The organism is Paenibacillus dendrobii, from assembly GCF_009807035.1.
GTDB lineage: Bacteria > Bacillota > Bacilli > Paenibacillales > Paenibacillaceae > Paenibacillus_AQ > Paenibacillus_AQ dendrobii.
This window is the reverse complement of the sequence record NZ_WUBI01000001.1, coordinates 2,824,632-2,939,974: the sequence shown is the minus strand read 5'-3', so window position 1 is coordinate 2,939,974 and position 115,343 is coordinate 2,824,632. Positions and strand designations below refer to the sequence as shown.

The 115,343-nt window shown below is 50.5% G+C and carries 98 protein-coding genes, 6 tRNA genes, 1 pseudogene and 1 other annotated feature (1 of these 106 only partly in view); of the genes and pseudogenes, 82 read left to right on the top strand and 23 right to left on the bottom strand.

Annotation, left to right across the window (positions count from 1 at the left end; genetic code table 11):
* From ssuE to GRF59_RS12840, 13 genes are all read left to right on the top strand, one after another.
* A protein-coding gene (gene ssuE, locus GRF59_RS12900) for an NADPH-dependent FMN reductase (protein WP_160497922.1) crosses the window boundary here: on the top strand, positions 1-505 show its 3' portion. Its footprint begins 68 nt before the window's first position; 505 of the gene's 573 nt are visible here — the last part of the coding sequence; the start codon falls outside the window, past its left edge; it ends in the stop codon at positions 503-505.
* 264 nt (positions 506-769) lie between these two features.
* Complete coding sequence (locus GRF59_RS12895; protein ID WP_160497921.1) at positions 770-2,095, top strand: LLM class flavin-dependent oxidoreductase; 1,326 nt, start codon at positions 770-772, stop codon at positions 2,093-2,095.
* Positions 2,096-2,161: 66 nt separating this feature from the next.
* Entirely contained in the window at positions 2,162-3,808 is a 1,647-nt protein-coding gene (locus GRF59_RS12890; RefSeq protein ID WP_202128556.1) for an ABC transporter substrate-binding protein, read from the top strand.
* A 19-nt stretch (positions 3,809-3,827) separates the two neighbouring features.
* Entirely contained in the window at positions 3,828-4,754 is a 927-nt protein-coding gene (locus GRF59_RS12885) for an ABC transporter permease (RefSeq protein ID WP_160497920.1), read from the top strand.
* 12 nt (positions 4,755-4,766) lie between these two features.
* Positions 4,767-5,663 (top strand): ABC transporter permease, encoded by an 897-nt coding sequence (locus GRF59_RS12880; protein ID WP_160497919.1) that lies wholly within the window; start codon positions 4,767-4,769, stop codon positions 5,661-5,663.
* A 29-nt stretch (positions 5,664-5,692) separates the two neighbouring features.
* Complete coding sequence (locus GRF59_RS12875; RefSeq protein WP_160498268.1) at positions 5,693-7,711, top strand: dipeptide ABC transporter ATP-binding protein; 2,019 nt, start codon at positions 5,693-5,695, stop codon at positions 7,709-7,711.
* Positions 7,708-9,294, top strand: coding sequence for a DHA2 family efflux MFS transporter permease subunit (locus GRF59_RS12870; protein ID WP_237391737.1), 1,587 nt, complete (start codon positions 7,708-7,710; stop codon positions 9,292-9,294). Before GRF59_RS12875 ends, GRF59_RS12870 begins: the two co-directional genes overlap by 4 nt.
* Complete coding sequence (locus GRF59_RS12865; RefSeq protein WP_160497918.1) at positions 9,291-10,367, top strand: LLM class flavin-dependent oxidoreductase; 1,077 nt, start codon at positions 9,291-9,293, stop codon at positions 10,365-10,367. The genes GRF59_RS12870 and GRF59_RS12865 overlap by 4 nt, the downstream gene beginning before the upstream one ends.
* Positions 10,368-10,601: 234 nt before the next feature.
* The gene (gene tsaE / locus GRF59_RS12860; protein ID WP_160497917.1) at positions 10,602-11,096 is read left to right on the top strand and encodes a tRNA (adenosine(37)-N6)-threonylcarbamoyltransferase complex ATPase subunit type 1 TsaE; all 495 of its coding nucleotides are present in this window, start codon (positions 10,602-10,604) and stop codon (positions 11,094-11,096) included.
* Positions 11,093-11,863 carry a tRNA (adenosine(37)-N6)-threonylcarbamoyltransferase complex dimerization subunit type 1 TsaB gene (gene tsaB / locus GRF59_RS12855; protein ID WP_160497916.1) on the top strand — a complete coding sequence of 257 codons (771 nt, stop codon included), beginning with the start codon at positions 11,093-11,095 and terminating at the stop codon, positions 11,861-11,863. The genes tsaE and tsaB overlap by 4 nt, the downstream gene beginning before the upstream one ends.
* A gap of 20 nt (positions 11,864-11,883) precedes the next feature.
* A complete protein-coding gene (gene rimI / locus GRF59_RS12850; protein WP_160497915.1) occupies positions 11,884-12,402 on the top strand; it encodes a ribosomal protein S18-alanine N-acetyltransferase in 519 nt (172 codons plus the stop codon).
* Positions 12,402-13,448 (top strand): tRNA (adenosine(37)-N6)-threonylcarbamoyltransferase complex transferase subunit TsaD, encoded by a 1,047-nt coding sequence (tsaD, locus tag GRF59_RS12845; protein ID WP_160497914.1) that lies wholly within the window; start codon positions 12,402-12,404, stop codon positions 13,446-13,448. The genes rimI and tsaD overlap by 1 nt, the downstream gene beginning before the upstream one ends.
* 412 nt (positions 13,449-13,860) lie before the next feature.
* Positions 13,861-14,146: a binding site (T-box leader), on the top strand.
* A gap of 283 nt (positions 14,147-14,429) precedes the next feature.
* Entirely contained in the window at positions 14,430-15,980 is a 1,551-nt protein-coding gene (locus tag GRF59_RS12840; protein WP_160497913.1) for a 2-isopropylmalate synthase, read from the top strand.
* A gap of 451 nt (positions 15,981-16,431) precedes the next feature.
* Here the strand turns inward: GRF59_RS12840 and GRF59_RS12835 are convergent, their stop codons facing one another.
* Entirely contained in the window at positions 16,432-18,381 is a 1,950-nt protein-coding gene (locus tag GRF59_RS12835; RefSeq protein WP_160497912.1) for an ABC-F family ATP-binding cassette domain-containing protein, read from the bottom strand.
* A gap of 367 nt (positions 18,382-18,748) precedes the next feature.
* On the opposite strand from GRF59_RS12835, the gene GRF59_RS12830 reads away from it, so the two are divergent.
* From GRF59_RS12830 to GRF59_RS12790, 9 genes are all read left to right on the top strand, one after another.
* Positions 18,749-19,387, top strand: a complete 639-nt coding sequence (locus tag GRF59_RS12830; RefSeq protein WP_160497911.1) for a 5-formyltetrahydrofolate cyclo-ligase — start codon at positions 18,749-18,751, stop codon at positions 19,385-19,387.
* On the top strand, positions 19,378-19,851 hold the full coding sequence (gene moaC, locus GRF59_RS12825) for a cyclic pyranopterin monophosphate synthase MoaC (protein WP_160497910.1): 474 nt from the start codon (positions 19,378-19,380) through the stop codon (positions 19,849-19,851). Before GRF59_RS12830 ends, moaC begins: the two co-directional genes overlap by 10 nt.
* Positions 19,852-19,892: 41 nt before the next feature.
* On the top strand, positions 19,893-20,378 hold the full coding sequence (locus GRF59_RS12820) for a MogA/MoaB family molybdenum cofactor biosynthesis protein (RefSeq protein ID WP_136603735.1): 486 nt from the start codon (positions 19,893-19,895) through the stop codon (positions 20,376-20,378).
* 212 nt (positions 20,379-20,590) lie between these two features.
* Complete coding sequence (locus GRF59_RS12815) at positions 20,591-20,860, top strand: twin-arginine translocase TatA/TatE family subunit (protein WP_160498266.1); 270 nt, start codon at positions 20,591-20,593, stop codon at positions 20,858-20,860.
* Between the two features lie 139 nt (positions 20,861-20,999).
* The gene (tatC, locus tag GRF59_RS12810; RefSeq protein ID WP_160497909.1) at positions 21,000-21,773 is read left to right on the top strand and encodes a twin-arginine translocase subunit TatC; all 774 of its coding nucleotides are present in this window, start codon (positions 21,000-21,002) and stop codon (positions 21,771-21,773) included.
* A gap of 473 nt (positions 21,774-22,246) precedes the next feature.
* Positions 22,247-22,528, top strand: coding sequence for a co-chaperone GroES (gene groES / locus GRF59_RS12805; protein ID WP_160497908.1), 282 nt, complete (start codon positions 22,247-22,249; stop codon positions 22,526-22,528).
* Between the two features lie 53 nt (positions 22,529-22,581).
* Positions 22,582-24,210 (top strand): chaperonin GroEL, encoded by a 1,629-nt coding sequence (groL, locus tag GRF59_RS12800; protein WP_160497907.1) that lies wholly within the window; start codon positions 22,582-22,584, stop codon positions 24,208-24,210.
* Positions 24,211-24,613: 403 nt separating this feature from the next.
* Positions 24,614-29,437, top strand: a complete 4,824-nt coding sequence (locus GRF59_RS12795; protein ID WP_160497906.1) for a beta-N-acetylglucosaminidase domain-containing protein — start codon at positions 24,614-24,616, stop codon at positions 29,435-29,437.
* 38 nt (positions 29,438-29,475) lie between these two features.
* Complete coding sequence (locus GRF59_RS12790) at positions 29,476-29,979, top strand: hypothetical protein (RefSeq protein ID WP_237391736.1); 504 nt, start codon at positions 29,476-29,478, stop codon at positions 29,977-29,979.
* 61 nt (positions 29,980-30,040) lie between these two features.
* On the opposite strand, the gene GRF59_RS12785 is transcribed toward GRF59_RS12790, so the two are convergent.
* A complete protein-coding gene (locus GRF59_RS12785) occupies positions 30,041-30,694 on the bottom strand; it encodes a MarR family winged helix-turn-helix transcriptional regulator (RefSeq protein ID WP_160497904.1) in 654 nt (217 codons plus the stop codon).
* Positions 30,695-30,815: 121 nt separating this feature from the next.
* Here GRF59_RS12785 and GRF59_RS12780 point away from each other — a divergent pair, with 121 nt between their 5' ends.
* From GRF59_RS12780 to GRF59_RS12760, 5 genes are all read left to right on the top strand, one after another.
* A complete protein-coding gene (locus GRF59_RS12780) occupies positions 30,816-32,663 on the top strand; it encodes an ABC transporter ATP-binding protein (protein ID WP_237391735.1) in 1,848 nt (615 codons plus the stop codon).
* 130 nt (positions 32,664-32,793) lie between these two features.
* Positions 32,794-33,852 (top strand): Delta(5) desaturase DesA, encoded by a 1,059-nt coding sequence (gene desA, locus GRF59_RS12775; RefSeq protein WP_160497903.1) that lies wholly within the window; start codon positions 32,794-32,796, stop codon positions 33,850-33,852.
* A gap of 65 nt (positions 33,853-33,917) precedes the next feature.
* Positions 33,918-35,060: a sensor histidine kinase gene (locus tag GRF59_RS12770; RefSeq protein ID WP_160497902.1), complete on the top strand. Its 1,143-nt coding sequence runs from the start codon at positions 33,918-33,920 to the stop codon at positions 35,058-35,060.
* A complete protein-coding gene (locus GRF59_RS12765) occupies positions 35,057-35,656 on the top strand; it encodes a response regulator (protein WP_160497901.1) in 600 nt (199 codons plus the stop codon). The genes GRF59_RS12770 and GRF59_RS12765 overlap by 4 nt, the downstream gene beginning before the upstream one ends.
* 177 nt (positions 35,657-35,833) lie before the next feature.
* Positions 35,834-36,817, top strand: a complete 984-nt coding sequence (locus tag GRF59_RS12760; protein ID WP_160497900.1) for a GNAT family N-acetyltransferase — start codon at positions 35,834-35,836, stop codon at positions 36,815-36,817.
* A 422-nt stretch (positions 36,818-37,239) separates the two neighbouring features.
* Here GRF59_RS12760 and GRF59_RS12755 read toward each other — a convergent pair whose 3' ends face one another.
* Positions 37,240-37,473 (bottom strand): hypothetical protein, encoded by a 234-nt coding sequence (locus GRF59_RS12755; RefSeq protein WP_160497899.1) that lies wholly within the window; start codon positions 37,471-37,473, stop codon positions 37,240-37,242.
* A 140-nt stretch (positions 37,474-37,613) separates the two neighbouring features.
* On the opposite strand from GRF59_RS12755, the gene GRF59_RS12750 reads away from it, so the two are divergent.
* The 14 genes from GRF59_RS12750 to GRF59_RS12685 all read left to right on the top strand — a co-directional run bounded on the left by GRF59_RS12750 (position 37,614) and on the right by GRF59_RS12685 (position 57,033).
* The gene (locus GRF59_RS12750) at positions 37,614-37,814 is read left to right on the top strand and encodes a YwbE family protein (protein ID WP_423802938.1); all 201 of its coding nucleotides are present in this window, start codon (positions 37,614-37,616) and stop codon (positions 37,812-37,814) included.
* A 251-nt stretch (positions 37,815-38,065) separates the two neighbouring features.
* A complete protein-coding gene (locus GRF59_RS12745) occupies positions 38,066-38,257 on the top strand; it encodes a hypothetical protein (protein ID WP_160497898.1) in 192 nt (63 codons plus the stop codon).
* A gap of 25 nt (positions 38,258-38,282) precedes the next feature.
* The gene (locus tag GRF59_RS12740) at positions 38,283-38,573 is read left to right on the top strand and encodes a hypothetical protein (RefSeq protein WP_237391734.1); all 291 of its coding nucleotides are present in this window, start codon (positions 38,283-38,285) and stop codon (positions 38,571-38,573) included.
* Positions 38,574-38,791: 218 nt separating this feature from the next.
* Positions 38,792-43,627, top strand: coding sequence for a family 10 glycosylhydrolase (locus GRF59_RS12735; RefSeq protein WP_160497896.1), 4,836 nt, complete (start codon positions 38,792-38,794; stop codon positions 43,625-43,627).
* Positions 43,628-43,916: 289 nt separating this feature from the next.
* Positions 43,917-44,861 carry a ring-cleaving dioxygenase gene (locus GRF59_RS12730; protein ID WP_160498263.1) on the top strand — a complete coding sequence of 315 codons (945 nt, stop codon included), beginning with the start codon at positions 43,917-43,919 and terminating at the stop codon, positions 44,859-44,861.
* A complete protein-coding gene (locus GRF59_RS12725) occupies positions 44,861-45,472 on the top strand; it encodes a flavin reductase family protein (RefSeq protein ID WP_160498262.1) in 612 nt (203 codons plus the stop codon). The genes GRF59_RS12730 and GRF59_RS12725 overlap by 1 nt, the downstream gene beginning before the upstream one ends.
* A 102-nt stretch (positions 45,473-45,574) precedes the next feature.
* Complete coding sequence (locus GRF59_RS12720; RefSeq protein WP_160497895.1) at positions 45,575-46,696, top strand: glycosyltransferase family 61 protein; 1,122 nt, start codon at positions 45,575-45,577, stop codon at positions 46,694-46,696.
* A 146-nt stretch (positions 46,697-46,842) separates the two neighbouring features.
* A complete protein-coding gene (locus tag GRF59_RS12715; protein ID WP_160497894.1) occupies positions 46,843-47,271 on the top strand; it encodes a VOC family protein in 429 nt (142 codons plus the stop codon).
* A 272-nt stretch (positions 47,272-47,543) separates the two neighbouring features.
* Complete coding sequence (locus GRF59_RS12710; protein WP_160497893.1) at positions 47,544-49,298, top strand: sensor histidine kinase; 1,755 nt, start codon at positions 47,544-47,546, stop codon at positions 49,296-49,298.
* A gap of 61 nt (positions 49,299-49,359) precedes the next feature.
* Positions 49,360-50,700 carry a response regulator transcription factor gene (locus tag GRF59_RS12705; protein WP_480242693.1) on the top strand — a complete coding sequence of 447 codons (1,341 nt, stop codon included), beginning with the start codon at positions 49,360-49,362 and terminating at the stop codon, positions 50,698-50,700.
* A 302-nt stretch (positions 50,701-51,002) separates the two neighbouring features.
* A complete protein-coding gene (locus tag GRF59_RS12700; protein ID WP_160497891.1) occupies positions 51,003-52,622 on the top strand; it encodes an extracellular solute-binding protein in 1,620 nt (539 codons plus the stop codon).
* Between the two features lie 194 nt (positions 52,623-52,816).
* Entirely contained in the window at positions 52,817-53,707 is an 891-nt protein-coding gene (locus tag GRF59_RS12695) for an ABC transporter permease (protein ID WP_423802955.1), read from the top strand.
* Positions 53,708-53,722: 15 nt separating this feature from the next.
* The gene (locus GRF59_RS12690; protein ID WP_160497889.1) at positions 53,723-54,607 is read left to right on the top strand and encodes a carbohydrate ABC transporter permease; all 885 of its coding nucleotides are present in this window, start codon (positions 53,723-53,725) and stop codon (positions 54,605-54,607) included.
* A 44-nt stretch (positions 54,608-54,651) separates the two neighbouring features.
* Positions 54,652-57,033, top strand: a complete 2,382-nt coding sequence (locus GRF59_RS12685; RefSeq protein ID WP_160497888.1) for a glycoside hydrolase family 88 protein — start codon at positions 54,652-54,654, stop codon at positions 57,031-57,033.
* A gap of 107 nt (positions 57,034-57,140) precedes the next feature.
* On the opposite strand, the gene GRF59_RS12680 is transcribed toward GRF59_RS12685, so the two are convergent.
* Both GRF59_RS12680 and GRF59_RS12675 read right to left on the bottom strand, forming a co-directional pair.
* Positions 57,141-57,581 (bottom strand): hypothetical protein, encoded by a 441-nt coding sequence (locus tag GRF59_RS12680; RefSeq protein WP_160497887.1) that lies wholly within the window; start codon positions 57,579-57,581, stop codon positions 57,141-57,143.
* Between the two features lie 22 nt (positions 57,582-57,603).
* Positions 57,604-59,838, bottom strand: coding sequence for an MMPL family transporter (locus GRF59_RS12675; RefSeq protein ID WP_160497886.1), 2,235 nt, complete (start codon positions 59,836-59,838; stop codon positions 57,604-57,606).
* Between the two features lie 201 nt (positions 59,839-60,039).
* On the opposite strand from GRF59_RS12675, the gene GRF59_RS12670 reads away from it, so the two are divergent.
* The 6 genes from GRF59_RS12670 to GRF59_RS12645 all read left to right on the top strand — a co-directional run bounded on the left by GRF59_RS12670 (position 60,040) and on the right by GRF59_RS12645 (position 67,178).
* A complete protein-coding gene (locus GRF59_RS12670; protein ID WP_160497885.1) occupies positions 60,040-60,519 on the top strand; it encodes a DUF3888 domain-containing protein in 480 nt (159 codons plus the stop codon).
* Positions 60,520-60,582: 63 nt separating this feature from the next.
* Positions 60,583-61,110 carry a hypothetical protein gene (locus GRF59_RS12665; RefSeq protein ID WP_160497884.1) on the top strand — a complete coding sequence of 176 codons (528 nt, stop codon included), beginning with the start codon at positions 60,583-60,585 and terminating at the stop codon, positions 61,108-61,110.
* Between the two features lie 274 nt (positions 61,111-61,384).
* The gene (locus GRF59_RS12660; RefSeq protein WP_237391733.1) at positions 61,385-64,048 is read left to right on the top strand and encodes a discoidin domain-containing protein; all 2,664 of its coding nucleotides are present in this window, start codon (positions 61,385-61,387) and stop codon (positions 64,046-64,048) included.
* Between the two features lie 163 nt (positions 64,049-64,211).
* Positions 64,212-65,069, top strand: coding sequence for an aminoglycoside 6-adenylyltransferase (ant(6), locus tag GRF59_RS12655; RefSeq protein WP_160497882.1), 858 nt, complete (start codon positions 64,212-64,214; stop codon positions 65,067-65,069).
* Between the two features lie 378 nt (positions 65,070-65,447).
* The gene (locus GRF59_RS12650; protein WP_202128554.1) at positions 65,448-66,359 is read left to right on the top strand and encodes a prenyltransferase; all 912 of its coding nucleotides are present in this window, start codon (positions 65,448-65,450) and stop codon (positions 66,357-66,359) included.
* Between the two features lie 54 nt (positions 66,360-66,413).
* Positions 66,414-67,178 carry a DUF6081 family protein gene (locus tag GRF59_RS12645; RefSeq protein ID WP_160497880.1) on the top strand — a complete coding sequence of 255 codons (765 nt, stop codon included), beginning with the start codon at positions 66,414-66,416 and terminating at the stop codon, positions 67,176-67,178.
* 276 nt (positions 67,179-67,454) lie between these two features.
* Here the strand turns inward: GRF59_RS12645 and GRF59_RS12640 are convergent, their stop codons facing one another.
* The 3 genes and pseudogenes from GRF59_RS12640 to GRF59_RS12630 form a co-directional block, all read right to left on the bottom strand.
* Positions 67,455-68,366: a glycine betaine ABC transporter substrate-binding protein gene (locus GRF59_RS12640; RefSeq protein ID WP_160497879.1), complete on the bottom strand. Its 912-nt coding sequence runs from the start codon at positions 68,364-68,366 to the stop codon at positions 67,455-67,457.
* 8 nt (positions 68,367-68,374) lie between these two features.
* A pseudogene (locus tag GRF59_RS12635) lies at positions 68,375-69,204 on the bottom strand (ABC transporter permease); the annotation flags it as partial.
* Positions 69,182-70,399 carry a quaternary amine ABC transporter ATP-binding protein gene (locus tag GRF59_RS12630; RefSeq protein ID WP_160497877.1) on the bottom strand — a complete coding sequence of 406 codons (1,218 nt, stop codon included), beginning with the start codon at positions 70,397-70,399 and terminating at the stop codon, positions 69,182-69,184. The pseudogene GRF59_RS12635 and the gene GRF59_RS12630, both read right to left, overlap by 23 nt.
* A 358-nt stretch (positions 70,400-70,757) precedes the next feature.
* Here GRF59_RS12630 and GRF59_RS12625 point away from each other — a divergent pair, with 358 nt between their 5' ends.
* From GRF59_RS12625 to GRF59_RS12600, 6 genes are all read left to right on the top strand, one after another.
* On the top strand, positions 70,758-71,324 hold the full coding sequence (locus GRF59_RS12625; protein WP_160498261.1) for a GbsR/MarR family transcriptional regulator: 567 nt from the start codon (positions 70,758-70,760) through the stop codon (positions 71,322-71,324).
* 139 nt (positions 71,325-71,463) lie between these two features.
* Positions 71,464-72,330, top strand: a complete 867-nt coding sequence (locus GRF59_RS12620) for a DUF4362 domain-containing protein (RefSeq protein ID WP_160497876.1) — start codon at positions 71,464-71,466, stop codon at positions 72,328-72,330.
* Positions 72,331-72,461: 131 nt separating this feature from the next.
* Positions 72,462-73,145, top strand: coding sequence for a response regulator transcription factor (locus tag GRF59_RS12615; RefSeq protein ID WP_237391819.1), 684 nt, complete (start codon positions 72,462-72,464; stop codon positions 73,143-73,145).
* A gap of 4 nt (positions 73,146-73,149) precedes the next feature.
* Positions 73,150-74,079, top strand: coding sequence for a sensor histidine kinase (locus GRF59_RS12610; protein WP_202128676.1), 930 nt, complete (start codon positions 73,150-73,152; stop codon positions 74,077-74,079).
* A gap of 158 nt (positions 74,080-74,237) precedes the next feature.
* Entirely contained in the window at positions 74,238-75,161 is a 924-nt protein-coding gene (locus GRF59_RS12605; RefSeq protein WP_160497873.1) for an ABC transporter ATP-binding protein, read from the top strand.
* Entirely contained in the window at positions 75,154-75,843 is a 690-nt protein-coding gene (locus GRF59_RS12600) for an ABC transporter permease (RefSeq protein ID WP_160497872.1), read from the top strand. Before GRF59_RS12605 ends, GRF59_RS12600 begins: the two co-directional genes overlap by 8 nt.
* Positions 75,844-75,995: 152 nt before the next feature.
* On the opposite strand, the gene GRF59_RS12595 is transcribed toward GRF59_RS12600, so the two are convergent.
* Together GRF59_RS12595 and GRF59_RS12590 are read right to left on the bottom strand one after the other, a co-directional pair.
* Entirely contained in the window at positions 75,996-76,508 is a 513-nt protein-coding gene (locus GRF59_RS12595; protein ID WP_160497871.1) for a DUF4188 domain-containing protein, read from the bottom strand.
* 22 nt (positions 76,509-76,530) lie between these two features.
* Positions 76,531-77,163 (bottom strand): TetR/AcrR family transcriptional regulator, encoded by a 633-nt coding sequence (locus GRF59_RS12590; RefSeq protein WP_160497870.1) that lies wholly within the window; start codon positions 77,161-77,163, stop codon positions 76,531-76,533.
* A 225-nt stretch (positions 77,164-77,388) separates the two neighbouring features.
* On the opposite strand from GRF59_RS12590, the gene GRF59_RS12585 reads away from it, so the two are divergent.
* The 4 genes from GRF59_RS12585 (at position 77,389) to GRF59_RS12570 (ending at position 81,642) form a co-directional block, all read left to right on the top strand.
* Complete coding sequence (locus tag GRF59_RS12585) at positions 77,389-78,846, top strand: sulfatase family protein (RefSeq protein ID WP_160497869.1); 1,458 nt, start codon at positions 77,389-77,391, stop codon at positions 78,844-78,846.
* A gap of 30 nt (positions 78,847-78,876) precedes the next feature.
* The gene (locus GRF59_RS12580; protein ID WP_160497868.1) at positions 78,877-79,644 is read left to right on the top strand and encodes an ABC transporter permease; all 768 of its coding nucleotides are present in this window, start codon (positions 78,877-78,879) and stop codon (positions 79,642-79,644) included.
* Positions 79,620-80,441 carry an ABC transporter ATP-binding protein gene (locus tag GRF59_RS12575; RefSeq protein ID WP_160497867.1) on the top strand — a complete coding sequence of 274 codons (822 nt, stop codon included), beginning with the start codon at positions 79,620-79,622 and terminating at the stop codon, positions 80,439-80,441. The genes GRF59_RS12580 and GRF59_RS12575 overlap by 25 nt, the downstream gene beginning before the upstream one ends.
* A 109-nt stretch (positions 80,442-80,550) precedes the next feature.
* Positions 80,551-81,642: an aliphatic sulfonate ABC transporter substrate-binding protein gene (locus GRF59_RS12570; protein WP_160497866.1), complete on the top strand. Its 1,092-nt coding sequence runs from the start codon at positions 80,551-80,553 to the stop codon at positions 81,640-81,642.
* Here GRF59_RS12570 and GRF59_RS12565 read toward each other — a convergent pair.
* Genes GRF59_RS12565 through GRF59_RS12555 form a run of 3 tightly spaced genes read right to left on the bottom strand, consistent with a single transcriptional unit; the run spans position 81,639 to position 84,723 of the window.
* Entirely contained in the window at positions 81,639-82,340 is a 702-nt protein-coding gene (locus GRF59_RS12565) for a response regulator transcription factor (protein WP_160497865.1), read from the bottom strand. The genes GRF59_RS12570 and GRF59_RS12565 overlap by 4 nt on opposite strands.
* A 13-nt stretch (positions 82,341-82,353) precedes the next feature.
* Entirely contained in the window at positions 82,354-83,850 is a 1,497-nt protein-coding gene (locus tag GRF59_RS12560; protein ID WP_160497864.1) for a sensor histidine kinase, read from the bottom strand.
* Between the two features lie 24 nt (positions 83,851-83,874).
* On the bottom strand, positions 83,875-84,723 hold the full coding sequence (locus tag GRF59_RS12555; RefSeq protein WP_160497863.1) for an AraC family transcriptional regulator: 849 nt from the start codon (positions 84,721-84,723) through the stop codon (positions 83,875-83,877).
* A 151-nt stretch (positions 84,724-84,874) separates the two neighbouring features.
* On the opposite strand from GRF59_RS12555, the gene GRF59_RS12550 reads away from it, so the two are divergent.
* The 11 genes from GRF59_RS12550 (at position 84,875) to GRF59_RS12500 (ending at position 98,769) form a co-directional block, all read left to right on the top strand.
* Positions 84,875-86,386: a sulfatase family protein gene (locus GRF59_RS12550; RefSeq protein ID WP_160497862.1), complete on the top strand. Its 1,512-nt coding sequence runs from the start codon at positions 84,875-84,877 to the stop codon at positions 86,384-86,386.
* Between the two features lie 236 nt (positions 86,387-86,622).
* Positions 86,623-87,210: a YkoP family protein gene (locus tag GRF59_RS12545; RefSeq protein WP_202128675.1), complete on the top strand. Its 588-nt coding sequence runs from the start codon at positions 86,623-86,625 to the stop codon at positions 87,208-87,210.
* Entirely contained in the window at positions 87,207-87,956 is a 750-nt protein-coding gene (locus tag GRF59_RS12540; RefSeq protein WP_160497860.1) for a polysaccharide deacetylase family protein, read from the top strand. Before GRF59_RS12545 ends, GRF59_RS12540 begins: the two co-directional genes overlap by 4 nt.
* Positions 87,957-88,188: 232 nt before the next feature.
* Positions 88,189-88,686 carry a winged helix-turn-helix domain-containing protein gene (locus GRF59_RS12535; RefSeq protein ID WP_160497859.1) on the top strand — a complete coding sequence of 166 codons (498 nt, stop codon included), beginning with the start codon at positions 88,189-88,191 and terminating at the stop codon, positions 88,684-88,686.
* 60 nt (positions 88,687-88,746) lie between these two features.
* On the top strand, positions 88,747-90,069 hold the full coding sequence (locus GRF59_RS12530; protein ID WP_160497858.1) for an MFS transporter: 1,323 nt from the start codon (positions 88,747-88,749) through the stop codon (positions 90,067-90,069).
* Between the two features lie 180 nt (positions 90,070-90,249).
* A complete protein-coding gene (locus tag GRF59_RS12525) occupies positions 90,250-91,353 on the top strand; it encodes a DUF4367 domain-containing protein (RefSeq protein WP_160497857.1) in 1,104 nt (367 codons plus the stop codon).
* 293 nt (positions 91,354-91,646) lie between these two features.
* Positions 91,647-92,831 (top strand): alanine racemase, encoded by a 1,185-nt coding sequence (gene alr, locus GRF59_RS12520; RefSeq protein WP_160497856.1) that lies wholly within the window; start codon positions 91,647-91,649, stop codon positions 92,829-92,831.
* Between the two features lie 284 nt (positions 92,832-93,115).
* On the top strand, positions 93,116-93,397 hold the full coding sequence (locus GRF59_RS12515; protein ID WP_160498260.1) for a ribbon-helix-helix protein, CopG family: 282 nt from the start codon (positions 93,116-93,118) through the stop codon (positions 93,395-93,397).
* Positions 93,398-93,400: 3 nt separating this feature from the next.
* Complete coding sequence (locus tag GRF59_RS12510; RefSeq protein ID WP_127606057.1) at positions 93,401-93,751, top strand: type II toxin-antitoxin system PemK/MazF family toxin; 351 nt, start codon at positions 93,401-93,403, stop codon at positions 93,749-93,751.
* Between the two features lie 212 nt (positions 93,752-93,963).
* Positions 93,964-96,159 (top strand): alpha-galactosidase, encoded by a 2,196-nt coding sequence (locus GRF59_RS12505; RefSeq protein WP_160497855.1) that lies wholly within the window; start codon positions 93,964-93,966, stop codon positions 96,157-96,159.
* Between the two features lie 423 nt (positions 96,160-96,582).
* Positions 96,583-98,769 carry a Tex family protein gene (locus tag GRF59_RS12500; protein WP_423802954.1) on the top strand — a complete coding sequence of 729 codons (2,187 nt, stop codon included), beginning with the start codon at positions 96,583-96,585 and terminating at the stop codon, positions 98,767-98,769.
* Between the two features lie 94 nt (positions 98,770-98,863).
* On the opposite strand, the gene GRF59_RS12495 is transcribed toward GRF59_RS12500, so the two are convergent.
* Positions 98,864-99,463 carry a CGNR zinc finger domain-containing protein gene (locus GRF59_RS12495; RefSeq protein WP_341480049.1) on the bottom strand — a complete coding sequence of 200 codons (600 nt, stop codon included), beginning with the start codon at positions 99,461-99,463 and terminating at the stop codon, positions 98,864-98,866.
* A gap of 185 nt (positions 99,464-99,648) precedes the next feature.
* Here GRF59_RS12495 and GRF59_RS12490 point away from each other — a divergent pair, with 185 nt between their 5' ends.
* Positions 99,649-100,116, top strand: a complete 468-nt coding sequence (locus tag GRF59_RS12490; protein ID WP_160497853.1) for a DinB family protein — start codon at positions 99,649-99,651, stop codon at positions 100,114-100,116.
* 83 nt (positions 100,117-100,199) lie between these two features.
* Here the strand turns inward: GRF59_RS12490 and cmpA are convergent, their stop codons facing one another.
* Both cmpA and GRF59_RS12480 read right to left on the bottom strand, forming a co-directional pair.
* Positions 100,200-100,328 carry a cortex morphogenetic protein CmpA gene (gene cmpA / locus GRF59_RS12485; protein ID WP_160497852.1) on the bottom strand — a complete coding sequence of 43 codons (129 nt, stop codon included), beginning with the start codon at positions 100,326-100,328 and terminating at the stop codon, positions 100,200-100,202.
* Between the two features lie 109 nt (positions 100,329-100,437).
* Positions 100,438-100,788: a hydrolase/acyltransferase gene (locus tag GRF59_RS12480; RefSeq protein WP_160497851.1), complete on the bottom strand. Its 351-nt coding sequence runs from the start codon at positions 100,786-100,788 to the stop codon at positions 100,438-100,440.
* A 168-nt stretch (positions 100,789-100,956) separates the two neighbouring features.
* Between GRF59_RS12480 and GRF59_RS12475 the strand changes: the two genes are divergently transcribed.
* From GRF59_RS12475 to GRF59_RS12465, 3 genes are all read left to right on the top strand, one after another.
* Positions 100,957-101,436: a SprT family protein gene (locus tag GRF59_RS12475; RefSeq protein ID WP_160497850.1), complete on the top strand. Its 480-nt coding sequence runs from the start codon at positions 100,957-100,959 to the stop codon at positions 101,434-101,436.
* Positions 101,437-101,467: 31 nt separating this feature from the next.
* A tRNA-Asn gene (locus GRF59_RS12470) sits at positions 101,468-101,543 on the top strand.
* Between the two features lie 7 nt (positions 101,544-101,550).
* Positions 101,551-101,639: transfer RNA gene (locus GRF59_RS12465), tRNA-Ser, on the top strand.
* A 390-nt stretch (positions 101,640-102,029) separates the two neighbouring features.
* Here the strand turns inward: GRF59_RS12465 and tlp are convergent.
* Positions 102,030-102,239 (bottom strand): small acid-soluble spore protein Tlp, encoded by a 210-nt coding sequence (gene tlp / locus GRF59_RS12460; RefSeq protein ID WP_160497849.1) that lies wholly within the window; start codon positions 102,237-102,239, stop codon positions 102,030-102,032.
* A 213-nt stretch (positions 102,240-102,452) separates the two neighbouring features.
* Here tlp and GRF59_RS12455 point away from each other — a divergent pair.
* The 8 genes from GRF59_RS12455 to GRF59_RS12420 all read left to right on the top strand — a co-directional run bounded on the left by GRF59_RS12455 (position 102,453) and on the right by GRF59_RS12420 (position 109,465).
* Positions 102,453-102,524 (top strand) — tRNA-Glu (locus GRF59_RS12455).
* 138 nt (positions 102,525-102,662) lie between these two features.
* Positions 102,663-102,738 (top strand) — tRNA-Lys (locus GRF59_RS12450).
* A 30-nt stretch (positions 102,739-102,768) separates the two neighbouring features.
* A tRNA-Leu gene (locus tag GRF59_RS12445) sits at positions 102,769-102,851 on the top strand.
* Positions 102,852-103,085: 234 nt separating this feature from the next.
* Positions 103,086-104,717, top strand: a complete 1,632-nt coding sequence (locus tag GRF59_RS12440) for an AraC family transcriptional regulator (protein ID WP_160497848.1) — start codon at positions 103,086-103,088, stop codon at positions 104,715-104,717.
* Between the two features lie 107 nt (positions 104,718-104,824).
* On the top strand, positions 104,825-105,829 hold the full coding sequence (locus GRF59_RS12435) for an ABC transporter substrate-binding protein (RefSeq protein ID WP_160497847.1): 1,005 nt from the start codon (positions 104,825-104,827) through the stop codon (positions 105,827-105,829).
* Positions 105,830-105,872: 43 nt separating this feature from the next.
* Positions 105,873-106,880, top strand: coding sequence for a FecCD family ABC transporter permease (locus GRF59_RS12430; protein WP_160497846.1), 1,008 nt, complete (start codon positions 105,873-105,875; stop codon positions 106,878-106,880).
* Positions 106,873-107,892, top strand: a complete 1,020-nt coding sequence (locus tag GRF59_RS12425) for a FecCD family ABC transporter permease (RefSeq protein ID WP_160497845.1) — start codon at positions 106,873-106,875, stop codon at positions 107,890-107,892. Before GRF59_RS12430 ends, GRF59_RS12425 begins: the two co-directional genes overlap by 8 nt.
* A gap of 55 nt (positions 107,893-107,947) precedes the next feature.
* The gene (locus GRF59_RS12420; RefSeq protein ID WP_237391732.1) at positions 107,948-109,465 is read left to right on the top strand and encodes an alpha/beta hydrolase; all 1,518 of its coding nucleotides are present in this window, start codon (positions 107,948-107,950) and stop codon (positions 109,463-109,465) included.
* A gap of 160 nt (positions 109,466-109,625) precedes the next feature.
* Here GRF59_RS12420 and GRF59_RS12415 read toward each other — a convergent pair whose 3' ends face one another.
* The 5 genes from GRF59_RS12415 to GRF59_RS12395 all read right to left on the bottom strand — a co-directional run bounded on the left by GRF59_RS12415 (position 109,626) and on the right by GRF59_RS12395 (position 113,874).
* The gene (locus GRF59_RS12415) at positions 109,626-110,648 is read right to left on the bottom strand and encodes a DUF2804 domain-containing protein (RefSeq protein ID WP_160497844.1); all 1,023 of its coding nucleotides are present in this window, start codon (positions 110,646-110,648) and stop codon (positions 109,626-109,628) included.
* Positions 110,645-111,160, bottom strand: coding sequence for an MFS transporter (locus tag GRF59_RS12410; protein WP_160497843.1), 516 nt, complete (start codon positions 111,158-111,160; stop codon positions 110,645-110,647). Before GRF59_RS12410 ends, GRF59_RS12415 begins: the two co-directional genes overlap by 4 nt.
* Before the next feature lie 281 nt (positions 111,161-111,441).
* Positions 111,442-112,653, bottom strand: a complete 1,212-nt coding sequence (locus GRF59_RS12405) for an MFS transporter (protein WP_160497842.1) — start codon at positions 112,651-112,653, stop codon at positions 111,442-111,444.
* Between the two features lie 11 nt (positions 112,654-112,664).
* Positions 112,665-113,060 carry a MarR family winged helix-turn-helix transcriptional regulator gene (locus GRF59_RS12400; protein WP_160497841.1) on the bottom strand — a complete coding sequence of 132 codons (396 nt, stop codon included), beginning with the start codon at positions 113,058-113,060 and terminating at the stop codon, positions 112,665-112,667.
* A gap of 175 nt (positions 113,061-113,235) precedes the next feature.
* Positions 113,236-113,874 (bottom strand): hypothetical protein, encoded by a 639-nt coding sequence (locus GRF59_RS12395; RefSeq protein ID WP_160497840.1) that lies wholly within the window; start codon positions 113,872-113,874, stop codon positions 113,236-113,238.
* Between the two features lie 256 nt (positions 113,875-114,130).
* Here GRF59_RS12395 and GRF59_RS12390 point away from each other — a divergent pair, with 256 nt between their 5' ends.
* Positions 114,131-114,484 carry a helix-turn-helix domain-containing protein gene (locus GRF59_RS12390; RefSeq protein ID WP_160497839.1) on the top strand — a complete coding sequence of 118 codons (354 nt, stop codon included), beginning with the start codon at positions 114,131-114,133 and terminating at the stop codon, positions 114,482-114,484.
* A 156-nt stretch (positions 114,485-114,640) separates the two neighbouring features.
* Positions 114,641-114,723: transfer RNA gene (locus GRF59_RS12385), tRNA-Leu, on the top strand.
* A 107-nt stretch (positions 114,724-114,830) separates the two neighbouring features.
* On the opposite strand, the gene GRF59_RS12380 is transcribed toward GRF59_RS12385, so the two are convergent.
* Complete coding sequence (locus GRF59_RS12380; RefSeq protein WP_160497838.1) at positions 114,831-115,325, bottom strand: glutathione peroxidase; 495 nt, start codon at positions 115,323-115,325, stop codon at positions 114,831-114,833.
* Positions 115,326-115,343: the final 18 nt, after the last annotated feature.

Sequence of the window (115,343 nt, the reverse complement as noted above, 5' to 3'; positions counted from 1 at the left end):
CGCGACGGATCATCTGGCGCTGTCCGGCTTTGACATCGACTTGATCTCGGCTGCGGATCTTCCCGCAGAGGATCTCCTCCGCGCGGATTTCAATAGTACGGCCATCCGGAAGGCGCTTGCCTCCGTGGAGCAGGCAGACGCCGTCATCATTGCCAGTCCCGTATTTAAGGCATCTTATTCCGGCGCGCTGAAGACCATTCTAGACCTTGTGCCGCAAAAAGGCTTTCAGGGCAAAGTGGTGCTGCCGCTTTTTATCGGCGGCACGATTGCGCATTTGCTTGCCGTGGATTATGCGTTGAAGCCGGTTGTGGCCGCACTCGGAGGAACGAATATACTGGGCGGCGTATTCGCTGTCGACGGATGGATCAGTCGCACGGAGCATGGCGGTTTTGAGCTGACTGAACCGTTGAAGGAGCGCCTGGATGCTTCCCTCAGCGAATTGATCCTTGAACTTGAACATTATGCTGCCGTTTCGGCTCGGAACAAGCAGGAACAGGCCGTCTAGGAAATGTTCATGCAAAGGGCCCAATCCAAAACCGCGATCGGTCAGATCGTGGTTTTTGGTGCTGGAATGGCAGGGGAAAAGGGAGTCCGATAGAGTTTGGCAAATCGGGGATAGAAGTTCTCTATATGCTCTTGTGGAAGGTAAAACGATGATGATAGAGTAAGCACAACATTAATTCCGACTATACACATTGTAAATATTATATTGAGATGTGTATAGTCGGAAGGTTACATATCCAAATTTCAAGCAAAGGTGGAGTGAGCAATGGGCAGAAAAAGACAGTTGAGACTGGGGGCGTCCATCCATGGGGTTGGAAGCAGCCACACAGCATGGAGGCACCCGAAGATTCTTTCGGATGCAAGCGTAAATCTTGATTTTTATACCGGGCAGGCGCAGAAGGCTGAGGAAGGAAAATTCGATTTTGTATTCGTTGCTGACGGGCTGTACATCAATGACAAATCGATCCCGCATTTTCTGAGCCGGTTTGAACCCATTACGATTCTATCGGCATTGGCTGCAGTTACTTCCCGCATTGGACTCGTCGGTACGCTGTCGACCTCGTACAGCGAGCCATTCACCGTAGCCAGACAATTCGCGTCCATCGATCACATCAGCGGCGGACGCGCGGGATGGAATGTCGTGACTTCCCCGCTTGAAGGGACGGCGCTGAATTTCGGCGGCAAACGGCATCCGGAGCATTCAGAGCGGTACCACATCGCAGAGGAATATTTGGAGGTGGCAAAGGGGCTGTGGGATTCCTGGGAGGATGACGCATTTGTCCGCGACAAGAAAAGCGGAACGTTTTTCGATCCCGGCAAGCTGCACCGCCTGAATCACGAGGGCGAGCATTTCTCCGTGCAGGGGCCGCTTAATATCGCAAGGTCACGCCAGGGCCAGCCGGTGATTTTTCAGGCGGGATCATCGGACAGCGGGCGCAACCTTGCAGCGAAAACGGCAGATGCCGTCTTTACGGGACCGGATTCCATCGAGGAAGCCAAAGCTTTTTATAAGGACGTCAAGCAGCGTGCGGCTGCGGCCGGAAGATCGGCTGACGAAATTTTGATTCTCCCGGGAATCGGACCGATCGTTGGCGCGACTGCGGAGGATGCGGAGCGGAAATACCACGAAATCGCGGATTTGGTCACGCCTGAAAAAGCGCTGGAATACCTCGGCAGATACTTTGAGCATCATGATTTTTCGCAATATCCGCTGGATGATCCTTTTCCCGACCTCGGGGATTTCGGCTCCAACAGTTTCCGCAGCACGACCGACCGGATTAAAAAACAGGCCAAGGAGCAGCATCTGACGCTGCGCCAGGTGGCTCTGCAGGAAGCGACGCCAAGAACGAGTTTTATCGGCACGCCGGAGCAAGTGGCCGATGTCGTGCAGCGATGGTTTGAAGAGGAAGCAGCTGACGGATTTATCGTCGGAGCCAGCGTGCCGGGAGGGCTGGAGGACTTTGTGGACTTGGTCGTACCCATTCTCCGTGAGCGCGGATTATTCCGGGAGGAATACGAAGCCGACACGCTGCGCGGAAATTTGGGGATCCCGATTCCAGCCAACCGTTATTCGAAGCAAAAGGCGCTGTAGACCGGCAAGGATGCTTGGGGAAGATGAGCCTCCCCTTTGAATGGAGAATGGAGGGAATATCCGAATATGAAAGTCCGCAAACGTAAAGAAACTATGCTTGCCGTCGCGCTGGTGATGACACTTCTGTTGACTGCCTGTGCGGGAGGCAAACCTGCTGCCGAAGGGCAGAATGCCGCTGCGCAGGGCAGCGGAGAGCAGGCCGCCGTCCAAGGCGGTGAGCTCACCTTCGCGCTCGCCACATCACCCGATACGCTGGATCCCCATCGCAGCGGATTGGCCGTAGCGGTTCGGGTGATCCGAACGATACATGACAGCCTGGTGGTGCAGCTTCCGGACCATTCAATCAAGCCATGGCTCGCCACCGAATGGAGTGTTTCGGATGACGGACTGAGTTATACGTTCAAGCTGCGCAAGGACGTCACATTCCATGACGGAACGCCGTTTAACGCCGAGGCGGTCAAATTCAATTTTGACCGGATCCTCGACCCGGCCACCAAGGCAGCCAATGCAGCCGCGCTGCTTCAGCCCTATAAATCGTCGGAAGTGATCGATGAATATACGGTGAAGCTGAATTTGTCCACGCCTTCAAGAGCTTTTCTCGGGAATTTGAGTCAGGCTCTTCTGGGCATCGTGTCGCCGACCGCAGCCAAGAAATACGGGGATCAACTGGGACAGCATCCTGTCGGTACCGGCCCGTTCAAATTCGTGAAATGGGATGAAAATGCCGAGATCAAGGTTGAACGCAACCCGGACTATCATTGGGCGCCGGAGCTGGTGACAAACCAAGGGGCTCCGCACCTGAACGGCATTGACTTCAAGATCGTGCCAGAGGAAGCCACACGGATCGGAAGCGTGCAGAGCAAGCAGGTGCTCGCAGCCGAAACCGTGCCTCCGCAACATATATTGACGCTGAAGAACGATGCCCATTTTCAGTTGCTCGAGGCAAACACTGTGGGTCTGCCGTATACGCTCTTTTTCAATCAGGACCGGGAACCGTGGAACGATGTGAAGGCAAGGCAGGCGGTCCAGCTCGCCGTCGACGTCGATTCGATCGTAAAGACATTGTATCTGGGCACGTACCAACGGGCCTGGTCGCCGCTGACTCCGGGCACGTTCGGCTATGATCCTTCGCTTGAGAATGCCGTCAAGCCGGATATCGCCAAAGCCAATCAGCTGTTGGATGAGCTGGGCTGGGTGAAGGGAGCCGATGGGGTCAGGGTCAAAGAGGGGAAAAAACTGACGTTGCATTATGTCGACGGCACCCCGAACCGCGAGAAACGCAATGATATTGCAGTGATCGTGCAGCAGCAATTGAAGCAGATCGGCGTCGCCGTGGAGATTGAGATTACGAAAGATGTCCGTACCGTGGTATATACGAACGGGAGCTATGATCTGTATGGGAACAGCCAAGTCAACTCCGATCCGAACGCGCTTTACTCGTTCTATCATACCTCCGATCCGAATGGACGGCCGAGTCTGCCGCGACTGTCCAACAAGGACGTGGATGAGTGGCTTGAGCAAGCGTTGGTAGAGAAGGATGATGCCAAGCGTGAGGAACTGTATAAAAAGGTTCAGCATTACATCATCGATAACGCCGTTATCATTCCGGTTTACGTCTTTCCGTACACCGTGGCCGCGGTCAAGTCGGTTACCGGTCTTTCTTTCGACACGCTTGGGTATCCGCTGTTCAATGATGTGTCCATACAACCATAGAAGGGAGGGTAACGGCTGAATGGCTTGGATCGTTGCAAAAAGGCTTGGTTCCTCTCTGCTTGTCATTTTCGGCTCGCTCGTATTGGTGTTTACCATTCTGTACGTGCTTCCCGGAGATCCCACGGATACGATGATCGATCCATCCGTCGCGACGCCGGAAGTCATCGCGAACCTCCGTCAGCAGTTGGGGATTGACCAGCCGTTCCATATCCAATTTCTTCGTTACTTGATGAATATGATTCAAGGGGACTTTGGCAAATCACTGATTAATTCCGATCCGGTTCTGCCCAAGATTCTGGAGCATTTTCCCGCAACATTGGCCCTGACTGCCGCAAGCTCATTCGTATCCGTTGTCGTTGGTGTGGTGCTGGGTGTTCTATCCGCGGTTCACCGGAACCGGGCGATCGATTTGATCGCCCGGCTGATCGGGCTGTTCGGCATTTCCATGCCGACCTTCTGGTCCGGCATTCTGCTGATTCTGATCTTCTCGATTACGCTCGGCTGGTTTCCGGCCATGGGCTCGGATGGTTGGAACACGCTGGTGCTGCCGGCTCTGGCGCTGGGCACCGTGGGTGCGGGCTTTATCGTCAGAATGGTCCGCAACAGCATGCTGGAGGTCATCAGCGAACAGTTTATCGTCACGTTGCGTTCCAAAGGGTTGGGGGAGAAGGCGATTATGTACCGGCATGCGCTTCGCAATGCGATGATTCCCGCCGTGACCATGATCGGGATGCTGATCGGGGAGATGCTCGCCGGGACGGTCGTCATCGAGACCGTATTTTCGAGACAGGGCATCGGGCGTATCATTGCAGACGGTATCATGGCCAAGGATTTGCCGGTCGTCCAGGGCGTCATTTTATTTTCCGCAGTCATTTATGTCGTTGTGAATCTGCTCGTGGATCTATCGTATAGCTTCATTGATCCGCGGGTCAGACGTTCAGCATAAGGAGGGAAAACGATGCGAGAGGCGGTATCCGCCGAAGCCGTGTGGGTAGAGCCTAGGCAGGAGGTTCAACCTGTCCGCAAAGCCCGCCGTTTCACGGCAAACGATCTTTTTTTATGCGGGGCGGGGATCATCATTTTTTTCATTGTCGCTTGTGCGGCCGTGCCGTCATGGATTGCGCCTTATGCTCCGACGGAAATGCTGCCGGGCAGCATCCTGCTGAAGCCTAGCATGGAGCACTTATTCGGAACCGATTATTTCGGAAGGGATATATTCAGCGTTATGGTGCATGGCAGCCGGGATTCTCTTTTGATCGGCTTTGCTTCCGTATTGGTCGGGGGTCTTCTTGGCGGCACGATCGGGGCCGTCTCCGGCTATGCCGGCGGATGGGTGGATACGGTGATCATGCGGCTCAATGATATATGGATGACGATTCCCGGCATTTTGCTGGCACTTGCCATCGCAGGGGCACTCGGGCCCAGCCTGTTTAACATCGTTCTGGCGGTGGCCGTCTCGGCCGTTCCGGGTTATGCCCGCGTGATGAGAGCGCAGGTCATGAGCATCAAGAACAGGACCTTCGTCAGGGCATCCATGTCCATCGGCGCTTCGCCGCTGCGCGTGTTCTGGAGGCATGTCCTGCCGAACAGCCTGTCACCGCTGCTCGTCATGGCGACGATCGGAATCGGGACCTCGATTCTGACTGGCTCCGGCCTTAGCTTTCTCGGTCTCGGCGTTCTCCGGGAAATCCCGGATTGGGGCACGCTGCTATCCCAAGGCAGGGGATACTTAACCGTTGCCTGGTGGATCTGTACCTTTCCCGGTCTCGCCATCACGGCTTTTGTCCTGTCGGTGAACATCATCGGCGACCGGCTCAGGGATCATTTCGATCCGAAAAAACTTACGCAGCGATAGGAGGGAGCACTTTGGGCACACTGCTCGACATGGAGCATCTGTCCGTCGATTTTCACACCCGGCGGGGGATGCTGAATGCCGTCCGGGACATGACGCTTCGGATCGGGACGGGAGAAACGGTATGCCTTGTCGGTGAATCCGGGAGCGGGAAAACCGTAACCTCCAAGGCCATCATGCGTTTGATCGACCATGAGAACGGAAGGATAACGGAAGGGAGCCTGTATCTTCAAGGCACCGATTTAAGCCGGTTGACGGAGGGCGAACTGCGACGATTCCGGGGCAAAAAAATGGCCATGGTGTTTCAGGAACCGATGACGGCCTTTGATCCCGTCTTCATGATCGGACAGCAAATCCAGGAGACCATTCTGCAGCATGAACGCGTTTCGAAGCGCGAGGCGAAAGCACGCGCGGTCAAGCTGCTGCAGCGCGTGGGCATCCCTGAACCTGTGCTTCGCATGAAGCAGTACCCGGGCGAACTGTCCGGCGGCATGCTGCAAAGGGCCATGATTGCGATGGCGCTGTCCTGCGGACCGGAGCTGCTGATCGCGGATGAACCGACGACGGCGCTGGATGTCACGATTCAAGCCCAGATCTTGCAGCTGCTTAAGGACCTGCAAGCCGAATACGGAATGTCGATTCTGCTGATTACCCATGATCTGGGGATCGCTGCGGAAATGGCTGACCGGATCGTGGTGATGTATGCAGGTGAAATCGTGGAGGAAGCATCTGCGGATGAGCTGTTCAATCTGCCGCGCCACCCTTATACCCGGGGATTGCTGCGTTCCATAGCTACGATGGATACGGTACGCGGCACGAAGCTGTACTCTATAGAAGGCTCGATCCCGAATCTATCGGCACTGCCGGAAGGATGCAGATTCCATCCGCGTTGTCCTTTTGCCTCGGAACGCTGCTCGCGCGAAGCTCCTCCGCTGGAGGGAAGTGGCGGAAGCAGGGCTGCCTGCTGGTATTCGGATGAATTAATACGCAGGGACGGTTGGCTGGCGAAGCCTGATGCCTCGGTGCAGATTCTCTCAGCGCAAGGGATACAGCGAGGAGCCGACGGTTTGATTCGGGCTGAATGCGAGGACCCGTTATTTGAGGTTACCGGCCTGCGGAAATATTACCCGGTCCGGGGCGGCGGCTTGGGCCAACGAAGAAAGCTGATTCATGCCGTGGATGATGTAAGCTTCACGATCCGCAAACGGGAAACCTTTGGTTTGGTCGGCGAATCCGGCAGCGGCAAGTCGACGCTTGGACGGGTGCTGCTGCAGATGGAACGGGCGACACAGGGCCGGATCTTGTTCGAGGGCCAGGACCTCACGGAGCTTGGAGGACACGAGCTGCGCCGTGCGCGCCGACATATGCAGACGATTTTTCAGGATCCTTACGGTTCGCTTGATCCGCGCTGGAACATCGGGGACAGCATCGCGGAGCCGCTACGGGTCCATGACGGCTTGCCCGCTTCCCGGTTAAAGGAGCGGGTCCATGAGCTGATGGGATTAGTGGGTCTTGATCCTGCTTGGGCGCAGCGCTACCCGCATGAATTCTCGGGAGGGCAGCGGCAGCGCATCGGCATTGCGAGAGCCATCGCGCTGAATCCCCGTTTCATTCTGGCGGATGAAGCGGTGTCTGCTCTGGATGTATCCGTGCAGGCCCAAATCATCAATCTTCTGCAGGATCTACAGCAGCAATTGGGTTTGACGACGTTGTTCATCGCCCACGGTCTGCAAATCGTCAGGCATATATCGGATCGGATCGGCGTGATGTACCTGGGCAAGCTGGTGGAGATCGCTCCAAGTGAGGAGCTGTTCCTGCGGCCGGCCCACCCGTACACGCGCGCGTTGATCGATTCGATTCCGCAAGCAGGCGAAGGAAAAGGCCAGCCCCTTGCCGGGATCGAGGGCGAAATCCCGTCGCCGGCTAATCCGCCGTCCGGCTGCCGGTTTCATACGCGCTGCCCAATGGCCACGGCAAAATGCCGCGAAGAGGAACCGCAGCTGCGCCAGATCGCTGCAGATCATTTCGCGGCCTGCCATGATCCGCTATGAGCCGCTCGCTGGAAGGCCGGAAGGATCAAGCGATGCAAGAAGAAGCCTACAAGGCGCATACCGGATCAAGCCTTTCCGGGAACGGCAAGAAGGACGTACGTTTTTGGCCCATCCTGGCAACGCTTTTTCTCGGTTCATTCGTCGGCATGTATCATGTCGTTTCCCTTAATGTATCGATGCCCGGCTTCATAGGCATTTTTCACACCGAGTTGAGCACGGTGCAGTGGATCATCACGGGGTTCTCGCTAGCCTGCGGCATTATCGCGCCCATAAGCGGCTATGTCAGCGACCGGTTCGGAGGCAAGAGGATATTTCTGTTCCTGCTGCTGGGCATTACCGTAAGCTCGCTGTTATGCGCGCTTTCCTGGAACATCTACGCTTTGATCGGATTTCGCATCCTGCAGGGCTTGTTTTGCGGATTGACCCAGCCGATTTCGCTGGCGATGATTTACCAGGTGCTGCCACGGGCCAAACAGCCATTTGCGGTAAGTGTATGGTCCTTCTCGACGGTGCTTGGTACGGCCATCGGACCTTCGCTCAGCGGATGGCTGCAGCAGCATGATTGGCATCTCATTTTCCTGGTTACGGTTCCCGTCGGAATCGCAGCCTGGGTCGCGGCTTTGCTGCTTCTGCCGACCGATCTCATAAGGGAACGCAGACGCTTGGACATGGCGGGATTTGCGCTTGCGGCATCAGGAAGCATGGCTCTTCTCCTGCTTTTCGGGAATATGCATCAGTGGGGGCCGAATTCTCCCCTGACTTGGATAAGTGCAGCTGCCGGAGGTTTATGTGCATTGTTCTTTATCATTCATGAGCTGAGAACGGAGACGCCGCTGCTGAATTTAAGGCTGTTCCGCAACCCGGTCTTCGCCGTCAGCTTGGGGGTGTCCCTTATTTTATCGTTTGCGCTGTACTCCGGCGTTTACTTCATTCCTCTTTTCCTCGAGGAAGTTCAAGGACTGAGCTCCTTTCAAGTCGGATTGTTATTCCTGCCGGCGGCGGCATGCCTCACCTTAGCCACCTTCCTGTCGGGCAAACTATATCCCTCTTGGGGACCTGCGACGCTCATAGCCGCGGGGAGCCTCATTCTTCTGGTGACGACCTTTCATTTCAGCGGATTGCGGGCGGATACCACGCTGCTGTCGGTCCTGATCTGGATGTCCATCCGGAACGTAGGAACGGGGCTGGCGCTCACGCCGGCAACCAGCGCGGCTATGGCTGCGGTCGCCGATCACGAGTCCGGCCATGCCTCGGCGCTGATCAACTGGCTGCGGCAGGTGTTCAGCTCCGTCTCGATCGGCTTGTTTACTTCCTTTTTTTATGCGCGGATGCACGTGCATGAGACGGGGCTTACCGGTGCGGAAGCATCCGGACGGGAAAGCGGATTGCTGCACCTGACAGCCTATACGAAAAGCATCGATGATGCCTTTCTGTTCGCAAGTGCAGGGGTGGCCTTAGCCATTCCGCTTGCGCTGCTTCTGCGAAGCAAACGGATGCGACATCGAACCGAGGACCGTTCAAGCCATCCAGCCGTGCATGAAGCCATACCATCAGATTCGCTCAAAGGAGGGTCCGTATCATGAAGGTCGCGTTGTTTAGTTTAATGATGAATCTTCCCAATGCCGTCACAGGAGAGTCGTGGACGGCGCAGCAAAAATTCCGGAACGTCATCCGTCAGGCCGTACTTGCCGAGAAGCTCGGCTTTGATGCTTACGGCGTAGGCGAGCGGCATGGCGCTCCGTTCCTGTCTTCCTCGCCGCCCGTCGTATTGACGGCCATCGCCGCCCAAACATCGCGAATTCGCCTGCTGACTACAGTGACGGTGCTGAGCGTTCTCGATCCAGTGCGGGTCGCCGAGGATTATGCCACGCTGGACCACCTGTCGGGCGGCCGCCTGGAAATGATCATCGGAAAGGGGAATGATCCGCGGCATTATCCTCTTTTCGGCATCACGGAAGAGGAGCAGTGGGAATCCATGGCCGAACGTTACCGACTCCTGAAAAGGCTATGGACGGAGGAGAACGTAACCTGGGAAGGCAAATACCGTCCAAATTTGGAGCAGGTGACGACGTATCCGAGGCCTTACCAGCAGTCCATACCGATATGGCACGGCAGCGCGTCCAGCACGCTCTCGACAGAGCTGGCGGCACAGTTCGGGGAGCCTATTTTCTCCTCGAACTCCTTCCATCCGCAGAGCAAGTACAAAGCCCTGATCGATCATTACCGCGAGCGGCTGGCCCATTATGGGCATGATCCGGCACGTGCCGTTGTTGGAGCGGGCTCGGGCAGCCTTTATCTCGGAACCACGACCGAGGAGGCGATCCGCCGTTATAAACCCTATTACAGCGCGTTTAGCGCAACCGAATCCTCGAAGCATAACCAGTCGCCGTTCGTCAGTCTGGAGGACATGATCGAGAACGGCCCGGCATTGATCGGCAGCCCGGAGCAGGTGATCGGTAAGATTTTGAATTACCATGAGGCCTTCGGCCATCAGGTGCTGAGCATCAGCGTCGACGGATTGACGGAATCGGAGCAAGAGGAGCAGCTGCAGCGTTTTGCCGAGGAAGTGCTGCCTGTGCTCAGACGCGAGATTCCAAGCACCGTGTGGGAGAGTAGGCCGGTTCTGTCCGTAGAAGGGGAAGCAGCCGTTTCCTGACCGTTTAATAATGCAAAGGCCCGCAGCTATTGCGGGTCTTTTGGCGTAGAATAAACAATATATGAGGACGAGATATCCGTTTGGAAGATGCAATGACGGAGCACTTTTGCGCAGCTAAGAATCAAGAGGGAAAATCAGAAGATGCCTTGGCTCGTCCTTGCGGGCAAGGAGGCAGACCGATATAATTAAGGACAAGTTATGAGATGGAAAAGATACTGAAGGTGGGTCAAGGGATTGGAACATAATCAGAACGGGGAACCGTTTGTTTATACCTCCCATAGTCCGAAGGATACCGAGGCGCTGGCTGCATGGCTCGCCAAGGCGGCTTTTCCTGGCGCTGTAATCGGTCTGGACGGAGATTTGGGAGCAGGGAAAACGGCATTTTCACAGTCATTTGCCAAGCACTTGGGCGTGAAGGGAGTCGTAAACAGCCCGACGTTTACCATTATTAAAGAATATGAGGGGCGTCTGCCTTTCTATCATATGGATGTATACCGGGTGTCGTTGGAAGAGGCGGAGGACCTTGGGTTAGATGAATACTTTTACGGCAGTGGTGTAAGTCTCGTGGAATGGGCACAAATCGTTCGGGAACTGCTGCCGGAGCTGCATCTGCATCTGTATCTTGAAACGACTGGTGAGACAGAGCGGAGAATTACGGTGCAGGGTTACGGAGAGCCTTATGAAGAATGGTGCAGAAGTCTGAAACAGAATGGAGTCTCTACAGAATGAATCAACCACAATCACAGCCGCTTAAGCGGTTTTTGGCGCTGGATACGTCCACCGCATGTCTTGCCCTGGCCGTTATGGAAAATGATAAAGTGCTGCATACCATCCAAGCGGCGGGGGAACGCAATCATTCGGTTCATCTGATGCCTCTTGCCCAAAAGGGACTTGCGGAAGCCGGGGTGGCTTTGTCCGAGGTCAGCGGAATTGCGGTAGGGATCGGACCTGGATCATATACGGGAACGCGCATTGCCGTAACGGCTGCCAAAACATTAGCCTGGGCCTGGAATATTCCGGTTGCCGGGATTTCCAGTTTGCAAGCTCTGGCTTGGAGCGGACTTCTGACCGCTGAGGGCAGGGGAAGCGGCGACAACTGGATCATCCCGTTAATGGATGCCAGAAGAGGGCAGGCGTATACGGCGTTATTTCAAGCAAAAGGAAACAACATGCCTGTACGCATGCAAGAGGATGCGATCCGTTTAATGGATCAATGGGTCGAAGAGATAAGCCGTCTATGGACGGATACACCGGAGAAAGATCAACCTGAAGGGGTCTGGTTTGTAGGCGAACCCGGTAATCATGAGGCTGCAATAGAACGTCTGCGCCCGCTGCTGGGCGAACGTCTTCATATCGCGGTATGTGATATGGAGGGTGAAGCGGTTGGCCGGCTGGGAGCAGAACGGCTTATGCATGGAGAAGGAGATGACGTGCACCGTCTGGTGCCTAATTATACGCAGCTGGCGGAAGCTGAGAAGCTCCTGCGCAAGCCGTGAAGGGAGTCTGTCATAGAGTCATGGAGCAGGAGCTATACCCGAATAACGAAGGTCTGACCTTCCGGCAAATGGCGCTGGAGGATATTCCGGACGTGATGGTGATCGAGCATGAAGCCTTCACGCTTCCCTGGACGGAGGAAGCTTTCCGTAATGAGCTGACGCAGAACCATTTTGCAAGGTATATGATCATGCAATATCTGGGTCAGCCGGTTGGATATGCGGGCATGTGGACGGTAATTGACGAAGCGCATGTCACCAATATTGCCGTACTCCAGGCATACCGGGGCCGTAAATGGGGAGAACGTTTATTGCGTGAACTGATGAAAACCGCGTCGCAGCTGGGAATGCTGCGGATGACGCTCGAGGTCAGAGTCTCGAATGACGTGGCACAAAACTTATATCGTAAAATGGGATTTAAGCCTGCGGGACTCCGCAAAGGTTATTATTCGGATAACCATGAGGATGCCATGATCATGTGGGCGGATCTGCCGGAGCGCGGCAGCGCTTATGGCAGTGAGGAAGGAAGCGAAGCATACTGATGAGTGAATTGCATAACGAACATGAACCCTGTTATATTTTGGCGGTAGAGACCAGTTGTGACGAGACTTCCGTTGCCGTTGTTAAAGACGGCACAGAGGTACTGAGCAATCTGATCGCCAGCCAGATTGAAACCCATAAAGCTTTTGGCGGCGTTGTGCCGGAAGTTGCTTCACGCAAGCATGTGGAGAATATTACGCTGATGCTGGAAGAAGCCGTGAACAAGGCAGGCATCGGCCTTCAGGAACTTTCGGCAATCGCCGTTACGCAAGGGCCAGGATTGGTTGGGGCGTTGTTGGTTGGCGTTGTTGCCGCCACCAGCTTGGCCATGGCGTTGAATAAACCGCTTATTGGTACACACCATATTGCCGGGCATATCTATGCCAACCGGCTTGTAGCGGATATCAAGTATCCATGCATGGCCTTGGTCGTATCCGGAGGGCACACGGATCTGGTATACATGAAATCGGAAGGCAGCTTCGAAGTGATCGGTCGAACACGCGATGATGCCGTGGGCGAGGCTTATGATAAAGTCGCACGCGCCATCGGATTCCCGTATCCGGGAGGACCCCATGTAGACCGACTTGCACTGGAAGCGGAGGAAGCTGTCGATCTTCCGCGCGTATGGCTGGAGCCGGATTCCTATGATTTCAGCTTCAGCGGTTTGAAATCAGCGGTGCTGAATGTCGTGAACCAGCGCAAAATGCGCGGCGAGCCGGTGGTCGAAAGCGCTGTTGCACGCGGATTCCAGGAATCCGTCGTGGAGGTGCTTGTTACCAAAGCCATCCGTGCTGTCAGAGCATATGACGCCAAACAGCTGCTTCTTTGCGGCGGCGTAGCTGCCAACCGCGGTTTGCGCAAGGAACTGGACCGGCAGTGCCAATTGGAAGGCATTGAATTGATCATCCCGCCGTTCGAATATTGCACGGATAATGCGGCCATGATCGGCGCTGCTGCTTATCTGAAGTGGAAGGAGCAGAAATTTACGGCTCTGGATATGAAGGCCATGCCGCAATTTTCGCTTGAAGAGTGGTCCGTACAGGAATAAATAGGCGCTTGAATGGATATCATCTTCATAAATACCTGTTGACAGCATTTGGATGAGATCGTATAATCATTTCAAATTCAAATGGATATGAGCAAACGCAATGAACAGGAGCAGTAGGAATCCGGGACGTTAGAGAACTGCGGGATGGTGCAACGCAGTCGAAGGAACCTGCAACTCGCCTGGAAGCGGAGCAGTGGAAATGCCGGATCGATATCCGGACCGGTCGTGCACACCGGATAGTATACTGCTACGGTTAGCCACCGTAAGAGGCAATTGAGGGGTTTCTTGGATTCCGTATTAGGAAGAAGAGGAGCAACAAGAGTGGTACCGCGAAGGTTAACAGCCTGTCGTCTCTTGCATAGAGATGGCAGGCTTTTTTGTATTCTCAAATAAGGACTTTGACTTTCATATACAAAACGCGATGAACGGGAGCAGTAAAAGGAATTCTGATCTTGACAGAGAGCTGCGGGTTGGTGCGACGCAGTGGCAGAATCCTTTGAATCTCGCCCGTGAGCGGAACGGTGGAAATGGAATCTTCCTGATTACACCGAATAACGGCTAGCCCCCGTTACAGGGATGCTTCACATCTGAAATATGACGAGATGTGAAGAATGAGGAGGGTGTTTTCTAACCGGCAAGGATCGGAGAGCACCAAGAAGAGTGGTACCGCGGAGGGTGAAAAGCCTGCCGTCTCTTGATAACAAGAGATGGCAGGCTTTTTTGTATGCTTTTATACGAAGCATAGTGCTTTGCTGCCGGCAGCAGTGGGCGGGTGAAGGGAAGCCGCAAGTCGACATGCGGTTTCAAAAAAAGAACAACCAGGTTCTTAAATCGAGCAAAAGTGAAGATAGCATCGGCGGTGACCTCCGGGCATCGACTCTAATTAGATCCATGATCGAAGCATGAAGACATGTGATGAAAAACAGTTATGGTGGCTAAGGCAACCGAATATATAAAAGAAAACTTAAGGAGGACCATCCCATGACCGATAAAAAAAGAATTCAAATTTTTGATACAACGCTGCGTGACGGAGAACAGGCACCAGGCGCAAGCGTGAAGCCGGAGCAAAAAATTCCACTTGCCGCGAAGCTGATCGAACTGGGTGTAGATGTCATTGAGCCGGGATTTCCCATTTCGAGCCCCGGTGAATTTGCCGCGGTACAGGAGATTTCGCGCAGGTTCCAGCAGGTGGAGATCTGCGGCTTTGCCCGCGCCGTCAAAGGCGATATCGAAGCGGCGGTCAAGGCGACCCAAGATGCCGCACGCCGTCGGATTCATCTGTTCATTTCTTCCTCGGATATTCATCTGCAGCATCAAATGCGCAAAACCCGGAAGGAAGCTGTAGCCTTGGCACGGGAGATGACCGCGTATGCCAGACAATTCTCCGATGTGGTTGAATTTACGGCTATGGATGCGACACGCACGCGGATTGAGGATCTGATCGAAATGGTAGAGGTGGCGATCGAGGAAGGTGCATCCATCATTAACCTGCCCGATACTGTTGGTTACGCATTGCCTCAAGAATACGGCAATATGTTCCGCCGTGTTCGTGAAGAAGCCAGAGGCGGCCAAACTGTGCAATACAGTGCCCATTGTCATAATGATTTGGGTCTTGCGGTAGCCAATAGCCTGGCAGCGATCCAAAATGGAGCATCCCAGGTCGAAGTAACTGTGAACGGAATTGGAGAGCGTACAGGCAACGCAGCTTTGGAAGAACTGGTCATGGCGCTTGAAACGAGAGGTGACGCGCTGGGTTTCACTACGGGCATCGCCATTGATAAGTTATATGAAACATCACGGATCATCAGCGGGGCGATGCATTTTCCGATGGCCTATAATAAACCGATCGTGGGTCGTAACGCTTTCCAGCATGAATCCGGCATTCATCAGGACGGCTTGCTGAAGGACCGCAGTACTTATGAAATTATGAATCCGGAAAAAATGGGCATTCCGCGGAGTATGATCATTCTCGGCAAACACTCCGGACGCCATGCTCTCCGTGATCGTCTGGCCCGTTATGGAATCGAGATTCAGGGCGAGGAGCTCAACGAATTCTACAATGTATTTAAAGAAGCGGCGGATCAGCTGAAGGTGGTCAGTGATAATCAGCTGCTGCAGATGGTCAGCCAGTCGCTGGGAAGACCTACACAAGTATATGAGCTGGGGGATGTGCAGGTCGTGGCGGGCAGTGCCTCCAACCGTGTCGCGGCGGTTACTCTGCATCATCTGCATGAGAACCGCGAGTCATCCCATTCAAGTATGGGCAACGGACCGCTGGAAGCCGTTATTGCAGCAATCAGCCAAGGCATTGATGCCGAGATTACGTTTGGCGATTTGGAGCTGCATTCTTTGAGCGGCGGCGAAGATGCCCATGCGGAAGCTGCGGTGAGCGTCGAACGGAAAGGTAAAACCTACCGGGGTACCGCTGTTCACCATGATATTGTCATGGCTGCAGGTCTGGCTTACGTGGCAGCCTGCAATAGTGCGGTTTTATCAGCGGAGGATGAAAAGCAAGAGATGCAGATGAATTAAATAGAGGCTTAGGAATCAACCCTCAGCCGCATTGTGCCCGTTACTTTAAACAGAGTTACGGGCTATTTTTTTGCAGCATTCGACAAACTTTTTGTCAAGATGTGGACAAGGTTATCCACATATCCGAGCAAATTTGTGTACAAATTCATGTTTAAGGCGGAAACCGTTGGTTTATAAGGGTTTTGAAAACGGGGATAGTGTTTTCATTTTCATGAAGCAAAATCTGTGGATAATGTGGATAATTTGGTGGATAAAAGTGGATGTCGATTTAGAAACTTAATTTAATCATAAAAAAATGGCCCCGGGGGCCATTTTTTGGAGTGAGTTATGCACTATTTATGTGGATAAGCTTGTGTACAAGGGTTATTCTCCAAAAATAAAAAAGTTTTGTGAATTTGACAAAAAGTTTTTTCTTGATCTCAAAGGCCTATACTCTAAGGCCTACACCAGGTTATTCGCTGGCGAGCAGTTCCCATTCGGCGAACACCTCGTCCAGTTCTTTCTTGGCGGTTTCCTGATCCTGCTGATGCTTCTGCAGCGCCATGTAATCTTGGTAGACCTCGGGCTTTGTCATCTCGGCCTCCAGCTCGGCAATAGCCGCCTCAAGCTGCTGGATTTGCTCCTCCAGAGCAGCGATTCTGCGTTGACGGCTGCGTTCTTCGCGTTTAGCCTGCTTGTCGGCTTCAAAGGAATTAACGCCTGCTTTGTCGGCGGCTTCGACAGCATTCTCCTGCTTCGATGCCTTGTCTCCGGCCGCTTCCAGCGCTTCCTTCGACAGTTCCTCAAGTTCCTGCTTTTTAGCGGTATAATCGTCATAATTCCCCAGGAAATGTTCCACGCCCTGCGGATGGAGCTCCACGATCCGTTCGGCCATTTTATTGAGGAAGTAACGGTCATGAGAAATGAACAACAGCGTGCCTTCGTAGTCGATCAACGCCGATTCAAGCACTTCCTTGCTGTAGAGATCCAAATGGTTGGTCGGTTCGTCGAGAATGAGCATATTGGCTTCAAGCAGCATCAGCTTGGCAAGGGCAACACGCGCTTTTTCGCCGCCGCTCAGTGCGGAGATTTTTTTGAGAACATCTTCGCCACTGAACAAAAAGTTTCCGAGCACGGTACGGATCCGGGCTTCCTCCATATGAGGATATTGGCTCCACAGCTCTTCGAGCACCGTATTGGACGGAGTCAAATTCGTCTGCTCCTGATCGTAATAGCCAAGCTTCACTTTGGTTCCCCAGTTGATCGTACCGGATTCTTGGCGATAGCTTCCTATCAAGCACTTAAGCAGCGTTGATTTGCCGATTCCGTTCGGACCGATGAGAGCCACGGTTTCTCCGCGGTGCAGATCGAATGACACATTCGCAAACAGCTTTTGCGGAGGCGTGAAAGAAACGGCAAGATCTTTTATCTGAAGCACGTCTTTACCGGACATATATTCAACATCGAAAGAGAAACTGGCTTTTTTCAAATCTCCCATAGGTTTGTCCAAACGATCCATTTTCTCCAGGGCTTTGCGTCGGCTTTGCGCCCGTTTGGTAGTCGAGGCCCGGACGATATTTTTCTGTACAAAATCCTCCAGCCGTGCAATTTCATCCTGCTGTTTCTCGTACTGCTTCATCGCAGATTCATATTCGGCTGCCTTGAGATCGATATAGCGGCTGTAATTTCCCGTGTAACGCTTCGATTGATGGCGCTCGATTTCCACAATGCTTGTGACAAGCCGATCCAGAAAGTAGCGGTCATGAGAAACAACCAGAAGTGCCCCGGAATAGGCTCTCAAATAATCCTCCAGCCAAGTTAATGTGGCAATATCAAGGTGGTTGGTCGGTTCATCCAGCATTAACAGATCCGGAGCCAGCAGTAGGATGCGCGCCAGCGCTAGTCGCGTTTTCTGGCCGCCACTGAGAGTCGAGATCGATGTATCCGGTGCGAAGCTGCCAAAACCCATGCCATGAAGCACGCTGCGAATCCGGGTTTCCATCTCGTAGCCGCCATGGTCTTTGAACCAGTCCGAACGCATCGCATAACGGTCGAGCAGTTCCTGATACTTTTTAGGGTTATCCATTTGTGCCGGATCGGCGATTTGCTGCTCGAGCAAACGAAGTTCATTTTCCGCTTCAATTAAAGGGGAGAACACATCCATCATTTCTTCCCAGATCGTGCGGTTCGATTGAAGCCCGCTGTTCTGCGCGAGATAGCCGATCGTCGTTTCCTTGGATTTGAAAATTTGTCCGCCGTCATACGACATTTCTCCGGCGAGAATCTGCAGCAGGGTGGATTTGCCGGCGCCGTTAACCCCGACAAGTCCCACGCGTTCCCTTTCCAGAATCTGCAGATTAATTCCTTCGAGCACGGGCTCTATTCCATATAGTTTTCTGATTCCACTTGCTTGAAGCAGCATGAGCTGTTTAACCTCCGTCTATGACGGATGAAATCAAAACTTATGAAGTATGATTCCATCCATCTATATCTAATGAATATAAGTAAAGATAGGCATCTTAATAACCCCAGTTTACATGAAATATGAAGAATTCGCGACTTGGAGGGCAGGACTTCAGACAATCTTGGCGAAAATGGAACAACAGTGGTAAACTAAAAGCAAACTGAATCGGCGAATGCCGTATAGGTTCGTGAAGCGGCTGGATAAGCGCCATATGTAGTTATAAATGTTGGGAATACGCTAGATATGGCTCCATAATGAAAATGAAAAGAATTTTTCGAAAATATGAAAGTTTATCTTTTTGAGGGAAGGCAGCTGTTTTTACGCAATGAACGGCGAAAATAGCACCATACACGAAATAAAGGCTCAGCTTCGCACCCGCATGTCACAGGTTCGCAGCCGTATTTCCGCGGAGCTGCACAGGGACTCATCCGACAGTGCGTGCAGACATGCCGCCATGTGGTTGAACAGGGAGAGTGTACGCAGCATGCTGATCTATGTGCCTTTCCGCAATGAGCTGGATACCAAACCGCTTATTGAAGAGGCATGGCAGGCAGGGATAGAAGTCTATGTGCCCCGCTGCCGGCGGGAGGATTGCTCAATGACGCTTCATCGATTGAAGCAATGGGACGAGCTGAACGTAGGAACATACGGTATATTGGAGCCGGAACCGCAGCAATCCCCGGCAATGGCGGATAACTTTTTGCCTGAGGCCGTTTTTATGCCTGGTCTTGCTTTTGACAGACAGGGGGGGAGGCTGGGATACGGCGGCGGTTATTACGACCGGCTGTATGAACGCTTCTGGCGTAGAGACAAGATGGCTAAGCTCCCGGTGTGGGTCGGCATTGGTTTTGATGCTCAGGTCATTGAGCAGGTTCCGATGGAACAGACTGATGCACGTCTTCAGTTTCTGATTACGGAGCAGGATGTGTACGAAATGAACAAGGAGGCAGAAAAATGGAACTGACACATTTTAACGAACAGGGCAGAGCCAAAATGGTCGATGTTTCAGACAAGGAGGTCACATCACGGACGGCGGTTGCGCACACGATGGTGAAGATGGCTCCGGAAACGCTCTCCCGTATTAAGGAAGGGATAATAGGTAAAGGCGATGTCCTCGCCGTGGCTTCGGTTGCTGGCGTTATGGCTGCGAAAAAAACATCCGATTGGATTCCGATGTGTCATCCGCTGCCGCTAACCGGAATTGATATCCAGTTTGCGGATAACGGAAATGATGAGCTTTATATAGAAGGAACGGTGAAAACAACCGGCAAGACTGGGGTGGAGATGGAGGCTTTGACGGCCGTTTCCGCGGCAGCCTTGACCGTCTATGATATGTGCAAAGCGCTGCAGAAGGACATGATCATCGGACCGACGATGCTGAAGTCCAAGACCGGCGGGAAAAGCGGCGATTATCAGCGCGAGTCATAGAAGTCTTTTAATCAAAGATGCGTAGGAGGAGGGGTGATCATATGGTGTGGAAAACAGCGATCTTGACGGCAAGCGATAAAGGATCAAGGGGTGAGCGTGAAGATACAAGCGCCCAGGTCATCCGGGAGCTGGTGGAGGAGGAACTCGGCGGGGAGATTGTAGAGTACCGGATTGTGCCCGACGAACAGGATGATATTATCGCATCACTCATTGAACTCACGGATTATTTTCAGGCGGATTTGGTGCTGACCACAGGCGGAACGGAACTGGCGATCAGAGATGTGACCCCGGAGGCAACAAGGCGTGTCATTGAGCGTGAAGTGCCCGGCATGGCAGAAGCGATGAGAGCGACGGTGATGCAGAAGAATCGGGGAGCGATGCTGTTCAGAGGTATTTGCGGCATCCGCGGACGTACGTTGATCGTCAATTTGCCGGGAACGCCCAAGGGCGTGCATGAGAACCTGGCAGCCATTATGGACCAGCTTCCGGAGGCGCTTCTGATGGTCACAGGACAATTCCGCCAATAACCAGAAAATTCCGCTGATTTTCTAAAATTGTCACACTTATTTGATATTGTTGTGATTTGAGTTATGGTATGATGTCTTTGTGGCAAAACTTTGTCTAAAATGAGAGTCGTCATGTCTTCCAACAACAACTTTGATTCTCTTTCCTCAATAAATCCAAGAGCAGACAAGCCTTTGGTTTAATGAGTAAAGTACAGAGAGGAGAATTTTATATGCTGAGCGGTATTGGTGTACCAGGAATTATTTTGCTGGTGATTTTGGCACTGCTGTTATTCGGACCGAACAAGCTTCCTGAGCTCGGACGTGCTGTAGGACGTACCTTCCGCGAATTCAAGGATGGAGCCCGCGAGATTATTGGTGAAGATGATGATGCTTCCCGCAAGAGCGAACCGGCGAAACCGCTGGCTGCAGCTCCGGTAGAAGCACAGACGGCAGCTCCGGTAGCCTCGCAGAGCGTTGCTGACAATAAACGTCTTCCGGAATAGTTAACAGCAACCTCAAACGTAGTCTATCTCCTGTGATAATACGTCGATGGACGTTTTTCAGAGAAGACTTTGGAATCCCTTCCGTGTGGGGAGGGATTTTGTTTTGCCCGCAGGGCAGAAGAGATAGGATGGTGACAGCATGTCTGATAAACAGGAAGAAATGTCGATCGTCGATCACCTTGGAGAACTGCGCAGACGCATTATTTTTATTCTGGTCGTTCTTTTGCTTGGCTTGATTATCGGTCTCATTTGCGGGAATCCCATATATAAGTATCTGATTAGTGTGGACTCGGCGAAAGACTTCCAGCTGCATGCATTCGCATTCTGGGACGGCATCGGCATGTATATGAAAATAGCGATGGTCGTGGCTCTGGTATTAACCATACCATTTACGGCGTACCAGCTCTGGGCGTTCGTAAGTCCCGGACTCCGCGAGATCGAACGCAAAGCGGCGCTGCGCTACGTTCCATATGTATTTATTTTATTTTTGATCGGCATCGCATTCGGATATTATGTGGTATTCCCGATGGCTCTGGGTTTTACGACGACGATCACGAGGAATATGGGGCTGACAGAAACCTACGGCATTTCGCAGTACTTCAACTTTATGTTTACGCTGGTCGTACCGATTGCGCTGCTGTTTGAACTGCCGCTCGTCGTCATGTTCCTGACCAAACTGAGAATACTGAATCCGCGCAGATTGCGGAAAATGCGGAAATTATCCTATTTTGCGCTTGTGTTCATCGCGGTGGTCATCACGCCGCCGGATTTCATTTCCGATTTCCTGGTGACGATTCCGCTGCTGCTGCTGTATGAGTTTAGTGTGTACTTATCCTCGGTTGTGTACCGGAAACAGCTGGCTGCCGATGAGGCTGCAGAAGAGAAATATAAATTTCCTGCCAATATGGAATAGCAACCTTACTTATACGATGAGCAACATTCAGTCCATGAAGAGCATTCTTCTCGTTACGGGAAGCAGGCTCTTTTTGCTTTTTTAGGGATTACTTTTGAGGCGTAACATCCTGATCTCGCAAGACAAACTTCCTTCTGAGGGGGGGGTGTCTCCCGAGTATATACGACGAAAGACGTTTTTCTTAAGAGAGGTTTTCTTCTAAATTTTGTTCCGTGTCCGTGGCATATTTTAAAATGCGGTGGATAGAATGATGGAGTATGGGTAAAGGCGCTCTTGGAGAGAGGACAAGCTATGAATCCAACGGATGAAAAAGTGTGTGTTTCTTTGAAAAATGCGTCAAGAGGACTTGAAATCTGTGCCCAAGTTGAGTATCATAAAAGTGGTTGTTAGCACTAGAGGTTGTCGAGTGCTAATACATAACGACAACAACGCCGTTACAGGAACACAACATATTAACAAGGAGGCTATTTTTCATGATCAAACCTTTAGGTGACCGCGTATTGGTAGAACCAATCGAACAAGAGGAAACGACTTCATTCGGGATTGTCCTTCCGGACTCTGCGAAAGAAAAGCCGCAAGAAGGTAAAATTATCGCTGTTGGCGGCGGAGCTGTAAAAGACGGAGCTCGCGTTCCTTTGGAAGTCAAAGAAGGCGACCGCGTTTTGTTCTCCAAATATGCCGGAACAGAGATCAAGTATGAAGGTAAAGAATATCTGATTATGAAAGAAAGCGACATTCACGCAATCGTAGGCTAATGGCCTGAACATAGGAACATACCAACACTATTTTATGGGAGGTTTTTATCAACATGGCAAAAGATATCCGTTTCAGTGAAGACGCACGCCGCTCCATGCTGCGTGGTGTAGACGCTTTGGCTAACGCTGTAAAAGTGACGCTTGGACCTAAAGGCCGCAACGTCGTTCTGGAGAAAAAATTCGGAAGCCCGCTCATTACCAATGACGGCGTGACGATCGCAAAAGAAATCGAACTGGAAGACGCTTTTGAAAACATGGGCGCTCAGCTGGTTAAAGAAGTAGCTACCAAAACCAACGACGTTGCCGGTGACGGTACGACGACTGCAACGGTTCTGGCTCAAGCCATGATCCGCGAAGGTCTGAAAAACGTAACGGCAGGCGCTAACCCTATGGTTATCCGCAAAGGGATCGACAAAGCGGTTAGAGCAGCTGTAACTGAACTGAAAAACATCGCGATCGCGGTGAATGACAACCAAAAAATCGCTCAAGTAGCCGCAATCTCCGCTGCTGACGAAGAAGTTGGTCAATTGATCGCTGAAGCCATGGAAAAAGTGGGCAACGACGGTGTCATCACAGTCGAAGAATCCCGCGGATTCAATACGGAGATGGAAGTCGTGGAAGGCATGCAGTTCGACCGCGGTTATGTATCTCCTTACATGATTACCGATACGGACAAAATGGAAGCCGTTCTGGACAATCCATACATCCTGATCACGGACAAGAAAATCTCCACAACTCAAGAAATTCTGCCATTGCTCGAAAAAATCGTGCAACAAGGCAGACCGCTTGTGATCATCGCTGAAGATATCGAAGGCGAAGCTCAAGCTATGCTGGTTGTAAACAAATTGCGCGGAACCTTCAACGCTGTTGCCGTCAAAGCTCCTGGCTTCGGCGACCGTCGTGAAGCTATGCTGCAAGATATCGCTGCCCTGACTGGCGGCCAAGTGATCACGGAGAAGCTCGGTCTGGACCTGAAGAGCGCAACCATCGATCAATTGGGTAATGCACGTCAAGTGCGCGTAACCAAAGAAAACACAACGGTTGTAGACGGAAGCGGCGACAAATCCGATATTACAGCTCGCGTGAACCAAATCCGTGCGCAACTGGAAGAAACGACTTCCGAGTTCGACAAAGAAAAACTGCAAGAGCGTCTGGCTAAATTGGCTGGTGGCGTAGCAGTGATCAAAGTCGGCGCTGCAACCGAAACCGAATTGAAAGAGCGCAAACTGCGCATCGAAGACGCCCTGAACGCAACCCGTGCTGCGGTTGAAGAAGGTATCGTATCCGGTGGTGGTACTGCCCTCGTGAACGTATACAAAGCAGTTGCTGCCGTAGACGTGACTGGCGACGAAAAAACAGGCGTGAACATCGTTCTGCGCGCTCTGGAAGAGCCAATCCGCACAATCGCAGCGAATGCTGGCCAAGAAGGTTCCGTCATCGTGGAACGCCTGAAAAAAGAAGAAGTTGGCGTAGGCTACAACGCTGCGACTGACGAGTGGGTAAACATGTTCGAAGCTGGGATCGTTGACCCTGCGAAAGTAACGCGTTCTGCTCTGCAAAACGCAGCTTCCGTAGCGGCTATGTTCCTGACTACGGAAGCGGTTATCGCTGATAAGCCAGAACCAGAAAAGCCAGCTATGCCTGATATGGGCGGCATGGGCGGTATGGGCGGCATGATGTAATAAAGGGGCATAGCCCTTGCACAGCAAGGGTTTCCTCTTCTAATTACGCCGTGTGACCACATCCTGCAAAAGAAAGCAAGACGCCTTAGAGATCAAATCTCTAAGGCGTCTTTTTGTTTTGATCTAATAAAATTGAGGTAAGGATAGCAGAAAAGGTTGTATGAATTTTCAACCTATTCTCCCAAATTGACCTATGTTATGATTCGTTTACCCACCATTAAGAGATAAAGGGACTAGTTTTTAAACTTATGTTGAAGGGGTGATCGATGATCTGTGAATGTGAGGTTATTTTTTTTGAATAGATTTTAAAGCGCTTTCATTTGGAGGTAAATACCAGATAGAGAGTCTGCTTTGACGTGGAATCAAAATCGACATGCAACAATAAAAAATGGGAGGTATTGGTGTGGGGAAAAAGATTCATTCCAAGAGCAGGCTAAATAAGCTAAATTTAGCGGTATTAAGTGTAATGCTATATGTAACGTCTTTACTTGCAACCGTTACGCCAGTAAATGCATTTGTGCCACCAACAGATGATCGTATTCCGACAACGTTAAAACAAGGTTTTTCTGACGATCCAAATAAGTATGAAATGTATCCTGTGCCACATTCGATTAACTATCCAGAGGGAGAGCGTTTTACTGTCGGTAGTGGAGTGAATCTGGTCTTTGAAGGTGGAGCAAATCGTATTGATACGTATACCAAAGACTTTCTAAAAGAGATTCTGGTTAAATATCACCTCACCTATACGGAAAGTAACCAGATTGATCCTAATAAAACGAATATTTTAGTAGGAATATCAGGCTCAGGCGGCATGGTTGATCATTACGTCAAGAGTGCTATTACAATGAATAATACTCCTGGGTTGTTTAATAAAACGGACTCCTATATGTTAGATGCCCGGCAAGGTGTTATTACGATTTTAGGGAAAGACACAGATAGCGCTTTCTATGGTATTGCCACGCTGCAGATGATGTTTTCCTCATTCGCAGGACAGTATTTTCTGCCCGTTCATATCGAAGATTGGGCTGAAATGAAGTACCGTGGCATTGTAGAAGGGTTTTATGGCGCTTGGGAACATGAAGGGCGTGCCAGCTTAATGCGCAGCTCCCGGGATGTAAAAATGAATAGTTATGTCTATGCCGCAAAAGGGGATGAATACCATAGATCCAAATGGGCAGAACTATACCCTGCGGTTCAAATAAACCAGATCAAAGAACTTGTAGAAATAGGGAAAGAAACAAAGGTTAAATTTGTTTGGTCTGTACATTTAGAGTCCTTTTTTAAAGGAATAACGATCGCGACACATCCAGCTCAGTACGAGGAACGTTATAATCTATTAACGAAAAAGTTTGATCAACTCTATAATGCCGGCGTTCGGCGTATTGATGTTCTAAACGATGACTTTGGATCTGGCAGTAACGAAGATGTTGTAGCGCTGCTGAATCGCCTCATGACAGATTATGTAGATAAAAAAGCAGGTTTAGAACCCATGGTTTATTGCCCACAGGGATATAACGTTAGCTGGTCAGGGAATGGGAATGAACTGGCGGCTTTAAGCAAACTAGATAAACGGATTATGATTTACTGGACGGGACAGGACGTGAATAGTCCGATTACCCAAAGCAGCATTGACTATCTGATAAACCGAACAGGCCTGAAACCTATGTTTTGGATTAACTATCCGGTCAATGAGCATGCCAAATCAGGCATTTACCTGGGAGAGATTAGCCACTATGTTCGTAATGGTGTTGTTGGACTTGGTGGTGCGGTATCTAACCCGTCTCAATTTACAGAAACGAATAAAGTAGGGCTATTCCAGCTGGCTAGTTTGTTTTGGAATAACCAAAACTATAGCGATTATGCCGTAACGCTTTGGGAAGACAGCTTTAAATATCTCCAACCAGAGGTCTATGAGTCTTATCTAACGATAGGAAGGAATGTGGCTAACGCTCCTAATTCTACTCGCGTGCCGGGCTTTCCGGAGAGTGAGTATATGAAAGACAGCTTAGAAAAAGTGTTAGCCTATGCAGCTTCCGGTAAGCCTATCGCGCAGGATGAACAAGCCTTGGGGTTATTAAGGGAATTTGATAACATCCTATTCGCTGTTGAAGATTTTCGGGCGAATTGCACTAACCAGGTCCTGATTGAGGAGCTGGACCCGTGGCTTAGATCTTTAAAGGATGTTGCGACTGCTGCTAAGGAAGCCCTCCAAGCCGTTATAGCACTGGAACAGAACGATGTGGACAATGCTTGGCGAAGTCTATCGGCTGCTAGCAGAGCTCTTTCAACTTGGGATAGTTATACGACCTTTCCTAATGAGACACGTGCTAAAGCGGGTACGAAAAGGCTGCAGCCTTTTGCTGCAGGGTTAATTCCCGTTGTAACCAATAAACTGACTCCCCTGCTTAATCCTGACAGCACGGAGTTTATCCCTTCTTTTTATGGGGTAATCGGTGGCGCACAAGTAAGGGACTCCAGTAATACAGCCAAAATGTTTGATGGCAACTTAAGCACGTATGCCAGTTTCCAAATTGTACAGCAAAAAGATGACTATTTCGGAGTAGATCTTGGAAGGGCTATATCCGTCAATAGTATCTCGGTTTCACAAGGAAAGAATGATACGGACCACGATTATTTCCACAAGGCTACACTAGAATACTCCGCTGATGGTGTAAATTGGAATACATTAGTACCGCTTGTGGATTCACGAAGCATCGTAATGAAGGAACTTAACATGAAGGCTCGGTATATTCGGGTTCGACTTGTTGAGACTGGAACCTCGGGCAAACCGGATTACTGGACCTTCGTCCGTGAATTTAAGATTAATGAAATCGCTTCCCCTTTTGGCGTGTATACGAATATAGATGGATTAAGAGGCAGCGCGGTTACAGTAGACGGTACGGATTATACGCTTACTGCGGCATCGCCTCAAATTACCCTGCCTGCTAAAGGATATGTGGGAATTCGTTTGCCAGAGATTGCGGGAGTTAACGCTATTTCCGTAAATCCTGCGTTACCTAATGGATTGAAACTGGAATATTCTTTGAATAAAGCCGAGTGGAAAGATACCGCTACTTTATCCGGGAACACGGCCCTGCGCTATGTAAGGATATATAATAGCGGCGATCAGCCCATAACCTTTGATTTTGCTCGTTTATCGGTTTCCTTAGTCAGTGTAGCCATGAATCCCAAGGTTATTGAAACCAACTTAAAGAACGCTCTAAAGGAAGGAAATTGGGAAAATCTGTTTGATGGAAAGGAAGACACTTTTGCCTGGACCAATGAGGCTCAAGCAATAGGACAATATATCCTTGTAGACCTTGGTGCATTAACAAGAGTATATGATGTAACTCTTCTAACCGCTGATGGAAATCCACAAGTCTATAATGGAAGTCTTTCTATATCAGCAAATAAAACGGACTGGACGACAATTGCCACTGTCACTGATGGGGGAGGTAACAGTCGTTTAGACCCTCCGTATCGATATGTTGAGGGGAATGGCAATGGAATGAGTGCCAGATACATTAAATTAGCTATTTCCAAAAATAGTGGCTATTACTTAAAGCTGCATGAATTGAAAGTAAACAAAACGGTAGAAGAAGCAGACAAAATTAGTGCTTTTTCCGGTAATCCGAAGGGTCAATTTAAGGCTATGGTAGATGGAAATTTATCTACCATGTTTACTCCTGGTCTTATCGATATGGAAGATGGGTATGTTGAATATATTCTCTCGGATTATGTAAACGTAAATCGTATTAACATTTTACAAGATCCAACTAGCATTTCTGGCGCTGTTGTTAAAGCGCAGTCCCTGGATGGCAACTGGACCCATCTTGGGATACTTGATAAAAGTGCTACTGTATTCGACACCAGCGCTTTACAGGGAGTACAAAAGTTGCGTTTGGAATGGGTTAAGAATACGAGACCTGCCATTGCAGAGATTTTCTTTTCTGCTACAACAGAACCGGAAATCGTTCATCCGAGTATCTTTAGCGTACCGTTAATACAAGATGTAACTGTGAATAATGGTACCCCCTGGGAAATGGTAGGGCTACCAGAACAGGTTACCGTGACACTTAACAATCAGAACACAGCCCTGCTGCCTGTAAACTGGACGGCTAGTCATTACGATCCTTTAACTCAAGGAGAGTATACAGCGACCGGGGAATTGGTGCTTCCTTCCAATATTATAAATCCGGCTCAGATAGTTCTTACTGCCAAAGTAACCGTTAAAGCTGCAATGGGGGAAACCAAAGAAGGAAATCTTGCTCTTAAGCAACCTGTAGAAGTTTCAGGTTTAGAGATGGCGGGTTCTTGGCCAGGTGAAAACATGGTAGATGGTGATATCAATACCCGTTGGAGTGCCAATAAGATGAAAGAGAGGGATGATCTCAATCCAGCCAATCAAATATCTGGAGCTAACTGGGTTGTTATTGATTTAGGCGAAGGTAACAATAAAATAGAAAGTGTAGATATTTATTATCATGCTAAAGCCAGTGGAACAAAATATGAAATACAAGTTTCAGATGACAAGAGTACGTGGACGAAGGTTGCAGAAGTAACTAAGGAGCCTAGTGAAGTTCAAAATGAACGGCACACGATACCTGTGAGTTCGAATGGGGAAGGCAGATATGTACGCATCTACTATAAAGAAATGAATATTAATGCAAAAGCCGCTACGGGGATCAGCATCAAAGAAGTTCAGGTCAATGGTAAGAAGACTTTTGTTACCGCTTCTGAACCGCAAAACCTTGCCTTACAGCATACAACTTATGTGTCGGGTACAGAGACGAAGGATTTTCCGGGCTCTAACGCAGTAGATGGAACGAATACGCGTTGGAGCAGTAATCTGATGAAAGCAAGGAAGAATCAACCTGAAACTCAAGCACAAAATCCAGCTTGGATTGTTGTAGATTTGGGCGATGATGTATATGAAATCAGCTCCGTTTCTGCAAAATATTACAACCTTGTTTATGGGACGGAATATGTCATGCAGTTATCGGACAGCAAGGAAAGTGATGCGAACTGGGAGACTATTCACACCATTAGCAAACCACATGGGGGTGCCGCTAATCCTACGGATGAAATTACTTTCAATAAGCCAATTGCGGGTAAACGTTACATGAGGTTATATTTCACCCAAATGAATGTGGCTGCAGCAGGCCATGCAATTGGATTGGAGGAATTAGTCGTAACAGGTACCCGTAAAGTGGTGGGGAATCCATGAAAAAATCGATACTTGTAACGATCGTGCTATTCATCATATTGGCAGGTTGCAGCAGCGGTAAGAAAACGGAGAACATCTCCAAAGAAGACTTAGGCATTATTCAAATGGATAGCGGCAAGAAGATCGTTTATGGAATGAGTCGGGAAGAGGCCGAGAAGATATTAGGTACCGGCGAAAAGTCGGATATGGGAAAGTTTAAATATGAATCTGGGGTTTCAATTTTTTATAGAAACAACAGCGTCGCGGCTATGATTTTGGATGAAGAATCCGAGGGGAAATATAAAACAACTCACGATGTTGGGATCGGAATGCTGAAACAACAAGTCATCAAAGCCTATGGTGAGAATTATGTTCCAAGCCCGTCCGAAATGAATTTAGACTATGTGTATGATACGAACATGAATACATTTATCAATGGGTACAATACCATCGCAGCGAAAGATGCGGATCGTTTTTATGCTATTTCCTCAACGTTTGATGAAAATGGAAATCTCCAACGTATCCTGTTATTCGATTGCTTGTTCGCCATTTTCATGGAGTAATCGCCATGGAAAAGCCTCTCAGGAGCTGGCCTGAGAGGCTTTTTTTCGTGCCTTAAAAGCCTCAGTCCTGCCCGTGATCCTGCCCTGAGCGAGGTCCACTGAAACGTTCGTCCATCGAAGCTCTGTATTGTCCCCAACCGACCGGAAAGCCCATCTTTCTTTGATACCGGGATCCGTGAGGCCCTTTGCCGTTCGGACCGAAATGCGGCCGGTGACGTCCGTGTCCGCCCCAGATATCCCCTGGATTGTGCTCGGAAGAAGCTCCAGCTCCTATCTGCTGCTCCATCTGACCGATTAAGCGATTCAAATATTCGCTAAGTTTGGCTTGCTCATCTTCATTCAAGCAATCGAAGAGCCTATTCTCATCCTGCTGCCGCTGTTCAAGCTGATTGGCAGCTTCCGCCCCGGCTTCCGTTAGCTTCACGTTCATGACTCTACGGTCCTGTTCCGACGGGGCTCTTGTGATCAAGCCATTCCGCTCCAATTTGGTGAGGAGCTCGCCTAGAGACTGGTTTCGCATATTGAGCAAATAGGTTAACTCCTTTTGCGTAATTTCCGGCTTTATTTTCAGAAGCGCGAGCACCCGTCCCTGTCCCCGATGCGGATCTCCGAAATGCTCCTGATCCCCGCGGACATGAAACTGATATCTGCGCAGCAGCATAATAAACTGAAAGAATTGTTCCATTAAGCTTGCGTTGTTTTCGTTCTCGTTCATCGGTTATTTCCTCCTTATTTCTCAGGCACCTGTAAATCAGGTACCTTGACAATATCATACAGGTACCTTATTATCAAGTCAATAGATGACCAAACAATTCATAATTATAGGGGGATGACCCATGTCCAAAATGTATGGGGGAGGCATGCCGGGTGCGGGCTTTGGCCGGATGAAATTCGATGACGGCCAGCAAAAGCCCAATATTTCGAAAGCCATGCTGCTGCGTATTTTCAATTATTTCAAGCCGTATTGGAAACAGACCATGCTTGTGCTGTTTATACTGTTGGTTTCGTCTTTATTGGGGCTGTTGCCGCCCATTCTGATCCAGCGGATCGTCGATCATGCGCTTCCGGACAAAAAAATGAAACTTTTGGCGGAGCTGGTGCTGATTTCGCTGGGAACCACGGTCGTGGCAGGACTGCTGGGCGTATGGCAGAGCTATTTAAATTCATTTATCTCTCAAAGCATTGTTTACGATATGAAAAATCAGATGTACACCCATTTGCAGCGGATGCCGCTGCAGTTTTTCTCCGCCGTCAAGCAGGGGGAAGTCATTACCCGGATGACGAGCGATATTTCAGGCATTCAGGGCGTTTTCAACAGCACGGTGATTAATTTTGCCAGCAATCTGTTTGTGCTTACCACCACGGTTGCCACGCTTGTCATCATGAACTGGAAGCTTGCCATCATTGGCATATTGATCGTGCCGTTGTTCATTATACCGACAAGAAAAATGGGCAACGTGAGATGGAAGCTGGCCAAGCAGACGCAGGAGAAGATGTCTGAACAGAACCATATCATTCAGGAAACGCTGAGCATCAGCGGTTATTTGTTGATGAAGCTGTTCACGCGGGAAGAGAAGGAATATGACAGCTTCAGAACCATTAACAGGGAGTCGACGCGGCTCCAGATCCGCGAATCCATGGCCGGCCGCTGGTTCATGATGATTTTGTCTACGTTTACGAGCCTGGGGCCGATGCTTATTTATCTCTACGGAGGTTATCTGTTTATACAGGGGGAAATCACGGTCGGAGCGATTATCAGCTTCGTGGCGCTGCTGGGCCGGATTTATGGTCCTTTTGGCCAGATGACGAATCTGTATGTGGAGATTAAAAGATCGGTTGCGCTGTTTGAACGTATTTTCGATTATTTTGATATGAAGCCCGGGATTCTTAATCACCCTGATGCCCGTGCAGTGGACTTGACCAAACAGGACATCGTTTTCGATGACGTATGTTTTGCATATCAGAAGGACAAACAAGCCCTGGAGGACATTTCGTTCACCGCGGCCGCAGGCACGATGACCGCCCTTGTCGGCCCGAGCGGAGCCGGAAAAACGACCATCACCAACCTGATTCCGCGGCTTTATGAGCTGGATTCCGGAAGCATCCGCATCGGCGGAACGGATATTCGCGACATGACGCTGGAATCGCTGCGCTCACAGATTGGTCTCGTCACCCAGGATAGCTATCTGTTTAATGGAACGATCCGAGAGAATTTGCTGTACGCCGACAGCGAAGCAAGCGAGGAGGAGATGGTCCAAGCTTGCAAAGCGGCGTATATTCATGATTTTATCATGGGACTACCCGAAGGTTACGACACGGTGGTCGGGAATCGTGGAATCAAGCTGTCCGGAGGAGAGAAGCAGAGAATTTCCATTGCGAGAGTACTATTGAAGAACCCGTCCATCATTATTATGGATGAGGCGACTTCATCGCTGGACACGGCATCGGAATATTATATTCAGAGAGCGATGCATCTCCTTCTGCAGGACAAAACCAGCATCGTGATCGCTCACCGCCTCTCCACGATCATGGCCGCCGATAAAATTCTGGTCGTGAAGGATGGATCCATTATTGAAGAAGGAAATCATGAGGAACTTTTGCTGAAAAACGGGGTTTATACCGATCTTCACAGCAAGCAGTTCGAACGAAAAGCATTCAACACCGATTCGCAATCGCCTATATGACATTTGTCATACTCCCTACCTGATGTTCATGACTACTCGGGCAGCAAGTTGTTTCCTATACTGAGGATAGAAGTCGTTCATGGATATGACCGTGGCGGTTTCCATGCATCCACTCAGGGAGGAAGACATAATGACGACGGAATCGAAAGTAAGGAATTTAAGAAGAGAGATGACTCCCTTTGAAAAAAGCAATACGAAGTCGAGCATCTGGCAGATCGTATCCACGATTGGGCCTGTGTTATTACTCTGGTACTTCGCATATGTAAGCTTGTCTGTATCGTATTGGATTACTCTTCCCATTCTGATCATTGCATCGGGGTTCGTGATCCGGACGTTCATCATATTCCACGACTGCTGTCATTACTCATTTTTTCAGAGCCGGCGGGCGAACGAAATCTTGGGAACCATTACAGGTGTCCTCACGCTGGTTCCGTATCAGCAGTGGAAGAACACGCATTCCATTCATCATGCGACGAGCAGCAACCTGGATAAACGGGGGATCGGTGATATGTGGGTGATGACGGTGAACGAATATGCCGCCGCACCTTTTATGCGTCGCATGGCTTACCGTTTCTATCGCAATCCGGTGGTGATGCTGGGTCTTGGACCGATTTTCGTGTTTGTGCTGTCATACCGTTTCAACCGCAAAGGAGCGAAGCGGAAGGAACGCCTCAACACGTATGTCATGAATGCTTCGATCGCAATTCTGTATGCAGCGCTCTGCTGGGCCGTTGGATGGCAGGCATTTCTGATGATTCAGCTTCCTATCATATTCGTATCCGGGATGCTCGGAATTTGGTTATTCTATGTACAGCATCAGTTTGAGGATTCTTATTTCGAACATGAAGACGAATGGAGCTATGTGAAGGCGGCGGTGGAAGGAAGCTCGTATTATAAGCTGCCGAAATTGTTACAATGGTTAACAGGTAACATTGGCTTTCATCATGTTCATCATCTGAGTCCGAAGGTTCCTAATTACAACCTGGAGAAGGCGCATAACTCAACCCCGCCGCTGCAGAAGGCCACGACGATTACGCTGCTTACGAGCTTGGCTTCACTGAGATTCCGGCTGTGGGATGAGCAGAACAAGACTTTTATTAGTTTCAAACAGTTCAAAAGTTCCATTCAAAAAACTAAACACGAAGCGATACCCATGCCAAGTCCAAGGGCGAGCATACAAGGGGAATAACCTCCCGTCACCGATTATGATAAAATAAACGTAACCAAACGATAGCATGCCATGGAGGAACCGCCTTGCAGAAATGGTATCAAATTTTCCACAGGAGCACGGGGCTCAGCCCCTATGTGTGGGTCGTCTTTTATATTCTCCCGTTCTATTTCATTTTTCGATCTTCGTCAATGGTTCATGTGGTGTTTGGCGTTCTGATGATTCTGGCCTTTTTTGGATGCTATGTGCTGTCCTTTGTCTCCAAGGGTTGGCTGGTGTACTTTTGGACATCCATCCAGATGCTGATCTCGATCGCGATGACGATGCTGTTCGGTTATGTATACTTTGCGCTTTTCGTCGCGTTCTTTATCGGTAATCTCCATCATCGGGTTGGATTTGTGGTGCTATATACCCTTCATCTTGTCACGACGATCGCGACGATTAACTATGGCTACGTGACAAAAGATCCTGTCATGATAACGCAAATTCCGTTTGTGCTGATCAGTCTTATCGCAGTGATTCTGCTGCCCGTTACCACATACTACCGGAACAAGCGGGGAAAACTTGAGATACAGCTGGAGGACGCCAACAAACGGATTTCCGAGCTGGTGAAGCTGGAGGAACGTCAGAGAATCGCCCGCGATCTGCATGATACGCTGGGACAGAAGCTTTCCCTTATCGGGCTGAAGAGTGATTTGGCCGGCAGATTAGTGAGGACGAACCCGACCCAGGCGGAGGCCGAGATCAACGATGTGCGTCAAACGGCCAGAAACGCTCTCAATGAGGTGCGGGATATGGTGACGAAAATGCGCGGCACGCGTCTGGAGGATGAGATGTTCCGCATCAAACAGATCCTGAAGGCAGCGGGGGTTGAATTCATGCTGACCGGAGACCCGATTCTATCCAACACATCGCTTCTGGTCGAAAATGTGCTCAGCATGTGTTTGAAGGAAGCGGTAACGAACGTCGTCAAGCACAGCAATGCTACGGTCTGCTCGATCATCATCGATACGTCAACAACGGAACTGACGATTCAAATTATAGATAATGGCATTGGTATGGGAGGAGATTCCCTATTAGCCAAAGGCAGCGGACTGCGCGGAATGAAAGAACGGCTGGAATTCGTAAACGGCAGCTTGGAGGTGGGTTCGAACCAGGACCCTGGAACGAAGATTGTCATAAAAGTGCCGAATATCGTGAAACACCCGAATAAGGAGGTGGTCCTGTGATTCGAATTGTAATCGCTGAAGACCAGCGGATGGTGCTTGGTGCGCTTGCCTCGCTGGTTAATTTGGAAGAGGATATGCAGGTCGTGGGCCAAGCCAGCAACGGTGAAGATGCCGTGAAGCTGGTTCGCCAATTGAAGCCGGATATTTGTATTATGGATATTGAGATGCCAGGGAAGAGCGGACTTGAGGCCGCCGAGGAGCTGAAGGGCAGCGGCTGCAAAGTGATGATCTTGACGACTTTTGCGCGGTTCGGATATTTCGAACGGGCTATTAAAGCCGGAGCGAACGGATATTTGCTGAAGGACAGTCCCAGTGAGGAATTGGCGGACTCCATACGGAGCATCATGGCAGGAAGGCGAATCTATGCTTCCGAGCTGGTAGATGATGCCTCTGGAGAGGAGAATCCGCTGACCCAGCGGGAGAAGGACGTCATCGGACTGATCGCGGACGGGAGAAACACGAAGGAAATCGCCAGTCAATTGTATATCACACAAGGAACCGTGAGGAACTATATTTCCGTCATTCTCGATAAACTCCAGGTCACGAACCGGGTGGAAGCCATTACGCGGTTTAAAGAGAAGGGCTGGTTCAAATGACTGTGAAATTTGAAAAAAACCGTTAAGTACAGCAATCCATGTACTTGGCGGTTTTTTTGCTGCCGGGGAGAGCGAAAGCTTCTTTTTATATACCCAAACTTTCCCATGAAAAGGAAGACAGGGCATGAGATAATGGTGCCGAAGGTTAATTTGTAATTCTATGGAGGGAAACGCCCCTTGTCAAATTTTACGATTCGCCCGTTACGCAAGGAAGATTATCCGGCAGCCGCCTCGCTGCTCAACTCCATTTGGTCGGTGCCCACAACCGCTCAGCAGCTGCAGGCCGAGGAGGACAACATTCCGCCGGGCCAACTGCATTATAACGAGAATGGCGAGCTGATGGGTTGGGACCGTCCGAAGTGGGTGGCGGAGAATGAGCAGGGAGAGGTCATTGGATATACGATCGTGTGGCGCGCGCCCTGGAATGAACCGGGAAATTTGAATCTCACCCTGATCGTTCTTCCGGAGGAACGCGGCCATGGAGCCGGCAGAGCCTTGTACGATGAAGTCAGACTTTGGGCTCAGAAGGTCAGGGCTTCTATCCTTGTCTGTTTCATAAAGGAGGACGATGAAGACTCGCTGGGGTTTGCGCAGCGGCAGGGTTACACGAAGGAGCGGCATACCTTCCAATCCGTGCTGGATCTGTCCGCGTATACGAACGAAGCTCTGTTCTCGTGCATCGATGCAGCCGAGCAGTCCGGCATTCAGTTCGTTACACTTGCGGATGAACCTGGCGAAGAGAACGAGCGCAAGCTTCATGAGCTGTATCGTGTAACCCATCAGGATATCCCGGGATTCAACGAGGATTATCCCTGGTTCGAAGAGTGGAGAAAATGGAACCTGGATTTGCCGGGCGTGCGGCCTGAATATATACATATCGCCAAAGACGGCGAACGTTACGTCGGGGTAGTGACGCTGCAGCAGAACGGGCAAAATGATGCGATGTACCACCACTATACCGGCGTCCTGCCGGAATACCGGGGGCAGCGGCTTGGTTTGGCGCTAAAACTGCTGGGCATACGGTCTGCGCATGCGGCCGGGGCGGCTTCCCTCAGAACGCATAACGATTCGATGAATATACCCATGCTCCGAATCAACCGTGATCTGCTTGGTTTTACAGCGGTTCCCGGGAATTTCAAAATGATATGCAAGCTACTTTAAAAACGACAAGCAGACAGAAATATTATTCTCTAGTTGAAGTGCTGTTTCATGCCTGCGCTTGCCCATATCGCTGATCTGTCATTTGCATATGATATCATTCAGATGATGTCGTTCCGGGAAGCGTGGCTTACATATCCTTGCTGAATTATGTTTTCTTGAGGCAGTGGTGCGATTCAAGTTATGAAACGAGGTGGATGAGGTGGCAAAAAAGAGAAGAACGGAACAGCGGGAAGGGCAGGAGGATAACGGAATCTTGGTTCAGCCTCAAATGATCCTTTTAGTGGCCTCGTTGGTTGTTTTAACCAGAGGACTGATACGGATAAGCAAGTCATCCTGACGGTTTTTCTGCGCTCCATATCCTAAACGTACCTAATCTCTGTTAAACGCAAAAAAAGCCGCTCGAAGGCAGCTTTTCTTCCTGATTAGATATTGTTTTCCCCTTTTTGAATCCATTCGCCGAACTGCTTCATGGCTTTTTCGCTGTGCACGTATTTGTACGTCTTACCATCGTCGTAATGGAAAATCGCGGCGCTGTCTTCGTCACCTTCGATTTCGGACGAGATGGAGAGGATGCGCCCGACATCGAGCAGCCTGAAATTGCCCTGGTCATCTTCGGCAGGGATTGCCTGTTGTTTTGGTTCTTCTTCCATATTCATGGGTTCAGCCTCCACATGTCGTTTTGTCTTATTGTACCCGAACGGAAAACGATTTGCATTTATGATATGATAAAAGGCAAAGGCAGCCGTTTTCAGGTCGGTTTGACTCAGGCTGTAAGACAGAGAGGAACGTGAACATCGTGGAATCGCATATGATCCGGGCGAGCATCAAGCCGGGAATGACCGTAGAAGTCGTCAAGAAAGAAGATCAGCGCACGGGCAAGCGCACGCAAGGCATCGTCCAAAAGCTGCTGACCAATTCACCGAACCATACCAGAGGCATTAAAGTGAGGCTGACCGACGGGACCGTGGGGCGGGTACAGGCGATCGTCCAGCCGTGAAAATAAAGTGACACACATCCATATCTAAGACCTATCGCAAAATTTCATTCTGCGATAGGTCTTTTTTGTATGGGAGCTAACCAGATGTGTAACCTCTCTCTTGAACCCGGCTTCCTTGACCTGCGCTCTCAGAATCACGGCGCTCCTTGCGTATTTTTGCCATGCTTGGATAGTACTCAAAAAAACCATTGATAAAAGAACGTGTGTTCGGTTAAAATATAAGAACAAGAGTTCTGATTGGAGGGGCTGTCATGCCGGAAAAATACATCGGTCAACATGTGGAAATTGTATATCTGGACCGCGCAGGAAAGATCACGCAGCGCAAGATCGAGGTAAAAGGAATCCGCGGCGGGCTTGTGCGGGCAACATGCCTGCAAACGGGAGCGCCGCGAACCTTTCGCCTGGACCGCATTCTGGCATGGCAGCCGGCCAAAACTGCGTAAGGAGTGACAGCTGATGCTGGCGGATATGGAACGGAAAATTCTTCGCATTCTTTTCAACTTTTTGAGTGGACGGCGCAGGCTGCCGACGATTCATGAGCTGGAGATCAAGACGGGGAAACGCAAGGATGTCATCCTGCATTCCCTGCGCGAGCTGGAACGGCTGGAGTACATCGAATGGAAAGACAAAACCAACGTGCAGACCATCGTGATCATTGAGAAGTGGGAGCGGAAAGAACCGGCACATGAGGAAGCGCATAAGCGGCAAGACCTGCCGGTTATCAGGGAAGGGAATACCGATTACTGGACCAAGTACTAGAGATGATGAAACCAGGCCGCATATTTATGCGGCCTTTTAAGGCTCGAAAAAGGTCGAATATCGAGAGAATAATGGTTTAATTTTTTGTAGTAAAATTTTAATATGCATTATATAATTAAAACATATTTTCAAGAAAGTAGGTGGTTGGGGCTCGGTCTTTTTTTGGCGCGCTTGAAATCGGCAAGGACAACTTAACGCATGGGAAAGGAAGTGCATGTATGATCAACCGGGTATCATGGTTAGGCAGGCCTCTTCGCGTAGTACTCATTCTAAGTTTAATTGTAAGCGCATTCATATCTTGTGTCCCAAGTTCTGTCTATGGGGCAGCCACAGAGGAGGAAGCTAGTGTAGAGCATATTGGGACGCCGCAGCAGGACGGCGGGGGTGCAACGGAACCTGAGACGGATGCAACGGGTGAACCATCCGGAACGGATTCCGCGCAAAATGAATCGGAGGATACAGAGCAGAGCGGAACGCCTGCAAGCTCCCCGGAAGAAACAGTGCCCGTGAACGAAGGAAGCGGGAACACAGCTGGCAGCACAGAAGCCGTGCGTCTGGAAATATCCGCGGAACCCGTAACCGTAAGCGTGAATACAACTAAGACGTTTACGCTAAAAGGTTATGCCGCGGATGGGCGCGAAGTGGACATCCCGCAGGGCGAGGTTGCGTGGAGCCTGAATACGGATGATGCTTCCGGCATCGGCACATTAACGGGAAGCACGTTTAGGGCGGGTGATCAGCCCGCAGAGGTCATCATTGCGGCTGCATACGGCGGATTGACCGCGGAAGCCACCGTCCATATCATCGCTCCTGAGCGGCAGATTACAGCGGCAAACAGCGAATGGACGCAAGTCTTTGAAGATTTCGAAGACATATCGGATCTCAGAGTGACGTCCGTGAAGGCGAACTCGGCCGCGCTTGTGCCATCGGAACGTCCAGGTCCGGTGAGATACGGCCTGAAAGCCGGCAGGCTGAATTATGATTTTGCGAATAATGACGGCACCTCGGCGGCTTACATACGTTTTATGGCACCGGACGGAAAAGACGGTCGCGAAATTCCGGGCAGCCCGAAGAAAATCGGATTCTGGGCATTCGGGGAGGATCAAAAACACTGGATTCGCGGACAAATTCAGGACAGTAAGGGGGCTCTATATACGCTCGATTTTACGGGGAGCAGTGAAGTGTTGAACGGCTGGCGCTATGTGACGGCCAACATGCCGGCGGTCCAGTACCCTGTGAAATTTAATTATATCTATTTGGTCGAAACCGGAACCAAAACGGCGGGTTCCCTCTACGTGGACCAGGTGAGTATGCTTTATGAGGACACCGACGTCTTTGCATTGGAATGGTCCGGAGCCAAACCGCTCGGCACCGGCGAGTCCATGCATCCGAGCATGCTCGTGACCCGCAAGGGGGATGCTTCGCCGCAGCCTGCCGAGCAAGGAAGTATTGCCTTTTCGAGCGGTGACGAGTCCGTGGCGACGGTGGATGCGGATGGTACCGTTACGGCACATGCTGCCGGGGAAGCGCTTCTGACCGCAACCTATCAGAATAAGTATTCGTCCGTTTACCGGCTGACGGTCACGCCAACCCAGGCCGTACCGGAGCGGATTCTGATAGAAGGGCCGACCTCATTGGTATTGACCGAGACGGCAGATCTGAAGGCATATGCGGTCTACGGCAACGGAGAGCCCGTTGAAATCTCGGCGGAAACGGCATTTTCGGTGCCGGACGGCAACGGTATTGCCGAAATAACGGGGCGGCAGATCAGAGCCCTGCAGGTAGGAGAGACAGCTGTGACAGCTGAATATGAAGGACTTGAAGCAGGCTATACGGTGCAGGTGAAGGCTGGGGAATTGAAAAGCATTGAAATCGCGGAAGTGTTCTCCGCCATCGTGGGTGAGGACACGCCTGCAGCTAAAGTCATCGGGGATTACAAGGTGGAAGGCAAAAAAGAAATCACGACGGGAATCACGTACGGCAGCACCAATAGTCAAATTGCCGTCATTGACCCAGTGACCGGAGCCATTACGGCCGTAGCGCCGGGAACGACGATGATTACGGCGGAGGTATCCGGGAAAAAAGCGCAGCAGTTGCTGGTAGTGACGAATCCGGCCGCACATCCCAAGCGTGAGCTGCGCGGCGCCTGGATCTCGACGGTGGAGAACATCGACTGGCCGACTAAGGGCGTATTGGATCCGCAGCAGCAGCGGCAGGACTTTGTGAAGCTGCTGGATGAATTGAAGCAGACCGGCATCAACGCGGTATTCGTACAGGTCAGGCCAACCAGCGACTCCTTTTTCCCTTCCGAATATTTCCCATGGTCCCATTGGCTGACGGGCGAGCAAGGGAAGGCGCCGAGTGACGGCTACGATCCGCTGAAATTCATGGTTGACGAAGCGCATAAGCGGAATCTCGAGTTTCACGCATGGATCAATCCGTACCGGATCAGCATGCACGACAACCCGGATCTCCTGGCACCGACGCATCCGGCTCGGCTTCATCCGGATTGGGTGGTCAAGAACGGCGGCAAAATGTACTTTAACCCTGCCATCCCAGAGGCCCAGAATTACATCATCGACGGGGTAAAGGAAATCGTTCAGAACTATGATGTCGACGGCATTCATATGGACGATTATTTCTATCCGTATCCGGGAAATGAACCGTTTGATGACAGCAAAGAGTATAACGCCTATAAAAGCGGCGGAGGCACGATGCCGCTTGACGATTGGCGCCGGGATAACGTCAACACGATCGTGAAAGGACTGAATGCGGGGATCAAGCAGATCAAGCCTTTCGTCAAATTTGGCATCAGCCCTTTCGGCATTTGGCGCAATAAAGGCACCGACCCGACGGGATCCGAAACGAACGGCCAGCAGAACTATGACGGCTTATACGCCGACACGAGAACCTGGATGAAGCAGGGCTGGGTCGATTACTTGGCACCGCAAATCTATTGGCATTTCGGATACTCGGCTGCTGCCTATGAAAAGCTGATCGATTGGTGGACCAAAGAGATCAACGGGGAAAACGACCATTCAGGCAAGCATAACGTGCAGCTCTATATCGGAATGGCCCCTTACCGTGTAGGTCAGGACAACTGGACGAATCCCGATCAGCTGCCGGCTCAGCTGAGGTTCAACAATGACCATGGGGAGGATGTGTCAGGCAACATCATGTTCAGCACATCCGATTTGCTCGGCAATCCTTTGGGTGTAAGGGATGCCGTTGCGTCGATGTACTCCAGTCCGGCGCTGATTCCCGTGATGCCCTGGCTGCCGGATGATACGCCGAATGTGCCAAAGCTGACGGAAGTAAAAGGAGCAGGCGGTTCCATTCACTTGTCTTGGGAAGATACCGGGGATAAGGAACCAGCGTATTACGCAATCTACCGCGTGCAAGGGGACCGGGGCATTGATAAGGACGATGCTTCGCAGTTGGTAGCAACGATACGCAGCGTGAACGGGGCGGCGCAAACGTATACGGATTTGACTGCCATTCCGGAACAGCCGTATACGTATGCGGTTTCGGCTGTGGGCAGACTGCATCATGAGAGCGGCTTGAGCAACGAGATGACTGGGCAGACGGATAGCTCACGATATACGGCTATTGAACTTAGCGGGCTGCAGCAGATGACCGTTTCCCAATCGCAGCAGATCAAAGTATACGGTGTCCTGCATTCCGGGGCAAAAGAAGAAATTACGGCGGGGGTTTCCTTTTCGAGCTCCGAGCCCAAAACGGCAAGCATTAGCATAGCGGGCGTTATTACGGCTTTTGCCGAAGGCGCTGCGCGAATTCAAGCGGATTATCAAGGACACAGCGCATCGTTTACCTTGAACGTCCTTGCGACGCCTGCGACAAATCCGGGCACGCAGCCATCGGGCGGAGCGGGAAGTGTTTCGCCTTCTCCATCCACGCCTCCGGGGGCAGTGCCAAATCAACGTATAGTCAATGATCGCGATCTGGACGGAGTCAAGGACGGGAAGCTTGAAATTCGGCTTAGCCCGACCCAAACGCAGGTAGTGGTTCCAGGCAGCGTGGTCGCCCGCTTGGGTAAAGACATCTTGTTGAACATTCAAGCGGATCATGCGGCGTTATCCGTTCCTTCATCGGTTTTGGAGGAAGCGATGAAGCTCATATCCGGAGGGAATCCAAATGATTTGAAGCTTGTCATCGACATGAAACCAGTCGAGGCCAAAGAAGCCACAAACATACTTCAGCGTATACAGCAGCATGAAAACGCCATTCTGACATCAAACGGAATGATCCAAATCGCGGTCTCGGCGCAAAGCAACGATGGCAAATCCAGCGGGTTGCAGCGCTTTCCGAATGGAATGATGCTTACGCTGGACATTCCCGATGGAGCAAAGTCATCGCGTACCGGGATTTACCGCATCTTGGCTGCCGGCGGATCATTAGAATATGTAAACGGAGCAAAGCCGGGCGAAAAGCAAATAACAGTCCGAGTGACCGTGCCGGGACAATACAGTGCGATTTCTTATGATAAGACATTCAAGGATATCGCGTCTGATCACTGGGCTTCCGAAGTCATCAAGGACATGGCCGCGCGCCATGTGCTTAAAGGGCTGCCGGATGGAACCTTTGCCCCCGGCAAAGAGGTCACTCGAGCAGAATTCGTTTCCATGCTGGCACGGTTATTGAATTTACCGGCCAAAACGGGGACGGCATTCACGGATGTGAAGGAAGAAGCTTGGTATGCAGAGGATGTTTCCGCCGCATTACAGGCTGGAATAATCCAAGGTAAGGGAGACGGACGATTCCATCCGGATCAAGCCGTGACTCGGGAAGAAATGACCATGATGCTGATCAGCGCGTATCATGCTGCCGGAGGAAAGAACATACAGGGCGCCTCCAAGACCTTCCGGGATCAAGCTGGCATTAGTCCTTGGGCACAAGATGCAGTGAACGAGGCTGCGGCCATAGGACTCATGCAGGGAAGTGGTGGGAAGTTTAACCCTGGACTGGCAACGACGAGAGCGGAAAGCGCGCAAGCGTTGGCCAATCTGCTGATGCTAACGGAATATCGTTTATAAATTTCCTGAATTCATACGAAAAGGAGCGGGACTCTACATGAGCCTCGCTCCTTTTTTTGGATAATAAAAGCTGCAAATGGAGAGTCGTCGGTAACTTCAAGGCAATAAATCTGCTACAAGCGTTCATTGGAGTAAGGCAATTTAATGAATCAGGGATTGACAACAAACTTAAAATATAATATCTTTAAATCAAGATAAATACATAACACGATCATATACCAATGTGTCATCATACATTGATATCTTAATATAGAGATAAAATAAAACGAGGAGCTGAACTATTATGAATATGAAAACCGCAGGCATTCACCACATTACCGCTTTTGTCAGAGATCCGCAGCAAACAGTTGATTTTTACGCAGGCATTCTCGGGTTGCACCTTGTCAAACAAACGGTTAACTTCGATGCGCCGGAGGTATACCACTTATATTTGGGTAATGGTCAGGCAAGTCCTGGTACGATTATCACGTTCTTCCCATGGCCGAGATCAAGGCAAGGACGCGTGGGGGGCGGACAGGTAGGCGTCACTACATTTGCCGTTCCGACCGGATCGCTCGGTTTCTGGGAACAGCGGCTGGCGGATTATCGCGTTTCGTTTGACAAAATAGTCCGATTTTCCGAGGAATACTTGGCATTCCGCGATGGAGACGGGCTTCAACTGGAAATCGTGGAGCGCGAGGAAGGTTCGCAGAGTACCTGGGCCTTCGGCGGCATTCCTCAAGAGAAAGCCATTAAAGGCTTTGGCGGGGCGATCCTATACAGTACGGCCCCGGCACAGACGGCTCACCTGCTTCAGCAAGTCATGGGTTTTGAAAGAGTCGGGCAGGAAGGGGCGTATATGCGTTTCAAATCGTTTGGCGAACTGGGGAATATGATCGATGTCAATGTCACCCCGATGGAGCGCGGCACGGGAGGAGCGGGGACGGTGCATCATATCGCCTGGCGCGCCGCGGATGACCAAGAGCATGAGCAGTGGAGAGAGCATGTGCTTGAGCATGGGCTGCAGGCGACGCCGATTATGGACCGTCAATATTTTAACGCGCTGTACTTCCGCGAGGCGGGCGGCATCCAGTTCGAAATCGCGACCGACCCTCCGGGCTTCGCACGGGATGAGCAGCCGGACCGTCTCGGCGAAAAGCTGATGCTGCCGGCATGGTACGAGGAGCGAAGGGCAGAAATCGAAGCGAAGCTTACACCGTTTGAGGTGCGCGTATTGGAGGTGCCTACGAAGTGATGGTTTCAATCGATCCACAGAAGCAATCAGAACGTGACAATTACAAGCTGCTTACCGGGAGCATTATCCCTAGACCCGTCGCCTGGGTAAGCACGCTCGCCGAGAATGGAAAAGTGAATGCTGCTCCCTTCAGTTATTTCAATATTGTGACCGCAGATCCGCCCATGATCTCGGTGTCCGTGCAAAGAAAAGAGGGGGTCCCGAAAGATACGGCAAGAAATGCGATGCGGGAAGGTGCCTTTGTCGTTCATATCGGAGATGAGTCTTCAATTGAGAAATTAAATCGAACCGCGGCCAGTCTGCCGCCGGATCAAAGCGAGGTGGAGCTGGCCGGTCTGACGGCGATAGCAAGCGAAGTAGTTCACGTACCAGGCATTGCGGAAGCCAAAATACGCTTGGAATGTACGCTGGAACGCTCCATTCCGTTAGGCGGATCGCAGGGGCTGCCTGGGACGGATTTACTTATCGGGCGTGTCGTGCGATTTCATGTGGAAGATGCTGTGCTGGATCATGGACGCGTGCTGGCTGATGTTCTGCAGCCTGTCAGCCGTTTGGCGGGAAGCAGTTATGCCAAGCTTGGCGAGACGTTTTCCCTAGAGCGGCCGCAATAAGCCCTTTTCCTCCTATATGGGTGTTCCGGCAGCTGCTCGCGACATACTATACCTTAACGCCTGCTTCGCGCGTAGACTCAGGAAAAAGGTGAGCACACCGACATGGATGCATTTAAGACGATACCTTGCGGTTATTTTGAACATACGAAGGATTGGGTACGTGAAGAACAACATCGGGACAACTCCGGAATCTCTTTCCAATCCTTTGACTATGGCGGAGAAGTTGAATTTCGAGCTCCCCGCAGCGTGGAGCTCGAAATTCATCCCTATCTAACCGCATATCGCATGAAGCCGGATGACGGCTTTGTGGTGAGCATTCCGGAGGGAAGAATATGGGGCCAATCCGGAGCCGTGCTGACACCGGGAGGCAGGCTGCTTGGGGATGTATCCGCGGAATATGATGAACATTTAAATGCTATGGTGACACCGGAGCATCATCCTATTTTCAAGCGGTGGAATCATCCCAGACTGGAGCAGATCGGCGGAACGACGGCTGCACTGGCTTTCTGTGGCGGCCATAATTATTTTCACTGGATGTACGACGTCATGGCAAGATGGGGGATGCTGATCGAGAGCGGCATCACTTATGATCGGATCATCGTGAATGCGAACCCGTACGGGGCGTTTGTCCAGGAAACGCTGGCAATGCTTGGTTTGTCCGATGAGAAGGTCATTCGTACGCATCCCAGCCTGTATTTGCAGTCCGAGCGGCTAATTGTGCCTTCTATGCTGATGTCCGCCCATTATCCGAAATGGGCCACGAGCATGCTGCGCAAGCTGTTTTTGCCGCATCAAGCCACTAACATGCGAGTACATGAACGGCTTTATGTTAGCCGCAAAAAGGCATCGGTCCGGCGTGTCGTTAATGAATCGGAAGTCACCGACTTTTTATCCGATCTTGGCTTCTGCGGGCTGCTGCTCGAAGAGATGAGTGTAGCCGAGCAAATCGCCCTGTTTGCTTCCGCGCGGGTGATCGTGGCGGCGCATGGCGCGGGGCTGTCCAATCTGGCCTTTTGTCAGCCGGGAACGAAAGTCATCGAGGTTTTCCATCCCGGTCATATCATGCCGGTGTACTGGATGATCAGCAATCATAATGAACTGGATTACTATTTGATGCACGGCCATGAGCAACCGGCGGAAGGCATTGACTTTGCGGGACTGGAGGATATACGGATAGATATCGGCACGCTTCGAAAGACGCTTCAACTGGCCGGAATCGAATAACAAACTTTCAGGCTAATGGGTTGCTTGGAGCATTGAAAATTTTACCGGATTTTCAGGCTGTTCGCCTTATCTTCATCCGCATTGCAGGCTATAATGGAAAGGAAAAGCTTGTACCAAAATGAACGATGATAAGGGAGGACACAGGCATGAGTCTGAAGATCGCGCCGTATATTGTACTCGACGGAAACTGCACTGAGGCGGTAGCATTTTACGAGAAGGTGCTTGGAGCAAACAATTTGGGAGTCCAACGGTTTGGCGATATGCCGGGAGAAGGCGGCCATCCGATGCCCGAGGAAGCGAAAAACCGCGTGCTGCATGCTGCACTGGAATTCGACGGCCAGATGCTGTTGTTCTCCGATAACTACCCGGGTAATCCGTTTCAACTGGGAGATCAGCTCAGCATTGCTTTGATGACGAAAGATCTGGAGCGTCTGAAATCGATTTTCCATGCACTTTCCGACGGCGGACAAGTCCAAATGGAGCTGCAGGAAACGTTCTGGAGTCCATCCTTCGGCATGGTACGCGACCAGTTCGGCATCACGTGGCAGCTTAGCGGAGAAGCATCGGAAAAGTAGACAAACAAACATACGAGAGGACCGGTGCAGCCGGTCCTTTTTCTTTTGCGATAGTAATCCTAAAGGGTTATATAATCATCGTAATATTTTTCCGGAATGAGGGGCGGCCGTGTTCTTGGGAAAAAGCCTTGGCTGCATGACAGTTGCCCAATCCCTGCCGGCTTTCTCCCGATGCCATTCAAAAGGCGATAAATGACTAGGCTACCCAACCAATTTGCTTTATAATTTGCGATGAAAACCTTTACATCATTTAGCGGAAGGGGGAGTGCGAGATGGACAGGCTGTCCCCATTTACTCAAAAGGTCCGACAGTTCATAATTCCCACTTCTTTCAAAAGAAAGCTGGTTCACGTGCTTCTGTTAAGCACCTTTATACCGCTGCTTTTAATCGGCATCATTTCGTATATATCGATGCATACGATTTTGGAGACGAAAATCACAAGCGGAATACACAGTAACCTGAAGCAGGTCAGAGTATCGCTGGAAAACGTGCTCGGCAATTTGAATTATGCATCGCAACAGCTGGCTTTTGATGGGCGGGTGGGCAAGGATCTATACGCTTATATGACCAATGACCATCCATACGACCGGAAGATTCTTGCGGGCGAGATTGAAACGGAAATGAACCTTCTCACCTCCACCAACCCGAACATTGGACTCATGCTTTACTATGACAAGAGTACGAATCAGACTCTGTTTCCGAATTTACAGGTCAGAGAGAATTTTGATCCCGATCAGCTGCCTATTTTTACGAAGCTTACAGGCATGACGTATTACGGCCCGCATCAGACGCTAAACGCGCAATTTGACAGGACCGTCATGTCCATTACACGAAAAATCGATGTTCCCGACCTGGATCAGTTGTATATCTATATGGAAACCGATAATCGGCTAGTTGATACCATTTTCAATAAGCTGCAGTACGGAATGGAAGTATCCCACCTTATTATTGATACGGATAACCGCGTTGCTTACAGCGAGCAACCCGCATCTTTTCCGGTCGGCATGAAGCTGGCTGAGCAAGGCGGGAGCGATAGCAGATCGGCGTTTGGCAACCAGTATATGTTTGATGAATCGAGCAATCAGGGATGGCGGGTTGTAGCCGTCATTCCGATGAAGTCTTATAAGCAAGAAATCCTCAATTGGTTTTTACAATTCGCGGCTATTGCCGTGTTATCTTTGTTTGTCAGTCTAGGCTTCGCCTTGTTGATCTGGAGAACGGTAACCCGGCCTTTAACCCGGTTGAACCGTGAGATACGATCCATGGCATATCAGCAGTCGGCGAGGGAAATTCAGTTAACTGGAACGGATGAATTCGACTATTCTTTGCGGCGCTTCCATGAAATGAAGGGAACCGTCATCCAGCTGATTGAAGATATCAAGGAAAATGAACGGAACAAGTCGCGCCTTGAAGTGGAGAAGATGATCGCCCAAATCAATCCGCATTTTGTCCATAATACGCTGGATACGATTCGGTGGCAGGCGCGGATCAACGGGCAGGAGGATATCGATCATCTCATTTCGACCTTGAACCGCGTGCTTCATTATAATCTCGGCAAAGGCGAAACGGCCTCCATCTCAGAGGAACTTGAGGCGCTTAAGGATTATATTGCGTTACAGGAAGTAAGGTACCAGTTTCATTTTGATATCCGGATTGCCGTGGAACCCGAGCAGCTGGAGCTTCGCATCCCTCGCTTTATGCTGCAGCCATTAGTGGAGAATGCTTTATATCATGGGATCGCGGACGATGGCTTTATTGTGGTCGACATTACCCAGCAGGAGGGTGGCATACGGATTGAGGTCAGCGATAACGGGGCAGGCATGACGCCGGAAGAAGCGGATCGGCTCCTGCAGGGAGACACTTCAGCACATACCCGGCGCGGAATGGGCATTGGCATGCCCTATGTGATCAGAACGCTGAAGTACCAATATGGTGATTCCGCTGAAATTCAAATTCGGAGCCAACACGGGGAAGGGACAAGCATCATCATTATCATTCCGCTGCCTCTACCCACGAAAGGAGAATGACTGCGTGCGCGTATTGATTGTTGAGGATGACAGGCTTGTACGGAAAGGGTTCATCTCCCTGATGCCTTGGGAACATTTCGGAATGGAAGTGATCGGGGAGGCAGGGAATGGAGAAGAAGCGCTCTCCTTTCTGAATCATCAGGAAGTGGATCTGCTGATCACCGATTTGGCCATGCCGAGAATGAGCGGGATCGAGTTGATCCGGACCGTGAGGCAGCTCTATCCGCGGATTTGGACGGTGATTTTGACGTTTCACCAGGATTTTGAATACATACAGGAGGCACTACGGCTTGGAGCGATCGATTATATTGCCAAGACGGAGCTTCAGCAGGACAAAATGGAAGATGTGCTCGGCAGAATTGAGCAGCGGATCCGGTATGAGATGAGTCAGCAGGCGCGGACTTGGGAGGAGGCGGACAAGGAGAACCCTGACCAGGCCATCGTTTGGGTGTCGGCACCTGGCGGAGGAGCCCTGAATTTGTCCAATCCGATACATCGAGGGAATCCGGTTGAGGAATGCGCTCCTGGGATTTGGCTTTACACGTGTGAAGAAAAGGGGCTTACCGATGAGGAAATGGATTGCCTTCATGCAGATCCTTTTTTGCGGAGCGGGATCATCATGCTCCTAGAAGGCATCGGATGCGAGAGCGGTAAGCAGGTGATAAGCACGCTCCAGGAGTACAAAGATCGGTTGATGTTCTATGAATGGGACCGCGACCGTGCGGGCGTGTGGAAGAAGAACTGGAGCCAGCTGAGAGAAACCATGAATCACATGCGGGTAACTCATGAAGAGGAGCAGCTGCTAAAAGAAACGTGGTCCAGTTTGCAATGGGTCATTCATGATCTGCAATTCGAAGAGAACATCGCCGTTCTCGAGAAGAAGATGCCAACTCCGCAGCAGCTTGATACGCTGTTCGTTATCGCCTCCACACGCTGGGAACGTGTCGTACCCGCTGGGGTCTGGAAAGTCCCCCAAGGTGAACTCTTGACCTGGAAGGACTGGAAAAACTGGCTCAGCCGTCTGCGGCAAGATCTCGAAGCGTATTTGTTCAAGCCGTCTTATTCGCGTGAAGTTCATTCTTGCGTCTGGAAAGCCGTACAGATCATCAACCAGGATTTAAGCAGAGAGATTACGCTCAGAGAAATCGCCAAGAAAGTAAACCTTAGCCAAAGCTATCTGAGTCAGTGCTTCCGGGATATTGTGGGGGGATCTTTCAATGAATATGTCAGGCAGGCGAGAATGGACTGGGCCAAAAAGCTTCTGGCGGATACCGACAAGCCGATTTATTGGATTGCCACGCAAACAGGATATCCGAACGAAAAATATTTCAGCCGAGTATTCAAGGATCGAACGGGCATGCTTCCCAGCGCGTTTCGAAATCAATGCCATGAAAGAAAATAACGGACTTCGCGGTGACGGGCCTGGCAGGACAGCGGTTCTGCCGGGCCCGTCTGCGCATAACAGATATGGATCGACGTAGGGGCTGCAAACGATGCACAGGCAGGGGCACAAACGATTGAAAGATTCATGGTCGACGGAGGCAAGGAACATGATAACGAATGAAATGAGTCCTATTCCGAAGAAAGAATGAAAACTCCGGGAAGCAAAGCCAGTTATACAATAGACATAAGGTGATAGGCCATTCACGAGCCTTTGAAATGATTTGTGTAAGCGTAAACAAAAAGATGACTGGGGGAGCTTTCATGAAAAAATGGATGTTCGCAATACTTGCAAGTACCGTGTTCATCGTTAATGGTTGTGGAGCCAACGATCAGGGTACTTCCAAGACGAATGAGGCAGCGACACCGGCAGAACCATTCTATAAATATCCCGAGCCCGTAACCCTCACAGTTGCGAAGCCGCTCAATCCGGAGGATAAATCCCTTCCAGCAGGAGATACGGTGGACAATAACCAGTTCACGCGCTATATCTTCGACAAGACGAACATTAAGTTCGATTACACGCTAACGGCCAAAAGCGGTGACCCGTTCACCCAAAAGGTTCAAGTTGCCATTGCCAGCAACGACATTCCGGACGTCATGGTCGTTGGGGAGAAGGAACTGCGTCAGATGGTTGAAGCAGGGCAGTTGGAGGATCTGTCGCAAGTTTATGAAAAGTATGCTTCAAAGCAAGTTAAAGACTTTTATGCGACAACGAATGGAAAGGCGCTGGAAAAGGCGACTTTTGACGATAAGTTGATGGCTATTCCGAATATCGTACCGCAAGGGGATGCCCCTTATTTCCTCTGGGTGCGGAAGGATTGGCTGGATAAGCTCGGACTGGAGGAGCCCAAGACGATAGATGACATCGAGGCCGTTGCCAAAGCTTTCATGGAGAAGGACCCTGACGGCAACGGAAAAGCGGACACGATCGGATTGCCGGGTTCGCCGATCGATCTCGTCTACGGCGATAATGGTTTCGCTTCGATTTTCAGCTATTATGGAGCATACCCGGATTATTGGATGAAAGATAAAGAAGGACAGGTTTCTTACGGATCGATCCAGCCTCAGGTCAAGGATGGCCTGGCCAAGTTAAGAGATTGGTACGCGGCAGGGATTATCGACAAGGAATTTGCGCTCCGCAAAGAAGCTTACGAATTGATGAGCGGCGGCAAAGCAGGCATGTTCTTCGGGCCTTGGTGGTTGCCTTGGGGAGCCCTGGGAGATGCGGTGAAAAACAATCCGAAATCCGACTGGGTGGCTCTAGCCGCGCCTTTGGATGCCGAAGGGAACTTCAATACGCACACGGTTCCGGTGAGTAACTCGTTTGTCGTCGTCAAGAAGGGAATCGCGCATCCGGAAGCAGCCATGATCGCCTTAAATACGACGGTTGCTGGTGAAAGAGGAACGGATCCGGACGCCAAACAGCTGGATAATCGGGTGAATCCGGGGTATTGGCCGATGCGGTTGGTCATTGAAAATGCGGATACCGTGACCCGCAAGCACGATATGCTGAGAGACGTCCTGAGCGGTAAATCCAAACCGGAGGACATGATTCCTGAGATGCAGGACATTTATGCGAAGGCAAAGGCTTCGAACTTCGATCCTATCAAGGATTTGGGAGCCTGGCAGCCGTATTATTCCTACACGGTCGGAAGCGATCCGCTTCACGCACAGCTTAAGCCAGCCGAAAATCTGTTCACTTCCATTACGAAAACGATGGAGCTGAAAAATGCGACCCTCGATAAGATGGAGAAGGAAACGTTTCTGAAAATCATTATGGGCAAAGAGCCGCTGGAATCGTTCGATACGTTTGTAGAGCAGTGGAAGAAGCTTGGCGGTGATCAAATTACGAAGGAAGTACGCGAGGCGCTCGGAGAGTAAATGCAAAGTGGGTGGGACAAGACAATGGATGTTTTGTCCCCCGCTTCTCTTGAGCATGAGAGACTTGCAGGCGTCTTGTCACGCCCTAAGCCTTTTTATTTAATCTTTTAATTAGATTCGCATAACAACGATTTAACTTCATTGATATGACGTAAATTGAAGTTTTCTCCTGACTGCATGAGAGGTGAGAGGTAATCATGAAAAGATCGTTTGCGCTTCATTACCACCTGATGCTGCTGCCCGGCATTTTGCTGCTCATATTATTCAGTATCGTGCCGATGTTCGGCACCACAATCGCATTCCAAAATTTTAAACCAGGCCTTGGTTTCTGGCATTCGGAATGGGTGGGCCTGGACAACTTCCGTTATTTGTTCGAGCTGCCTGACAGCCGAAACATTTTTTTTAACACGATTTATATTGCCGTGCTCAAAATTGTGGCTAACATGATCGTTCCCGTCATTTTCGCGCTTCTGCTGAACGAGGTCAGAACCGTGCTGATCAAGCGCAGTGTGCAAACGATCGTCTACTTGCCCCATTTTCTGTCGTGGGTTATTCTGGCCGGAATCATTTCTGACCTGCTGTCCATGGACGGCTTGGTTAACCAGATCCTGAGCGGAATCGGCATGGAGCCGATTATGTTCCTTGGCAGCAACCACTGGTTTCCGGGCATTGTCGTGACCAGTGACGTGTGGAAGGAATTTGGATTCGGTACGATCGTCTATTTGGCGGCGCTGACGGGGATTAATCCGTCTCTTTACGAGGCGGCATCCATCGACGGCGCAAGCAGGCTCCAGCAGCTGAGATATATTACGCTGCCAAGCCTCAAGCCAACCATTATTTTGCTTGCTACGCTAAGCCTTGGCAATGTACTGAATGCCGGTTTTGACCAAATATTCAATTTATACAATCCCCTTGTCTACGATTCTGGCGATATTATCGATACGTATGTCTACCGTGCCGGTCTGCTTCAGGTCCAATATGGTTTGGCGACGGCCGTTGGCCTGCTGAAGTCGGTAATCAGCTTTGTGCTCATCATCATTTCTTACGTACTGGCGTCCAAATTCGCCAACTATCGTATTTTTTAAGAGGGGGAAAAACGCATGGTTCGAAATATCACATTGCTGTCAAGAACGGCTGATGTCGTGATCGTCGCTATTTTAATCATTTCATCGTTGCTTTGCATTTTTCCGATCTGGTATACGGTAGCGGTATCCCTTAGCGACAAATCCGCGGTTGCCGGGGGAATGGTATCCTGGCTGCCGGTGGATTTCACGCTTTCTTCCTACAAAAAGATATTGCAGGAACGGGCTTTTTTCACCGCATTCGGCGTTTCGCTCGAGCGTGTTTTTCTGGGGGGCATTATCAATTTTATCGTATGCGCCCTGATGGCCTACCCTTTGTCGCGCAGCCCGCAGCAATTCCGTTTCCGAAACGTCTATATGTGGTTCATCGTGTTCACGATGCTGTTTGGAGGCGGCTTGATTCCTTGGTTCGTGACGATTAAATCGTATGGACTGCTCGACACGATTTGGGCCTTGGTACTGCCGACCGCCGTGCCTGTATTTAACGTCATTTTGCTTGTGAACTTCTTCAGGAGCATTCCGAAGGATATGGACGAAGCGGGAATGATGGACGGTGCAGGGCCTTGGTACATGCTGCTTAAAGTGTATTTACCGCTGTCTGTTCCGGTGCTTGCTACGATCACGTTGTTTAGCATCGTAGGGCATTGGAATTCCTTTTTCGATGGACTGATCTTAATGAATAAGCAGGAGCATTATCCGCTGCAGACGTACATTCAGCAATTGGTCGTGCAGATCAATACGGACAACATGACAACGGAGGAACTGCGCCAGGCGGCGCAATTGTCCAACAAGACGCTTAATGCCGCAAAGATCGTCATTTCCATGCTGCCGATCCTCATCGTGTATCCGTTTCTGCAGCGGTTCTTTATTCACGGCATTATGCTCGGTTCGGTTAAGGAGTAATAATCAATCATCATGGATGCAAACGAACAAGGGAGGGAATAGCGGTGACATTACCTGTGCAGGATGCTTTGATACAAATCGGCGGTTCTCGCTGGCAAGCAGCGCTTAGCAGAAACGGAAAAGTGAAAAACCTGAAGCTGAAGGAGGATGACGGCTGGATTGACGTCGGTTTTAGGGATGGAAAATATTCCGGTTTTACCTGGCAAGGAGAGTGGGACGGAGAGCAGCATGTCATTGATTTGGCGCTGGATGAAAACGGAGAGGATGGAGCCTCCTTTACTGGCCATGCTGGGCCGCTCAGCTTCTCTCTCCGCTATCACAGCGTGGACGGTGAACTTGCCGTTACTGCGGCTGTTGCGAATACGGGGAAAATTGTGGTACAGCCGGCTTCGCTCGGTTTGATGACCGGCATAGACACCTATATGGAGAAATTTCCGGAATGGAACGATACGTTTTTTCCGACCATGCTGCGTTGTGAACGGACTCATTTCTGGGGGTATTGCATGAGGCCCGAAGGGGCTGTACTCGGACTTTCGTGTCAGCGGCCCATTGCGTCCTGGAGTTTGCAGTACAACGTCGGCTACATGGAAGGGGAACTGGAATGGGGAGGCCACCGCGTCGAGACGTTTACGCTCGATTTCCTGCATGCGGGCCCTCTGCCGGAACGCCATCCTCAAGGGTTATTCCAGCTACTTCCAGGTGAGACCCAGGAGTGGACTCTTCGTTTGATCCCGCTTAAGCAGCTGGACAGACTGCTTCCGGCATTGGCCCCGGTCTCCGCTGCACCGATGCTGGAGCTTGAACGGACTACATTAGCGCAGGGGGAGTGTACTCGATTGACGATTCATTCGGCAGAGAGCGTCACTGCCCGGATGCAGTTGCCGGATGGGCGACGGATGATCGTAAAGCCAGATGCTGTCGGTACGGATCAGTATGAATTGTTGCTTCAAGCAGGAGAAACATGGGGGCAAATACATATTTACGTGGAAAATGGCTCCGGTAAACAAAGCGAGGCGATGATTTCTGTAAGGCCGCCTTGGCTATGGTTCATGGAGAAGGCGAGAACGGCTGCGCTTGTGTACCCTCCGCGGGCAACGTCGCACTGTGAAAGCTGGTACGGGTTATACACCCTCTATACGGCAGAACGGTATCTCCCTGACCGCGACATGCTTGAGCGAACGGATAAAATCTTGGATGCCATCTATCCCTTGATGTTCGATGAGGAGCGGCATGAACCGCTGCTTGTAAAACACCGGATTCAGAATGTGAGCTCCATGGTCGGCGTTTTGGTTGACAGATACGAAGCGACAGGCGATGAATCCGCCTTACAAAGGGCCTCCGACTTGGCGGACTGGCTGATCGCCCACGCTCAGGCTCCGGATGGTTCATATCGGGCTGGACGGACGCATTACACATCGGTCATTTATCCGGCCAAAAGCATCATGGAGTTGATTCAGGCTGAAATGGCACTAGCTGATCGGGACTTCGCATGGCGTGAACGGCGTGAACGTCATATGGATTCTGTACGCAGAGCGATGGATGAATTGGTGGCGGCGGACGGTGATATCGATACCGAAGGAGAGCTCACCTATGAGGATGGGATGATCAGCTGCAGCGCGCTTCAGCTTGGATTATTTGCCTTGATGCAGCCGGACGGAAGGTTGCGGGATACCTATCGCGAGGCTGCGCTTAAGCTGTTGAAGGGGCATGACTCCCTGACGAATTTGCTGATCCCGGACGGCCGCCAAAGAGGAGCGACGCGGCGTTTCTGGGAATCGCAATATGATGTGGCGATTCAACCGAATATGCTGAATTCACCGCATGGCTGGACCTCATGGCGGACTTACGCCACTTGGTATGCATATTTGCTAACCGGACAAGTGTCTTATCTTGAGCAAACAATGAACGCGCTGGGCAGCAGCGTGCAAATGGTGGATATGAATACAGGCCAGTTAAGATGGGCCTTCGTTCCCGACCCGTATATCCGCGCCAGGCAGATCAGCGAGCCGATGATTCAGGCAGATCCTGGGCAGGCGCAGCAGGGGCATCATCATACGCTGAAGCATCCTTCCCGCGAATTTGTCATCGGAGAGCAGTATATTGGGATGATCTCGGATTGGCACGAGAAAAACCTGCAGGATAACGACGTGCATGAGCATTTTAAATGTCTTGAAGAAGTATGTCTGGGAAAAGCGTACGTAGCAAAAGACGCAGAAGGACGCTGGTTGACATGGAATTGCCGCGTTACGGAAACGGAAGGAGCGCTTCAAATTGATGTGACAGAGCCGCAGGTGGAGCTGATTCATTGCAATATCGGCGAAGCGAATGTTCAGATTCATGATGAGTCCAGGTCGGTCCGTGCGTATGTACAGGAAGCTTGCTGGGTAGGTATGGACGGTCGGATCGTCCGGGATTTGTTCATATAATATCGGCTTAATCCGTTATTAAGTGAGGCATCAGCACGCAATAGGCATGAAAAGGCCGTCTTCAGCTTCAACAGCTGACAGGCGGCCTTTTCATCATTGGTTACGTTTTATATTTTCAAACTCACCACCAGCACGACGCCGAGGATAAGCACCATCAGAGCAGTCATCGTCGTTAGGTATCCGGTAACTTTTACGGGCTGCCCTCCGGCGGCCTTTAGTTTTTTCTTGACCTTACTGCCGAGAATGCCGGTGACGATCAAGGAGAGAATGGCGATGGTACCGCCGCCCATTTCCATAATGTCCAGCCAGAGCGGCTTGCTGCCGGAGCCCATTTTCAGGATCAGATACAAGCCGCTGCCGAGGACAAGCACGGCACCTGGATGTGCCAGGTAACTGAAGATGCTGAGGCTTTTGCGTGCGAGCAGATTGGAGTCGGCAGACGCGCCGAGTTGTTTGCTGAGCAGGCCGATCATCGCAATGACCACGATCAATCCTCCAACCCAGGCGAGCAAGCCTCCCAAATGCAGAAATAGCATAAATCCAAACATGGTAGTTCCTCCTTATTATCGTTTATTCCGGATGAACCGGAAGATTATTTTTATGAATGGCTTTTCGCTTGCTGCCCCCAATGAGTGTCAATATGGCTGGAAGCAGCATGCCGCGTACCAGGAAGGTATCGATCAGAATCCCCATCGCCATCAGAATGCCGAACAGGAACAGCTCCTGCAGCGGCTGCGTGATGAGTACGCAGAAGGTGGCTGCCAGAATAATGCCGGCGGAAGAGATGACGCCGCCCGTCAGCGAGACGCCCCGTTTGACAGCTTCCATCCATTCATATTTTTTCACTTCCTCCCGGATGCGGGACACGAGCATGATGTTGTAATCCACGCCGAGCGCGATCAGGAAGACGAAGGTGTATACCGGCAGACGGTAGCTGACGGAATCATAACCCAGGAACTCATGGAAGATGAGCCAGCCGAGCCCCATGGTGCCTGCGTAAGACAGGAGCATCGTGAGAATCATGGTGGCTGCCATCTTAACGGAGCGGGCCTGGAAGGCCAGCATCACGGCGATGGACATCGTAATCAGCGTGAAAAGAACGGTCGTGTCTCGCTGGTTCATGATCCGCACGTCGAGCTGCTCAGCCGTTTGCCCGGCAAAATGCAGGGAAACCTGTTCCGATGAAAATCCGCTTTCCTTCAGCAGGCGGCTGCTGTCCTTGCGAAGCTGGGCGAGTTTGTCCAGTGCCGCAGGATCATACGGATTATCCTCCAGCGTGAGCTGAAGCTTGATCGCTTGCCCGGACTCGGCCAGCATCTTGTCAGGCAGTTTACCGCTATTTACCTGCTGCGATGTCAGCACAGGCGTAACAGCGCTGATTCGGCCTTCGGACTTGAGTTTGTCGCTGAGCGCTGAGATCTGCTTGATAAGGTCGGCGTTCACGTCCATCTTGTGATCGGATTTCAGCACAGCGGTAACCGGCGCAAGTTGTCCTGGCGGGAAGCGTTCCTCCAGAATATCGAAGCCCTGTCTGGATGAAATATCAGCCGGAAACGACTTCATGATGTTGAAGGAATACTTCATGCCAAACAGGTTGGCGGATGAGGCCAGCAGCAAGACCAGCAGAACACCCGCGGTTATGGCCGGCTTCCGGGTGACGAAAGTGCCGATCCGGCTCCATACGCCTTCCTTCTTGGCCTTGGTCTGTTCGGTACCTGCCTTCGGAACAAAAGGCCAGAACGCTTTGCGGCCGACCAGTGTGAACAAGGCCGGAATGAGCGTGACCCCACCGATCAGAATGACCACCATCGCGATGGAAAAGACGGGCGCGAAATGGTTGTAAGGTTTAAAGATCGCCGTGAACAAGATTACCATCGCCATCAGCACAGTGCCTCCGCTGAATAGAATCGGCTCTGCGACATGTATCAGCGCCTGCCGCATCGCTTCATGCTTCGATTCGGTCTTGCGAAGCTCCTCGCGGAAGCGGGCGATGACGAACAGGCAGTAGTCGGTCAATACGGCGAAGAGCAGAATCATCATGATCGAAAGCGACTGCTTTTCGACCACGAACCAGCCAAGCTTCCCGCCAAGACCGAGAATACGGTCAACGACCAGATAGACTATGCCGGAGATGAGAAGAGGCATAATAGCCAGCAGTGGCGAGCGGTAAATCACGATCAAAATGATCAAAATCAGCACGACGGTAGCCAACATCAGAACAAAGTCTGCATTTTTGAACAGCGTGGTCGTGTCCGAAGCAATGCCGGCCGGGCCGGTGATTTCGACCTGCAGGCTGCCGTTTTGCATGTTCTTCACATGGTCACGGATTTGCTGCAGCGTATCATACGTCTGATCGGATTCAAGATCCTTTTGCAGACTGACGTTCAGCAGCATCGTTGTTTGATCCTTGGAGAACATCTGATCCTGAACGTTTTTCGGTAGCTGATGAAAGGGCAGCGATGCCGACACATACGGCGGTTTCTCCGAAGAAGAGAGCCACTTGCTGACTTCGGTAATGGCATTTCGGTCGGTCTCCGAAATTTTGCCGGGATCATGGAAGACCAAGAGTGCGGTCAGCCCATCCTTGGATGGGAATTGTTCATCCACGATTTGCTGCGCGACTGCAGACGGCGTGTCGTTATGCACGCTGCCTTCGCCGCTGTTCACGGCATAAGGTTTGGAGCTAGGAGCGGCCAGACTAAGTGCAAGTATGATGACAATCCAGCTGATCAGCACGATAGAGGCGCCTTTGCGGCTGCTGACGAATTGAGTGAATGTTTTCGCAAACACAAACGGTTTCAACATGGCCTGAAGCCTCCTGTTCTTAGGTTCAAGGCCATTGTAGTGAAGTTATATGAACGGAGAATGAACAAAACATTACAAATGCGGAGAGCGTGCCCCTTCAGTACTTGGCTTCTGCGGCACTCTCTTTGCGCTAGGGTAGAGTAGCATGTGATGCATAAATCGCCGTGTAACTTAAAACCCTATCGTTTAGGAGGTATGAATATGAGAAAACGGCTAGTTATTTACTCCTTGTTTCTGTTTCTTTTATTATCGTGCGGCAGTGCGAGTTTCGCTGAGGGAAAATATGATCCGGATTCAAAAGAGCTTCAGTTGCAGGACATGCTGCTCCTTGTCCTTTTGCCATACATGGAGTCGCAGTTGGAGAAAACATACGCAAGCCTACTGACGGTTCCGCCCATGTTATATCCGTATTTGATCGAGGTCAAAGACATCGACCGGATCAGCGGTTTTCGGACATTCAGCTTCTTCATGACTTTAGAGGCGACGCCTACGGTTGGCCCGCATATTACGGCCGGAAAGGATCGGTTTATTTTTAAAATTTCACCTGGGGGTGTAAAGCTCGTCCATTATAAACATTTAAAGGATCCGGTCTTGAGCGATTTCCCTCCCAATTATGCGGACATGGTTAAGAATCAGCCGCTTGGCATCCGGAAGTGGGGAAAAGGTTTACGGGTAGAATAAGCCAATCAGGCAGTTCAGTTCGAATCATTGAATGATCTATGTTTACGAAGGGGCGAGAATAACTTGATATTCAACGTACTGCTTGCGATAGCGATCTCAGTTGGTGGGTTAACTGATGGCGAAAAAACCGTAAATATACAAAAACTCATATCTGCTTCTGACTTTAAACTTCTCCTGCCCGGCGAAAAGATTACCCGTGATTGGAAGTTCGAGGTGAAGTGGCCCTATCCTCTGAGGTATGATCAGTCCATTTCGAATGTAAGGCTGCATTATTTTGATCGGAATGGAAACTTCATGATCGGTATAGAGCAGCATAAAGCAAGCGGCTATACATATAAGAAGGAAATGACCAAAATTGATCTTCGAAATCGCACAAGCCAGACAAGGATCGTGACCGAGCATTTTCAACAAGAAGAAAGGGGAGAAGTCATCCACATTGGTAAAGCCAAAGGATACTTCGAAGCATGGGGTAGCCGTGAGCCCATGCCCGGGGGCATTTTGCATTGGATACAGGGTGACACTTACGTGGAAATGGACAGCGGAGAATTGACCAAGGAACAAATGGTGGAGATGGCGCGATCGATGAAATAAAGGAAGTGGGCCTTGCTCTTTTATTTTTTTGTGAAAATAACTCGTTAGTAGTTCCGCAGGGTATGCACCCCGCATTATGCGCAAAATAAACTCTTTTTCCGTAAATGTCCTCTCGACCATTCTTCTGAAAGAGAGTCACTAACATCACTAGAAGTTCATTTTCTTAACAAAACACAATCCCATCACTAAAAATGACATGTTCATTGAGCTTCTGCGCAAGTTAAAATGTAAGCGATTTCAATTTTAGAGAGGTGGGATTTTATTGACAGGTTCGATGAAAAGGCTGGGCCTTGGATTTATGGCATTGCTTCTGATGTTGCCTGTTTTATCAGGCGGAAGCAGCAAAGCATCGGCGGCCGGGGATTCAAGCGCCAACCTGGCACTTGGCAAAACCGCAAAGGCAAGCTCCGGCAAACCGGGCAACGCCGTAGATGGCGATGCGTCGACGGTGTGGCAGCCGCTGGCGATCGACCGGCAGGATGACATGAACGTCTGGATCTCGGTGGATTTGGGAGCGCAGGAAACCTTCAACAAAGTCATGATTCATCTCAATCGCGCGGATAACCTGAAGGATTATCAAATCCTGTACTCGGATGACGGCAGCAGTTGGAATCAAGCATACAGCAAAAATAAAGATCTCACAGCGACGGAGGCAGCGATGTTCGAAAGTACTTCGGCAAGATATATCAAACTGAATTTGAACTTGAGCAAGGATTTGAACGTGCAGTTGTCAGAGCTGGCCGTGTACAACAGTACGGAAACGTCAGCCCCGGCTGGGCTCAAGCGGATCTATTTTACGGACGCTAGCGGGAAGGAATACCCTAACAACGCCGAAATCCGGCTTAATAAGGGGGAAACCGGAACACTCGTCCTGAAAGGAGAACTGGATTCCGGACAGGAAGTGGATTTGACGACTTACGCGAAGACTTTTATCGCAACCACCCAAGACGTGAGTATCGATCCATCGGGAGCATTTACAGCGAATCAGGTCGGTGCTGCATTGGTACACGGCGTGGTACAGTCGTCCCAGGAGCTCAAAACGGCTGATTTCTGGATTGTCGTTGACGATCCCAATGCATTCTTGGATGAGAGCTACGTGATGAATTCCACGCTGAACCATCCGCATATGATGTCGGAAATCGGGCAGCCGGCCATGATCGAACCGAAGGATACATACCCTTCCGTGTCCACCGTGTCGAACGTAAACGGCATGCTTAGCAGCGAGCTGATTTTCGGCGGAAAGACCATTGCCAAGCTCGATCCTGTGGCTGTAAGCAAGGGTGAGTCGAAGCAATGGACGCCTTCAGGCAAAGCTGAAAAGGAAGGCCGCTATGAAATTCGCCTGAAAATGGAACAGGAAGGCAAACAGCCGGTCTACGATTCATTCTATTTTACCGCGTGGGCCAAAAATAAAATTCCGAAGGACCAGAGCCAGATCGCGTTCCTTGGAAAAGACGGCAAAATGGTCTATATCAGCGACTTCAGAGGCAATCAGATTCTGGACTTCTCGAACGTCGGGTATATGGGCGGTGGCGTGAAAATTCCGGATGTCAAAGTCAAAGCGACGGTGAAACCGGGGGATGGTGACGACACGGCACGCATTCAAGCGGCCATCGATGAGGTCTCGCAGCTTCCAGTCGGCAAAGACGGCTTCCGCGGTGCGGTTTTGCTGAAAAAAGGCAAATACGAGGTTGGCGGAACCGTGAAAATCAATGCCAGTGGCATCGTGCTGCGGGGCGAAGGACAGGATGAAAAGGGTACCCTGATCTATGGCACGGGAGCGAATCCGCGCAATCTGGTTGAAATCGGGGAGAATACGGGTCTTAGCATCGACAACGCCTCCATGAAAACGATCACGGATCTGTACGTACCTTCCGGTTCCCGTACGTTCCATGTGGATGATGCAAGCAGTTACCAGGTTGGAGATACCATTGTCGTACGCCGAATAGGCGATAAAAACTGGATTCACGAAATCGGCATGGATTATATTTACAACCGTCCGGGCGGCACAGTAACCCAGTGGGGGCCGTTTAACCTGGACTTCGATCGCGTCATCACCGCTGTAAACGGAAATACGATTACCGTAGACGCACCGATCTCGAACGCTATTGAGCAAAAATGGGGCGGCGGTCAGATATTTAAATACACCGATAGCGCCCGGATCGAGAAGGTTGGCGTGGAAAATATGCGCGCGGATTCCGAATTCGATCCAAGCATCATGGACACGACCATGGACAATGGCCAGACCGATCCGTATTATGCGGATGAAAATCATGCCGAACGCTTCGTCGTGTTTAACAGCGTGAAAAACGGCTGGGTGCGAGACGTGACCGGGTACCACCTGTCTTACTCGTTGGTGCAAATGAGCCGTAACTCCAAGTGGATCACGGTGCAGGACAGCAAAATGTACGACATGGTCAGCATCATTACCGGCGGACGCCGCTACGTCATTCACCAAATGGGCCAGTTGAACCTGGCGCAGCGGATTTACACTGAGACGGCGCGGCATGCGTTCGTCGTCGACAGCCGCGTGCAGGGGCCAAACGTGTTCCTGGACGGCAAGGCCGTCAATAACTTCAACACGAGCGAGCCGCATCACCGCTGGTCCGTGGGCGGATTGTTCGACAACATTGACGCGCCGATCTCCATCCGCGACCGCGGCTGGCTGGGCAGCGGCCACGGTTGGGCCGGGGCGAACTACGTCTCCTGGAACACCGAGGATGAGCTGACCTCGCAGCAGCCGCCTACCGCGCAAAACTATGCCATCGGGCATGTCGGTCCGAAGGTGCCAGGACTCGTTCCGAGCGATTATGATCCGCGTCCGCGCAACGATGGCTACTGGGAAAGCCTTGGCAAGCACGTGAAGGTCGAAAGCCTGTACAAACAGCAGCTGCTGGAGCGGCTGGGCAAGAAGGCGCTAGACAATATTAAGCGATAATTCGAATACAAATATCCGGCTGAATTCGATCAGCGGGGGGACTTTCACAAGCTATGAATGCCGCTAAGCGGTGTTCATAGCTTTATTTCGCCTTGATGTGTACAATCGTATTGCATAATTGTAATGCCTGAAAGGCATCAGATGGGATGGAGGTTAAAGTTCAATGAGAAGCGATGAAGAGATGATGAAGCAGTTTACGGATTTTGCCGTGCATGACGGTCGAATCCGGATGGTCACCCTGGAAGGATCGCGCACGAACAGCAACATTCCGCGGGATGCATTTCAGGACTTCGATATTTCGTACTTTGTCACAGAGATGGATTCTTTCAAGGAGAATGATGCATGGCTGGATGGTTTCGGACATCGTCTCATGATGCAAAAACCGGAAGACATGGAGCTGTTTCCGCCCGAGCTCGGCAATTGGTTTTCGTATATCATTCTTTTTGCCGACGGTCATAAATTGGATCTGACGCTCATCCCCGTCGAAGAAACGGAAGCTTACTTTGCAGACAGCGACGGACTGGTCGAAATTTTGGTTGATAAAGACGGTCGCATCCCGCATGAAGTGGCGGCGGACGACAAGCAATATTGGATCAAAAAGCCGACGGCCAGGGAATTCGATGACTGCTGCAATGAATTTTGGATGGTTTCAACGTATGTCGTGAAGGGCTTGGCAAGACAGGAGATCCTGTTTGCCATCGATCATTTGAACGAAATTGCCCGCCCGAACCTGCTGAGAATGATGTCTTGGCATATCGGATGCGAAAGAGGGTGTGACTTCAGCGTGGGCAAAAACTATAAATTTATTGACCGTTACCTCCCCGAAAAGGATTGGGATGTATTGCTTTCTACATACACCGAGAATAGCTACCCCAACATGTGGAAATCACTGTTTGACTGTTATGCGCTGTTCAGAAAATACGCCCAGGACGTGGCAAAAATACTGAATTATGAGTATCCGGACTATGATGCGGCCATCACGGAGTATACGAAAAATATATATTGTTCTTTGAATCAATAAGGAGGTTAGAGCATTCGGGAAAGAGAACAATGGAACGCCATGACTTTTGACATTCTTTTCCGATGTAAATTCTACAACTTCATGACAAAATCCGATAAAGTATGCTATCCTTGAAGAGTACGAAACACAACTTTCTTCCTATTACTAATGCAGCTCCGATGTCATTTTGCTGCCATACAAATAAACTAATTTGTGCTTCTCCTTGATTTCGTTCCAGAGGAGAAGTTTTCTCCTTTTTAGTTCCATTTATATACCAAATGGGAAGGTTTGTGAAATTTATCATTTGCTTTGTTGGCTGTTCTCATTCATATTCCGTGCGAATGTGATATTCCCGGCATGGCACGGGTATTTTAAACAAGAAAGGGGCATTGTGTGGACATGCTCAAACAATTTAGAAAGGCATCGAGGTTCGGTGTGGTGCCCGTGATGCTCATTCCGGTTGCGCTGGGCGCACTCGGGGCTTTTGTGTGGAACGGGATGTTCAACGTCTGGCTGTTCCTGGTAACGCTCGTGGGTGCCGCGGCTGCCCATTTGTTCTCCAACATGATCAACGATCTGTGGGACTTCAAGAGCGGAACGGATACGGCGGCCAAAGAAACCGTCGATGCGGTATCCACCAACTCCGGATTTTTGACCAACCAGATCTGGAGCGTTCGGAAGTTTGCGGCCGTGACCTGGGGATTGTTCGCACTCGCTGCCGTTTGCGGCATTGTGCTGGCGATTTTCTCAGGTATCTGGGCTTTTGTATTCGGAGCTCTGGGCGGATTGATCGCATACTTCTATGTGGCTCCTCCGCTGAAATTCGGATACAGGGGGAAAGGATACAGCGAGATCGCCATTTTGCTGTCCTTCGGGGTGCTGCCGGTGATGGGCGCATATTACGTCCAAACCTCGCATCTCGATCTAAGAGCGCTGCTGCTCTCGCTGCCGATCGGACTTCTCACGACGCTGATTCTGTTCAACCATCACTTTCTGCATTGGCAGGCTGACCGCCAGGCAGGCAAACGCACGCTTGTCGTCGTATGGGGCGAACGCAGAGCACTTAATTTCTCGCGTTTTCTTCTTCTGCTCGCCGCTTTGACGCTGATCGTCAGCGTGATCGCCGGAGCGCTTCCGGTGTATGGACTCATTGCACTTCCGGCCATGCTGCCGCTGTATCAGGTATACGGCAAGCTGAAGCCGCAAAACACGTCTCACGCGTATCTGCCGCTTATGGGCGCGTCCGTCAAATCGGCGCAACTGAGCGGCGTGATCATGATGGTATGCTTATTCATTCAAGGACTCATCTGATAACACATCATTTGGACAGGGACTGATCCATCACAGAAAGGAAGTCGAAGCAACATGGAACAACAAAAAGTCATCGGTGATTTTCATACGATTCTATCGGAAGGCGAAGTTTGGAAGGTAGGCGGTTTTCCGCTTCCTGACGGTTCCTTCTGGGAATACCGCGAACCGAACGCGGTCGTCATCGTGCGCAACGGCATCCTGTATGTACGGGCTCCACTGAGCCGCGAGAATCATCAGATTCAAATCCTGGACAACGCCAAGCATATGTATTATTCCGTGGAAACGATCAAGGTACCCGAGTCGGGTGAGGTCAGCTTCGAGCTGCAGATCCGTGCCCGCAGCGAAAATACCGCTCCGAACGATCTGTATGACGGCTACGTATCGCTGAACCTGCTGGACTTCACGACCGGCGCGGCGCTCGATTTTTTTGCGGGCAACGATAAGTACGCCAGCGTGTACGCCGTGCTTCCTTTCCCGGGAGTGGAAGTGCCTCCGTCCGACAAAACGCGTTATTTCTGCATTTTCAAGGAAGACACCAACTTCAAAGCGCGCGAGTTCAACACATACAAAATCACGTATGATCGCGGTAATGATGAAGCGGTATTTTACCTGAACGGGGTGGAAATCCGCCACGAAAAAAACATTCCGATCAAATTCAACGAGTTCACGATCGCGCTCGGCATCATGACCGAGAAGGACATCTCGCCGGAAGGCAGCGTGTCGATCCATGGACAAACCGTGATCGCGGAGTACTCGCCGGTAACGGTAACGATCAACGATCGCGCGGAAGGCAAGAAGGCTACGAAGGACAAAGAATAAGGAGCCATAGCTTGTGTGGATTGATCTAGAAATATAAAAAGAACTCCAGGACCGGATGAACGGTGCCTGGAGTTTCTTTTTTTGTACATTGTAATTTGTATATCGAAAGAAGCAAAAGTAGCGGAGGGGACGGAATCGTTCTGAAGAAGCGAAGCGGTCGCCTTTGCCTCCTAATTTTAACCCTTTTTAATATATTCAGAAAAAATTTGGAGGCAACAGCGATCGGAAGAACGATCCGTACCCGCAGCGGTCAAACCGCATGAAAAGAATTCATTTTTACTTCTTCAAATCCTCGATCGAGCTGACATCCACATACGAAGGCACAACCAGTCCGGTTTTCACGCCGGTCATGTTCGCGCCGAGATCATCGACCTTGTCCTTGAATTTGTCCATGTAGTCCGCATGCGTCAGCGGCAACCATGCCGCAGCAGTAGCATCGACATCGCCGTTTGCTACACCCGTCCACATTGGGCCGGCTTCGACCTGCAGGGCGGTTACTTTGTAGCCGAACTTATCCTGAAGGACATATTGGAGAAGGTTCGTGCTGGCGATTTCCGAATCCCAAGCCACATAGCTCAGCTTCAGCGATTTGCCGTCCACCGGCTTCAGATCCTTGATCCATTCGTTCACGCGATCAGCATGTTCGTCGGCCCACTTCTTGGCCGCTTCTTCAGGCTTCGCGCCTTCTTCGATCGCAGTCATGATTTCGCCCATCTCATCAGAGGTCCACTCGAAACGGTCGAGGAACGCATAAGCAGTTGGCTCATCTTCCTTCAGGCCTTTGCGCGCGATGGTGTGAATTTCCTCCGCTTCGCCGTATACCTTCTTCGGATCATCGAGATACTTCAGATCATATTTGGAGAACATCCAGTGAGGTGTCCAGCCCGTGATGATGATCGGCTTCTTGTTCTTGATGTCTTTAGCCAGCGTAGCGGTCATGGCCGCACCGGAGCCCTCGATCAGCTTCCAGTCGGACAGGCCGTATTCTTCAATGGCTTTGTTCGTTGCTTTCATGATGCCGGCACCCGGGTCAATCCCGATGATTTCGTGGTTTACCTGTTTGCCGAAGGATTCGGCGCTATTTCCATCCTGCGTTGTGTCATCCGCGCTGCTGCTTGAGTTACAGGCAGAGAGCATCAATACGCCTGCGAGTCCTAATAGAGACATCCATTTAGCTTGCTTTTTCATTTTATCTTCCCCTTTTTTTGTCGGATTTGAAAAATGCTTGCGTAAAACGGTCAAGTACGATGGCCAAAATAACAACAACCAGTCCGGCTTCGAAGCCTTTGCCGATTTGGAGCTGGGTCACCGCGCGATATACTTCTGCGCCGATACCTTGCGCGCCGATCATGGACGCGATGACGACCATAGACAGCGAGAGCATGATCGTCTGGTTCACGCCGGCCATCAGGGTCGGCAGCGCCAACGGCAGCTGAACTTTAAAGAGCTTCTGTCCTGATGTAGAGCCGAAAGCATCAGCCGCTTCCGTCAGCTCGCCGGACACCTGCTGAATACCGAGCAGCGTCAGTCGGATCGTCGGCGGAATCGCAAAGATCACGGACGCAATGACACCCGGCACGACGCCGAGACTGAAGAAGGTGACGGCTGGAAGCAGGTAGACGAACGCCGGCATCGTCTGCATGAAGTCAAGCAGCGGCGTGATGATCCGTGATGCGCCCTTGCTGTAAGCGCACCAGATGCCCAGCGGGATCCCGAGCACGACCGAAATCAAGGCTGAGGTGATGACAAGACTGAGCGTATCCATCGTTTGGGACCAGTAGCCCAGGTTATAAATCACCAGGAAGCCGATGACAGAGAATAAGGTGAGCGACCAGCGCCCGACCAGGAAAGCCAGAACGCCGAGAATGACAATAAATAAGAACGGATGAGGCAGCATGAAGATCCAGGTAAAGCCCTTGACGATGCCCTCGATGGCAGCAGCGATCCAGTCAAACAATAAGGTCAGATGATCTTCCATCCAGCTGACGAGCGTTTCAATCCATTCATCCAGCGGTATTTTCGGCATCCGGAATCACCTCCTTCGAGTTGTTTTCTCCCGCCAGGGCGCCAAGCAGGGCTCCGCGGACGATGACGCCGAGCAGACGGTTGTCGTCATCCACGACCGCCAGCGGCACTTTGGCCAGGCTGGTGATTTCGAAAAGCTCGTTGATCACGACATCGGGAAGCACCCGAGGACCGTCCGTGATCAGAATGTCTGCAAGAGACTGTCCGCTGCGCATGGCAGCCGAAGCATCCTCGGCCGTAATGACGCCGAGCAGACGTTTGGTACGGTCCACGACGAACAGGTTCGAGATGCCGCGCTCACGCATGAGTTCGAGCGCGACGCGTGGTCCGCGGTCGGCCATGATCGTTTCCGGACGTCGCATGACGTGCGAAGCGGTCAGAACCTTGGACAAGTCGACATCTTCGACGAAACGCTCCACGTACGCGTTGGCCGGCTGCGTCAGGATTTCCTCCGGTGTGCCGACTTGGACCACCGCGCCGTCTTTCATTAAAGCGATGCGGTCGCCGATCCGAAGCGCTTCGTCCAGATCATGCGTAATGAAGATGATCGTTTTCTTCATCTTCTCCTGCAGATCGAGCAGCTCATCCTGCATATCCCGCCGAATCAGGGGATCCAGCGCGCTGAACGCTTCGTCCATGAGCAGAATTTCGGGATCGTTCGCGAGCGCCCTGGCAAGGCCGACGCGCTGCTGCATCCCGCCGCTCAGCTCATCCGGGCGTTTATCTTCCCAGCCCTTCAGCCCGACCAGTTCCAGCGATTGTCTCGCCTTCTCGCGGCGCATCTGTTTCTCTTTTTTCTGTATTTCGAGGCCGTATTCCACGTTTTCAAGCACGGTGCGGTGCGGAAACAGCGCGAATTTCTGAAATACCATGCTGATGGTCTGGCGGCGCACGGTGCGCAGCTGTTCCTTGTTCATTTTCATCAGATCTTTGCCATGAACCAGGATTTCCCCGGACGTAGGCTCGATCAGTCGGTTCAGCATCCGCACAAGCGTTGATTTGCCGCTGCCTGATAGCCCCATGATGACGAATATTTCGCCTTCCTCGATGGAGAGGCTGACCCGGTTAACGCCGACCGTAACGGATTTTTCCTTTGCTACTTTTTCTTTGGTCCAACCTTGATCGAGCAGCTTCACGCATTCTTCCGCATGAGGCCCGAACAATTTGCTTACCTTTTGAAGCTGTAAGATGGACAAGATCAATCCCCCCTTAAAAGCCATTTAAATATGAATCTTACCAACATACCCCTTATGTTCTGTGTGCTCTGGTTGAATCATGAACCGGCGTATAAGCAACGTGTAACAGTGTAACAAACTAATAATATCGTATCAAACGTTTTAACCGTATGTAAAGAACGTACAGTAAAAACTGTACAAAGTAATTCTTTAGTTTCCTGCCCGATGCTCCCAATTGCGGCTTCTGAGGCTTCTTTACTTTTAAAAGTGGTTTTTTTACAATAGACCAAGAAGGTTGTTGCCTCTGAAATCTTCTGTACGATAACGTTGAATGCGGAAGACATGCGAGAGAATGGCTGAACATAAGGAGGTTGCAAGCATGGGCTTGGACCCGGGCAAAGAAGAACAGAACGCTGCGCTTCAAAAAATGCGTAAGCGTGTTATAGAAACGATTGGACGAAACATGGACTTATACGGCATTTCCTTATCCACGGGACATCTCTACGGCTTGCTGTATTTTGCGGACAAGCCGATGACGCTGGACGAGATGGGAAGCGAAATGAAGATGAGCAAAACCAGCATGAGCACGGGCGTACGCACGCTGCTGGATCTTAAAATGGTGAACAAGGTATGGGAAAAGGGCTCACGCAAGGATTTGTACGAGGTGGAATACGACTGGTACCAGACCTTCACGGACTTTTTTGACATCAAATGGCGCAAATCCGTGGAAACGAACATCCTGATATTACGCAAATCCATGGAAGAGATTAATAAATTGGAAAAAGAGTATGCGGAAGACCCTGAAATGGTGGACCTGCTCCACAAGGACAAGGCCAAGCTTCGGGATGCCTATGCGTATTACCAATGGCTTGACCGACTGATCGACACCTTTGAAAATGGCGACATTTACAAGCTCGTGCCCAAGGAGCTGCCAGATGAAATATGAGTTCAAGAAGACCTGGATGCAACCCGCATCTTGGTCTTTTTTTTGTTATCTGAGGTGTGGCTGCTGCCTATCGGATCGCCTGAAACCTTTATCTTTTAAATTTCGTCAAGAAGATTGAATGGAAATGAGGGGGATTCAGATGAAACCGATTAGAGTGACGATATTACTTGGGCTGCTGGCAATGATCTTCGGCTGTTCCGTTCCACAGGAAGCAAGTGTGAATGATGGGGGACCGGACAAGATAGCAAAGCCAGCGAATACCGTCCTGACAGCTAAAGGTGCTGATGTGGTTGATACTCACGGTATGGTGGAGCATCTGGAACTGCTTGACGCTTTTACGCATGATCAAACCGGCTCGCAACGGCTGATCCGTTACACGATCGAGGGCGATCCGATTTACTATGATTTGACACGTGCTGACGGTAAGGTTGAACTGCGCGTGGACACGACCGAGGACAAATTCGGAAAAGGGGAAGTCAGGACCTACCCGTGCGTTTCGTTGGTACGAGAAGAAACGAAGACATTTCTCCGGTATGCGCTTACGGGCTGCGAAGGGGATTCCGAGGACATGGAGCTGCTTCGAATTCCTTTCGATGTGAGCCAGCAGGACCGTTTTGAATTCGTGCTCAAGTACGGGCCAAGTCTGACGAATGAAATCAACACTGTGGATTACAAGCTGCTGAAAGACCTCGGGAACGACCAGATGGTAGAGGTCAGCGATTTCAGCATCACGGAGCAGGACCGTCAGAAAGTTTACCGCGAACTTGTGCTTGCCGGTTACTTAAATGAAAAAAAGCTGTCTTCTGCATGCAAGCTTGAGAACGGGGACAGTTACGATTTGAAGGTGTTTATTAACGGCGGGGAGCGCCATTTTCAGTGGAGATCTTGCGATACGGGTGCCGATGGCAAACAGATGACTGCTGCTGTAAAAAAGATCATCGGGATCGTTCAGGCCGGCTCGATTTATCAATCCTTACCTAAGACGGAAGCAGAGCAGCACAGGTAGGCTACCCTCTTAGGCCGGGCATATTAGGGTATTCATATTTTTCGTCAGCGATATGCGAATGACCGCCTTTCCAGTATAGTAAAACTATAAACCTAACAGGATAGGCGGGGATTCACATGGCTTCAAGCATACTGCTGGTGGAAGATGACGCCGCGATCGGCGAAATGATAGAGAGTTATTTGACGATGGAAGGCTTTGACGTGGTGCACGTGAAGGATGGCGAGGAGGCGCTGGAGCGCTTCGCGCAGTGCCAATACGATCTGGTGCTGCTGGATCTGATGCTGCCGAAGCTGAGCGGCATGGATTTTTTGAAGGAAATCAGGGAGAAGAGCCATGTACCGGTGCTGATCGTGTCGGCCAAGGACGGGGAAGTGGACAAGGCGCTGGGGCTGGGCTTCGGGGCTGACGACTATATCACGAAGCCGTTTTCCATGATTGAGCTGACGGCAAGGGTTAAGGCGGCCATCCGCCGTGCCACGGCCTACGTGGGACAGCAGCCCGCGCAGCCGAACGGGATCGTCCAGGTGCATGAGCTGACGCTGAATCTGGACCATTTGACCGTGGACAAGAACGGCGAGGAGATCAAGCTGACGGCCAAAGAACTGCAAATTTTGAAGCTGCTTATGACAAACCCGAAAAAGGTGTTCACGAAGCAGCATATTTTCAATTCCGTGTGGAACGATGAGTATTACGGCGACGAAAACGTCATTAACGTGCATATGAGCCGATTGCGGGAAAAGATCGAAGATAACCCGTCTGAACCGCGGTACATTAAGACATTATGGGGCATCGGCTACCGACTGGGGGAATTTTAACGTGCTGTTCGTCCTGTACGTGATCCTTGTCCTGCTGGCACTGCTGAACGTTCTGCAGTGGGTCACCCGCCGTAAAAGGACGGAGCAGCTGAGCTATATCATCGACAAGCTGCATGCGATCATGGACGCTTCCTCGCAGGAGCAGCTTCTGCTGTTTACAGAGGATGCGGAATACCGCAAGCTGCTGATCGCGATCAACCGACTGCTGGAGCAGAACCGGCAGTCCGAAGCGGACTTTGCGCGCACGGAGCTCGCGATGCGCAAGATGCTGGCGAACATATCGCATGATTTGAAGACGCCGCTGACCGTGGTGCTTGGAACCATCGAAACGATGAACCGACAGCCGGACCTGCCGAAACAGGAGAGAGAACGCCTCGTGAGCAACGTGCATGCCAAAGCCATCGAGATCGTAGAGCTGATCAACCGCTTCTTCGACCTCTCCAAGCTGGAGTCAGGGGATAAAGAGCTGCCGCTTACCCGTATACATATGAACGAAATTTGCCGGAAAAACATACTGGCATATTATGATTTGATCGAATCGGAAGGATTGTCCGCAAATATTGATATCCCGGATGCGCCGCTGTATGCCTGGGGGAACGTGGAAGCTATCGACCGGGTCCTGAACAACGTGCTGAGCAATGCGATCCGTTATGGAGCAGGAGGACGGGTGATCGGCATGAAGCTGTATGAAGCCAAAGACCGGATTCTGATCGACATCTGGGACAAGGGCAAAGGCATCGATGAACGGGAGCAGGCGCTTATTTTCGAACGGATGTACACGCTGGAGGACTCGAGGAACAAGAGCTTTCAGGGGAGCGGACTCGGTCTGACGATCACGAAACGGCTGGTCGAGCTTATGGATGGGGAAATCCGGGTGGAGAGCAAGCCGAATGAACGCACCGTGTTCACGATTGCGCTGAAACGGCTGTCTTAATTTTAACGGAACAACTTCGGTTAGCATGAACGACATATTGTAATTCGTATTTCTCAAAATCTCAGTCTCTTAAGATATTCGTAAGAATTGCGCAAGAAACGCGAAATGGTTGGCGGCTATACTGTGTATAAAGCAAGAACGAGAGGGGCAAGAAACGTATGAGCTATATCGTCAGTACCCGCCATGTAAGCAAAATATATAAAGGCAAAGAAGTCGTTTCTGGTGTCAGCATGAATATCGAGCGGGGGCAAATTTACGGACTATTGGGCCCGAACGGCGCCGGCAAAACGACCTTGATGAAAATGATGCTGAACCTCCTGAAACCGACTAGCGGCGAGATCGAATTGTTCGGGGAAAAGCTGATGCCCGGATCGGTGGAAATGTTTAAACGCATCGGCAGCATCATCGAATACCCGATTTTTTACGAGAAAATGACTGCCAAGGAAAATCTGGAGCTGCACGGCGAATATATGGGCTTTTATAATAAACATGCGATACGTGAGGCGCTGGAGCTGGTACAGCTGACTTCCATCGACAACAAGGCAGTCGGCGAGTTTTCGCTTGGTATGAAGCAGCGGCTCGGCATGGCCCGCGCGATCATGACCAAGCCCGAGCTGCTGATCTTGGATGAGCCGATTAACGGACTTGATCCGGTAGGGATTAAGGAATTCAGGAATTTGCTGCGGATGCTCTGCACGGAATACCGGATGACACTGCTAGTCTCAAGCCATCTGCTGAGCGAAATCGAGCAAGTGGCGGATACGATCGGCATTCTTCAGGGAGGAAAGTTCATCCGTGAGGTGTCGATGAATGACTTGCGCAGCGAACATACCGATTATATCGAGATCGTGACGCCGCACTGCAAACAGGCTGCTTTTATCCTTGAGAACCAGCTTGGCGTAAGCAATTTCAAAATCATTGGCGACTCCATGCTTCGGGTATATGAGTCGCGCTGGACGCAGCAGGAGTTGACGAAGGCGCTTGTGCTCAATGACATCGAGATCGAAGCGCTAAACCATAAGCACACGTCGTTGGAGGAATTTTTCATGCAGCAGATTGGCGGAGGTGAGAAGCATGCTTAAGCTGATGCAGCTGGAGATCAAAAAACATAAGCTCGGATGGTATGCCAGAGGCGCCGCTATCGCGGTGGTCATCATCTCCTTCTTCATGTGGCTCATGCCTTATACGGAGGATTACGGGGAAGCCGGCTTTAACGACTATGTGGAAGCCCTATCGGCAGCGGGCCTTATCGTCCGCGCGGTATTTATCGTGTTTGCCTCGGTACTGATCAGCAGATTCATCATCGATGAATATAAGAACAAGACCGTCAGCGTCATGTTTACGTATCCGGTACAGCGCAAAAAACTGATCATTGCGAAAATGCTGCTAATTCTTTCCCTGACCTTCGTCACAATGATCATCAGTACATTCATTGTCATCTTGGTATTTTTGGTTGTGAACAGTCAATTTCATTTCATTGAGGGAAAACCGGACGGAGCGCTTTTCCTGCACACGGGCATTCAGCTCTTCATTCAAACGCTGTGCGCTACAGGCGTCAGCTTGATTCCCATATATTTCGGGATGCGCAAAAAATCCGTGGCGAGCACCATCGTCTCCTCCGTCTTCATCATGCTGCTGCTCAGCGGCAACGCTCAGGGATTCTCGCTCAGCTCGAACGTGGCGATTCCTTTGATTCTTGGAGCGATCGGCTTTGTGATTGCTTATCTATCATTTCGCAATATTGATAAAACCGATATGGTCTAATTCCATTCGAAAAGCACCCTTTCATGGCATGGATGCCGGAAAAGGGTGCTTTTTTGGCCTAGAATCGTCATTAGGTTCGCTGATCGTGCCGTGCAGAATACAAAAGGAATCCGGCGGGGTCCCATGAGACCGTTGCCGGATTCTTGTTTGGCTTACTGTACCGGATTGGCGGGCGTCGGCACGGCTGGATCTCCGCCTTGTCCAAGCCTGCGGCTTGCCGTTTCCCGTCGTCCCGTTGCCGGAACATGGCTCGTAGCTTTGGCGAGACCGAATACCGGCATATTATTGTATACGGACTCGTAATTGCCTTTGGGGATGATGTAGGTTTCGTGAAAGATGCCGACCGTTCCATCGGTACCGATTTTTCGGTTGAAATCCCTCCACGCTTTGAGATGCTTCTGGCCTTTCCGCGCATAGTGCTCCAGCTGCTCAAATGAATCCCAGTACTGAATAATGCAGGTTCTCCGCAAGGAAAAATGCATGTGGCCTTCTTTAAATCCCAGCTCGCGGTTCATGTACAGCTCCCGGATCATGCCGGGCATGGACAGGAAGACGGGCAGCCAGCGGTGGACCGCCCAGAATCGGTTGATCCGCATGCCGATGACGAATACCACGAACGATTCCTCCGTATGTGCCGTATAGCGGCCGGGTACCACCTTTTCCATAAAAACAGCTCCTTTAATAGAGTTATTTTTCAATCAGTTTCAGATGGGTTTCGTAAAAAGCCATGACGTCTTTCGATCCGTACAGACGAGAGGTGAGGAAACCGCCGTAAAACGTGCTGATCAGGAACGGAACAGCGGCGTCGACCGGAATGCCGTCCTTTAACCGACCATCCTCCTGCGCTTCCTCCATACACTGGCTGAACAAGGCGAACATGTCGGGGCTCTTAGAACCGTCCCTCTCTTGGCCGGGAAACAAGAGCATCACCTCGGCTTCGCTTAGCACCGGCATGCTGCAGTGCATGTTCATTTCGGACAAAAAAGCGATGAGGCTGGGCATGATGCCTTCGTTCGTACGCGTGTCGTCAGCAATTTGCCGCAGAATAAGCCGCATTGCATCGAACCCGCGCAGACCGTTTTCTCCGATCTCGATAATCCGCCGGGTCAGCCATACCCGCATGTAATAGACGAGCAAATCTTCTTTCTTGCCGAAAAATTTGAAAAAAGTCACGCGGGATATGCCGGCCGTCCGGCAAATGTCGTCCAGCAGCACGTCCTTGAACATGCGGTCCGCGGTGAAGGATAGGCCCGCTTCGTACAAGGCGATTTTCGTTTTGGCTTTTTTCAATTCACGCAGAGGAATTTCATTGATGTTCATCCACTAAATCTCCAATCATTAACTTATGTAAATAAATTTACTTCTGTTAATTTATTTTGTCAAGACAAAGTGAAATGAACTGGGGAATGCGGAAAACGCGCAAAAAAGTTGTAAAAAAGTTCAACCTTATGCATTTAAGAAATCAAAATTATACTTAATTCATGAAAGCGGATACAACAACTTACACGACATGTTATACAAACTGAAGCAAAGGACTTGATATGCATGAGAATGATCTATCTGGACATCGACTCGCTGCGCCCGGACCATATGAGTTGCTATGGTTATCACCGCCAGACGACACCGAACCTGGACCGAATTGCAGCCGAAGGCATGCGCTTCGACAGCTGCTATACCGTATCCTCCCCGTGCGTACCTTCGCGAGCAAGTTTTATGTCCGGACGATTTGGCGTCAATCACGGGGCACTCACCCACTGGGGACCGGGCTGTGATTTTCAATATCCGGAAGGCGACGGACACAGCGAGCGTATTCCTTTCTTCACGCGTTACCTGCGTAAGGCAGGGATGAAGACGGTTACCTTCTCCACGTTCGGAGACCGCCATCATGCCTGGTGGTATTTCGCCGGTTGGAGCGAGGTACATACCCATACGCTTAAGGAAGGCAATGAGAATGCGGACGAAGTGAATGCTGCCGTAATTCCTTGGCTCAAAGCCCACGGCAAAGAGGATAATTATTTCCTGCACATCCAGTACTGGGACCCGCACAGCTTCTATACGTATCCAAAGCGTTATATGGAACAGTGGCAGGATTCACCGGTAGCAGTTTTCCCGGATGAATCGCAAATTGCCGCGCAGCAGCCAAATACATTCCCCCGCTCGGCATCCTTCTTGCATTGGGGAGACAACTATCCGGAAACGATGCCGGGAGCGATCCGAAGCCGTGCCGATTTCAAGCATTTGATCGACGGCTACGACGGAGCGGTATCCTATATGGATTCGTTTGTCGGAGAATTGCTCGACACGCTAAGAGAACTTGGCATTGAAGATGAAGTTTGCATCGTCGTGAGTGCAGATCATGCGGAATCCATGGGCGAACAGGGCATCTACGTGGAGCATCCGTGCGCGACCGAAGCGGTGCATCACATTCCGCTGATCATCAAAGCGCCGGGGATGGCGAAGGCAGGCGGAACGTATGACGGCTTTCTCTATAATGTCGATGCCATTGCAACGATCACCGATATGGCCGGCTTGCCCGTTCCAAGCGGCTGGGATGGAAAATCTTATTTGCAGGCATTGAAAGGCGAGGATATGAGCGGGCGCGATTATCTGGTCATGGAGCATGCCCTTTATACTTGTCAGCGTTCGGTCAGGGACCACAAATGGTTCTTTTTAAGGACGTACCACCAGGGACTTTACGATTTCGAGGAAGTGATCTTGTACGATATGGAGCAGGACCCGCATCAGACACGGAATGTAGCCGGAGAGCATCCGGAGGTTGTAAATCTGATGGAGCAGAGGATCGCGGCATGGCTGCAGGAGCAAATGAACAAGCCTGGATACAAGGCCGACCCGATGCAAAAGGTCATTGAGACAGGTCCTTATAAGTACCTGACGGAAGACGATTGGGTAAACCGGCTGCGCAGCAAAGGGTATGAGGAAGCCGCAGGGAAGCTCCTCAGCCGCAGGGCGGATGAGGGTATGAAACCCGCGTATGAATTCTAAAGCAGCATGAACAAGAGGAGGGGTATCAACATGAATGCAAGCCGCGTATCTGCACGACTCATTACGCCGCTCTCGGTCATTTGCGGGATATTGATATGGTATGCTGTATCGAAAATACCGAGCGTTGGCGCTATCGTTACCGATCCAATCCGTATCGCGAAGACGCTTTTCGCTGAGGCGAAAGCAGGAAGTCTCTGGTCGAATATATCCGCCAGTATGCTGCGCGTCCTTGGGGGCTTCGCATTAGGACTGGTCGTAGCCATTCCCGTCGCGTTCGTGATGGGCTGGTATGCGAATATTCGGGCGGTTATTGAGCCTTGGATCCAGTTTTTTCGCACTATTCCGCCGATCGCATTGATTCCGCTTGTCATCGTATCCCAAGGAATCGGGGAGTCGGCGAAGATCTCCGTCATTTTCATCGCGACCTTCCTGGTCATGGTCATTTCGATCTTCCAGGGCGTGCGGAACGTGGACCCGACACTCATCAAAGCCGCGCGAGTGCTCGGAGCAAATGATCGGCATATCTTCTTCGAAGTCGTTGTTCCGGCATCTTTCCCTTACATTCTGGTCGGTGTACGTCTAGGCCTTGCCAGCGCATGGACGACGCTTGTCGCCGCTGAGATGACCGGTGCCAACAAGGGGCTCGGCAACATGGTTATGGAAGCCAGTCTATACTTCCGGATGGACCTTGTCATTATGGGGATTTTCGTCATCGGTGTCATCGGACTTGCAATGGACAAGGGCGTACTCTATCTCGAAAGGAGACTGACAGGATGGCAGGAACTGCGCAACTCTTAACCCCGGCAGCGCCAACATTGGAGCAGCCCAAGATCAGAATCGAGAATCTCCGCAAGACGTATCAGGTTCGCGGCGGCGAGGTCATCGCTTTGAACGACGCGAATCTCGATATTATGCCCAACGAATTCATCAGTGTGGTTGGCCCAAGCGGTTGCGGCAAAACAACGCTGCTGAATATCATTGCAGGGCTGGAGCAGGCGACCTCCGGCAAGGTGGAATTGGATGGGAAAGTCGTAACCGGACCGGGAAAAGAACGCGGGGTCGTGTTTCAGCAGTATGCCTTGTTCCCTTGGAAAACAGTTATTAAAAACATCGAGTTCGGCCTGAAGCTGCGCGGATACAGCAAAGCCGAACGGCGTGAAAAGGCAGAACAGTATCTGGAGTACGTAAACTTGAAGGACTTTGCCCATGCGTATCCCAAGGAGTTGTCGGGCGGGATGAAGCAGCGGGTCGCGATTGCACGTGCCTATGCGGTCCAGCCGGAGGTGCTGCTGATGGATGAACCATTCGGAGCGCTCGATGCCCAGACGCGGGCACAGCTGCAGGAAGATCTGCTGAAAACCTGGCAAACGGAGAAAAAGACCTGCTTCTTTATCACCCACGATGTGGAGGAGGCTGTTATTCTGGGGCAGCGCGTCGTGATCATGAGCGCAAGACCGGGGAGAATCAAGGAAATCATCGATGTGGATATTCCGTATCCAAGGGATCAAACGACAAAGATGGACCCGAGGTTCATTGAGATTAAAAATGAGATTTGGGCGAAGGTCTATAAGGAGTATCTGGAAGTGCAAAGATAAAAAACGTCGTTTGCCGTGCATGTTCTGAAGCCGGGCCACCTCGAGTTCATCTCATGGCAAGCACGGCCGAAGCAGGATGGCAGAACAATTAAGGGGGAAATGGTTATTTATGAAAACAAATACCAAAAAAAGCTTTCGTGCTTCGCTTCTCTTATCTGCACTCATGTGCTTGACGCTCATGGTGAGCGCCTGCGGATCCGGCGGCCAAACTGCGGAACCCGAAGGTTCAACCGGGCAGGATGCTGCGAAAGAAACCAAAGCCGATGCTTCGAAGTCGCCCGTGAAAATTAACGTCGGCTACATTCCCGATTTGAACGGCGCGGCACCGATTGTGGTCGCGGATGAAAAAGGCTTCTTCAAAGATGCAGGGCTGAACGTCAATGCCGTCAAATTCTTAAGCGGCCCGCCGGAGTTCCAGGCCATGGCTTCAGGAGATCTGGATATTGCCTATATTGGACCGGGGGCAACCTTCCTGGCCGCTCAAGGCCAAGGGAAAATCATCGCACTGGCCAGCTTGGGCTTTGGAGATATGGTGTATGCAACGAAGAAGTCCGGCATTCAGGAATGGAAGGATCTGAAAGGCAAAACGATCGGCGTACCGAAAGGAACCTCCGGTGAAATGATATTGAATCTTGGCTTGGAAAAGGGCGGATTGAAGCCATCGGACGTAAATATCGTTAACATTGATGTAGCAGGCGCAGTGTCCGCTTTCGTAGCCAACAAAGTGGATGCGGTGGCGATCTGGTCGCCATATACCAAGGAAATCGAGAAGCAGCTGGGTACGGAAAACATCGTGAAGCTTGGAGACAACCGTACGTTCTATCCGGATTATGTGTTCCCGGCGAGCTGGGTTGTGAACCCGAAGTTCCTGGAGGAGAAGCCGGAGGTTGTGCAGCAGTTCCTGGAGGCGTGGGTTAAAGCCAATGACTACAAAATCAAGAACGTGGATGAAACCATCTCCTTGACTTCTAAGTATACGCAGGTTCCGGAGGATTCCCTGAAAGAGCAATACGAAACGATGGAGTGGATTGAATCCTCCAAAATTGCAGGCTACATGAAAGATGGCACAAGCGTGAAATGGTTCGAGAATTTGGAGAAAATGTTCGTGACGAACGGCAAAATGGCTGAGGTGGTGCCCGGAGACAAATTTATCGCAACGGAGCCGTTTGTGAAAGCGCAAGAGGCAGCCGGTGGTAACTAAAGGCCACCCCGCACTTTATGGATCAAATGAATGATGTTGAGCTCGCGGAGCAGGGAGATGACCTCCTTGCTCCGTTTTTTATTGAATTTTTTCAGAATGACATTGATTTGCGATTTGATGGTTGAGATCTCCACCTGGCGCTGCTTGGCAATCTCGGAGATTTTATAGTCGTTGTAGAGCAAATGGATGATTTCGAGCTCGCTTGGCGTCAGCTGGGACAGGATCATGGTCGCCTGGAACAAATTCTCCTGGTTTTTGCGGATACGGGTGAATTCGCTTTTGATTTTATTCGCGATTTCCGGATGCATCTGAGACATGCCTTCGTAAGCGCTGCGCACCCGCTGGACGATTTCTTGTTCGGGACGGGTTTTGAGTACGTAATCCACGGCACCGGTCTCGAAGGCGCTGAAGATCGTTTCGTCATCCTCGTGCACGGTCAGAAATACGATCCGGGTCTCCGGGAACTCTTCCAAAATATGCTGCGCGTGAATGATGCCGTCATGCTTGGCGTCCATCTCGATATCCATCAGCACGACATCCCCGCCGGTGGTTCGCATCAGCTGCAGGGCCATCTTACCGCTAGAGGCGGCTCCGGCGACGAAGATGTCCTCGTGTTTGCTTAGAATGGAGCAGAAATGTTCACGCAGTACGTCTAAGTCCTCGGCAACGATGACCCGAATGGGCGCTTTGCTCATCATGTAAGTTCCTCCCTTACGCTGTATGTTTCCGATAGATTGGCAGAACGATTTGAAAGGTGCTTCCGAGGCCCGGCTTGCTCTCCACATGGATGCGCCCGTCGTGGCCGTGCACGATTTGCTTGGCATAAGATAGACCGACACCCCAGTTGCGGGTTGTATTTTTGCTGGTGACAAACGGATCGAATATCGCTTGCAGTTGTTCCTTCTCCATGCCGCAACCGTTATCTGTGATGCTGATAATATTGAAATTGCCTTCGGGATACGACGTAATTTGGATCGTGCCGCGCTTTTCCTCGGGGATGGCTTCCGCCGCATTCGTCAGGATATTGTATATAGCCTCGGACAAATGGGCTTGATCGGCGAGAACGGTAATGCCATCGACCTCCTCCAACCGGGTACGGACATCAAGCGTCCTTGAAGAGGTATTAAACCTGCCCAGCACGTTCTCGATAAGCTCGCTGACGGATACTGAGCGGAGCTGCAGATGGGTCGTTTTAATCGAACGGTACAGCTGATCCAGCCGTTCAAGCGTTTCATGGACGACGATATTAGCCTTGTCCAGCGGCTCCTTGCCATGGTCCGGATCATCGGCGGGACGATTTTGCTTGGCCTGGTTCAGGAGCACCTGTATGATAAGCAGCTGATTTTTGATCCCATGGGTAAATACTTTAATGCCCATATCGGCTGTTTTCAGCTTGCGCTCGAGCAGCAGGGTTTCCTGGCCCATTTTTTTCTCGATATCCGTATAACGCCAGATGGAAAAAAGGCTGATGCTGGACAGAATTCCCGTAATCCCTATGCCGAGGTACCATTCGAACAACGTCAGCGGCGGGTTGAAGTTGGAGAAATCGGAATACAGAACATAGTAGGTGCGGACATCCGTCACCTGCATCGGGCCCATGAATCCGAGGTAAAAATAAAACAGCACAAGGGCAAACACGCCGTACAGAATATGTTTGATCTGCCTTTTCAGCCAGGGGATCGTGACATGGGAATAATAGTAGACGATGAGCGACGTAGCGTAGAGCGCAGAGACGACAAGCCATCCGCGGGTAATAAAGCTGATGACGTAAGTACTTTTGGGACTGAGCAGGCTCAGCATGGGCTTATAGATGACCGGATCGTAAAAAATGATATTAAGCAGAGGTAAAATCGCATGAAGCGACAGCACGAGAACCCGGTGCTTCATCTGATTATTGTAGAAGAGAGACAAAGACAGGCCGATAAAGCCGAAGATGAAGAGCGATCTTCCGATCGTAATCATACGGCTGACGCCATCGATGCTGATCGGGGAATGAAGCAGCATGTTGCGGATCGTATCATTGAAGAAAAGCACGATATTGACCCGGTAGTAGAATCCGCCATATTTAGCGATGAACAGGACAAGTCCGGACATGCTGAGAAACCATCCGAGCAATATGATGGACATCCAGTATACGGACGGGTTGCGGGCCTTGGCGATAAACATGATAATCATGGCCGACATCAGGAGGATCAGTAGAATCGTCATTTCTGCAAAGCTCCTTCGATGGGTCTAGTGAGGTTCCGATTTATAGTATCGGGTCGGCGCAGAACCGAAATAGCGGTGAAACGCCCGCGAAAATGAGGCGGTATCCGAGTACCCCAGGCTTAGCGCCGTTTCTAGCACGGAGTGGCCCTGCTTCAGCATGAGCAGCGCTTTGTCCATTTTCAGCCGCTTCAGATACTGGGTCGGCGTTGTGCCGACGCGTTCCGTGAACATTTTGGAAAAATAGGAGCGGTGCACGCCCACGTATTCAGCCGCGTGTTGGACGGTAATATCCTCGGTATAATGGGTATCCATGTAGTTTTTGCTGTCTTCGATCCATTGGTCGGGTCTGGTCGGGATGCCGATCTCCAGTTCGGCAGGAAGCAGCTGGCTTAACAGCCGATAGAGCATGATGGACCGGTTCAGCCGATCATGCATGGAGCTGCCGGTTCCGGCGTGCAATAGCTGCTCGTAGGCGAGCAGGAACTCTCGCGTAACCTTTTGGCGTACATAAGGCAAGGATGGGCTTAGCGGGATGGAGCTTAGAATGGAATCGGCCTGCATGCCTTGAAAAGCGACCCAGCCCATGCGCAATTCGTCCGGATGCTTGTATATACGGTAGGTATAAGTACGTTCCGGGAAGAGACAGAAGACATCACCCTTATTGAGAATAACGGTCTGTTGTCCGTCACTCAGCTCTACCGCTCCAGACTTTACAAAATGCAAACTGTAGTACGGCACCATGCGGGGGCCTGCATGATAGTCGGGCTTGGCTTCATTCATGCCTGCATGGATGGTCCAAAGACCACCGTTCTTATCATATTCATCAGGGTTGAAATGGGTAACGTGGTAGTATTCTACAGCCCGTTCCAGCAAGGGATGTATCCCCTTTCATTGTACATGAATTTGCCTGAATTGTACCATACATCCTGACAAAATGTTAAAGATATGCAACTCCCGGTCATTGTTGATTCAGCCAGACGGCAGCTAAGATGGTAGAAACAACCTCAGCAAAGGATGAAATGACATGCCAAAGCCGAATATTTTACTGATTACAAGCGATCAGCAGCACTGGAACACCATCGGTGCCTTTAATCCGGAAATATCTACACCTCATCTCGACCGCTTGGTGAGGGAAGGTACGACCTATACGAGAGCATACTGCCCGAATCCGACCTGCACGCCTTCGCGTTCCTCCATCATTACCGGCAAATATCCGAGCCAGCATGGAGCATGGACCTTGGGGACTAAACTTCCGGAAGAGGAGACTACCGTCGGAGCTTTGCTGCAGGAGGAAGGATACCGGACGGCACTCGTGGGTAAGGCGCATTTTCAGCCTATATTAACGGAAGATCCTTATACATCGCTAGAAGGACGCGATAAGCTTCATGATTTTGAATTTTGGCGAGGGTTTAACGGTCCCTTTTACGGCTTCGAACATATTGAACTGCTGCGCAATCATGCCAACGAATATTTGGTAGGCCAGCATTATGCGCTGTGGATGGAGGAGAAGGGCTGCTCTAACTGGCGTGATTATTATTCGGCTCCAACGGGCACGATGGATGAATCGATCCGGTTTTCCTGGCCGATCCCGGAAGCATTTCACTACAACACGTGGATTGCGGAACGTTCCAACCAGCTGATGGAGGCGTACAGCGAGAACGAAGAGCCGTTTATGCTTTGGGCCAGCTTTCCCGATCCGCATCCGCCTTACCTGGTGCCTGAGCCATGGTCAAGCATGTATGATCCTGATCAATTGACGGTGCCGCAGGTGATTCCAGGTGAGCATGACCATAATCCGCCGCATTTTCAAATGACTCAACAGGTAAGCCCGGACTTTTCGGAGTATAAGGAAACAGGTTACGGCATTCATGGCTATCACTCTCATGTGGGGATGTCGGAAGAGGAGCACCGCAAAGCGGTGGCCACCTATTATGGAATGGTCAGCTACATGGATGAAGCCATCGGCCGGATTCTGAACAAGCTCGACGAGCTGGGGATTGCGGACAATACGATTGTCGTCTTTACGACCGATCATGGGCATTTATTCGGCCAGCACGGCATGATGTACAAGGGTGGTTTTCATTACGAAGATTTGCTGCGGCTGCCTTTTATCGTGCGATACCCTGGGCATGCGCCCGCAGGTGCGGTGTCTGATTCCATTCAGTCTCTGGTAGATTTGGCACCGACTTTTCTGCATTTCGCAGGGATCAGGCCTCCGCATGCGATGACCGGTGTAGATCAATCGGCGGTATGGCTGAAACCGGAAACGGCTGCACGCGATCACGCGATATGCGAATTCCGGCATGAGCCGACCACGATCCATCAGAAAACCTATGTGGGCCAGCGCTATAAAATCACGGTCTATTACAATCAAGATTACGGCGAATTCTTCGATCTGGAAGAAGATCCGCAGGAGATTCATAATCTATGGGACCGGGAAGAATTTCAATCTCTGAAAATGGAGCTGCTCATGAAATACATTTGGGCGGAGCTGGGCAAGGAACCGATGCCGATGCCGCGCATGTCCCATGCATAACCTTATTCATCTGTGCCGCCAAGCCTGCTTGCAGGAGGGCGGCTATTTCAATTCTTTTGAATTAAGAAAATCGTAAGAAAGTAGAAAGAGAAAAGATAGGTTCATTTTTTACAATGTTGGCATGGATTTCTGGTTTTCTGACGTCTAACGGAATAGAAGCCAAAATCTTGCAGGTAAAAAGGCTGGTCTACTGCAGAAGACCAAATATGGAAAGAAAGACGTGACCAACATTGAATATGTTAGCTTCCATTTCTAAAGCAAGTGCACAGTCGGTATGGATGGCCTGGGAAACGGTATTCGACCAGATTACCAAACTGCGGAGCGCATCCGTGAAAAAATATGGCATTTGCAAGCTCGTGGTCCGGCGCCATCATGGAAAAGGCCTGGAGTGTCATGATGGGCATTGGATTCATGCCGGAGATTGGGTAGGGGAGCTTCATTTGGATAACCGCCAGGTGCTGCAGCTCTCCAGGGAAGTAGGGGCCGACCGGGCCGCGCTGCTAACCGCCAGAATGCTGCGGAGATCGATGAAGCAGATCAGCGCCGCCATGGAAACCGAACCTGAGCTTGCCCATGTGAAGGCACTAACGGGAATAACCCTGTTACACAGGGGGATTATTCACGGGCTTGGCTTTGAACAACATCCGCTGGAATCCAAGGGTTTTCGGATTTTTACCACTTATTATTTGCGGCTTCTGCTCCGGGTGCTGCATCCGGTAGGCCGGGAACGCACGAAGCAAAATGCTCCTAAGCTGGTCCCTAAAATGCTGCTGATGAGCAGAGAGAATTTGCTTGCACGCTATAGCAAGGACGAAGCGGCATGAGTATCTTGTTCAAGCTCATTGTGCTATTCATTCTAATATATATGCTCATTCCCTTTGTCATCACGCGGGTCTGGGGGATGGGCGTTGCGGTTCGCGGCCGGGCCGGCAGGCAAATCGCTTTGACTTTTGATGATGGTCCCGATCCGCTGTACACACCAAGACTGCTGGATTTACTCCAGAAAAAAGGGATCAAGGCAACCTTCTTCGTGCTCGGCAGCAAGGCAGAGCGTTATCCGGAGCTGATCAAGCGCATCTACCTTGAAGGGCATCAGATCGGTATCCACAATTACACCCATCTTCCCAATTGGCTCATGAGTCCGAGACATATCCGGGAGAAGCATGTGGGCCGGACCGCCGATGTCATCGAACGAATCACCGGCGAGCGGCCAACGTTTTACCGTCCTCCCTGGGGGATTCTGAATATAGGCGATTTATTCACCTTGCGGAAAACATACCATATCGTGCTCTGGTCGATAATGGCGCGGGACTGGGGTAAGGAACGTAAGAAGAAGCCTCTGAAAGAGAGGATTCTAAGCCGGCTTGAACCCGGGTCCATCATCGTGCTGCATGACAGCGGCGATACTTTCGGAGCTGTACCTGATGCGCCGGGCCGAATGATCGCGGACCTTGAGGAAGCGCTTGGGGATGCCCGCATTCAGGGTTATGTTTTCGTACGTACCGATGAACTGCTGCGGCAAGCGCATGGCGCGCGCAATGAGCTTTCGGATGGCCTTCGGGTAGGATGAAACATGTAGACCTGCGAGCCAAGTGCATGAGTTTGACGATAAAGGGATGATTATCTTAAGGGTACAGCCTCAAGAATTGTGAGGTTGTACCTTTTATTTTGCCTATTTACAAATGGAAAATGGTGGATTATGATAAGCCATAGAAACGATCTAAAAAATTAGATCGGTCAAAAAATATAGTACGAACAATTAAAACAGATCGAATTATAATTTGGATCGGAGTGTAGCGGATATGAAAAACGATCAATCCCAATCGATTGAGATTTCAGTGGAGCAGGCCAAATTGTTAGGAAGCGCACAGCGGGTGAAAATCATCAAAACACTGATCGACACAGCGAGAACCTCCAAGCAGGTGGCGAATGAATTGGGGGAATCCCCGGGCAGCACCCATTATCACATTCAAAAGCTGTATGAAGGCGGTCTGATCGATCTTGTGGAAACAAGAACGGTTGGCGGCATCGTGGAGAAATACTACAAGTCGAAGGCGAAGTGGTTTAACTCGAAGGGAAAGCAGCTGATGGATCCGATTCTGGCCGATGATTATGATGCAGCAACCAGAACGAGTATGAGTCTGAGAATGCAGCTATCCCCGGAGCAGCGGGAAGAAATGGAGGCTGACTTCAAGGCGTTGCTGGAGAAATGGGTGGGAATTACCATTGCATCCAAGGGAGAGAACACCCAGGAATTTGCGGTCGGCATTAAAGTGATTTCGGCTGAGGCGTCCAAATAAACGTGTCTTAGGTCAGTAGTTGAATTGCTGGTAATTCATAATGAATAGGTGGGCTAATTCGTGGAGATCTTTAAAAACCGTAATTTCACGCTGCTGTTTATCGGCCGCATTCTGACCAATATAGGTGACAGTTTGTACGCGGTAGCGGCCATGTGGCTGGTGTACAGCCTGGGCGGATCTACATTATATACGGGGATTGCCGGTTTTTTATCGATCCTTCCCCGAATTATTCAACTTTTTTCCGGCCCCTTTATAGACCGTGTTCCACTGCGGGGCCTGCTGGTATATACCCAGCTGTTTCAGGCTCTGCTGCTGCTGATCGTACCTGTAGCCTCCTATTTTGATTTTCTGACGGTAGGACTCGTGCTTACCATCACGCCGATCCTGACAACCATTAATATGTGGTTCTATCCGGCCCAGATGTCGGCCCTTCCCAAAATCCTGGGCAAACATCAGCTGACGCAGGGGAATTCCTTGTTCTCGATCGCCTACCAAGGCATCGACGTTGCCTGCAACGCGATTTCCGGCGCATTAATTGTTGTGTTGGGGGCGGTTTCGCTCTATTTGTGGAACTCGCTGGGGTTTTTCATCGGGGCGCTTTTGTTCATGCAGTTGCGAATGAAGACTACATCACAAAATGCTGATAACAACATATTATCAACACCCGAAAAAGAACAAAGTAAACCGAAGCCGCGCCAGAATCCTATGAAAAGCTATCTTTCCGATATGAAGGAGGGGCTAAGGCTGATTCTTGCCACGCCGCTGTCACGGATACTATTCGGCATCATCTTGATTAATGCGGCAGGCGGAGCCACCTTTACCGTCATGCCGGCCTTCGCTAAAAGCCTCGGCGGGGCGGGAGTATACGGTATTCTCCTCATGGCGCAGGCCTGCGGAAGTTTGCTTGGCGCGATGCTTACACCCTATATGAAGTTGGAACGCGTACGTCTCGGACACCTCTTTGCCGCTGCTTTTTGTTTGTCTGGAGCAGCTTGGTGCCTCAGCATATTCAGCCATTGGACCTGGCTCATCATTCTGGTCTATGGTCTGGCTTGGTTTCCGGGCGGAGTAACCAATGTCATTATCAATACCGTGATTCAAAAAGCCGTGCCGGAAAAAAGCTTGGGCACCGTATTTGCGGCAGCCTCCGGACTCAGCGGTATCGCAATGCCCCTTGGTAGCCTTATCGGCGGAAGTTTGGGCGTTATCGCGGCAAGCTCGCTCGTAATCGCAGGCTGTGGCATCGTAGTATTTGGGGTGGGGATCTATTGGATCTTCGATCCGGTAACGAAGAAGCTCCCTACTCCCCATGATGCAGATGAGAATTTGTTTGCTTCACCTGTAGTAAGTCCGGATACTGTTCCCGCCTCTTCTTCCGTATAGTCATCGAAACAACTGCTCCCTGTCTCGGGGATTGCAGTTGTTTTTATTGTGAATGCACGCATGATGGAAGGGAAAATGTACAACCGTTCCCCGGCTTGTCAGGCTAGTCTGCATAATGTGAACAAGTCCCTCATAGACATGTATCAATCAAGTAAAACATGTGCTAAAGGGGATGATGTCATGCGCCGGATGTCATGGGTACTCGCCATGATCTTGTGCGTCACCGTCGTATTTGCCGGGTGCGGCAAAAAAGACGCTGCTTCCGTAGTCAAAGGTTTGAATAATGTTGCCGATACACTGCAAAGCAAGGAGGGATCTTATAAGGGAACGGGGAAAATGACTCTCTACACGGGAGAAAAACCGCAGGAGTATAACATTGAGGTGTGGTATCAAAACCCCTCCTATTACCGCATCAGCCTTACCAATGCCCAAAAGGATGTAACACAGATCGTACTCCGCAATGATGACGGCGTGTTCGTCTTGACGCCAAGCTTGAACAAAAGCTTCCGCTTCAAGAGCGATTGGCCGGAAAATCAAGGACAGGTCTATCTGTATCAAACGCTGGTACAAGGCATTCTCAGCGACAACACCCGCCAGTTTGCCTCTGACAAAGACAGTTATGTATTTGACGTAGCGGCCAACTATCACAGCCAGTCTCTGGTCCGCCAAAAAATTTGGCTCAGCAAGGACAATTATGCGCCTAAACAGGTACAGGTATCAGATGGCGAAGCACATGTCATGGTGGAAGTGAAATTCAGCGAATTCAAGTTCGATGCCAAATTCGACAAGGATTCCTTTGATATGAAACGCAACATGACGGTTCAGGGCGATGGCGATCCTACCCTGGGTACAGTCATGCAGGTAGATGAGAACGGGAACCCGATTTCTGCGGATGATCAACAAACGGACGGCAGCACGGCTGCTGCCCCGAAAGAGCTTGGTGATTTCGGCATGATTGTTCCGGTCTACATGCCTGAAGGCGTCGATAGCAAGGATACCAATAAAATGGAGAACAGCGCTTCCCATACGGTCCTTCTCCGTTACGACGGAACTTACCAGTATACGATCATGGAATCCCGTTCACAGGACATGGCCGTTTCATCACTGGCATCGGGGACGGTCGTTGATCTTGGATTTACTTCGGGACTCCTCACGGGAGATGAGCAAAAAACGCTGACCTGGATGAATGATGAAGGCATCGAATTCCGCATTACCAGCGCAAATCTTCCGGTTGACGAAATGACGAAAATTGCCGTGTCTTTACAGGAACAAACGGGTAAATAATACAAAGTAGGCGGATTTCCGGATTGTTAGAGCTGATTCCTCTACAATGCTGGCCTCCGCCTATTTTTTCTTCTGACGCCGTGTGGTACGGTAAACCAGCCTTAATCCGGCCAGCCGTGGTTCATTGACAGTGGCCTTCTCGAACATTACGATTAATGAGCGAGTTATATAGAATGAACTAAAGCAAGTCACGATTGCGGAGCACAGAACGGACCGTGATCAGGTGATAAGCCATATCAAACTTTAGTTCAATCTATATAGGTGTTAAAACGTAAGAGAAGGTGACTGCAAAAATGCAAGTTCAATATAGAGCTACACAAGCGGAAATAAATCTGGATCATTTGCGTGCTAATTATACAACTTTCCGACGGGCGCTCCCTGAAGAGATGCTGCTTCTGGCCTGTGTTAAAGCGGATGCTTACGGACATGGGGCTATTGAAGTGTCGCGGGAGCTGGAGCAGGCGGGAGCGGACTACTTAAGCGTTGCCTTTCTGGATGAAGCGATCCAGCTTCGCCAGGCAGGCATTCAGGCGCCGGTGCTGGTCCTCGGGTATACACCGCCGGAGGGCATTCAGGCAGCCTGGGAGCATCAGGTAACCGTTACATTGTTCAGCCCGGAGGTACTGGAAGCCATTAAGGCTCTGCCGGCAGAGAGTCTGGTGCGTCCATTAAAGGTACACATCAAGATCGACAGCGGCATGGGCAGATTGGGACTTCTTTCCGGCGAAACTGCCATTTCTTTTATCGAAGAGGCTATGGCATTGCCGCAGGCTGAGGTAGAAGGCATGTTTACCCATTTTTCCAAGGCGGATGAAGAAGATAAGAGCTATACACTGGAGCAATACCGGCGCTTTGCAAGCGTAGTGGTCGCACTGAAAGAAAGAGGCATAAGCCTACCGATTATACATACGGGAAACAGTGCCGCCGCGATTGACACTCCGGAGTTGTCTTTCAACATGGTCCGCATTGGAATCAGCATGTATGGGCTATATCCTTCGGATGAGGTCAACCGGCAAAAGGTGGCGCTGACCCCGGTATTGACGCTGAAGACAAAGGTTGCGTTTGTCAAAATGCTTCCGCCTCATTGGGGCGTCAGTTACGGCGCAAGGTACGTGACAGATGCCGAGGAGATCATTGCCACGCTTCCGATCGGCTATGCGGACGGATATTCCCGAATGCTTAGCGGCAAAGCGGAGGTACTGATCCGCGGCCGCCGCGTTCCCGTAGTCGGAACGATTTGCATGGACCAGTGTATGGTATCGCTGCAATCTTTTGCTGATGAAGCAAAAGAAATTCAAGCCGGCGAAGAGGTTGTACTCATCGGCCAGCAGTCTGGGGCATGCATATCCGCAGATGAGCTGGCTTCCTGGCTGGGTACCATTCACTATGAGGTCATCTGTATGATTGCTGCCCGGATTCCTCGTTCCTATCTAAGAAACGGGGCTCCCGTTACCTTAGTCAACCCATTGATCCGCTAATGTGATCACATCCTTATAACGCAAGGAAAACTGCCAGTAAACGCGTCTGTCTTCCGTGAAAGTATATCGATAGACGTTTTACGTGGGAGCAGAAGGAATAACTTGCATGCATCTCGAATATAGAATTGTGACGAGATTGTCTGTACGGAAATGCCGACTGTAGTTTATAATGGAATGCAGCATACCTGATATACCTTCGGCATATATATTCCTTTGTATAAATTTCCTTGAATAAAGTTATACTGGTGCACAAGGGTGTGAAGGTTGTGGGGGTGGAAGAAAAGGTGGCTAATATGCAGAATACCAAAAGAATTATGATCAGCTTGCCGGATCATCTTTTGCAGGAAGTGGATGGCATCGTTGCTATGGAGAATTCCAACCGCAGTGAACTTATCAGGCAGGCCATGAAGTTGTATTTGGTTGAACGGAAGAAGCGTTATATCCGGGAGTCTATGCAGCGCGGCTATATGGAAATGGCCAAAATCAACTTGACCATGGCCTCTGAAGCGTTTCATGCGGAGGAAGATGCAGACAGCACTCTAGGCCGCTTAGTGAGCGGGGTGTAAACATTGATCGTAAAACGCGGCGACGTTTTTTTTGCGGATCTTTCACCCGTTGTCGGTTCTGAACAAGGTGGAGTGAGACCGGTGCTGATTATTCAGAATGATATCGGCAATCGCTTTAGTCCTACGGTAATCGTGGCAGCCATTACGGCCCAGATTCAAAAAGCCAAACTGCCGACGCATGTGGAAATCGATGCGGCTTCGCATGGTTTTGACAGGGACTCTGTGATATTGCTGGAGCAAATCCGAACCATTGATAAGCAAAGACTGACGGACAAAATCACCCATCTGGACGAGGAAACGATGAAAAAGGTGGATGATTCCCTGCAAATCAGTTTGAGCTTGATCGACTTTTAACCATGAACGTGCAGAAGTAAAGGCGTGCCTACGGGTACGCCTTTTTTCTTTTTGAGTGAAGCATCCCGGGTCTCTTCGTTTCCGTAAAAATGTCACATAAGTCCATTGTATCCGTTGACTGAACCATGTACCTTTAGAGTATTCAATAAAGAGCGGAAAAGGCCGGATAACAACATGAAAGGCTACTTCCGCTTAAGCATACGGAGGGATATATGGGAATTCATATCGATGCTAAACTGCAGCTTTTCCACCTGCAAACGAAAGGTGCAAGTTACGTTTTTCAAATCCTTCCTTCCGGTTACGCGGCTCATTTGTACTATGGCAAACGGCTGCGGGCAGGAGATCTCAGCTGGCTTTTGGTTACGCAGGAACGCTGCTCTTTCAGCCCGAATCCGGTACCCGAAGACCGCAGCATTTCGCTGGATACCCTTCCGCAGGAGCTGCCGGTATACGGAACAAGCGATTATCGTCATCCGCTGCTGCAGGCGAAACTTGATAATGGCACGACAATAACGGAATTTAAATATGTCTCTTACCGGATGGAGCAGGGGAAACCGAGACTGGATGGCCTTCCTTCTGTGTACGTTGAGCGTGAGAGTGAGGCGGAAACCCTCGTGCTGCATATGCAGGATAAGGTTTCCGGGCTCCATGTGGAGCTGATCTACACGGTGTTGGAAGAATATGATGCCATCACACGTTCTCTGCGCATCAACAATGACAGCGACACGAACGTGGAACTTTTGCAGGCACTCAGTGCCAGTATCGATTTCCCTCATATGGACTATGAATGGCTTCAGTTGTCCGGTGCATGGACGCGTGAGCGGGATATCGTGCGCAGGCCGCTTGCATACGGCATGCAGGCTGTGGAAAGCCGCCGCGGATCAAGCAGCCACCAACAGAATCCTTTTGCCGCGCTGTTGTCACCGGGAACGGATGAAGACCACGGCGAAGTCTACGGCTTTAGTTTGGTATACAGCGGCAGCTTTATCGCCCAAGCAGAGGTGGATCAGTTCCGGACAACAAGGCTTTCGATCGGAATCAACCCTTTTGATTTTACTTGGCTGCTTGAACCGGGTGAATCCTTCCAGACACCGGAAACCGTGATGGTATACTCTGCGGATGGCCTTGGCGGGATGTCCCGTATTTACCATAAGCTGTACCGGGAACGGCTGGCCCGGGGGCAGTTCCGCGACAAGGAGCGTCCGGTGCTCGTCAACAACTGGGAAGCAACGTATTTTAACTTCAATGCCGAAAAAATCGAAAGCATTGCGAAAGCCGGCCAAGAGCTTGGGATCGAGCTGTTCGTGCTGGACGATGGCTGGTTCGGACATCGCGACAGCGATAATTCATCGCTTGGCGATTGGGTTGTCGATTTGAACAAAATGCCGGAAGGTCTGAACGATCTGGTTCACAGAGTAAATCAGCTTGGTATGCAATTTGGTCTATGGTTCGAGCCGGAGATGGTTTCGCCGGACAGCGATCTATACCGCAAGCATCCCGACTGGTGTCTCCATGTGCCGGAACGCCGACGTACGGAGGGCAGACAGCAGTTGATCCTGGATTTCTCGCGCCAGGACGTCAGGGATGAGATCGTCCGGATGCTCAGCGATGTTCTGAGCAGCGCACCGATTACGTATGTGAAATGGGACATGAACCGCAATATGACCGAGATCGGATCGGCTCTGCTGCCGCCGCAGCGGCAACGGGAAACGGCCCACCGCTATATGCTCGGACTTTATGAGGTCATGGAGCGGATCACATCCTCATTTCCTCATATTTTATTTGAAAGCTGCTCTGGCGGAGGGGGACGCTTTGATCCGGGTATGCTGCATTACATGCCTCAAACCTGGACAAGCGATAATACGGATGCGATTGCCCGCCTGCGAATCCAATATGGCACCAGCCTCGTGTATCCGGTCAGCTCCATGGGCTCCCATGTTTCCGCGGTGCCCAACCATCAGCTCAATCGCACAACGTCGCTGGACACGCGCGGACTGGTAGCGATGTCGGGGAACTTCGGATATGAGCTGGATCTGACGCGGTTTTCGGAGGAAGAGAACGAGGCCGTCAAGAAGCAGGTCACTTTATACAAGGAGATCCGCGGATTGGTGCAGTTTGGACTGCATTACCGGCTGCTGAGCCCATTTGAAGGGAACGAGACGGCGTGGATGTTCGTGGCAGAGGACGGAAGCGAAGCGGCCGTATTCTATTTCCGTGTATTGTCTGAATCGAATGCGCCGCTCAGCCGTCTCAAGCTGAAGGGCCTGGACCCGGCAGCGGATTACTCCATCCTCGGCAGCGAAGGGATTTATAGCGGCGATGCCCTGATGTATGCCGGCATTTCAGTAGGAGAGAAGCGGGGAGATTTCCACGGCGAACTGATCCGTTTGACAAGAGCGTCGCATTAAAAGCCTTGATTGATCATGTAAAAAGATTGTAAAATACAAGCCTTGCTCCGGATATTCCGGGGCAGGGCTTTTTGCAATGACGGGACATTAGAAGGGGAAAATCGCTCATGGAAGAAGCTTCTGCCATCATTGTTTGCCTCTTCCAAAGATGTCCGCTGGAAATGTAGCCAAAAGTTTGTGATAATATACAAGAACCATGCTTCACTTTTTAGAATAAAATCTAAAATTTATTTTATTATTAAACCTGAACTCCGGAATTGAGTAAACACAACGGAGATAGAAATTTAACATGACGAAAATGAAATGAATGGACTGCGCTAATAAACGAACGAAATATACCGGATTTTGAACTATTTACGCATAACAATCGACTGATACGGGGAAAAGAGGGATTTTTTTATGACAGATAAGGTAGTTATGGAAATGAGTACGGAAGAGCAGAAGGCGAAGGAACAGGAACGGATCATACAACAAACCGCAAAGGAATTGCAGATTTCGCTCAAGCAGATCCGCACGACGGTGGGCCTATTGGACGAAGGGAACACAATTCCGTTTATTGCTCGTTACCGTAAGGAAATGACGGGGGAATTAGATGAAAACCAGCTGCGTGATATTGAGGAACGGGTGAACTATCTCCGCAATCTGGAAGAACGCAAACGTGAGGTTATCCGGATTATTGACGAGCAGGGGAAGCTGACAGGAGAGCTGAAATCGTCCATTGAAAAGGCAGTTAAGCTGCAGGAAGTGGAGGATTTATACCGTCCTTACCGGCAAAAACGCAAAACCCGCGCCAGTGTGGCGAAGGAAAAAGGGCTTGAACCGCTTGCGAATTGGATTATGGAACAACCGAAGCAGGGAGATCTTCAGCAGGAAGCCGCTACATATGTTGATGCCGAAAAAGGCGTTGAAAGCACGGATGACGCTATCGCCGGAGCCATGGATATTTTAGCTGAAAATATGGCGGATGATGCAACAATTCGTTCCTGGGTACGACGCTACACGATGGATCATGCCATGCTGACATCCGAAGCGAAGGACGCGGAGCAGGAATCTGTCTATGAAAACTACTACAGCTACAGGGAGCTGGCCAAAAAAATGCCGCCTCACCGGATTTTGGCCATCAATCGCGGCGAGCGTGAAAATATCCTGAAGGTAGGCCTTGAGGTATCGGCAGATCCGATCCACAGCTTCATGGCACGTCAGGTGGTTAAGGGCACTTCCACGGTACAGGCAATATTGACCGCTGTGATTGAAGATGCATACAAGCGCCTGATTGCTCCTTCGATCGAACGGGAGATCCGCGCGGAACTCACGGAAAAAGGCGAAAATCAGGCTATTTCCATCTTCTCCGGCAACCTGCGAAGCCTGCTGCTGCAGCCGCCGGTGAAAGGAAGATGCGTCCTGGGCGTTGACCCGGCTTACCGGACAGGCTGTAAGCTGGCTGTTGTGGATGATACGGGCAAGCTGCTGGAGGTGGCTGTCACCTATCCAACTCCGCCGAACAACAAGCGTAGAGAGGCAGCTGAGAAGTTTAGAGAGCTGATTAACAAGTACAGCATCCAGCTGATCGTAATTGGTAACGGGACGGCTTCCCGGGAGACCGAACAGTTCGTGGCAGAAGTCATCGGCGAACTGAGCGATTTGAGCCTTGCTTATCTGATCGTCAATGAAGCCGGAGCGAGCGTGTACTCGGCTTCCAAGCTGGCTCAGGAGGAGTTCCCGGACCTTGATGTTGCGGAGCGGAGCGCGGTTTCCATTGCCCGCCGGGTACAGGACCCGCTGGCAGAGCTGGTTAAGATCGAACCAAAAGCGATCGGTGTCGGTCAATATCAGCATGACGTATCGCAAAAACATCTGGATGAGAGCCTGAAGGCCGTCGTAGAATCTGCTGTGAACCATGTCGGCGTGGACGTGAATACGGCATCGCCATCCCTCCTGTCTTATGTGGCTGGGGTTAATGCGACACTTGCCAAAAATATCGTGAAATATCGCGATTCCAACGGAAAATTCAGCAGCCGCAAGCAGCTGCAAAGCGTGCCGCGTCTCGGCGCCAAAACCTATGAGCAGTGCATCGGCTTCCTGCGCATTTCGGAAGGTGACAATCCGCTGGATCGTACACCGATTCACCCGGAATCCTACGCGGTCGTAGACCGTTTGTTCAAGGAACTAGGGATCGGCATGGAGAAGCTGGGGACGCATGAACTGTCCAATCTTCTGGCACAGCAGCATGTGGAGCAGCTTGCTGAGGCGCTTGACGTCGGTGTGCCGACGCTGCGCGACATTCTGGAGAGCCTGCAGCGTCCGGGCCGTGATCCGCGTGAAGAGCTTCCGCTGCCTATTTTCCGGACGGACGTGCTGAAGATCGAGGATCTGATGCCTGGTATGGAGCTTCAAGGAACGGTGCGAAACGTCATCGATTTCGGAGCATTTGTGGATATTGGCATCAAAAGCGACGGCCTTGTCCATATTTCGCAGCTCAGCGAAGGTTATGTGAAGCATCCGATGGATGTCGTATCCGTCGGGGATAATGTGACCGTATGGGTGCTGAACGTGGATTTGAAAAAGGGGCGTGTCGGCCTTACGATGCGCCAGCCTAAAGACCAGCAGTAGAAGCAGTAGTAACCTCCGGTATCGGGATATAAAAGAACAAGCCCCTTTTTAAAAGTCTAAAGAAGGGGGCTTGTTCAACTATGTGCGGTCATTCCTATAACTCTTCCTCCGCTTTCGGCATGGAGCTGTTAGAAGGGGAGGATGAGAGCTTCTTTTTAGCCCGGAAACGTCGGACCTTCATCAAATTGCCGCACATTTTATCGTCGCAGTACCGCTTCGAACGGTTGCGCGTGTCATCATAGTAGACCCATAGGCAGTCTGGATTGTCGCAGATACGAATTCGGGACAGATCGCCTTTCTCCAATGTAGACGCAAAGGAGGCTGAAATTTCAGCCATCACTTGCGTCCAATTGGCGTTTTCCGGGAAATAGGATAGATGGATGGCTTGATCTGCGGATTGGGACAGCTTGCGGTAAACCGGCGCTTTTGCCATCCATTCGTTTAGAATATCAACTTGGTACGAAGTAACGGCTTCTCCTGAAGCAATGTGTCTGATCAGGTCAAGCAAAAAGGATCGGAGCTCCCTTAGTTCATCTAATTCCTTTTGGCTTGGAAGATCAGGCGCGGTTACTTGCTCCTGCTGCATGAACCAATGGAGCCATTTTTCCTGACCCAGCCGGTCCTCAGAGCGTCCGCTGCCCCGCCAATCATGCCATTCGCTGTTTACAAAATCATCCCAGAGCATTCGATTCATCCTTTCTATAGCAACATTTTAACAACCTCGGCTCGCTTTTGCTATCCTGCAGGATGTTTAAGGGTGGGAGGAGGGATGATCTTAGGATTCTGAATGCTGCTTGTACAAGGCAAAAAGATGTGCTATTGTCGTTGTAACTACCATATCATACTTAAGGTAGTTACATAAAGCGGGAGGCGATTGGAATGAGTGTCCGGAATCTTTTGTTGCAATACTGGGATTTTTGTCTGGATCAAGAGGATTGGTATCCTCCGCTGATGCATGCGCTGAAGGATGTTACATTTGAACAGGCCTTGTGGAAACCCGAGATAGGCGCAGCCAACAGCATATGGGAGAACGTTCAGCATTTACTCTATTTCAAAGAGCGCCTGCTGAAGCGGCTTTCAGGTGTGCCGGATGAGCAGCATGCTGGAAACGACGAGACTTTTCTCATTCCGGAAGCAAGCAAGGAGGCCTGGGAAAACGTCAAGTCCAGGATGTTGGAGGTGCACTCTTCTTTACGTCATGCGCTTGAACAGATGTCTGAAGAGGAAATCGAGACCAAACCCCAACGCTTCATGAGCTTGATTACGCATGATGCATACCATACCGGACAAATTATTCTACTAGCGAAACTGCAAGGCTCCTGGCCGGCGAATCGAAGCTACTTATAGAAAGCATTTATAGCGGCAAAAAAAAGAAGCCGGACGATTAGTCCGGCTTGCTTGTGCGTAACGTTATGGATTGAACAGCCAACTTATGAATGATCCGAGACTTCGCCTGCTGAATTCCGGTAAAAGAACCAGCAATCATTCAGCAGCTTGATTTGGCGTCTGTCTTTTTTGCGAAAGGCGCGTGTCAGTTGATTGCAGAGCCATTGCGGCAAGGGTATCTCCTCCTCTTGCTAAACCTTCTGTATGGATAGCATATGGGGAAGAAGCCTAATGGGTGCAGGTCTACATGGTATTAATGATGATATCATGCCTCGAAGTGAGTTAGATCGCTTCTTCCTCGTACCATTGTTCGAGCTGCGCCTGCAAGGCACGAATTTCCGTGAGCAGAGAGATCAGCGGGTAGTTCGTTTCATTAAGGGAAGCGAAGGAACGCTCCAGTTCATTAATGTAATCGAGACCGCCGACGATGGAAGCTGTTTCCTGAAGCAGCTCGAGCTGATCACATTCAGCCACGGCGAGCGGCAGTTCCGGTGTTCCTTGGGCGGTAAGTTTGCTGACTTCCTTATGGAGTCTTAAGTTGAGCGCGCTGAGCTGATAAGCGTAATCCGCAGGCATCTCCACATACTGGAGCTTGTCTCCCAGTTGCAAAATGACATAACGCATGTTTGGCATAATATGAGTTCCCCCTCTATAGTTGCTGCGTGCTTTTCGATGCGAAGTAATCCTTTACTTGACAGTGTAGCTTAGTAAGAAGTTAAAATTCAAGTAGCATTCCTTGAGCTTGAATAGCATGCAGGAAGAAGCTGTGCGGAAAGGGAGTAGGCAAACGCTATGTCAATCATGAGTAATGAAGAGCTGCAGGTCTGGGTGGAAAAAGTGTCGATCGACAGCTTTGGCGTGCCTTTCCGGCACCAGGCAACCTTTAATAAGAGATTGTCCTCCACCGGGGGACGTTATTTTACGAAGAGTCATGATATCGAGATCAATCCCCATCAGCTGGATGAAAACGGGAGGGAAGAGGTAGAGAAAATCATCAAGCATGAGCTCTGCCATTACCATCTGCATCTGGCTGGCAGGGGGTACAAGCACCGTGACCAGGACTTCAAGCAGCTTCTCCGGCATGTGGGAGGAAGCCGCTTCTGCAGCTCGCTACCAAACCGCGGCGGCCGGAAGGTGCTGCCGTACCGTTATGTATTGGTGTGCAAGGACTGCGGCATGAAATATATGCGGAAGCGGAAGGTGGATACCCGGCGTTTCCGGTGCGGAAAATGTAAGGGGAAGCTTCTTCAGCAGACGCTTGACTCGCCTCAGAAATCATGATAAATTATTGATTGTTACCATTTGTAAACGTTCCCTGATAGCTCAGTTGGTAGAGCACTCGACTGTTAATCGAGTTGTCACAGGTTCGAGTCCTGTTCGGGGAGCCATTTTCTTGGAGAGATACCCAAGTGGCTATAAGGGGACCCTCTGCTAAGGGGTTAGACTGCGTAAGCGGTGCGAGGGTTCGAATCCCTCTCTCTCCGTTCTGAAATAACAACAGAAAGCTCCCACCGCAATAGCGGATGGGAGCTTTTTGCATAGGGATGAGAACCCTCGCAGAGGGGGCGTCGGAGCATAAGCATCGATAGGAACCGCATCGCAGTCCCGACCGGAGGGAGGGTATCCCTCTCTCTCCGTTCCGAAATAACAACACAAGGCTCCCACCGCAATAGCGGATGGGAGCTTTGTGCATAGGGATGAGAACCCTCGCAGAGGGGGCGTCGGAGCATAAGCATCGGTAGGAACCGTATCGCAGTCCCGACCGGAGGGAGGGTATCCCTCTCTCTCCGTTCCGAAATAACAACAGAAAGCTCCCACCGCAATAGCGGTTGGGAGCTTTTTGCGTAGGGATGAGAAGCCTCATCCAGCATACATTATTTTTCGTCCTGGTATTCTTCTTCGAATCCTTCAATCGCTCTTTCACGCTTGGCATTTTTGTGCTCAAGGCTACTTTGCTCCTGACCTGAAATTTCATCGGCATGCTCATCGAGATAGTCGTTGGTTTCTTGGATGTTCTCACGGGTGTTATGGATCGAGTTTTGAATCTTCTCTGCGTTGTCGGAACGGTCATCAGGCTTAGCCATAGTTAGGAATCTCCTTTATGTGTGTAGTTTTGGATTTGTGCAATCCTCTTATGTGAAATGCCAATCATAAGATGCCATGACAGCATTAAATTTATTCATTTCTTTTCGGCAAAAACAGCGCTGTGAGCGGCCGATAAAAAAATATCAAAAAAACACTTGTCATGTCCTAAAAATTCTGGTAAGATAATTTTTGTTGTCACGCTTTGTTGATACGGCCCGTTGGTCAAGGGGTTAAGACACCTCCCTTTCACGGAGGTAACAGGGGTTCGAATCCCCTACGGGTCACTTTAATACAAGTTTCGATGGGGGATGAGAACCTATAGGGTTCGTCGGAGCATAAACTTCGTCAGCGCTGCATCGCAGTCTCGAACGAAGAGAGAGTATCCCCTACAGTTATTGGCACACATCCTAGTGAGTCAGCGAGAGCCATTAGCTCAGTTGGTAGAGCACCTGACTTTTAATCAGGGTGTCGAAGGTTCGAGTCCTTCATGGCTCACCAGTTTTTATTAAGCAAGTTTCCCTTATACATGCGGTAGTGGTGGAATGGCAGACACGCTATCTTGAGGGGGTAGTGGGCGTATGCCCGTGGAGGTTCGAGTCCTCTCTACCGCATACAACAGGAAGTCCACGCGATAAGCGTGGACTTCTTTTCATTTGTAGCCATAGCAGCGGGAGCGGCCTTCCTGCCTTTTAAACAGCTTCAGTCCTTTTCGGACTGAGGCTGTTTATTTTTATATGCAAGAAACATTTCATGTGGAGGAAGCGCGCGAACTTTTGCGTTCCAGAAATCGATGGTTATGTTATGATAATGATAACCATTCTCAATAAAAGGCGGTATTTTGATTCATGATATATGGAAGTAAAAGTAGGGTGAAGCTGCATGACCTGACCTTCAGACTGTGGGACACGGAATTATTGCAGGAAAAAGGACTGCGCCTAGCGCAGCAGTTGGTCATGCAGAGCGTCATGATTATTTTGCTGAAAGGAGAGGCGGTTCTGGAACTGGAGGATCGGGCCATTCGGATGGGAGAAGGCTCCGCGTATATCTGTCCTGGCGGAAAAACATTCGGGTTAACTGGCTATGGAACGGAACCGGCATCCATTGCCGTCTTTAACTTCAGCGTTTATCAAGCGCATTCGTTACACAAGGGCAGACTTCTTGCCATCGAGGATCCATCGATATTCCTGGAAGAAGGAGCGGCGTTAAGTTCGGTTGAGAAGACACAGTCGATCTGCCGCACGATCTACAAACATTTTCACCATGCGCAGGAAATGATCCGGTGGCGAGCTCAACTGGATTTCCAGGAATTCTTGTACGAGTTGATCCAGGAAAGCGGTTTGGATAGCAAAAATGATAAAAGCCAAGCGCTTGAGCGTGCCAAAACATTCATGGAAGAGCATTATAGCGAGGATCTGACCGTGGAACAGCTGGCTGGGATTGCTGACTTCAGCTCCAGCTATTTTGCCGAGATCTTCAAAAGAACCTACGGATGCAGTGTAGTCGATTATCTGGCACAGATACGGATGAACAAGGCTAAACAGCTGATGCTTGGATCGGATGTACTTTTGAAAGAAATAGCGCATCTGGTTGGATATAAAGACGAGTTTTATTTCAGCAGAAAATTTAAGAAGGAATTCGGACTGTCTCCCTCGGCTTATATGAAGAAGGAGAAAAACAAAATTGCTCTCTACGGCTCCACCTCGCTGCTCGGTTATCTGATTCCGCTTCACATTATTCCATATGCTGCACCTCTCCATCCGAAATGGTCTGCAGAACAGTACCACACTCTCGGGCCTGAAATCCCCGTGCATCTGGACGCTTATCGGCAGAATCACAACAAAGAAGCCAATCTGGACAAGCTTGAGACTGCGCAGCCCGAACGGATTATTTGTACGCAGGAGTTGGAGCCGTGGGAGAAGGAGAGGTTGGCGCGAATTGCTCCGATTTACGAGATGCCGCTGGAAACGGGGAGTTGGGAAGAAGAACTCCGGGATCTGGCCAAGTGGCTGAATCGAACGGAGGAAGCGGAACAGTGGCTGCAATCCTTTTCCCGGAAAATGAAATTGCTCCAGCGCCATATCGCACCATATCTCCAGCAGTCCGCATTGGTATGCGCACGTGTCTGCCAGAACCAGCTCAGATTAAATAACAGCCGCGCCATCAAAGAGGTGCTAGGCGAGCAGCTTGGCTGCCGGATATCAACGCTTTCCCCGGGATTATCGGATTTCGCGCCTTTAACAGTGGGGGACCTGCGAAGGACTGAAGCTGACCATATTCTGATTTTGGTGAGGCAGGATTCGGAGACTTTGGCTTATTGGCGGAGGTTATCCTCTTCACCGGAGTGGTTGTCTTTGCGCGCCGTGAAGGAGGGGAAGCTGCATATGATCCCTTCCTATCCGTGGCGTGAGTTTTCGCCCGTTGCCATCGAGCAGATGGCAGAATCGGCTGCAAGGTTCTTAACCGGGAAAAATCCATGAGAAATCGGGAATTTGTCCATGGTGGAATAGGCATTCCTCCTTTACTATCAATAATGATAATCATTATCAATCATAGAGGGAACGTCGAAGGGAGAAATCAGATAGAGATGAAAAGAATGAAGCTTTTACTAGGAGTATTCCTGATGCTTGCCATGGTCTTGTCGGCTTGTGGAAAAGAAAACCAAACATCGGATGCTGCGGCCCAGAACTCAAGTCAAACTACCGCAGATCCGTCTGCCGAAAAAGCACCGGAGGCTGCTGCATCATCAGATACTAAAGTCGTGAAATACCTGGATCAGGAATATACACTTCCTTCCCAAGTGGAACGGATCGTCATTAGCGGTGCGGTTGAAGCCATGGAGGATTCGATTGTCCTTGATGTGAATCCGGTCGGAGCGATCACTTTCTCCGGCAAATTCCCGCCGCTGTTTGAATCCATCACCAAAAATGCCACTTCTGTCGGTGAAAAAATGGAACCGAATTATGAGACTATATTGTCTCTTAAACCGGATGTCATTCTGAGTTCAAGCAAGTTTAAACCTGAAGTCATAGAGAAGATGAAAAAAATCGCGCCTACCATTCCGTACTCCCATGTATCAACCAATTGGGAAGCGAACTTGAAGCTGCTTGGAGAGCTCAGCGGAAAGCAGGAGCAGGCGGAGCAGGAAATTGCGAAGTATAAGTCGGACCTTGAGGCAACCAAAGCGCAAATCGGGGATCGTTTGAAAGATAAGAAGGTTCTTGCGATACGTATTCGCGGAGGAGAGCTCTATATCTATCCGGAAGGCGTCTTCTTCAATCCGGTCCTATATCAGGATCTCGGACTTTCGGCACCTGCTGAAGTGAAAGCGGCCAAAGCCCAGGAGCTGATATCCAAGGAAAAAATCGCCGAAATGAATCCGGACATTCTGTTTATCCAATCCTTGCCGGATGAAAACAAGGATACGCCTAATGCGCTTGAGGATTTTCAAAACGACCCGATTATCAAGAGCCTGAACGCATTCAAAAACGGCAAAGCTTTTGTGAATGTCGTTGACCCTCTTTTGCAAGGCGGAACGGCGTACAGCAAAATAGAGTTTCTGAAGGCAGCCTCAGTCAAACTTACTGAGTAGATCGATTGTGAGTTCAATTTGTTCAATATAAGGCGTGTTGATTATGCAGCTTAAGCGTACGCTGCCGGTGGTTATACTCGGAATAGCCCCGGCAGCCATTGTGTTATTGATTCTGGCTTCCATTTTATATGGCGCTAAAAACATCACTGCAAGCGAGATTTGGAACTCCATTTTTGCTTTTAACGCGGATAATGTGGATCATCAGATTATTATCTCCTCACGGCTCCCGCGTGTTGTTGGCGCATTGCTGATAGGCGCATTTCTTGCGGTATCAGGTGCTTTAATGCAGGGAATGACCCGAAATTATTTGGCTTCTCCATCCATTATGGGCGTGTCGGACGGATCGGTTTTCGCGGTAACGATCTGTATGGTCTTTTTGCCGAACACGAGCCCGCATTTGTATATCACAAGTTCGCTGATCGGTTCAGCCCTCGGGGCGGGAATCGTCTTCGGATTGGCCTGGTGCATACCGCATGGGCTTAGCCCCGTGAAGCTGGCCATCATCGGTTCAATCATCGGTACGTTTCTCAGCGGAACGGCACATGCGATAGCTACCTACTATCAGGTTTCGCAAAATATCAGTTTTTGGTATAACGCCCGGCTGCACCAAATGGACCCGGAGCTGATCCGCTTGAGTATCCCGTTTGCGATTGTCGGTCTGACATTGGCTCTGATCATATCGAAGTCCATCTCGGCGTTGTCATTGGGGGAAGAAGTCGCCAAAGGGTTGGGGATTCGTACCTGGTTGACCAAGGCATTGGCCATCTTGGCCGTCGTCTTGCTGACCGGAGTTTCCGTGGCTCTTGCGGGCAAGGTAGCCTTTGTGGGCCTGATTATTCCCCACATTGCCCGGTTTTGTTCAGGCTCCGATTACCGCTGGATCATTCCGGTCTCCGGCGTATTGGGCGGGATTTTTCTTGCGCTCTGTGATATCGTGGCGCGCTTTATCAATTATCCGTTTGAAACGCCGGTCGGCGTGGTTACAGCTTTGATCGGTGTACCTTTCTTCTTGTATTTGATCCGGACAAGGGGAGGTGCGCAGCGTGAATAAAGGTTCCCACAGACGGTTTTGGACCGTCATCGTATCTGGACTCCTGCTTGCGGCTGCTGCGGCTTATCTCAGCTTGACGAACGGAGCGTTCGACTTATCCGTACTGGATGTCATCAAGACACTGCTGAGGTTTCACCCCCAGCCGGAACATGATTTGGTGGTGTTCGAATTCCGGTTGCCCCGGATCGTGCTCGGAGGCCTTGTGGGTTTTGCGCTGGGAATGGCCGGTTCCATCATCCAAGGGGTGACGAGAAACGGGCTTGCCGATCCGGGAATATTGGGTGTCAATGCTGGAGCCGGACTTTCTGTGGTGCTGTTCATGTTCATATTCCAAGGGAGTATATCCGCCTCCGGCTGGCTGGGAGTCATGATGATGCCGATGTTTGGCTTGGCTGGAGGGGTGGCGGCCACGACGGCCATATATCTATTTGCCAAAGAGAAGGGCAAGCTTGATCCGCAGCGCCTGATATTGGTCGGCATTGCCATCGCCTCGGGCTTTGGAGCACTCACAGTATATATTTCTCTTAAAATGAATCCGAGCGATTACGAAATGGCCGTCGTATGGCTAGCAGGGAGCTTGCAGAGCGCCAACTGGAAATTTGTCGTTACGATGCTGCCGTGGCTGCTGCTCCTGCCCGTGATCTGTATGCGTGCTCACGTGCTGGATCTCTTTCAGTTGAGCGGTGAAAGCCAGAAAAGCCTGGGAGTGTCAGTACAACGCGAACAGAATATATTCCTGCTGTGCAGTGTCGGTCTGGTCAGTGCCAGTGTCGCCGTATCCGGCAGCATTGCTTTTATCGGATTAATTGCGCCTCATTTAGCCAGACAGCTGGTTGGATTGCGGCACGTCCATATCATTCCGGTCAGCGGCGTTGTAGGCATGATTATAGTTCTCGTTGGTGATTTTATCGGGAAAACCGTATTTGCTCCGGCGGAGCTGGCTGTTGGCATTGTGGTTTCAATCATTGGGGTTCCATACTTTATTTTTCTGTTGATCCGTTCAAGATCGTAAGAGACTGGGGGAGAGAATCATTTTTTATAAAGAGCTGACCATTGGGGAGCGGACATTGATTGTTTATCTGCCGCCCTCTTATGAAAAGTCCGATCGCCGTTTTCCCGTCGCTTATGTACAGGACGGCGGAGATCTGTTTACCGAATGCCATAATTACATGGAACATTTATATGCATCCGGACAACTGGAAGAAATGATTTTGGTCGGCGTCGTGACGCGTGCGCGAAACGATGAATATACACCGTGGCCCGCCACTGCACTGCTGGACGGTTATCCGGATTTTGGCGGGCAGGGACGAGCCTATGTGGATGAGGTCGCTGATGTGCTGAAGCCGTTTATCGATCGTCATTACCGTACAAAGAGCCATGCTGAAGCAACGGCCATGATCGGCGGATCATTCGGCGGATTAATTTCATTATTTGCGGGCTGCTGGCGTCCGGAGGTTTTTGGACGAATCGGACTCATATCTGCCTCCTTCTGGTACGAGGGAGTCATGGATTTCATCCGGGAGAGTCAAGGGATGGATGACCATCAGCGCATGTACATGTCTGTCGGCCGTAATGAAGGAATTTACAAGAGGAATCTGCAGCGACACATGGTCGAATATACGATGGAGGCTCACCGGTTGTGGTCGGAGAACGGGGCGCCCGCAAGCCGGCTGAAACTGACGGTCGATTCGGAAGGCACGCATGACCCTCTCTTCATGGTGAAGCAGTTTCCAAAAGCCCTGAAGTGGCTGTTTGGCGAGGAGGGGGACACACACAAATCTGTTATGAGCCGCTTGGGAGCCGTCCATATTCCAGGAACCTTGGCATGGAGCATGCGCAGCACGCTAACGGGGCGGGATTACCGTATTTTCATTGCTGAGCCCATGGGTCCTCCTCCGGAAGCGGGATACCCGATCCTCTATGTGCTGGATGCCAATGCCACGTTCGGTTCGCTTGCGGAGGCAATGAGACTGCAGTCAAGGAAGCCGCATGGCATTCCGCCGGCTGTCATCGTGGGAATCGGCTATGATTCAAATGATCCCATCGTAACGCAGGAACGCTTCTACGATTATACCGTGCACGCGGAGGACAGCGAGCTGCCTGCAAGACCGGATGGTTCGGATTGGCCGCGCACAGGAGGAGCCGAGGCGTTTCTCGATTTTATTGAGGATGAGCTGAAGCCTGCCGTGGAAGAAGTTTTTCCGGTTGATCGATCCAAGCAGTCCCTTTTTGGTCATTCATTGGGTGGTTTTTTGACCTTGTATACGCTGTTTACGCGGCCTGGTGTATATCGGCGTTATTTTGCAGCCAGTCCGTCCATATGGTGGAAAAAACACATGCTGCTTCAGCTGTGGGAGAACCGCCAAGAAGAATTGGGGCTTGAGAAGACAGACGTTGAGCTGCATCTTAGTGTGGGAAGCCAGGAGAAGCCTCACATGGTTGGCGATGCAAATGGGCTGTACCGGACTTTGTCGGCAAGCGGACGAGGCCCGGTTCATCTCACAATGGTCGAGTTTCCGGACGAAGGACATGTTTCGCTGTTGCCGGCGCTGATGAGCCCCATGCTTCGCAGAGCCAGTTCCTGAAATGCTTCCTGAAAAATGGCCGAAATATGACTTTGGCTCCTCGATATAGAGTTGGACGAATGAATCAAAAATAGCTTCGGTAAGCGTAAGGAACGTTGTCGTATAAACCAGCACAAAGCCCTTCTGCCAATGCAGAAGGGCTTTGCTTCATTCCTCGATATTACCAGTTATTCACGGCATGTTCCATAAAAGCCATCATATCCTTCACTTCCAGCACTGTACCGTCGTCCAGAACAACCTTGCCGGTGAAACGTCCGAATATCTGGTGGCAGCCGTTGTCCACGAACAGCATTTTCGTTTCGGTATAACGGTCATACACCGGTTCGAAATCCATCTCAAACCGGCCGTCGTCACTGGTGAATTTTTTGGGAGACATATAACCGCCTGCGGGGAGATCCACATACACATGGTTCAGCTTGTGGGAGGTCCCGTTATAAAAAAGCATGTTTTCAGTGGCAGCTTCCGTATTGCCGAATCCAAAACCGATATTGAATCCGAAACGTTTGCCGTCAATCCAGGTGCTTCCGTTGCCCCAGAACCACTCATGGCTGAACGGCCATACGCCGCGTCCCCAGTCGATGAGTCCAAATGAAGTCTCAGGCTCGAAGGTGATGATCCGCTCACCCATTTTTACCGTGCCGCTGGCAGGCATGCAGTTTATTTTATGATTGTAGTAAAAATGATGGGGGTTATCATCAAACGGCGTTGCGATGACTAACGCTTCCATGTCGGGCTGGGAAAGCTCGATGTCGATCTCCATGTTATGCTGCACTTTGGGATCGCGGGTTTTGCAGCGGAGTCTGCGCCCACCCCTGTAAACCTCAAATTGCATGTCGATGTTTTTGCGATGTACGGCAAGATCGCCATGTTCCGCGGACTCGGGCATTTTGAGCCTATTGAAGGGAAGCACCAGCATATCGGTAACGGTATAGGTTTTTTTATTGTTGAAATCGATCAACATGGCCGATACATTCCCGGCATACGAGACATGGCCTATGGTCAGCTGCAGGCAGTAATCATCGTTGGAAACCTGGTAAAAGTCCCATTCCTTGATCCGCCAAGGTGCGGCTTTAATTGCTTTTCGATTATAGTTCATGACCCCTTTGGTTGAATAACCCTTTTGCATCAAGGTTCCGTTGGGATACAGCAAATCCGAGAATGTGGTAATTCGGTGATTGGTCATAGCTTCAGATCCTCCTTATGTAATGGTTGTATGGGAGCAAGATGAGTGCGGCTGCGATGCAATCTGCTCGCCGGCATCAAAGGGAAGAAGGTCAATAACGTGATCAGGGCCGAGAACAGGAAGAGCGTATTGCTAGGAACAGTACCCATGACCCCGTCGATCTCCATCCGGATGCCGTGATATTGAATGATGTAGTAGGAAATCATCGGCCCGATCACCATCGGAATGCAGACGCCGAAAATTTGTTTGATTCCTTCGAATTGCCCGCGTTGATCCTCGGGGTATAGGTTCTTAATCCACGCTGTAAGCGTTTGCAAAATTAATACGTAACCGATACCTGCTCCAAAAATGCCCAACAAGAGCAAAGCAATATGGGTAGAAAAGAAAATGACGAGCAACCCGGCAAAGTTGGCGGCAATGGCCATGCAAATGACACGTACGGGTCTACCGGAATCGATGAGCTTGGCGGCAGGAAGGGTGAGGCAAACGGCGGAGACAAGTCCAATACCCAATTTCTCTTTGAAATGCTGTTATTCATGCCTTCACGGCTCCCCGATATCATTGAGAACTTGTCTGAAGCAGGTCCTCTGTCAACATTATATGGGATAACATACCCAAGAATCACCAAAAATTTGAATTCATAGTTGATAGAATGCCAGAGTCCAAAGAATCTTTTATATGATGATATTTCACTGAAGAAACGGCAACATGAAGGATGAATATCGATGTGGAGATAAAAAAACCTTCTGCCTTTAGGCAGAAGGGGCTCACAAGTCCTGGTTTCAATAGTAGCTTATTTGGTGGAAGCAGAAGAGATCATATCGTTCCCACTCTTGGTCCGCATCAGCAGATACAGGGCGTATACGACGATAAAAACGCCTAAGAATAAGGAGGAATAACGATACATCGATCCATAGCTGCTGAAGGCTGCAATTTGACCGAGTACCAGGGCGCCAACGGCAATTCCGAGGTCCAACGAGTTAAAATACATGCTGTTGGCCATTCCTTGCTTCTGCGGCGGAACCAATTGGATCATCCAGGATTGGAGAGTGGGCTGGGCCGTACCGAAACCCAGGCCGTAACAAAGGGCAGCGAGTGCCAGAAATCCGGTAGAAGCCGAATAGGACAATAGCCAAAGTCCCCCAATCAGGAATACGGCAGCAGGGATCAGCAGGGCCTTATGCCCTTTTTTATCATATATCTTACCGGAAATAGGCCGGATGAGAATGACCGCGATTGCATTAAACAAGAAAAATAATGAGGCATTCGCCAGACTGGCCTCCTTGCCGAACAGATTAATGAAGCTTAGAAGGCCGCCGTAAGTGACGGACATCAGCAAGTTAAGCAAGCTTGGCAGGAGCAGCGCTTTGGGGAATCCCTTCTTGCGCGGCATGGAAGAAAACTCCTCTGGAAGAGATGCCGGGGCAGGCGGCTTCACTTTTTTGGCCAGTGGATATACCAACGGGAAAATTAAGGCGATGACGATCAATGTGGCATAAACCAGCGACGGGAATCCTTGTTTATCCAGCAACATGCTGCCGACCACGGGACCCAGCGATAACGCGATGCTGGTAGAAAGGCCGAAATAGCCCATTCCTTCACCGAGACGGCGAACGGGGATGACGCCTGATGCCATAGTTGGTAGTGTCGTGCTGCCCATGCCGAAGCCAATGCCGAATATGATCCGCATCAACAGCAACAAGGCTAACGTTCCGCTCCATAAGTATCCCAGGGTGGCAAGAAAGGCGAGAATGAGTCCGAGGAACAAGATCGTATTGCGTTTACCCTTCTCCAAAGCCTTGGCCGAGAATAGTCGGGAGATGATAGCGGATAAAGCAAAAACGGTCGTAAACAGGCTGACCGTCAATGCCCCCGCATGAAAATGCTCTTTAACGTAACCGGGCAGCGGGGATAATATCATCTGCAGGTTCAAGAACAACAGCAGATTGCATACGGTGAGCATAATGAATTCCCGTGTCCATAAGTTTTCTTTGATGTCTTTCAATGCTGTAACCTCTAATCTACGAAAATTCGGTCGATATTCTTGTTAATCTGTTTCATGATTTGATCCAGCGTTTCCAGCTGTTCATCCGAAATACCGGCAATCAACTCGTCGTTCAGGCTGAGCTCTAGCGGCAGGGTGTCATTCATCAGCTCTTGGACAGTCTCGGTGGCATAGATCAGATAGGCTCTGCGATCGCCGGGATCGGGTTTGCGCTGAATGAAGCCTTTCTTGTCAAGCACATCCAAAATGCGGGTAATGGAAGGCTGGTCCTTGCCGGATCTCATCGCAAGCTCCTTTTGGTTGATTCCCTCCTGAAGGTATACTTGGTATAACACAGTCCATTGTTCAGGTGTAATGCCATAAGGTTTTAGCCTGCATGCGAACAGCGCGGACATTTTACGTGACATATTGCCAAATCGGAATCCGATCGATTGGTGAGTTGCTGCGAATCTGGTCAGAAAGAAACACTCCTTCAAAAATAATTGTAAAAACAATTATATTCATATCAATGAAAAACGTCAATTATTTTTTCCAATGGAAGGAAAGAAAGCAAGACGATGTCATGTTCGTGAAGTAGAAGGATTATTTAGAGGGCGAGCTTTTAGGATGTACAGGAGGGTCGTCCAGAACGGAAGAATATTTCGGATACAAACGTCGAATACAATCCGGGCAAATGTCGTGGGTAAACTCGGCATGGGTATGTTTTTCAAGGAAGCTTTCCACCGAATTCCAGATGTCATGTTCATCCCGGATTCTTTTGCATACCGCACAGATCGGAAGGAGTCCGCGCAGAGTGCGAATTTGCGTAAGAGCCTCCATTAAATCGAGCTCCAGCATCTTGCTTTTCGTGATATCTGTGAGGCAAATGCTCATACCTTTGGGGGGATGGCTATCGTGATGAAAAATGGTGGATGCTTCAAATAAGAACCACTTCAGGCTTCGCTCAAAAGGAGATTGAAACTCGGAGCGGAAATGAGGCACAGTTCCACTCAGCACGGGATCCAGCTGATTCGGAGAATGTCCGTCCGCTTCGGACAGGGCTGCAAAGATCTGCAAGAAATTGACTCCGATCCAATTAAAGGACTCAGGAACGCCACCTTCAATCGAATTCTGAATCCAGACATGATTGACGGAAAGGATACGGCCTTTGGAGTCGACAACCGCGATGGCTTGCCTTAGTGAGTGTATAACATCAAGAGAAGTAATGTCTGAATTAAACAAATAAAGTCGCTCCCTCAATATGAAATGGAAGTCCTTATATGGTTGGAATGAAATGCTCGTCCAGACTGACAGAGGGAGTTGTTATGAATGGCGATTCACATGGTGCCGATGGTACAAAGAATACGATTAATGATACAATTGCCAGTATGATATAATGATTATAGCATGAAAAAAAGTATATACGTATTTACGTAACATTGCAAGAGTGTAATTACTTATATGCGTCGTCGAAAGGCGATTTGGAAGGCGGTTTGATATGCAATCCATTTACGATCGAATTGAATCGTTAATTAAACTGCGGGGGATGACGAAGAAATTATTCTGTGAAGAACTGGGGATCAGCACAGGCAACCTCGGGGATTGGAAAAGGGGGAAATCGACGCCGAGCACCAATAAACTCGTTGAAATCTCTTCCTTTTTCGGTGTCAGTCTGGACTGGCTCATTCTGGGCAAAGAGCAGGGATCATTCCTTATAAAGGAAAACAGAAGTACATATTTGTGGGAAGAGTGTGAACAAGCCAACGCATTATTATCCGAAAAGGAAAAAGAATTTATCAGGGAGTACATCAATTTTACCCTTTATAAAAAACAACAGTCTTGTGATCATTAATGTATGTTTCTAATGCGGACGAGGAAAGGCGGGCCTGCTATGTTCTTGAAAAAGGAGCGGGTCCTGCCGCTATATCATTAGAATCTGTTCATTGGCTATTTACATTTACGTATAATCGGTATATAATAAAAAAGTTGCTGAAAAAGTTATAACTATGCGGTAGTGGTGGAATGGCAGACACGCTATCTTGAGGGGGTAGTGGGCGTACGCTCGTGGAGGTTCGAGTCCTCTCTACCGCATTTATAGGAAAACAACGTATGAAGGGCTCTTGCTTTTGGCAAGGGTCCTTTTTATGTTTAACGAACCATGAAAAAGAGGCCGCCGGGCCTCTTTTTTGCATGCAAGGTTAACGGGAGGAAGAGTCTCCGAGCAGCTTTTTAATATCCTCTTCGATTTTGTCCGGTGTCGTCTGCGGCGCATATCGCTTGATGACGCGTCCCTGCTTATCGACCAGAAACTTAGTGAAATTCCATTTGATCGCCTTGGAACCGAGTACGCCAGGTGCCTCTTCGGTGAGATGTTTGAACAGGGGATGGGCATGATCGCCTTTGACATCCGTTTTCTCAAACATGGGAAAGTTCACGCCGTAATTGACCTGGCAAAACTCCGCAATATCCTCATTGTCTCCCGGCTCCTGGTGCGCAAACTGGTTGCTGGGAAATCCGAGAATCTCGAAATGGCGGTCATGAAACTTTTCGTACAGCTCTTGAAGTCCCCGGTACTGAGGCGTAAATCCGCATTTGCTTGCCGTATTCACGATGAGCAGTACCTGATCCTGATAGTCGGATAAAGGGATCTCCTTGCCTTGCAGCGTGCGGGCGTGATAGTCGTATACCGACATGTTCCCGCCTCCCTTCCA

What these genes read in the sequence shown, in the direction of transcription:
- GRF59_RS12745 (WP_160497898.1), top strand. Translation starts at nt 38,066, where the DNA reads ATGCCGGAAAAATACATCGGTCAACATGTGGAAATTGTATATCTGGAC.
- GRF59_RS12865 (WP_160497918.1), top strand. Translation starts at nt 9,291, where the DNA reads ATGAAGGTCGCGTTGTTTAGTTTAATGATGAATCTTCCCAATGCCGTC.
- GRF59_RS12475 (WP_160497850.1), top strand. Translation starts at nt 100,957, where the DNA reads ATGAGTAATGAAGAGCTGCAGGTCTGGGTGGAAAAAGTGTCGATCGAC.
- desA (WP_160497903.1), top strand. Translation starts at nt 32,794, where the DNA reads ATGACGACGGAATCGAAAGTAAGGAATTTAAGAAGAGAGATGACTCCC.
- GRF59_RS12540 (WP_160497860.1), top strand. Translation starts at nt 87,207, where the DNA reads ATGAGTATCTTGTTCAAGCTCATTGTGCTATTCATTCTAATATATATG.
- GRF59_RS12565 (WP_160497865.1), bottom strand. Translation starts at nt 82,340, where the DNA reads ATGATGAGCAAAGCGCCCATTCGGGTCATCGTTGCCGAGGACTTAGAC.
- GRF59_RS12560 (WP_160497864.1), bottom strand. Translation starts at nt 83,850, where the DNA reads ATGACGATTCTACTGATCCTCCTGATGTCGGCCATGATTATCATGTTT.
- groL (WP_160497907.1), top strand. Translation starts at nt 22,582, where the DNA reads ATGGCAAAAGATATCCGTTTCAGTGAAGACGCACGCCGCTCCATGCTG.
- GRF59_RS12710 (WP_160497893.1), top strand. Translation starts at nt 47,544, where the DNA reads ATGGACAGGCTGTCCCCATTTACTCAAAAGGTCCGACAGTTCATAATT.
- GRF59_RS12535 (WP_160497859.1), top strand. Translation starts at nt 88,189, where the DNA reads ATGAAAAACGATCAATCCCAATCGATTGAGATTTCAGTGGAGCAGGCC.
- GRF59_RS12500 (WP_423802954.1), top strand. Translation starts at nt 96,583, where the DNA reads ATGAGTACGGAAGAGCAGAAGGCGAAGGAACAGGAACGGATCATACAA.
- GRF59_RS12550 (WP_160497862.1), top strand. Translation starts at nt 84,875, where the DNA reads ATGCCAAAGCCGAATATTTTACTGATTACAAGCGATCAGCAGCACTGG.
- GRF59_RS12735 (WP_160497896.1), top strand. Translation starts at nt 38,792, where the DNA reads ATGATCAACCGGGTATCATGGTTAGGCAGGCCTCTTCGCGTAGTACTC.
- GRF59_RS12840 (WP_160497913.1), top strand. Translation starts at nt 14,430, where the DNA reads ATGACCGATAAAAAAAGAATTCAAATTTTTGATACAACGCTGCGTGAC.
- GRF59_RS12680 (WP_160497887.1), bottom strand. Translation starts at nt 57,581, where the DNA reads ATGTTTGGATTTATGCTATTTCTGCATTTGGGAGGCTTGCTCGCCTGG.
- GRF59_RS12585 (WP_160497869.1), top strand. Translation starts at nt 77,389, where the DNA reads ATGAGAATGATCTATCTGGACATCGACTCGCTGCGCCCGGACCATATG.
- GRF59_RS12885 (WP_160497920.1), top strand. Translation starts at nt 3,828, where the DNA reads ATGGCTTGGATCGTTGCAAAAAGGCTTGGTTCCTCTCTGCTTGTCATT.
- GRF59_RS12435 (WP_160497847.1), top strand. Translation starts at nt 104,825, where the DNA reads ATGAAAAGAATGAAGCTTTTACTAGGAGTATTCCTGATGCTTGCCATG.
- GRF59_RS12400 (WP_160497841.1), bottom strand. Translation starts at nt 113,060, where the DNA reads ATGTCACGTAAAATGTCCGCGCTGTTCGCATGCAGGCTAAAACCTTAT.
- GRF59_RS12645 (WP_160497880.1), top strand. Translation starts at nt 66,414, where the DNA reads ATGGAACAACAAAAAGTCATCGGTGATTTTCATACGATTCTATCGGAA.
- GRF59_RS12880 (WP_160497919.1), top strand. Translation starts at nt 4,767, where the DNA reads ATGCGAGAGGCGGTATCCGCCGAAGCCGTGTGGGTAGAGCCTAGGCAG.
- moaC (WP_160497910.1), top strand. Translation starts at nt 19,378, where the DNA reads ATGGAACTGACACATTTTAACGAACAGGGCAGAGCCAAAATGGTCGAT.
- GRF59_RS12720 (WP_160497895.1), top strand. Translation starts at nt 45,575, where the DNA reads ATGGATGCATTTAAGACGATACCTTGCGGTTATTTTGAACATACGAAG.
- GRF59_RS12870 (WP_237391737.1), top strand. Translation starts at nt 7,708, where the DNA reads ATGAGCCGCTCGCTGGAAGGCCGGAAGGATCAAGCGATGCAAGAAGAA.
- GRF59_RS12620 (WP_160497876.1), top strand. Translation starts at nt 71,464, where the DNA reads ATGAAACCGATTAGAGTGACGATATTACTTGGGCTGCTGGCAATGATC.
- GRF59_RS12875 (WP_160498268.1), top strand. Translation starts at nt 5,693, where the DNA reads ATGGAGCATCTGTCCGTCGATTTTCACACCCGGCGGGGGATGCTGAAT.
- GRF59_RS12835 (WP_160497912.1), bottom strand. Translation starts at nt 18,381, where the DNA reads ATGCTGCTTCAAGCAAGTGGAATCAGAAAACTATATGGAATAGAGCCC.
- GRF59_RS12890 (WP_202128556.1), top strand. Translation starts at nt 2,162, where the DNA reads ATGAAAGTCCGCAAACGTAAAGAAACTATGCTTGCCGTCGCGCTGGTG.
- GRF59_RS12690 (WP_160497889.1), top strand. Translation starts at nt 53,723, where the DNA reads ATGGTTCGAAATATCACATTGCTGTCAAGAACGGCTGATGTCGTGATC.
- rimI (WP_160497915.1), top strand. Translation starts at nt 11,884, where the DNA reads ATGGAGCAGGAGCTATACCCGAATAACGAAGGTCTGACCTTCCGGCAA.
- GRF59_RS12495 (WP_341480049.1), bottom strand. Translation starts at nt 99,463, where the DNA reads ATGAATCGAATGCTCTGGGATGATTTTGTAAACAGCGAATGGCATGAT.
- GRF59_RS12670 (WP_160497885.1), top strand. Translation starts at nt 60,040, where the DNA reads ATGAGAAAACGGCTAGTTATTTACTCCTTGTTTCTGTTTCTTTTATTA.
- GRF59_RS12600 (WP_160497872.1), top strand. Translation starts at nt 75,154, where the DNA reads ATGCTTAAGCTGATGCAGCTGGAGATCAAAAAACATAAGCTCGGATGG.
- GRF59_RS12640 (WP_160497879.1), bottom strand. Translation starts at nt 68,366, where the DNA reads ATGAAAAAGCAAGCTAAATGGATGTCTCTATTAGGACTCGCAGGCGTA.
- GRF59_RS12725 (WP_160498262.1), top strand. Translation starts at nt 44,861, where the DNA reads ATGGTTTCAATCGATCCACAGAAGCAATCAGAACGTGACAATTACAAG.
- GRF59_RS12580 (WP_160497868.1), top strand. Translation starts at nt 78,877, where the DNA reads ATGAATGCAAGCCGCGTATCTGCACGACTCATTACGCCGCTCTCGGTC.
- GRF59_RS12625 (WP_160498261.1), top strand. Translation starts at nt 70,758, where the DNA reads ATGGGCTTGGACCCGGGCAAAGAAGAACAGAACGCTGCGCTTCAAAAA.
- GRF59_RS12715 (WP_160497894.1), top strand. Translation starts at nt 46,843, where the DNA reads ATGAGTCTGAAGATCGCGCCGTATATTGTACTCGACGGAAACTGCACT.
- GRF59_RS12780 (WP_237391735.1), top strand. Translation starts at nt 30,816, where the DNA reads ATGTCCAAAATGTATGGGGGAGGCATGCCGGGTGCGGGCTTTGGCCGG.
- tlp (WP_160497849.1), bottom strand. Translation starts at nt 102,239, where the DNA reads ATGGCTAAGCCTGATGACCGTTCCGACAACGCAGAGAAGATTCAAAAC.
- tatC (WP_160497909.1), top strand. Translation starts at nt 21,000, where the DNA reads ATGTCTGATAAACAGGAAGAAATGTCGATCGTCGATCACCTTGGAGAA.
- GRF59_RS12490 (WP_160497853.1), top strand. Translation starts at nt 99,649, where the DNA reads ATGAGTGTCCGGAATCTTTTGTTGCAATACTGGGATTTTTGTCTGGAT.
- GRF59_RS12605 (WP_160497873.1), top strand. Translation starts at nt 74,238, where the DNA reads ATGAGCTATATCGTCAGTACCCGCCATGTAAGCAAAATATATAAAGGC.
- GRF59_RS12660 (WP_237391733.1), top strand. Translation starts at nt 61,385, where the DNA reads ATGAAAAGGCTGGGCCTTGGATTTATGGCATTGCTTCTGATGTTGCCT.
- GRF59_RS12440 (WP_160497848.1), top strand. Translation starts at nt 103,086, where the DNA reads ATGATATATGGAAGTAAAAGTAGGGTGAAGCTGCATGACCTGACCTTC.
- tsaD (WP_160497914.1), top strand. Translation starts at nt 12,402, where the DNA reads ATGAGTGAATTGCATAACGAACATGAACCCTGTTATATTTTGGCGGTA.
- GRF59_RS12650 (WP_202128554.1), top strand. Translation starts at nt 65,448, where the DNA reads ATGCTCAAACAATTTAGAAAGGCATCGAGGTTCGGTGTGGTGCCCGTG.
- GRF59_RS12590 (WP_160497870.1), bottom strand. Translation starts at nt 77,163, where the DNA reads ATGAACATCAATGAAATTCCTCTGCGTGAATTGAAAAAAGCCAAAACG.
- GRF59_RS12755 (WP_160497899.1), bottom strand. Translation starts at nt 37,473, where the DNA reads ATGAATATGGAAGAAGAACCAAAACAACAGGCAATCCCTGCCGAAGAT.
- groES (WP_160497908.1), top strand. Translation starts at nt 22,247, where the DNA reads ATGATCAAACCTTTAGGTGACCGCGTATTGGTAGAACCAATCGAACAA.
- GRF59_RS12575 (WP_160497867.1), top strand. Translation starts at nt 79,620, where the DNA reads ATGGCAGGAACTGCGCAACTCTTAACCCCGGCAGCGCCAACATTGGAG.
- GRF59_RS12480 (WP_160497851.1), bottom strand. Translation starts at nt 100,788, where the DNA reads ATGCCAAACATGCGTTATGTCATTTTGCAACTGGGAGACAAGCTCCAG.
- GRF59_RS12545 (WP_202128675.1), top strand. Translation starts at nt 86,623, where the DNA reads ATGTTAGCTTCCATTTCTAAAGCAAGTGCACAGTCGGTATGGATGGCC.
- GRF59_RS12740 (WP_237391734.1), top strand. Translation starts at nt 38,283, where the DNA reads ATGGAACGGAAAATTCTTCGCATTCTTTTCAACTTTTTGAGTGGACGG.
- GRF59_RS12525 (WP_160497857.1), top strand. Translation starts at nt 90,250, where the DNA reads ATGCGCCGGATGTCATGGGTACTCGCCATGATCTTGTGCGTCACCGTC.
- GRF59_RS12390 (WP_160497839.1), top strand. Translation starts at nt 114,131, where the DNA reads ATGCAATCCATTTACGATCGAATTGAATCGTTAATTAAACTGCGGGGG.
- GRF59_RS12430 (WP_160497846.1), top strand. Translation starts at nt 105,873, where the DNA reads ATGCAGCTTAAGCGTACGCTGCCGGTGGTTATACTCGGAATAGCCCCG.
- GRF59_RS12820 (WP_136603735.1), top strand. Translation starts at nt 19,893, where the DNA reads ATGGTGTGGAAAACAGCGATCTTGACGGCAAGCGATAAAGGATCAAGG.
- GRF59_RS12570 (WP_160497866.1), top strand. Translation starts at nt 80,551, where the DNA reads ATGAAAACAAATACCAAAAAAAGCTTTCGTGCTTCGCTTCTCTTATCT.
- GRF59_RS12415 (WP_160497844.1), bottom strand. Translation starts at nt 110,648, where the DNA reads ATGACCAATCACCGAATTACCACATTCTCGGATTTGCTGTATCCCAAC.
- GRF59_RS12380 (WP_160497838.1), bottom strand. Translation starts at nt 115,325, where the DNA reads ATGTCGGTATACGACTATCACGCCCGCACGCTGCAAGGCAAGGAGATC.
- GRF59_RS12705 (WP_480242693.1), top strand. Translation starts at nt 49,360, where the DNA reads ATGCCTTGGGAACATTTCGGAATGGAAGTGATCGGGGAGGCAGGGAAT.
- GRF59_RS12895 (WP_160497921.1), top strand. Translation starts at nt 770, where the DNA reads ATGGGCAGAAAAAGACAGTTGAGACTGGGGGCGTCCATCCATGGGGTT.
- tsaB (WP_160497916.1), top strand. Translation starts at nt 11,093, where the DNA reads ATGAATCAACCACAATCACAGCCGCTTAAGCGGTTTTTGGCGCTGGAT.
- GRF59_RS12730 (WP_160498263.1), top strand. Translation starts at nt 43,917, where the DNA reads ATGAAAACCGCAGGCATTCACCACATTACCGCTTTTGTCAGAGATCCG.
- alr (WP_160497856.1), top strand. Translation starts at nt 91,647, where the DNA reads ATGCAAGTTCAATATAGAGCTACACAAGCGGAAATAAATCTGGATCAT.
- GRF59_RS12675 (WP_160497886.1), bottom strand. Translation starts at nt 59,838, where the DNA reads ATGTTGAAACCGTTTGTGTTTGCGAAAACATTCACTCAATTCGTCAGC.
- GRF59_RS12785 (WP_160497904.1), bottom strand. Translation starts at nt 30,694, where the DNA reads ATGAACGAGAACGAAAACAACGCAAGCTTAATGGAACAATTCTTTCAG.
- GRF59_RS12505 (WP_160497855.1), top strand. Translation starts at nt 93,964, where the DNA reads ATGGGAATTCATATCGATGCTAAACTGCAGCTTTTCCACCTGCAAACG.
- GRF59_RS12830 (WP_160497911.1), top strand. Translation starts at nt 18,749, where the DNA reads ATGAACGGCGAAAATAGCACCATACACGAAATAAAGGCTCAGCTTCGC.
- GRF59_RS12595 (WP_160497871.1), bottom strand. Translation starts at nt 76,508, where the DNA reads ATGGAAAAGGTGGTACCCGGCCGCTATACGGCACATACGGAGGAATCG.
- GRF59_RS12700 (WP_160497891.1), top strand. Translation starts at nt 51,003, where the DNA reads ATGAAAAAATGGATGTTCGCAATACTTGCAAGTACCGTGTTCATCGTT.